The 115343-nt window shown below is 72.2% G+C and carries 101 protein-coding genes and 1 pseudogene (1 of these 102 running past the window's edge); 39 read left to right on the top strand and 63 right to left on the bottom strand.

What is annotated here, in order from left to right; translation table 11 throughout:
• Together Msi02_RS20675 and Msi02_RS20670 are read left to right on the top strand one after the other, a co-directional pair.
• Positions 1-1942, top strand: partial view of an acyltransferase family protein gene (locus Msi02_RS20675; protein ID WP_204049853.1) — the 3' portion only. 539 nt of this gene lie to the left of the window's left edge; 1942 of the gene's 2481 nt are visible here — the last part of the coding sequence; its start codon lies off the left edge, out of view; it ends in the stop codon at positions 1940-1942.
• A gap of 67 nt (positions 1943-2009) precedes the next feature.
• The gene (locus Msi02_RS20670; protein ID WP_204049852.1) at positions 2010-3173 is read left to right on the top strand and encodes a glycosyltransferase family 4 protein; all 1164 of its coding nucleotides are present in this window, start codon (positions 2010-2012) and stop codon (positions 3171-3173) included.
• An 88-nt stretch (positions 3174-3261) separates the two neighbouring features.
• Here Msi02_RS20670 and Msi02_RS20665 read toward each other — a convergent pair whose 3' ends face one another.
• Positions 3262-3921, bottom strand: coding sequence for a hypothetical protein (locus Msi02_RS20665; protein WP_204049851.1), 660 nt, complete (start codon positions 3919-3921; stop codon positions 3262-3264).
• Between the two features lie 25 nt (positions 3922-3946).
• Complete coding sequence (locus tag Msi02_RS20660) at positions 3947-4297, bottom strand: hypothetical protein (protein ID WP_204049850.1); 351 nt, start codon at positions 4295-4297, stop codon at positions 3947-3949.
• Positions 4298-4435: 138 nt separating this feature from the next.
• Here Msi02_RS20660 and Msi02_RS20655 point away from each other — a divergent pair, with 138 nt between their 5' ends.
• Both Msi02_RS20655 and Msi02_RS44560 read left to right on the top strand, forming a co-directional pair.
• Positions 4436-6412 (top strand): sensor histidine kinase, encoded by a 1977-nt coding sequence (locus tag Msi02_RS20655; protein WP_204049849.1) that lies wholly within the window; start codon positions 4436-4438, stop codon positions 6410-6412.
• Positions 6400-6903: pseudogene (locus Msi02_RS44560) on the top strand (response regulator); the annotation flags it as partial. The gene Msi02_RS20655 and the pseudogene Msi02_RS44560, both read left to right, overlap by 13 nt.
• A 118-nt stretch (positions 6904-7021) precedes the next feature.
• Here Msi02_RS44560 and Msi02_RS20645 read toward each other — a convergent pair.
• Positions 7022-8269 carry an RNA polymerase sigma factor gene (locus Msi02_RS20645; RefSeq protein ID WP_204049848.1) on the bottom strand — a complete coding sequence of 416 codons (1248 nt, stop codon included), beginning with the start codon at positions 8267-8269 and terminating at the stop codon, positions 7022-7024.
• Entirely contained in the window at positions 8253-8621 is a 369-nt protein-coding gene (locus Msi02_RS20640) for a YciI family protein (RefSeq protein ID WP_204049847.1), read from the bottom strand. The genes Msi02_RS20645 and Msi02_RS20640 overlap by 17 nt, the downstream gene beginning before the upstream one ends.
• A gap of 160 nt (positions 8622-8781) precedes the next feature.
• On the opposite strand from Msi02_RS20640, the gene Msi02_RS20635 reads away from it, so the two are divergent.
• The 7 genes from Msi02_RS20635 to Msi02_RS20605 all read left to right on the top strand — a co-directional run bounded on the left by Msi02_RS20635 (position 8782) and on the right by Msi02_RS20605 (position 17672).
• A complete protein-coding gene (locus tag Msi02_RS20635) occupies positions 8782-9531 on the top strand; it encodes an acetoacetate decarboxylase family protein (RefSeq protein WP_204049846.1) in 750 nt (249 codons plus the stop codon).
• A 43-nt stretch (positions 9532-9574) separates the two neighbouring features.
• Positions 9575-10228, top strand: a complete 654-nt coding sequence (locus Msi02_RS20630; RefSeq protein ID WP_079316325.1) for a response regulator transcription factor — start codon at positions 9575-9577, stop codon at positions 10226-10228.
• 34 nt (positions 10229-10262) lie between these two features.
• Positions 10263-11480, top strand: a complete 1218-nt coding sequence (locus Msi02_RS20625) for a sensor histidine kinase (RefSeq protein ID WP_204049845.1) — start codon at positions 10263-10265, stop codon at positions 11478-11480.
• Positions 11481-11567: 87 nt separating this feature from the next.
• The gene (locus Msi02_RS20620; protein ID WP_204049844.1) at positions 11568-11960 is read left to right on the top strand and encodes a hypothetical protein; all 393 of its coding nucleotides are present in this window, start codon (positions 11568-11570) and stop codon (positions 11958-11960) included.
• Positions 11961-11969: 9 nt separating this feature from the next.
• A complete protein-coding gene (locus tag Msi02_RS20615; RefSeq protein ID WP_204049843.1) occupies positions 11970-12866 on the top strand; it encodes an ATP-binding cassette domain-containing protein in 897 nt (298 codons plus the stop codon).
• Entirely contained in the window at positions 12863-14449 is a 1587-nt protein-coding gene (locus Msi02_RS20610) for an ABC transporter permease (protein ID WP_204049842.1), read from the top strand. The genes Msi02_RS20615 and Msi02_RS20610 overlap by 4 nt, the downstream gene beginning before the upstream one ends.
• Before the next feature lie 67 nt (positions 14450-14516).
• The gene (locus Msi02_RS20605) at positions 14517-17672 is read left to right on the top strand and encodes an AfsR/SARP family transcriptional regulator (protein ID WP_239108565.1); all 3156 of its coding nucleotides are present in this window, start codon (positions 14517-14519) and stop codon (positions 17670-17672) included.
• On the opposite strand, the gene Msi02_RS20600 is transcribed toward Msi02_RS20605, so the two are convergent.
• Complete coding sequence (locus Msi02_RS20600) at positions 17656-18405, bottom strand: ABC transporter permease (RefSeq protein WP_204049841.1); 750 nt, start codon at positions 18403-18405, stop codon at positions 17656-17658. The two genes, Msi02_RS20605 and Msi02_RS20600, sit on opposite strands and share 17 nt — an antisense overlap.
• Positions 18402-19346, bottom strand: coding sequence for an ATP-binding cassette domain-containing protein (locus Msi02_RS20595; RefSeq protein WP_204049840.1), 945 nt, complete (start codon positions 19344-19346; stop codon positions 18402-18404). Before Msi02_RS20595 ends, Msi02_RS20600 begins: the two co-directional genes overlap by 4 nt.
• Before the next feature lie 148 nt (positions 19347-19494).
• Between Msi02_RS20595 and Msi02_RS20590 the strand changes: the two genes are divergently transcribed.
• Positions 19495-20694 (top strand): cytochrome P450, encoded by a 1200-nt coding sequence (locus Msi02_RS20590; protein ID WP_204049839.1) that lies wholly within the window; start codon positions 19495-19497, stop codon positions 20692-20694.
• 45 nt (positions 20695-20739) lie between these two features.
• On the opposite strand, the gene Msi02_RS20585 is transcribed toward Msi02_RS20590, so the two are convergent.
• Positions 20740-21615, bottom strand: a complete 876-nt coding sequence (locus Msi02_RS20585) for an ion transporter (RefSeq protein ID WP_204049838.1) — start codon at positions 21613-21615, stop codon at positions 20740-20742.
• 185 nt (positions 21616-21800) lie between these two features.
• Between Msi02_RS20585 and Msi02_RS20580 the strand changes: the two genes are divergently transcribed.
• On the top strand, positions 21801-22679 hold the full coding sequence (locus Msi02_RS20580) for a GNAT family N-acetyltransferase (protein WP_204049837.1): 879 nt from the start codon (positions 21801-21803) through the stop codon (positions 22677-22679).
• 67 nt (positions 22680-22746) lie between these two features.
• Here the strand turns inward: Msi02_RS20580 and Msi02_RS20575 are convergent, their stop codons facing one another.
• The 6 genes from Msi02_RS20575 to Msi02_RS20550 form a co-directional block, all read right to left on the bottom strand.
• Positions 22747-23628: a glycosyltransferase family 2 protein gene (locus Msi02_RS20575; protein ID WP_239108564.1), complete on the bottom strand. Its 882-nt coding sequence runs from the start codon at positions 23626-23628 to the stop codon at positions 22747-22749.
• A gap of 180 nt (positions 23629-23808) precedes the next feature.
• Positions 23809-24567, bottom strand: a complete 759-nt coding sequence (locus Msi02_RS20570; protein ID WP_079316334.1) for a CDP-alcohol phosphatidyltransferase family protein — start codon at positions 24565-24567, stop codon at positions 23809-23811.
• On the bottom strand, positions 24545-25585 hold the full coding sequence (locus Msi02_RS20565; RefSeq protein WP_204049904.1) for an iron-containing alcohol dehydrogenase family protein: 1041 nt from the start codon (positions 25583-25585) through the stop codon (positions 24545-24547). Before Msi02_RS20565 ends, Msi02_RS20570 begins: the two co-directional genes overlap by 23 nt.
• Before the next feature lie 44 nt (positions 25586-25629).
• On the bottom strand, positions 25630-26361 hold the full coding sequence (locus tag Msi02_RS20560; protein WP_204049835.1) for a phosphocholine cytidylyltransferase family protein: 732 nt from the start codon (positions 26359-26361) through the stop codon (positions 25630-25632).
• Positions 26362-26454: 93 nt separating this feature from the next.
• Entirely contained in the window at positions 26455-27120 is a 666-nt protein-coding gene (locus tag Msi02_RS20555; protein ID WP_204049834.1) for a DUF5941 domain-containing protein, read from the bottom strand.
• Between the two features lie 150 nt (positions 27121-27270).
• Complete coding sequence (locus tag Msi02_RS20550; RefSeq protein WP_239108563.1) at positions 27271-28779, bottom strand: CDP-alcohol phosphatidyltransferase family protein; 1509 nt, start codon at positions 28777-28779, stop codon at positions 27271-27273.
• A 170-nt stretch (positions 28780-28949) separates the two neighbouring features.
• Here Msi02_RS20550 and Msi02_RS20545 point away from each other — a divergent pair, with 170 nt between their 5' ends.
• On the top strand, positions 28950-30356 hold the full coding sequence (locus tag Msi02_RS20545) for a bifunctional cytidylyltransferase/SDR family oxidoreductase (RefSeq protein WP_204049832.1): 1407 nt from the start codon (positions 28950-28952) through the stop codon (positions 30354-30356).
• A gap of 46 nt (positions 30357-30402) precedes the next feature.
• Positions 30403-32253: a CDP-glycerol glycerophosphotransferase family protein gene (locus tag Msi02_RS20540; protein WP_204049831.1), complete on the top strand. Its 1851-nt coding sequence runs from the start codon at positions 30403-30405 to the stop codon at positions 32251-32253.
• 125 nt (positions 32254-32378) lie between these two features.
• On the opposite strand, the gene Msi02_RS20535 is transcribed toward Msi02_RS20540, so the two are convergent.
• Complete coding sequence (locus Msi02_RS20535) at positions 32379-33437, bottom strand: glycosyltransferase family 2 protein (protein WP_079316341.1); 1059 nt, start codon at positions 33435-33437, stop codon at positions 32379-32381.
• Between the two features lie 54 nt (positions 33438-33491).
• Between Msi02_RS20535 and Msi02_RS20530 the strand changes: the two genes are divergently transcribed.
• Positions 33492-35012, top strand: coding sequence for an LCP family protein (locus tag Msi02_RS20530; protein WP_204049830.1), 1521 nt, complete (start codon positions 33492-33494; stop codon positions 35010-35012).
• A gap of 30 nt (positions 35013-35042) precedes the next feature.
• Here the strand turns inward: Msi02_RS20530 and Msi02_RS20525 are convergent, their stop codons facing one another.
• From Msi02_RS20525 to fxsA, 4 genes are all read right to left on the bottom strand, one after another.
• On the bottom strand, positions 35043-36374 hold the full coding sequence (locus Msi02_RS20525) for an HEXXH motif domain-containing protein (protein ID WP_204049829.1): 1332 nt from the start codon (positions 36372-36374) through the stop codon (positions 35043-35045).
• Between the two features lie 233 nt (positions 36375-36607).
• Positions 36608-38269 carry an nSTAND1 domain-containing NTPase gene (locus Msi02_RS20520; RefSeq protein WP_204049828.1) on the bottom strand — a complete coding sequence of 554 codons (1662 nt, stop codon included), beginning with the start codon at positions 38267-38269 and terminating at the stop codon, positions 36608-36610.
• On the bottom strand, positions 38266-39147 hold the full coding sequence (locus Msi02_RS20515) for an SIR2 family NAD-dependent protein deacylase (protein ID WP_204049827.1): 882 nt from the start codon (positions 39145-39147) through the stop codon (positions 38266-38268). The genes Msi02_RS20520 and Msi02_RS20515 overlap by 4 nt, the downstream gene beginning before the upstream one ends.
• A 113-nt stretch (positions 39148-39260) precedes the next feature.
• Complete coding sequence (gene fxsA, locus Msi02_RS20510; protein WP_204049826.1) at positions 39261-39428, bottom strand: FxSxx-COOH cyclophane-containing RiPP peptide; 168 nt, start codon at positions 39426-39428, stop codon at positions 39261-39263.
• 182 nt (positions 39429-39610) lie between these two features.
• Here fxsA and fxsT point away from each other — a divergent pair, with 182 nt between their 5' ends.
• The gene (gene fxsT, locus Msi02_RS20505) at positions 39611-42109 is read left to right on the top strand and encodes an FxSxx-COOH system tetratricopeptide repeat protein (RefSeq protein WP_204049825.1); all 2499 of its coding nucleotides are present in this window, start codon (positions 39611-39613) and stop codon (positions 42107-42109) included.
• A gap of 111 nt (positions 42110-42220) precedes the next feature.
• Here the strand turns inward: fxsT and Msi02_RS20500 are convergent, their stop codons facing one another.
• The 3 genes from Msi02_RS20500 to Msi02_RS20490 all read right to left on the bottom strand — a co-directional run bounded on the left by Msi02_RS20500 (position 42221) and on the right by Msi02_RS20490 (position 44633).
• Positions 42221-43405 carry a serine hydrolase domain-containing protein gene (locus Msi02_RS20500; RefSeq protein ID WP_204049824.1) on the bottom strand — a complete coding sequence of 395 codons (1185 nt, stop codon included), beginning with the start codon at positions 43403-43405 and terminating at the stop codon, positions 42221-42223.
• A 40-nt stretch (positions 43406-43445) separates the two neighbouring features.
• Entirely contained in the window at positions 43446-43823 is a 378-nt protein-coding gene (locus Msi02_RS20495; protein ID WP_204049823.1) for a hypothetical protein, read from the bottom strand.
• A gap of 183 nt (positions 43824-44006) precedes the next feature.
• Positions 44007-44633, bottom strand: coding sequence for a TetR/AcrR family transcriptional regulator (locus Msi02_RS20490; RefSeq protein WP_204049822.1), 627 nt, complete (start codon positions 44631-44633; stop codon positions 44007-44009).
• Positions 44634-44727: 94 nt separating this feature from the next.
• Here Msi02_RS20490 and Msi02_RS20485 point away from each other — a divergent pair, with 94 nt between their 5' ends.
• The gene (locus Msi02_RS20485; RefSeq protein WP_204049821.1) at positions 44728-45384 is read left to right on the top strand and encodes a maleylpyruvate isomerase family mycothiol-dependent enzyme; all 657 of its coding nucleotides are present in this window, start codon (positions 44728-44730) and stop codon (positions 45382-45384) included.
• Between the two features lie 19 nt (positions 45385-45403).
• Here the strand turns inward: Msi02_RS20485 and Msi02_RS20480 are convergent, their stop codons facing one another.
• Positions 45404-46057, bottom strand: a complete 654-nt coding sequence (locus tag Msi02_RS20480; protein WP_204049820.1) for a TetR/AcrR family transcriptional regulator — start codon at positions 46055-46057, stop codon at positions 45404-45406.
• A 209-nt stretch (positions 46058-46266) separates the two neighbouring features.
• On the opposite strand from Msi02_RS20480, the gene Msi02_RS20475 reads away from it, so the two are divergent.
• A complete protein-coding gene (locus Msi02_RS20475; RefSeq protein WP_204049819.1) occupies positions 46267-48114 on the top strand; it encodes an AfsR/SARP family transcriptional regulator in 1848 nt (615 codons plus the stop codon).
• Between the two features lie 76 nt (positions 48115-48190).
• Here the strand turns inward: Msi02_RS20475 and Msi02_RS20470 are convergent, their stop codons facing one another.
• The 6 genes from Msi02_RS20470 to Msi02_RS20445 all read right to left on the bottom strand — a co-directional run bounded on the left by Msi02_RS20470 (position 48191) and on the right by Msi02_RS20445 (position 52475).
• A complete protein-coding gene (locus Msi02_RS20470; RefSeq protein ID WP_204049818.1) occupies positions 48191-48367 on the bottom strand; it encodes a hypothetical protein in 177 nt (58 codons plus the stop codon).
• 108 nt (positions 48368-48475) lie between these two features.
• Positions 48476-48931, bottom strand: coding sequence for a S26 family signal peptidase (locus tag Msi02_RS20465; RefSeq protein WP_204049817.1), 456 nt, complete (start codon positions 48929-48931; stop codon positions 48476-48478).
• Complete coding sequence (locus Msi02_RS20460; RefSeq protein WP_239108562.1) at positions 48928-50799, bottom strand: ABC transporter ATP-binding protein; 1872 nt, start codon at positions 50797-50799, stop codon at positions 48928-48930. Before Msi02_RS20460 ends, Msi02_RS20465 begins: the two co-directional genes overlap by 4 nt.
• On the bottom strand, positions 50796-51338 hold the full coding sequence (locus tag Msi02_RS20455) for a redoxin domain-containing protein (protein WP_204049816.1): 543 nt from the start codon (positions 51336-51338) through the stop codon (positions 50796-50798). Before Msi02_RS20455 ends, Msi02_RS20460 begins: the two co-directional genes overlap by 4 nt.
• 15 nt (positions 51339-51353) lie before the next feature.
• Entirely contained in the window at positions 51354-51896 is a 543-nt protein-coding gene (locus Msi02_RS20450) for a MauE/DoxX family redox-associated membrane protein (protein ID WP_204049815.1), read from the bottom strand.
• A gap of 174 nt (positions 51897-52070) precedes the next feature.
• Positions 52071-52475 carry a hypothetical protein gene (locus Msi02_RS20445; protein ID WP_204049814.1) on the bottom strand — a complete coding sequence of 135 codons (405 nt, stop codon included), beginning with the start codon at positions 52473-52475 and terminating at the stop codon, positions 52071-52073.
• A 536-nt stretch (positions 52476-53011) separates the two neighbouring features.
• Between Msi02_RS20445 and Msi02_RS20440 the strand changes: the two genes are divergently transcribed.
• On the top strand, positions 53012-54205 hold the full coding sequence (locus tag Msi02_RS20440) for a penicillin-binding protein (protein ID WP_204049813.1): 1194 nt from the start codon (positions 53012-53014) through the stop codon (positions 54203-54205).
• A gap of 153 nt (positions 54206-54358) precedes the next feature.
• Here Msi02_RS20440 and Msi02_RS20435 read toward each other — a convergent pair whose 3' ends face one another.
• Positions 54359-55456, bottom strand: coding sequence for an FUSC family protein (locus tag Msi02_RS20435; protein ID WP_204049812.1), 1098 nt, complete (start codon positions 55454-55456; stop codon positions 54359-54361).
• A 572-nt stretch (positions 55457-56028) separates the two neighbouring features.
• On the opposite strand from Msi02_RS20435, the gene Msi02_RS20430 reads away from it, so the two are divergent.
• A complete protein-coding gene (locus Msi02_RS20430) occupies positions 56029-57636 on the top strand; it encodes an ABC-F family ATP-binding cassette domain-containing protein (RefSeq protein WP_204049811.1) in 1608 nt (535 codons plus the stop codon).
• A gap of 250 nt (positions 57637-57886) precedes the next feature.
• Here the strand turns inward: Msi02_RS20430 and Msi02_RS20425 are convergent, their stop codons facing one another.
• Both Msi02_RS20425 and Msi02_RS20420 read right to left on the bottom strand, forming a co-directional pair.
• Positions 57887-59479 carry a glycoside hydrolase family 44 protein gene (locus tag Msi02_RS20425; RefSeq protein ID WP_204049810.1) on the bottom strand — a complete coding sequence of 531 codons (1593 nt, stop codon included), beginning with the start codon at positions 59477-59479 and terminating at the stop codon, positions 57887-57889.
• Positions 59480-60022: 543 nt separating this feature from the next.
• Positions 60023-61186 (bottom strand): acyl-CoA dehydrogenase family protein, encoded by a 1164-nt coding sequence (locus Msi02_RS20420; RefSeq protein WP_204049809.1) that lies wholly within the window; start codon positions 61184-61186, stop codon positions 60023-60025.
• A gap of 226 nt (positions 61187-61412) precedes the next feature.
• On the opposite strand from Msi02_RS20420, the gene Msi02_RS20415 reads away from it, so the two are divergent.
• Both Msi02_RS20415 and Msi02_RS20410 read left to right on the top strand, forming a co-directional pair.
• Complete coding sequence (locus Msi02_RS20415; RefSeq protein ID WP_204049808.1) at positions 61413-62726, top strand: UDP-glucose dehydrogenase family protein; 1314 nt, start codon at positions 61413-61415, stop codon at positions 62724-62726.
• A 126-nt stretch (positions 62727-62852) separates the two neighbouring features.
• On the top strand, positions 62853-63728 hold the full coding sequence (locus Msi02_RS20410) for an NlpC/P60 family protein (protein WP_204049807.1): 876 nt from the start codon (positions 62853-62855) through the stop codon (positions 63726-63728).
• 100 nt (positions 63729-63828) lie between these two features.
• Here the strand turns inward: Msi02_RS20410 and purE are convergent, their stop codons facing one another.
• Together purE and Msi02_RS20400 are read right to left on the bottom strand one after the other, a co-directional pair.
• Complete coding sequence (gene purE, locus Msi02_RS20405) at positions 63829-64332, bottom strand: 5-(carboxyamino)imidazole ribonucleotide mutase (protein WP_079316359.1); 504 nt, start codon at positions 64330-64332, stop codon at positions 63829-63831.
• Entirely contained in the window at positions 64325-65491 is a 1167-nt protein-coding gene (locus Msi02_RS20400; protein ID WP_275414157.1) for a 5-(carboxyamino)imidazole ribonucleotide synthase, read from the bottom strand. The genes purE and Msi02_RS20400 overlap by 8 nt, the downstream gene beginning before the upstream one ends.
• A 156-nt stretch (positions 65492-65647) precedes the next feature.
• On the opposite strand from Msi02_RS20400, the gene Msi02_RS20395 reads away from it, so the two are divergent.
• The gene (locus tag Msi02_RS20395; protein WP_204049806.1) at positions 65648-66850 is read left to right on the top strand and encodes an RNA-guided endonuclease InsQ/TnpB family protein; all 1203 of its coding nucleotides are present in this window, start codon (positions 65648-65650) and stop codon (positions 66848-66850) included.
• A gap of 53 nt (positions 66851-66903) precedes the next feature.
• Here the strand turns inward: Msi02_RS20395 and Msi02_RS20390 are convergent, their stop codons facing one another.
• Positions 66904-67887 carry a hypothetical protein gene (locus Msi02_RS20390; protein WP_204049805.1) on the bottom strand — a complete coding sequence of 328 codons (984 nt, stop codon included), beginning with the start codon at positions 67885-67887 and terminating at the stop codon, positions 66904-66906.
• A gap of 242 nt (positions 67888-68129) precedes the next feature.
• On the opposite strand from Msi02_RS20390, the gene Msi02_RS20385 reads away from it, so the two are divergent.
• A complete protein-coding gene (locus Msi02_RS20385; protein ID WP_204049804.1) occupies positions 68130-68660 on the top strand; it encodes a GtrA family protein in 531 nt (176 codons plus the stop codon).
• A gap of 20 nt (positions 68661-68680) precedes the next feature.
• On the opposite strand, the gene Msi02_RS20380 is transcribed toward Msi02_RS20385, so the two are convergent.
• From Msi02_RS20380 to Msi02_RS20335, 10 genes are all read right to left on the bottom strand, one after another.
• Positions 68681-69949, bottom strand: coding sequence for a sensor histidine kinase (locus tag Msi02_RS20380; RefSeq protein WP_193202442.1), 1269 nt, complete (start codon positions 69947-69949; stop codon positions 68681-68683).
• A 35-nt stretch (positions 69950-69984) separates the two neighbouring features.
• A complete protein-coding gene (locus Msi02_RS20375; RefSeq protein ID WP_030451323.1) occupies positions 69985-70653 on the bottom strand; it encodes a response regulator transcription factor in 669 nt (222 codons plus the stop codon).
• Positions 70654-70941: 288 nt separating this feature from the next.
• Entirely contained in the window at positions 70942-71424 is a 483-nt protein-coding gene (gene bfr, locus Msi02_RS20370; protein WP_030509436.1) for a bacterioferritin, read from the bottom strand.
• A 13-nt stretch (positions 71425-71437) separates the two neighbouring features.
• Positions 71438-71617, bottom strand: coding sequence for a (2Fe-2S)-binding protein (locus Msi02_RS20365; RefSeq protein ID WP_079316362.1), 180 nt, complete (start codon positions 71615-71617; stop codon positions 71438-71440).
• A 134-nt stretch (positions 71618-71751) separates the two neighbouring features.
• Positions 71752-72837, bottom strand: a complete 1086-nt coding sequence (locus tag Msi02_RS20360) for an S-(hydroxymethyl)mycothiol dehydrogenase (RefSeq protein ID WP_204049803.1) — start codon at positions 72835-72837, stop codon at positions 71752-71754.
• 10 nt (positions 72838-72847) lie between these two features.
• Positions 72848-73849: an adenylate/guanylate cyclase domain-containing protein gene (locus Msi02_RS20355; protein ID WP_239108561.1), complete on the bottom strand. Its 1002-nt coding sequence runs from the start codon at positions 73847-73849 to the stop codon at positions 72848-72850.
• Between the two features lie 38 nt (positions 73850-73887).
• The gene (locus Msi02_RS20350; RefSeq protein WP_079316363.1) at positions 73888-74400 is read right to left on the bottom strand and encodes a PH domain-containing protein; all 513 of its coding nucleotides are present in this window, start codon (positions 74398-74400) and stop codon (positions 73888-73890) included.
• A 44-nt stretch (positions 74401-74444) separates the two neighbouring features.
• Entirely contained in the window at positions 74445-75290 is an 846-nt protein-coding gene (locus Msi02_RS20345) for a biotin--[acetyl-CoA-carboxylase] ligase (RefSeq protein ID WP_204049802.1), read from the bottom strand.
• Complete coding sequence (locus Msi02_RS20340; RefSeq protein ID WP_204049801.1) at positions 75233-76126, bottom strand: sulfotransferase family protein; 894 nt, start codon at positions 76124-76126, stop codon at positions 75233-75235. Before Msi02_RS20340 ends, Msi02_RS20345 begins: the two co-directional genes overlap by 58 nt.
• Positions 76123-77271: a glycosyltransferase family 9 protein gene (locus Msi02_RS20335; protein ID WP_204049800.1), complete on the bottom strand. Its 1149-nt coding sequence runs from the start codon at positions 77269-77271 to the stop codon at positions 76123-76125. The genes Msi02_RS20340 and Msi02_RS20335 overlap by 4 nt, the downstream gene beginning before the upstream one ends.
• Before the next feature lie 106 nt (positions 77272-77377).
• Here Msi02_RS20335 and Msi02_RS20330 point away from each other — a divergent pair, with 106 nt between their 5' ends.
• The 3 genes from Msi02_RS20330 (at position 77378) to fdhD (ending at position 80644) form a co-directional block, all read left to right on the top strand.
• Complete coding sequence (locus Msi02_RS20330) at positions 77378-78589, top strand: glycosyltransferase family 4 protein (RefSeq protein ID WP_204049799.1); 1212 nt, start codon at positions 77378-77380, stop codon at positions 78587-78589.
• Complete coding sequence (locus Msi02_RS20325) at positions 78582-79661, top strand: glycosyltransferase family 9 protein (RefSeq protein ID WP_204049798.1); 1080 nt, start codon at positions 78582-78584, stop codon at positions 79659-79661. Before Msi02_RS20330 ends, Msi02_RS20325 begins: the two co-directional genes overlap by 8 nt.
• A gap of 80 nt (positions 79662-79741) precedes the next feature.
• On the top strand, positions 79742-80644 hold the full coding sequence (gene fdhD, locus Msi02_RS20320) for a formate dehydrogenase accessory sulfurtransferase FdhD (protein WP_204049797.1): 903 nt from the start codon (positions 79742-79744) through the stop codon (positions 80642-80644).
• A 45-nt stretch (positions 80645-80689) separates the two neighbouring features.
• Here fdhD and Msi02_RS20315 read toward each other — a convergent pair whose 3' ends face one another.
• The 4 genes from Msi02_RS20315 to Msi02_RS20300 all read right to left on the bottom strand — a co-directional run bounded on the left by Msi02_RS20315 (position 80690) and on the right by Msi02_RS20300 (position 86294).
• A complete protein-coding gene (locus Msi02_RS20315; protein ID WP_079320845.1) occupies positions 80690-83326 on the bottom strand; it encodes a phosphoenolpyruvate carboxylase in 2637 nt (878 codons plus the stop codon).
• A 78-nt stretch (positions 83327-83404) separates the two neighbouring features.
• The gene (locus Msi02_RS20310; RefSeq protein WP_204049796.1) at positions 83405-83878 is read right to left on the bottom strand and encodes a hypothetical protein; all 474 of its coding nucleotides are present in this window, start codon (positions 83876-83878) and stop codon (positions 83405-83407) included.
• Positions 83879-83970: 92 nt separating this feature from the next.
• Entirely contained in the window at positions 83971-85554 is a 1584-nt protein-coding gene (locus Msi02_RS20305; protein ID WP_239108560.1) for a hypothetical protein, read from the bottom strand.
• Complete coding sequence (locus Msi02_RS20300; protein WP_204049795.1) at positions 85533-86294, bottom strand: ABC transporter ATP-binding protein; 762 nt, start codon at positions 86292-86294, stop codon at positions 85533-85535. The genes Msi02_RS20305 and Msi02_RS20300 overlap by 22 nt, the downstream gene beginning before the upstream one ends.
• A 223-nt stretch (positions 86295-86517) precedes the next feature.
• On the opposite strand from Msi02_RS20300, the gene Msi02_RS20295 reads away from it, so the two are divergent.
• The 5 genes from Msi02_RS20295 (at position 86518) to Msi02_RS20275 (ending at position 91581) form a co-directional block, all read left to right on the top strand.
• Entirely contained in the window at positions 86518-88107 is a 1590-nt protein-coding gene (locus tag Msi02_RS20295; protein ID WP_204049794.1) for an acyl-CoA carboxylase subunit beta, read from the top strand.
• Entirely contained in the window at positions 88104-88328 is a 225-nt protein-coding gene (locus Msi02_RS20290) for an acyl-CoA carboxylase epsilon subunit (protein ID WP_204049793.1), read from the top strand. Before Msi02_RS20295 ends, Msi02_RS20290 begins: the two co-directional genes overlap by 4 nt.
• A gap of 198 nt (positions 88329-88526) precedes the next feature.
• Complete coding sequence (locus tag Msi02_RS20285) at positions 88527-89411, top strand: NYN domain-containing protein (RefSeq protein ID WP_239108559.1); 885 nt, start codon at positions 88527-88529, stop codon at positions 89409-89411.
• A gap of 158 nt (positions 89412-89569) precedes the next feature.
• Positions 89570-91090, top strand: coding sequence for a DNA-3-methyladenine glycosylase 2 family protein (locus Msi02_RS20280; protein ID WP_204049792.1), 1521 nt, complete (start codon positions 89570-89572; stop codon positions 91088-91090).
• On the top strand, positions 91087-91581 hold the full coding sequence (locus Msi02_RS20275; RefSeq protein WP_204049791.1) for a methylated-DNA--[protein]-cysteine S-methyltransferase: 495 nt from the start codon (positions 91087-91089) through the stop codon (positions 91579-91581). The genes Msi02_RS20280 and Msi02_RS20275 overlap by 4 nt, the downstream gene beginning before the upstream one ends.
• 33 nt (positions 91582-91614) lie before the next feature.
• On the opposite strand, the gene Msi02_RS20270 is transcribed toward Msi02_RS20275, so the two are convergent.
• The 4 genes from Msi02_RS20270 to Msi02_RS20255 form a co-directional block, all read right to left on the bottom strand.
• Positions 91615-92586: a hypothetical protein gene (locus Msi02_RS20270; protein WP_373308285.1), complete on the bottom strand. Its 972-nt coding sequence runs from the start codon at positions 92584-92586 to the stop codon at positions 91615-91617.
• Positions 92574-93236 (bottom strand): hypothetical protein, encoded by a 663-nt coding sequence (locus Msi02_RS20265; protein WP_204049789.1) that lies wholly within the window; start codon positions 93234-93236, stop codon positions 92574-92576. The genes Msi02_RS20270 and Msi02_RS20265 overlap by 13 nt, the downstream gene beginning before the upstream one ends.
• Before the next feature lie 128 nt (positions 93237-93364).
• Positions 93365-96493, bottom strand: coding sequence for a hypothetical protein (locus Msi02_RS20260; protein ID WP_204049788.1), 3129 nt, complete (start codon positions 96491-96493; stop codon positions 93365-93367).
• Positions 96490-96891 carry a pilus assembly protein TadG-related protein gene (locus Msi02_RS20255; RefSeq protein ID WP_204049787.1) on the bottom strand — a complete coding sequence of 134 codons (402 nt, stop codon included), beginning with the start codon at positions 96889-96891 and terminating at the stop codon, positions 96490-96492. The genes Msi02_RS20260 and Msi02_RS20255 overlap by 4 nt, the downstream gene beginning before the upstream one ends.
• Positions 96892-97103: 212 nt before the next feature.
• On the opposite strand from Msi02_RS20255, the gene Msi02_RS20250 reads away from it, so the two are divergent.
• Entirely contained in the window at positions 97104-98312 is a 1209-nt protein-coding gene (locus Msi02_RS20250; protein WP_204049786.1) for an RNA-guided endonuclease InsQ/TnpB family protein, read from the top strand.
• Here the strand turns inward: Msi02_RS20250 and Msi02_RS20245 are convergent.
• Genes Msi02_RS20245 through Msi02_RS20205 form a run of 8 tightly spaced genes read right to left on the bottom strand, consistent with a single transcriptional unit; the run spans position 98309 to position 104198 of the window.
• A complete protein-coding gene (locus Msi02_RS20245) occupies positions 98309-98686 on the bottom strand; it encodes a TadE/TadG family type IV pilus assembly protein (protein ID WP_204049785.1) in 378 nt (125 codons plus the stop codon). The genes Msi02_RS20250 and Msi02_RS20245 overlap by 4 nt on opposite strands.
• Positions 98687-98724: 38 nt before the next feature.
• Complete coding sequence (locus Msi02_RS20240) at positions 98725-99174, bottom strand: TadE family protein (RefSeq protein ID WP_239108558.1); 450 nt, start codon at positions 99172-99174, stop codon at positions 98725-98727.
• Positions 99171-99410 carry a hypothetical protein gene (locus Msi02_RS20235; protein WP_204049784.1) on the bottom strand — a complete coding sequence of 80 codons (240 nt, stop codon included), beginning with the start codon at positions 99408-99410 and terminating at the stop codon, positions 99171-99173. Before Msi02_RS20235 ends, Msi02_RS20240 begins: the two co-directional genes overlap by 4 nt.
• The gene (locus tag Msi02_RS43350) at positions 99410-100480 is read right to left on the bottom strand and encodes a type II secretion system protein (RefSeq protein WP_239108557.1); all 1071 of its coding nucleotides are present in this window, start codon (positions 100478-100480) and stop codon (positions 99410-99412) included. The genes Msi02_RS20235 and Msi02_RS43350 overlap by 1 nt, the downstream gene beginning before the upstream one ends.
• Complete coding sequence (locus Msi02_RS20220) at positions 100477-101409, bottom strand: type II secretion system F family protein (RefSeq protein WP_204049783.1); 933 nt, start codon at positions 101407-101409, stop codon at positions 100477-100479. Before Msi02_RS20220 ends, Msi02_RS43350 begins: the two co-directional genes overlap by 4 nt.
• On the bottom strand, positions 101406-102725 hold the full coding sequence (locus tag Msi02_RS20215) for a TadA family conjugal transfer-associated ATPase (RefSeq protein ID WP_193202413.1): 1320 nt from the start codon (positions 102723-102725) through the stop codon (positions 101406-101408). Before Msi02_RS20215 ends, Msi02_RS20220 begins: the two co-directional genes overlap by 4 nt.
• Entirely contained in the window at positions 102722-103513 is a 792-nt protein-coding gene (locus Msi02_RS20210) for a CpaE/TadZ family protein (RefSeq protein WP_239108556.1), read from the bottom strand. The genes Msi02_RS20215 and Msi02_RS20210 overlap by 4 nt, the downstream gene beginning before the upstream one ends.
• 1 nt (position 103514) lies before the next feature.
• Positions 103515-104198, bottom strand: a complete 684-nt coding sequence (locus Msi02_RS20205) for a hypothetical protein (RefSeq protein ID WP_204049782.1) — start codon at positions 104196-104198, stop codon at positions 103515-103517.
• Between the two features lie 483 nt (positions 104199-104681).
• Here Msi02_RS20205 and Msi02_RS20200 point away from each other — a divergent pair, with 483 nt between their 5' ends.
• Together Msi02_RS20200 and Msi02_RS20195 are read left to right on the top strand one after the other, a co-directional pair.
• On the top strand, positions 104682-109445 hold the full coding sequence (locus tag Msi02_RS20200; RefSeq protein WP_204049781.1) for a type VII secretion EssC family protein: 4764 nt from the start codon (positions 104682-104684) through the stop codon (positions 109443-109445).
• Positions 109441-109683 (top strand): GNAT family N-acetyltransferase, encoded by a 243-nt coding sequence (locus Msi02_RS20195; protein ID WP_308441820.1) that lies wholly within the window; start codon positions 109441-109443, stop codon positions 109681-109683. Before Msi02_RS20200 ends, Msi02_RS20195 begins: the two co-directional genes overlap by 5 nt.
• Positions 109684-109780: 97 nt before the next feature.
• Here Msi02_RS20195 and Msi02_RS20190 read toward each other — a convergent pair whose 3' ends face one another.
• The gene (locus Msi02_RS20190) at positions 109781-110053 is read right to left on the bottom strand and encodes a WXG100 family type VII secretion target (protein WP_079320176.1); all 273 of its coding nucleotides are present in this window, start codon (positions 110051-110053) and stop codon (positions 109781-109783) included.
• Between the two features lie 134 nt (positions 110054-110187).
• Positions 110188-111675 (bottom strand): MFS transporter, encoded by a 1488-nt coding sequence (locus tag Msi02_RS20185; RefSeq protein ID WP_204049780.1) that lies wholly within the window; start codon positions 111673-111675, stop codon positions 110188-110190.
• Between the two features lie 114 nt (positions 111676-111789).
• Here Msi02_RS20185 and Msi02_RS20180 point away from each other — a divergent pair, with 114 nt between their 5' ends.
• Positions 111790-112758, top strand: coding sequence for a LysR family transcriptional regulator (locus Msi02_RS20180; RefSeq protein WP_204049779.1), 969 nt, complete (start codon positions 111790-111792; stop codon positions 112756-112758).
• Between the two features lie 14 nt (positions 112759-112772).
• Positions 112773-114185 carry a type VII secretion protein EccB gene (gene eccB, locus Msi02_RS20175; RefSeq protein ID WP_204049778.1) on the top strand — a complete coding sequence of 471 codons (1413 nt, stop codon included), beginning with the start codon at positions 112773-112775 and terminating at the stop codon, positions 114183-114185.
• A gap of 1 nt (position 114186) precedes the next feature.
• On the opposite strand, the gene Msi02_RS20170 is transcribed toward eccB, so the two are convergent.
• Positions 114187-114729, bottom strand: coding sequence for a hypothetical protein (locus Msi02_RS20170; protein ID WP_204049777.1), 543 nt, complete (start codon positions 114727-114729; stop codon positions 114187-114189).
• Between the two features lie 176 nt (positions 114730-114905).
• Between Msi02_RS20170 and Msi02_RS20165 the strand changes: the two genes are divergently transcribed.
• The coding region (locus tag Msi02_RS20165; RefSeq protein WP_239108554.1) for a helix-turn-helix domain-containing protein at positions 114906-115343 on the top strand (438 nt) is incomplete at its 3' end.

Raw genomic sequence — 115343 nt, 5'->3', positions numbered from 1 at the left:
GCCACACAGCGCCGCGCCGACCGGTTCCGCGCCGCACGACAATGCGTACGAGAAGCAGCCCCTGCCCGTACGGAAACCGCGCAAGCCGGGCGCCTCCCGCCTGGGCATGCCGCCCGCGTCCGCCCCGCAGCCGGAGGGCTTCGACTACTTCTCGGCGGGCCGGGCCGCGGATCGTCCGGGCGCCTCGCGCGTGAGCGCCGCCGACGGTCCCGCGTGGCCGCAGACGTTCCCCGAGAACGGTCCCCGGAACCTCTCGGACGCCTTCCCCGGCGCCGCCCGGCGGTCGTCCGCCCCCGGCCCGCAGGACGGCTCCGACGTCCCCACGCCTCCCTTCGGCGACTCCCCGGCCTTCCCCACCCCGGCCTTCGGCACCGGGCCCGAGCCGCTGGGGACGGGGCTCGCCGGCTTCCCCGAACCCCCGGGCTTCCCCGAACCTCCAGGCTTTCCGGAGCCTCCGGCGGCCGCTGCCGGCAGGACGGCGAACCCCTTCCTCGACACTCCCCCGTCCGGCGCCGGCCCGGCCTTCACGCCGGACGACCCCTTCGGCGCCGCGCCGTTCCCCGAGACCACCCGTGGCCCGCGCGGCGGGCGAGGCCTGCCGGACGCCTTCCCCGGGGCCGCTCCGCAGGCGGCCTTCAGCCCCGCGCCCACGCCGGACGCGCCAGGCGCGCCGGCCCCGGCGTGGCCCGGCCAGGAGGCCGACCCCGCCCAGTGGGACCCCTGGCGGCGTTCTCAGGACGGCGCCGGCGGCGCGAACGACCCCCGCCAGACCGGCCCGCTCGGCAGGCCGCTGCGCGACCCGCTGCCCGCCTGGGCCGAGGCGCCCGTCCGGCCGGACGACCCGTTCGCCCGGGGTGCGGGACAGCAGGGCGGCCTGGAGGACGAGCCCGAGCAGGAGCCCGCGCCCAGGGCCAGGAAGCCGCGCGACCCCTACCTGGACAACGTGAAGTTCGTCGGCATCGCCCTGGTGCCGATCGGGCACTCGCTGGTCCCGACGCTGGCGGCCGACTCCGCCCGGGCGGCGTACCTGTTCATCTACGTCTTCCACATGCCGCTGTTCGTCATCGTCAGCGGCTACCTGTCCAGGAACTTCTGGAACTCCAACGCCAAGACCAACAAGCTGGTCGACACGTTCCTCGTGCCGTACGTGATCGTCGAGCTGGGGTACGCCCTGCTGCGCACCGCCTTCGGGCACAAGTTCAGCCTCACGATCATGGATCCTGCCTGGTTGAACTGGTATCTGCTCGCGCTGCTGTTCTGGCGACTGTCCACACCCGTGTGGAAGCGGATGAAGTATCCGTTCGTCATCTCGGTCGCCGTGTACCTGTTCGCCGGGTTCTCCGAGCTGACCGGCGACTTCAGCATGGACCGCTTCTTCGGCCTGATGCCGTTCTTCGTCCTCGGCCTCGTGCTCAAGCCGCAGGTCTTCGACTTCCTCAAGCAGCGCTGGGTGATGGTGCTGTCGGTGTTCGTGCTGCTGGGCGCCGCGGGTGTGGCGATCTTCCTGGTGAAGAACTACTCGATCAAGCTCGGCCCGATCTACTACAAGAACAGCTACAAGGACCTTCACCTGGTCTGGTGGAAGGGCATGCTGCTGCGGACAGGCCTGCTGGTGGCCGCGCTGGCGATGTCGGCGGCCGTGATGTCGCTGATCCCCCGGCGTCAGACGTGGTTCACCGACCTCGGCACCCGCACGCTCTACTGCTACCTGCTGCACGGCGTGCCGGTGATGATCGCCAAGGAGATGGGCTGGCTCAGCTTCTCCTGGCTGTACGGCCCGCTCGGGGTGGCGGCCATCGCGTGCTCCTGCTTCGCGCTGGCCATCGTGCTGTGCCTGCCGATCACCCGTACGGCGTTCAAGTGGCTGCTCGAACCCCGGCTGACCTGGTTGTACCGCAGGCCGAGCGGGCAGGTGCCGCAGCCGGCGAACACCGGAAGTTAAGCGGCATTTCGAGGGGTATTCACCCAGCGCATCCGGTCATTTCGGACGGTGCGGTCAGCCTCCCCATATGAGGGTATGCGTCGGCACGACAGTCCATCACCCCGAGGACGCCCGGATCACCCACCGGCAGATCCGGGCGCTGCTCGACGCGGGGCACGAGGTGACCTTCGTCGCGCCGTTCACGCACTGCAACGTGACGCCGCGGCCGGGCGTCCGGGCCGTCGACGTGCCGAGAGCAGTGGGCCTGCACCGGGGCAAGGCGCTGCGGGCCGCCGCCTCCGCCCTGCGTACGGCGGCGCGAGACGCCGACCTGCTGCTCGTGCACGACATCGAGCTGCTGCTCGCGCTGCCGCGCAGGCGGCCGCCCACGGTCTGGGACGTCCACGAGGACACGATCGGCGCGCTGAACGCCAAGGCGTACCTGCCGGGGCCGTTGCGGAGCGTCCTGCCGCCGCTGATCCGCGCGGTCGAGGGACGGGCGGAGCGGCGGCTCCACCTCATCCTCGCCGAGGAGTCCTATCGTGAGCGCTTCCCCGGCCCGCATCCCGTGGTGCCCAACCACACGTACGTGCCGCAGGCGCCGCCCCCGCCGCCCGGTGACTCCCGGATCGTCTACGTGGGCCACATCTCCCTCGCCCGCGGCGCGGCCGAGATGGTGGAGATCGCCCGGCGACTCCGGCCGCACGGCATCCGCCTGGACCTGATCGGACCGGCCGACGCCTCGGTGCGTCCGATGCTGCGCGACGCACAGCGGGCGGGGCTGCTCGACTGGTTCGGGTACGTCCCCAACAACCACGCGCTGCGGATGGCCGAGGGCGCCCTGGCCGGGCTCTCCCTGCTGCACGACGTGCCGAACTACCGCGAGTCGACGCCCACGAAGGTCGTCGAATACATGGCACGTGGCATCCCCGTCGTCACGACCCCGCTGCCGAGGGCGGCGTCCCTGGTCGGGCGGGTCGACTGCGGGACGATCGTCCCGTTCGGCGAGGTCGGCGCGGTGGCCGACGCGGTCGTGCAGTGCGTGCTCCGCCTGCGTGAGGACGCAGAACGGCGTGCCGCGATGGGCGCCCGGGGCTACGTCGAGGCGCTGAACCACTTCCACTGGCCCTCCGTGGCCGGGGAGTTCGTCGCCCTGCTCGAGCGGTGGGCCCAGGCCCCGAGCTCCGTCGCTGCCCTGCCGGACCGCTCTCCCGCCGGCCGCCTGACCAACCTGTCGGGGCAGAACGTCTAGCGGCCCGCGCCGGGCATCTGGGCGGCGACGAGGCGGGCGTGGCGCCTGACGCCGGCCTCCCGACAGCCCGCCGCCCTCGACACGCGGATCACCGGGACGCGGCCGCCAGGCGCGCGCCGGTGACGGCCAGGCCGACGGCCTGGGTGAGCGCACCCGCGACCTCGAACCACTCGGTGCCGGCCACGAGCCCGATCACGTGCAGCGGCGGCCACGCCATGATCCCGGCGGCGGCCCAGAACGGCACCACACGGGCGCGGAGCAGGGCCAGCCCGAGCAGCAGCGTGCCGGCCAGGTTGCCGAGCACGAAGAGCAGGAACACCCAGACGGCCGACGGGTCGCTCTGGGCGCCGTCGACGACCGCCGCGTAGTCCGCGAGAGGGCCCCCGCGTCGCGCCATGACGTCCACGGTGATCCCGGCGAAGGCGACCGCGAAGTAGCAGATGTAGCCGCTCGCCATGAGGGTCGCGCCGAGGAGGCCGAGCCTGCGGCTCCGGTCCGCGAGGAGCCGCCTTGCGCCGAGGACGGCCGGGACCATGAGCAGGCTGCCCAGCATCGCGGCGACCGTGGCCAGGCGCATCTCCGTGGGATGAGCCGCCGTGAGCGCCAGCGCCTCCGCGCCGGTGGCGTCGCTTCCCCCGTCGCGGGTGGCCCACGCGTACGCCGCGTTGGCCACGACGAAACCCCACGGCGCGGTGAACAGCGCTAGCGCGAGCGGCACATGACGAGTGGGCGGCGGAGCCGTTTCCATCGATTCTCCTCAGCCGAAGGGGAGGTCAGGCGTGGGAGCGCAGCGCCGGGGCGAGGAACGCGACGCAGGCGAGGGTGAGCACGACGCCGACCGCGGCCACCGCGATGGCCGGCGCCGGGACCCCGTCGGCGAAGAACGCCGGCACGGCGGTGAGCGCCGACAGCAGCCTGGTGACGATCACGGCCACCACCCCGGCGCGGCTGCCGCGCCAGGCCAGCACGACGCCGACCACGGTGATCAGGCCGAGTACGCCGTCGGCGAGTGCCACCACGAACGGCGGGTGCTCGCCGTCGCCGAACGGCAGCGAGATCACGTCGATGAGACCGAACAGGCCTGCGATGACCAGGCCGATGACGAGAGGGACGGAGCGTTTCATGCGCTTCTCCTGAGCTGCGGGATGCCGATGTCCGCAGTGTGGGCGCGCAGGCCCCGTCGGCGGATCCGGGCCGCCCCCGGTCCGATCTCCGTGCTGGCACGTATTCACCCCTGCCGCCCCGGGACCTACGGTGTGCTCGTGGCACTCCCCCGTCTGTTCGCGTACGCCGCCGTGCTGATGGTGTGCGCGCTGGCGGGCGCCGGGCTGGTGCTGGCCGGTCACGACGCGGGGGCTGACATGGCGCTCGCGGTCGGCACCGCGCTCGCCCTGCCTTCCGTCGTGCTCGGCGTGCTGGTCGCCACCCGGCGTCCGCGCAGCGTGGTGGGCCTGCTGCTCGTGCTGGCCGGCGCGACGCCCGTCCATCTGGCGGTCGAGGACTCGTACGCGAGCCTGGCCGGACGTCACCCGGGGCTGCTGATCTCCGAGGTCTACGCGGCGCTGGCGCAGGGCGACTGGATGCTCCTGTACGTGCCGGCGGCGCTGCTCACGCTCGTCTTTCCCGACGGGCGCCTGCCGGGGCGGCGCTGGCGCTGGACCGTCGCCGGGCTGCTGGTCGTGCCCGTGCTGTTCATGCTGGTCGCGGCCTGCGTCCCCGGCGCGTACCCGCCGCCGTTCGAGCGCACGCCACACCTGCTGCGGCCTCCGGAGGCGTACCTGCCGGTGCTGGAGATCGCGGGAGTGGCGCTGCTGCCACTCTTCCTCGGGCTGCTGGTCGCGTCGGCGGCGGCGATGGTGATCCGCTACCGGCGGGCGGCCGACGAGATCGGCCGGGCGCGGCTCAAGTGGTTCGCCCTCGGCGGCGGTTTCCTGCCGCTCACGCTGCTGCTGTGCTGGGCCAGTTACCTGTTCCTCGGCAGTTCCGACCTGGTGGTGATCGGCCTGGCGGCGACGGCCGTGTCGATCCCGGTGGCGACCGCGATCGCGGTGCTGCGCCACGACCTCTACGACGTCGACCGGGCGATCAGCGCGGCGGTCACCTACGGCATGGTGACCGCCGTCCTGCTGGGCTTCTACACGGCCGCCTCGTTCCTCGTCGGCCTCGGCGCCGGCCGCGGCTCGCCGGTCGCGGCGGCCGCCGCCACCGCCGTCTGCGCCGCCGCGCTGTCCCCGTTGCGCGTGCGGCTCCAGCGGCGGGTGGACCGCCGGCTCTACCCGGCCCGGCAGGCCGTGCTGACCGCCGTACGGCACCTGCGCGACCGCATGCACGCGGGGCAGGCGCGGCCGGAGGAACTGGAGGCGGCGCTGCGCGAGGCACTGCGCGATCCGGAGTTGCGCGTCGGCTACCGGCTGCCGGGTGCCACCGGGCTGGTCGACGCGACCGGCGCGCCCGTCGATCCCGGCGACTCCCCCGTGACACCCGTACGGCTCGGCGGCCACGAGGTCGGCGCGATCGTACGCGGCCGGGCGGGCAGCCGGGAGCTGCTGCGCGAGGCGGCCGACGCGAGCGCGCTGCTCATCGAGGTGGTGCGACTGCGGATCGAGGTGAGCCGGGCGCTCGACGAGGCCGAGGCCAGCCGCACCCGGCTGCTGCACGCCGGTTACGAGGAGCGGCGGCGGCTCGAACGCGACCTGCACGACGGGGCCCAGCAGCGCCTGGTGTCCCTCGGCATGGCGATCCGGCTCGCCCAGCGCCACCTCGGCGACGGCACGGCCGACGTCGGCGCCCTGCTGGACGCGTGGGTGGCCGAGCTGGCCGTCGCGGTCACCGAGCTGCGGCAGATCGCGCACGGCCTGCGGCCGAGCAGCCTCGACGACGGTCTCGGCAACGCGCTGGTCACCCTGGCGGGCAAGATTCCGGTGCCCGTGGCGCTCGACGTGTCGGCCGACGACCTGCCCGACGACGTGGCGATGACCGCCTACTACGTGGCGAGCGAGGCGATGACGAACGCCGTCAAGCACGCCGGCCCCGGCGCCATCGGCGTCCGTGTCAGCCGGGCCGGCGACCGGGTCACCGTGCGGATCAGCGACGACGGGCGGGGCGGCGCCGAGATGCGGCCGGGCGCCGGGCTGGCGGGCCTGGCCGACCGGGTCCGCGCGTCGGGCGGTGCGCTGCGGCTGTCCAGCCCGGAGGGCGGCGGGACGACTGTGGAGGCGGTGCTGCCGTGCGCGTCGTGATCGGTGAGGACTCCGCCCTGTTCAGGGAGGGGCTGGCCCGGCTGCTCGCCGACGCCGGGCACGAGGTCGTGGCCAAGGCCCAGGACGCCCCCGGGCTGGTCGCCGCCGTGGACGCCGCCGATCCCGACCTGGTCATCGCGGACATCCGGATGCCGCCCGACCACACCGACGACGGCGCGCGGGCGGCCCGGCGGATCCGCGACGCCCACCCCGGCCTCGGCATCGTCCTGCTCTCCCAGCACGTCGAGACCCGGCACTCGGTCGACCTGGTGTCCCGCGGCGGGTTCGGCTACCTGCTCAAGGACCGGGTCTTCGACGTGGACGACTTCCTCGACACGCTGCGCCGGGTGGCGGCGGGCGGCTCCGCGCTCGACCCCGAGGTCGTCTCGCGTCTCATCGGCGTACGCCGGGCCGCCGACCCGCTCGCGTCGCTCAGCGCCCGGGAGCGGGAGGTGCTGGCGCTGATGGCCGAGGGCCGTACGAACGTCGGCATCGCCCGGCGGCTGTACCTGACCGACCGGACGGTGGAGACCCACGTCGCTCGATCCTCGCCAAGCTCGGCCTGCCCGGCTCGGAGGAGGACCACCGCCGCGTGCTGGCCGTCCTGCTCTACCTCAACTCCCGGACCTGACGCAGGCGCCGGTCGAGGAAGGCCCGCTCGGTCGCGTTGCGGGTGCGGGCGATCGCCGCCTCGTACGCCCGTGCGGCCTCCCCGGCCCGGCCGAGCCGCCGCAGCAGGTCGGCCCTGACGGCGTGGAACACGTGGTAGCCGTCCAGGTCGAGACCGTCCACGAGGGCGAGCGCGGCCTCCGGCCCGTCCACCTCGGCCACCGCGACGGCCCGGTTGAGCGCGACGACCGGGCTCGGAGCGAGGGCGAGCAGGTGGTCGTACAGGCTCAGGATCTGCCGCCAGTCCGTGGCGGCGGCGATCGGCGCGTCGGCGTGGACGGCGTTGATCGCCGCCTGGATCTGGTACGGCCCCGGCCGGTCGCGGCGCAGGCACGCCCGCACGATGTCCTGGCCCTCGGCGACGAGCCCGCGGTCCCACCGGCCGCGGTCCTGCTCCGGCAGCGGCACGAGGTCACCGGCCGGGGTGGTGCGGGCGTCGCGCCGCGCGTGGACGAGCAGCATGAGCGCGAGCAGCCCCATGACCTCCGGCTCGTCCGGCATCAGCGCGGCCAGCAGGCGGCCGAGCCTGATGGCCTCCGCGCACAGGTCCTCGCGGGCCAGCCGGTCGCCCGCGCTCGCCGTGTGCCCCTCGTTGAAGATCAGGTAGACGACGGCGAGCACGGCCCTGAGGCGGTCCGGCAGGTCGGCCTCCCGTGGGACGCGGTACGGGATCCCCGCGTCGCGGATCTTGGCCTTGGCCCGCACCAGCCGCTGGGCCATGGTCGGCTCGGGGACCAGGAACGCCCGCGCGATCTCGGCCGTGGTGAGGCCGCCGAGCAGGCGCAGCGTCAGCGCGACCCGGGCGGCCGGGGCGAGCGCGGGATGGCAGCAGGTGAAGATCAGGCGGAGCCGGTCGTCGTGCACGGGCCCCTCCTCGGCCTGTTCGTCTTCGACAGGTTCGTCGTCGGCGCTGTGCATCAGGACCGCCCGCGCGTGCCTGTCCGCACGCAGGGACTCCCGCCGGTGGCGGTCGATCATCCGGTTGCGGGCGGTCGTGATGATCCAGCCGGCCGGGCTGGGCGGCGTCCCGTCGCGCGGCCAGCGCCGCACCGCCTCGGCGAACGCGTCCTGGACCGCCTCCTCGGCGACGTCGATGTCGCCGAAGTGGCGGACCAGGACCGCGACGGCCCGGCCGTACTCCTCGCGGAACACCCGCTCGACGTCGGGGGCCCTACTTCCGGTGGTCATCGCCCTCCACGACGCCCGCGAAGGGGCGTACCTCCACCGGGAGCGTGGTCGCGCGGGCGAGCCTGCGGCCCCACTCCAGCGCCGCGTCGAGGTCCGGCGCCTTGATGATCGTCAGCCCGCCGACGTGCTCCTTGCCCTCCGTGTACGGACCGTCGGTGACGAGTTCCTCGCCGTCGCGCACCCGCACCACCGTCGACGTGCCCGGATCGTGCAGGCCGCCGGAGAAGACCCACGCCCCCGCGGCGCGCAGTTCCTCGTTGAGGACCGCCAGGTCGCGCATGATCGGCTCCAGGACCTCCGGCGGGGGCGTCCCGCCGTCGGGCTGCTGGATGCTGAGCAGATAGTGCCTCATGGTCTCGTACACCTCCTCGGCGGGGCCCGCCCGGCGCGGGCCCGTTCACCCTCTACACGAACGGCCGCCCCGGATATCGACACCCGCCGGAAACAGGACTGGGACAACCTTGCCGCCGTACGGCTGTCGCCCGGCCGCCGGGCTTTGCTGTACTGGAAACATGGCAAGCCATGTCGTCCAGGGTCGCAGGGTCGAGACGCCGGTGGAGGTCCGCGACGCGTCGGTCTGCCTCGCCGCCTACCTGGTGCGGGCGGACGCCGCCCGCGCGGTCCTCGCGTACTCCCGGATGGACGTCACCGAGGTCCTGCCGGGCAAGGCCCTGTGCTCGCTGGTGTTCGTCCGTTATCACGATTCCGACCTGGGCTCCTACAACGAGTTCGGCGTCACCTTCCTCGTACGGCCGGCCGACGCGGGCCCACCGCCGAGGCGCGGGCCGCTGGCCGGGCTGAAGGACCTGCGGGGGGCGGGGTCGGGCGCCTTCGTCCACTGGCTGCCGGTCGACCAGACGTTCACGCTGGAGGCCGGGCGGACCATCTGGGGCTTCCCGAAGGAGCTGGCCGACGTGGATCTGCGGCTCGGCTCGCCGTACAAGCGGTGCCTGCTGCGCAGGGACGGCCGGATGGTCGTCGACCTGCTGATCAGGCCCGGCATCCCGGCGACGCCCGCGCCGCTGCTCGGCGAGGCGCTGCCCGTGCCGGACGCCTATGCGCACCTGGACGGGGTAACCCGCCGCATCCCCTGGACGGTCCGCGCCCGGGGGATCCGCTGGCGGCCGGGCGGCGCGCTCATCCGCCTGGGCAACCACCCGATCGCCAAGGAGCTGAGCGAGCTCGGCCTGCCCCGGCGGGCCCTTATGACGGCCACCGCCGAGCACGTGTCGATGGCGTTCGAGGAGCCGGGACGGGCGTGACGCCGCCGCGGTCCGCTCCCGGCGGGGCTGGAAGAATCGGCGGGTGACCATTCGCGTCCTGATCGCCGACGACCAGGAGATGGTGCGGCGGGGCCTGCGCCGCATCCTGGAGAGCCAGCCGGACATCCAGGTCGTCTGCGAGGCCGCCGACGGAGTGGCCGCGGTGGAGATGGCGCGGCGCTTCCAGCCGGACGTGGCGCTCGTCGACATCCGCATGCCCCGGATGGACGGGCTCGAGGTGACCCGGGCCCTCGCCGGCCCCGGCGCCGCGGTCCCGACGAGAGTCGTGGTCGTGACGACCTTCGACCTGGACGAGTACGTCTACCCGGCGCTGCGGCACGGCGCGTCCGGGTTCCTGGTCAAGCGCTCGGGCCCCGCGCTCCTGGTCGAGGCGGTCCGGGCCGCCGTGGCGGGCGACACCCTGATCAGCCCCTCGGTCACGGTGCGGCTGCTCAGGCACGTAACGGGCGACGGTCCCCGGCACACGCCGCCGTCCGAGCCGCTGACCGAACGCGAGATCGAGATCGCCGGCCAGGTGGCCGAGGGGAAGACCAACGCCGACATCGCCGCCGAGCTGTTCATCTCACCGGGCACGGTCAAGACCCACGTCGCGAGCATCCAGCGCAAGCTCGGCGTGCGCAACCGGGTCGGCATCGCCGTACGCGCCTGGGAGCTGGGGTACGCCGGCGGACGGTGACGGTCCGTCCCGCCTGCTGCGTACCCTCGGTGGCATGACGAGGTCCCGGGTCCGCGCCTTCCTGTGCGTCGTGGTCGTGGCGATGGTGCCGGCGCCGGCGATCCTCGCTCCCCCGCACGCGCTCGTCGTCGCCCTGTCCGCCACCCTGGCCGTCGCCGTCGCGCTGACGCGCCGGCCGCACCGGCGGATCGGCCTCGCCACGGCGGCGAGCGTCGTCGCGCTGGTCTCCTACGCGGTCACGTTCGTCTACCAGGGGCGGCACCAGTTCGCCGGGCTGTGGCTGCCCGTCGAGATGGGCGCACTGCTGCTCCTGTTCGGACGGGTCGTACGGCGGCTGCCGGGACGGCAGGCGGCGGTCATCGGGACGGCGCTCGGGATCGCGACGGCCGTCGCGCTGCCGCTGCGGCTGACGCTGCGCATGCCCCGCCCGACGGCGGAGGCGTCGGTCATCGCCTGCCTTCTGTCGTTCTTCGCGGTGGTCACCGTGGCCGCCGTCGCGCTGTACCTGAGGTCGCTGGACGACCGGCGGGTCCGGGCGGTCGCGGACGCGCGGCGGGCCCAGCGTCTGGACACGGCTCGCGACCTGCACGACTTCGTCGCCCACGAGGTCACCGGGATCGTCCTGGAGGCCCAGGCGGCCCAGCTCGGCGACCTCGATCCGCATCAGGCGCGCGAGCTCGCCGTACGCGTCGAGGAGGCCGGGCTGCGCGCGCTGGCGTCCATGGACCACATGGTGAGCGCGCTGCGCGACCCGGACGAGCGAGTGGCGGAGGAGCCGCCGCCGACCCGGGTCTACGGCCTGGCCGACCTGCCCGACCTGGTCGGCCGCTTCTCGGCCACCGGAGGAATCCCGGCCAGGCTCGACCTGCCCGGCGACCTCGCCCTCCCGGTGCCGCCGGAGATCGGGAGCACCGCGTACGCCGTCGTGCTCGAGGCGTTGACCAACGTGCGGCGGCACGCCTCCGCCGCGACCCGCGTGGTGGTCGCGGTCGCCTCAGTGGACGGCGCGGCCGACGGCCCGGCCCTGCGGGTGTCCGTCACCGACGACGGCGGCGGAACCTCTTCGACCGGCCTCGCGGGAGACGACCGGCACGGCGGGGGCACCGGCCTGATCGGCCTGGCCGAGCGGGTGAGGGCGCTCGGGGGCGTGCTCCACGCCGGCCGCCAGGCGGAGGGGTGGCAGGTCGGCGCCGTCCTCCCCGTTCCGCAGAATGCCAGGAGCCACAGCGCCAGGAGCCGCGCCCGCCGCTGATCGAGTCCCCGATATCTGCCGAACGGCAGATGCCGGCCCGGCCGCCCACCGCGGATCCTGCTCGGGACGGCTTACCCGGAGGATCCGATGACTACGCGCAAGACGGTGGGGTGCGCCTTGACGGCGCTCGCGGCGGCGGTTCTGAGCGGCTCGGTTCTGAGCGGCTGCTCAGACGCGTCGAAGGCCACACCGGTGTCCCAGACCTTCTCGTTCGGCGGCAGGACGCTCGACGTGCGGGCGCACGACACCCCGGCCGACCTCGTCGCGACGGACAGGAAGGACATCAAGGTCACCCTGTGGTTCGACGTGCACGGCACGAACCCCCACTCCAGCCAGACCCTCGAAGGGAACACTCTCGATCTCGATGCCGGATGCTCCGGATGGGCCGACTGCTCGGCCAGGTTCAGGGTCGAGGTGCCCCGCGAGGTCAAAGTGCTGCGCGACGGCCGCACGACCGATCTGCGCGGCTTGGCCCGGTGAGGTCACGAGATGATCGACACTCCGACCCTCGAACTGGTGGACGTCACCAAGACCTACAAGGGCGGCAAGCGCGCGGTCGACGGCGTCACCCTGCGGTGCGGCGCGGGGCTGCTCGGCCTGCTCGGCCCGAACGGCGCGGGGAAGTCGACGCTGATGCGGATCTGCGCGACGGTCACCCGGCCGACGGGCGGCAGGGTCCTGTTCGACGGGACCGACGTGGTGTCCCGGCCCAGCGCGCTGCGCGGGGTTCTCGGCTACCTCCCGCAGGACTTCGGCGTCTACCCGCACCTGACCGCGCGGGAGTTCCTCTCCTACCTCGCCGCCCTGAAGGGGCTGGCCGCGCGTGCGACGCGGGCGCGCGTCGACGAACTGCTCGAACTGGTCAACCTCACGGAGGCGGTCCGGACGCCCCTCGGCAAGTACTCCGGCGGCATGCTGCGCCGGGTCGGCATCGCCCAGGCCCTGCTGGCCGACCCGAGGGTGCTGATCGTGGACGAGCCGACGGCGGGGCTCGACCCCGAAGAGCGGGTGCGGTTCCGCGCCATGCTCGCCGACCTGGCGGAGGACCGGGTGGTCCTGCTGTCCACGCACATCGTGTCCGACATCGAGTCCGTCGCGTCCGACGTCGCCGTCGTGGCCGGGGGACGGCTGCTGCGGCGCGGCGCCCCCGAGGCGCTGCTCGCCGAGGTCGACGGCCACGTCTGGGAGACGCTCGCCGATCCGTCCGAGGCCGCCGTCCTGCGGGAGCGCCACCCGGCCGGCCGCGTGATCCGCACGGTGGACGGGGTCCGTCTGCGGCTCCTGTCGGACACGCCGCCGGCCGCCGGCGCCGTACGGGTGCCTCCCGACCTGGAGGACCTGTACCTCGCCGTCGTGGGCGGCGGCGTCCGGGAGGCGGCCCGATGACGGCACGGGTCACGGCGCGGGCGACGATCGCGCTCGCCGTCGCCGACTTCCGGGAGCGGGTGCGGCGGCCCGCGTACGCGCTGATCCTGCTGGCGGCGGTCGGCCTGGCCCGGCTGGCCGTCCCGCCCGCGGACTCCAGATGGGTGATCCTGGACGTCGGGGGCTACCGCGGCGTCTACACCAGCGCCTGGGTCGGGACGGCGACCGCGCTCGCCGGTGCCCTCTGGCTCACCATGGGCGGGTTCTACCTGGTACGCGACGCGATCGGCCGGGACGAGCGCACCCGCGTGGGCCAGCTCGTCGCCGCCACGCCACTGCGCACGCCGGCGTACCTGCTGGGGAAGTTCCTCAGCGACTTCCTGGTGCTCGCCTCGATGGCCGGCGTGCTCGCGGTGGCCGCGCCGATCATGCAGCTCGCCCGCGGCGAGTCCGGGGCCGTGGACCCGGTGGCGCTCCTCCTGCCCTTCGCGACGATCACGCTGCCCCCGCTGGCGCTGACGGCGGCGGCCGCGGTGCTGTTCGAGACCGTGCCGCTGCTGCGGGGCGGCGTGGGAAACGTCGTCTGGTTCGTCGTCTCCCTGGTCCTCCTGATCGGCGGCCAGTCGCGGAAGGCGCCCCTCGGGGGTCTCGGGGTGCACGCTGCTACTCAGGGGGCCGCCGACTCGATGCGCGCCGCCCTCGCCGCGCAGGGCGTCGATGCGCACGGCCGGGAGTTCAGCCTCGGCCTGACCTCCGTCGCCAGGCCGCTGCGCACCTTCCAGTGGGACGGCTTCTCCGTCACCGGCGCGTTCCTCGGCGGCCGTCTCGTCGTCCTCCTGCTGGCGCTCGTCCTGGCGCTGCTGCCGTGCCTCTGGTTCGCCCGGTTCGACCCGGCCCGTCGTCTCACCGCCCCGGCCGTCGCGCCGTACGAGCGGGGCGCCACCGCCGAGAGCACGGGACCGGCCTTCCGGACTGCAACCGTCCCCGGGGGCGCGCCGCGTCCGGGACGGGCGTCGGGACGGCTTCTCTCCGGTGAGCTGCGCATCCTCCTCCAGGGTGTCTCGCGCTGGTGGTGGCTCGTGGCCGCCGGGGTGACGGCGGCCGCCTTCGCCACGCCGGAACCCGCGACCGTGCTCCCGTTCGCCTGGATATGGCCGGTGCTGATCTGGTCCCGGATGGGCACCCAGCGGGTGGAACACGGCGTGGAGGGACTGCTCGGCGCCTATCCCGCGCCCTGGCGCGGGCTGCTCGCGGAGTGGGCGGCCGGGGTCGTCCTCACGGCCGCGACCGGCGTGGGCCCCCTCGTCCGCATGGCGGTCGCCGCCGACTGGCCCGGAGTGGGGTCATGGGCGGGCGGCACGCTCCTGGTGCCCTCGCTCGCCCTGGCGCTCGGCGTGGCCTGCCGTACGCACCGGGTCTTCCAGGTCGTCTACCTCGGCCTGTGGTATCTCGCCGTCAACGGGACGGCGGCCGTCGACTACATGGGCGCGGTCCGTACGGACGGGCTGCCCGCCGGGCCGTCCCCGCTCGTCGTGGGCGGCCTCGCCGCGGCCCTGCTCTGCGCCGCCCTGGCCGTCCGTACCGCCCGCCACGCGGCCCGCTGACGCGCGTGATCACGCTGAGTCGTCGCCGCGGTTCGGGCAATAGGGGGTGTACGGCACAATCACTGATGTGCGAGTCGGATTGCTCGGGCCGTTCGAGGTCCGGAACGGCGATGGCGTCGTGGTGGAGGTTCCCGGGGTCCGGTTGCGCGCCCTGCTCGCCGCACTCGCCCTCGAACCCGGCCGGATCGTCACGCGTGCGAGGCTGGTGGACTGGATCTGGGGGGAGCGGCCTCCCGCGGACGAAGTGAACGCCTTGCAGGCGTTGGTGTCCAGGCTGCGCAGGGTGCTGCCGGACGGTGTGGTCGAGGCGCATTCGGGCGGCTATCGGCTGGCCGTGGCTCCCGACGCCGTGGACGTGTGCCGGTTCGAGCACCTGGTCGGTCAGGCCCGCACCGCCGAGCCCGCGGCGCGTGCCGATCTGCTGCGCTCGGCCCTGGCACTGTGGCGCGGTACGGCCATGGCGGACATCGCACTGCGGGACAGCGACGCGTTCGACGCCGCGGTCGCGCGTCTGGACGAACTCCACGTCGCCGCGCTCGGAGATCGGGTCGATGCGGACATCCGCCTCGGCCGCGGCTCGGAGCTGGTCTCCGAGCTGACCGAGCTGGTCGCCGCGTATCCGCTGCGGGAAGGGTTCGTGGCGGCCTTGATGCGGGCGCTCGCCGAAGCGGGGCGTACGGCTGAGGCGCTGACCCTGTACCAGCGGACGCGCGAGCGGCTCGCCGAGGAGCTGGGCACCGATCCGTCGGCCGAGCTCTCCGCGCTGCACACCGCGTTGCTGCGAGGCGAGCTGGGCGAGCGGGCGGAGAGCGGCAGGACGAACCTGCGCGCCGAGCTGACGAGTTTCGTCGGCAAGGACGACGACGTCTCCGTGGTCGCCGGTCTGGCCGTCACGCACCGGCTGGTCACCTTGATAGGGGCGGGTGGCTCCGGCAAGACGAGGCTGGCCACGGAGACCGCGCGGACGATGCTCGCCGAGCTGCCGGACGGGGCGTGGCTGGTCGAATTGGCCTCGGTGCGGGCTGGCGGTGAGCTGGCGCAGGCCGCCCTCACCGCGATCGGCCTGCGTGACCAGGCACTGCTCGGCGCCGCGCGGGGTGGGGAGCCGATGGATCAGCTCATCGCCGCGGTCCGGGAGCGCGCGATCCTGCTGATCCTGGACAACTGCGAGCATGTGATCGAGGAGGCCGCGGCTTTCGCGGACCGGCTGCTGGGAGAGTGCCGGAGACTGCGGATCCTGGCCACGAGCAGGGAACCGCTCGGTATCACCGGAGAGGTGCTGTGGCAGGTCGAGCCGCTCGCGCTGCCCGCCAAGGGAGCGGACCCCTCCGAGGCCGGGTCCTCGCCCGCCGTACGGCTGCTGCGGGACCGCGCGGGTCTGGTGCGCAAGGACATCGGCTCCGACCCGCACACCCTGTCGGCCATGGCGCGGATCTGCCGGGCGCTCGACGGGATCCCGCTGGCGATCGAACTGGCCGCGGCGCGGCTGCGCACCATGTCCGTCGAGCAGCTGGCACGCCGGCTCGATGACCGATTCCACCTCCTGACCAGCGGCAGCCGTACGGCGCTCCCCCGGCACAAGACGCTGCGCGCGGTCGTGGACTGGAGCTGGGATCTGCTGAGCGAGGCCGAACGCCGCGTGCTGCGGCGGCTCTCGGTGTTCTCCGGCGGGGCGAGCCTGGAAGCGGCCGAACGGGTGTGCGGGGACGAGGCGTCCGCCGGGGAGCAGGTGCTCGACGTGCTGACCGCGCTGATCGAGAAGTCGCTGCTGCTCGCCGACGGCGAGGACGCACCGCGCTACCGGATGCTCGACACCATCAGGGAGTACGCGGCGCACCGGCTCGCCGAAGCCGGGGAGACCGAGCAGGCGCGCCGGGCACACCTCGCCTACTTCATCGAGCTGGCCGAGACGGCCGATCCGCATCTGCGCCGGGCCGAGCAGCTGGAATGGCTGGCCAGGCTCGAGGCCGAGCACGACAACATCAATACGGCCCTGCGCGGGGCGATCGCCGAGGGATGGGCCCAGGAGGCGATGCGGCTGGTCGGGGCCGCGGGCTGGTACTGGTACCTCGGCGGGCACAGGGCCGAGGGCACCGAGTTGAGCATCGCGGCGGCCTCGATGCGGGGTGAGATGCACGGTGAGGTGCCCGACGAGGTGCGGGCGATGGCGTACCTCATCGTGACGATGTTCCTGACCGCCGGAGTCGGCGGCGACCAGTATCAGGCGCGGGAGTGGATCCAGGAGGCGCACCGGCTCGCCCAGCGCAGCGGGTATCGCCACTCGCTGCTCGGGTTCGTCGGGGTGCTGGAGCGGATGCTGGAGGGCCCGGCGGAGTTCCTCCCCGCGTTCGAACCGCTCATCGCCGACGACGATCCGTGGGTGCGCGCGCAGGCCAGGCTCGCCCGTGGCCGGCTGCGGCTCACTCTCGGTGGCGACGAGACCGACGTGGACGCCGACGCCGAAATCGCCCTCGCCGAGTTCCGCACGCTGGGTGAGCGGATGGGGATCTCGCTGGCGCTGACCTTCCTGGCCGATCGGCTCGCCATGCGCGGCGAGTTGGCACGCGCGTGTGAGCTCTTCGAAGAGGCGATCGTGGCGCTGACCGAGGTGGGCGGGACCGAGGACGTGGTCGGCCTGCGGGCGCGGCAGGCTCAGCTGTACTGGTTGCTCGGCGACGAGCGGTCCAGCGCTTCCGCGATGGCGGAGGCGCAGCGGTGCGCGGGCGCGATCGGCTGGCCGGACTCGCATGCCGAGCTGGCGCTCGTGCAGGCGCATCTGGCGCGCTGGCGCGGCGAGCCGGACAAGGCACACGAGCACCTGGCCAGGATGCGTGCGGTGCTGGACGACGCGGAAAGGAGCGACTCCGTCCGTGCCGCGATCATGGACCTGTACGGCTACCTCACCGAGGATCTCGACAAGGCCCGCGCGTACCGGACCGAGGCGCTCCGCGCGGTCATGAAGTACGAGCATCCTCCGACGATCGCCGAGGTGCTGGTCGGGATCGCGGATCTCGCACTGCGCCAGGGGGACCACGAGCAGGCCGCGCGGCTGCTCGCGGCGAGCGACGACGTGCGCGGCACGCCGAACCGTTCGCACCCGGACGTTTCCAGGATCGCCGCGGAGGCGCGGAATCGCCTCGGCGAAACCGTGTTCGCCGAGGCGATCCGTGACGGGCGGCGGCGGGATTGGCGCGAGCTGGCCGAGATCACGCTCGCTTCTTGAACGACGCGCGCGCCCACAGGTAGCCGACCAACGCCAGCCCCGCGCACCAGGCGACCGCCGTGATGGCCGAGCCCGCCGACGGCGTACCGGTCAGCAACCCGCGCAGGGTTTCGATGATCGGGGTGAACGGCTGGTATTCGGCGAATTGCCGCGCACCGGGACCCATCTTGCCGGCCGGCACGAACGCGCTGCTCAGGAAGGGAAGGAGCATCAGCGGGACAGCGGCGAGGCCCGCGCTTTCCGGCGTCTTCGCCGCGAGGCCGAACGCGACGGTCAGCCAGCCGATCGCGAACACCGTCAGCACGACGATGCCGATCACGCCGAGCCATTCCGCGAAACTCGCCGACGGCCGGAATCCCATCAGGAACGCGACCCCGGTGACGAACGCGATGGCCACCAGGCTCCGCAGCATGGTCACGATCACGTGCGCGTTCAGCACCGCGGCCCTGGACACGTCCATGACCCGAAGCCGGTTGATGAATCCGGTCGTCATATCGGAGTTCACCGCGATCGCGGTGGCGCCGATGCCGTAGCAGATCGTCGTCAGCATCAACCCCGGCGTCGCGTAGTCGGCGTAGTCGACGCCGACGCTGAACGCGTCGCCGAACACGTAGACCATCAGGAACATCAGAAAGACCGGCATGACGATGCCGTTGAACAGCGCCATCGGATTGCGCATCGTGTGCCGGAAGTTGCGCCGCAGCATGGTCCCGGAATCCGCGATGACGTTCATCGTGCACTGACCTCCTTGTTCGCGTTGCCGGTGAGGGCGAGGAAGACGTCGTCCAGGTCCGGTGTGTGCACCGACAGTTCCTCGACGTCGATGGAGTGCTGGTCGAGCCGATCGAGCAGCGCGCGCAACGACCTCACCCCGCCGTCGCCGGGCACCCGCAAGGTCAGCTCTTCGTCGTCCCTCGTGGACCCGGGCAGGATCCGTGCCGCGGCGTCGAGTTCGTGCCGGCCGGTGAACCGCAGCCGGACATGGCTGCCGGGGACCCGGCGCTTGAGCTCGTCGGCCGTGCCCTCCGCGACCAGCCGGCCCTGGTCGAGCACCGCGATGCGGTCGGCCAGCTCGTCGGCCTCCTCCAGATACTGGGTGGTGAGGAAGACGGTCGTACCGCTGGCGACCAGTTCCCGGATGATCTCCCACATGGTGCGGCGGCTGCGCGGATCGAGTCCCGTGGTGGGCTCGTCCAGGAAGATGATCTGCGGCTCGCCGACCAGCGTCATGGCGAGGTCCAGCTTGCGGCGCATGCCGCCGGAGTAGGACGCCGCCGGTTTGCCCGCCGCTTCGGCCAGATCGAACCGGTCGAGCAGCCGGTCGGCGATCCGCCTGCCCTCCGCCTTGGGCAGGTGCAGGAGATCCGCCATCATCAGCAGGTTCTCCTCGCCGGTGAGCAGGTCGTCCACCGCGGCGAACTGCCCGGTGACCCCGATCGCCGCGCGCACCGCCTTGGTTTCCGTGACCACGTCGTGCCCGGCGACGACCACCCGGCCGGCGTCGGGGGTCAGCAGCGTGGTCAGCACGTTCACCGTCGTGGTCTTGCCGGCGCCGTTGGGCCCGAGCAGGGCGAAGATCGTGCCGGCCTCGACGTCCAGGTCGATGCCGTCGAGCACGACCTTGTCCTTGTATGCCTTCCGCAGCCCCGAGGCCGCGATGGCTGAACCGTTCATGGCGTCCACGATCGCGGACCGCGCTGATATCGGGCCGTCGCCGTGCTGACGCGTGTGTCAGCACGGCGACGGCCCGATGTCAGGACGGTCGGCCATGGTGGGAACACGCACTCTCGCGAGTGAAGCCCCGCCGACAAGAGGAACGACCATGGTCCACACCGTCACCACCCTGCCGACCGCCCGTCAGCCCGGCTGCCCCTTCGACCCGCCGGCGGAGCTGATCGACGCCCGCCGGCACGGCCCCATCAGCCGCTACCCCTTCCCGGACGGGCACCAGGGCTGGCTGATCACCGGATACGACCTGGTCAGGTCGGTGCTGGCCGACTCGCGGTTCAGCTCGCGCAAGGAGCTCATGATCCACCACCCGACCATCGACTTCACCGGCGTGGAGGTCCCTCCCGCGCCGCCCGGCGAGTTCCTCCTCATGGACGAGCCGCAGCACGGGCGCTACCGCAAACCGCTGGTGGGCAAGTTCACCGTACGGCGGATGCGGCAGCTCACCGAGCGCGTCGAGCAGATCACCGCCGACCACCTGGACGCCATGGAGAAGGCCGGACCGCCGGCGGACCTGGTGACCGCGTTCGCCAAGCCCATCCCCTCCATCGTGATCTGTGAGCTGCTGGGCGTGCCGTACGAGGACCGGGGCCGCTTCCAGGACCAGATCGACACGTTCCTCGGCGGGGAGTCGAGCGACGAGGACCTGATCGCGGCCTACACCGCGACCCAGCAGTACCTCGCGGAGCTGGTCGCCGCCAAGCGCGCGAACCCCACCGACGACGTGCTCAGCGACCTCACCGACAGCGACCTGACCGACGAGGAGCTGAAGGGGATGGCCCTGATCCTGCTGTCGGCCGGGTTCGACACCACCGCGAACATGCTGGCGCTGGGCACCTTCGCGCTGCTGCGCAACCCGGAGCAGCTGGCCGCGCTGCGCGCCGATCCCGCGCTCGTCGACCGGGCGGTGGAGGAGCTGCTGCGGTATCTGAGCGTCGCCAAGACGTTCATGAGGACCGCTCTGGAGGACGTCGAGCTGGGCGGCCAGACCATCGAGGCCGGCACGACGGTCATCCTGTCGTACAACACCGCCAACCGCGACCCCGAGCGCTTCGCCGATCCCCACGTGCTCGACCTCCGGAGGCAGGACGGCGGGCACCTGGCCTTCGGCCACGGCATCCACCAGTGCCTGGGTCAGCAGCTGGCCCGCGTCGAGATGCGGGTCGCGTTCCCCGCGCTGCTCAACCGCTTCCCCACGCTGCGCCTGGCCGTACCGGCTGAAGAGGTCGCCCTGCGCCCGGAGACCGCGGACATCTACGGGGTGAAGAGCCTCCCGGTCACCTGGGACGCGTGACAAGGAGCCCCGCGCCGGCGCACGCCGGAGGAGTGGCGGCCGGCTTCACGGTTCGTGGCGGCAGGAGCAGTGGTCCGCTCCCGAAGGGGTGTCGGCCCCTGCACGACGGGCGTCCACGGGCACCGGCAGGCCGGCCGCCAGCCGGTCGACCTTCTCGCTGAGCGCCCTGATCTCGTTCATGACCGCGGTGTGCTGCTCCAGTTCCAACGCCTGGTCCTCCTTCCACCGCTGGGCGTTGACCTCGGCCTCCATCGCGGACACGATCACACCGATGAGCAGGTTGAGGACGAAGAACGCCGTGATCACGATGAACGTGGCGAAGAAGATCCACGCCAGTGGCTCCTTGGCCATCACGTCCTCGGCCACCTGCGGCCAGTTCTCGACCGTGAGCACCGTGAACATGGTGAACAGCGACCGGCCGAGATCTCCGAAGTACTGCGGGGCCGCTTCGCGGAAGAGCTGTTCACCGATCACGGACGCCATGTAGAGCGACAGCAGCAGGAGGACCACGGCCGAGGCCAGTCCCGGAATCGCGGCGAACAGCGCCGAGACCACCCGCCGCATGCCCGGCACCACGGAGATCAGCCGCAGGACACGCAGGAACCGGAAGAGTCGCAGGATCGACAACGACTCGGAGGCCGGCACGAGGGCGACACCGACGATGACCAGGTCGAACCAGCTCCAGGGGTCACGGAAGAACGCCTTGCCGTGCGCGACGATCCGCAGGAGGATCTCGACGACGAAGACGGCGAGGATGACCCGGTCGATCACGAGGAAGGCCGTGGCGTGGCGTTCGGCCAGCTCGGGCGAGGTCTCAAGCCCGAGCGCGATCCCGTTCAGCGCGATGACGGCGATGACCGCACGTTGGAAGACCGGAGAGTCGACGAAGACGCGGAGCCGTTCGCGATGGAAAACGGGCAATCCCACACCCCAGGAGATCGGACAGAGCAAACGCCCGAAATCTTACAGTTTGCACCTGACCACGGTTTCGGCGGAGCGTCACCGGACGTGAGCCGGCGTGGGGACCGGGGGAAACAAACGAAGACGGTCGCAGGCCGGGATGCCGGGGGCGCTACCGTCGGAGGGCCGTCGAGGGAAAGGTGACCATGAAGCCCGCAGACCCGTCCTTCCCGCCTGTCCGCCGCCTCGGCCTCGGTGACCTGCCCCACTGCCTCGACCTGGCGCAGGACCGCTCCTGGCCACGGGAGGAGCGCAAGTGGCGGCTCCTGCTGGAGAACGGCGAGGGCTTCGGCATCGACGCCCCGGACGGCGGCGGCCTGGCGGGGACCGTCGTCCTCACCCGGTACGGCAGGACGGCGGCCGCGGTCGGCATGATGCTGGTGGCCTCCCGCTACAGCGGGCGCGGGCTGGGGCGCCGCCTCATGAACCACGTCCTCGCGGAGGCCGGCGACGCGACCCTGTTCCTGTGCGCGACGGAGTACGGCCGGCTCCTCTACGAGAAGCTCGGCTTCGAGACGGCCGGCGTGGTCGAGGCCCGGGTCGGCCGCTTCGACACCGGCGACGACCCGTACGGCGGGCCGGGCACCGGGCGGACCGCCTCACGGCTCGCCGAGCCCGCGCGGGACCTGGCCGCGCTGTGCGCCCTCGACGTCGAGGTCTTCGGGGCCGACCGGTCGCGCCTGCTGACCCGTCTGTTCGCCTTCGCCGAGCAGGTGCGGGTCGTCGAGCGGGGCGGCGGGATCACCGGCTACGGGGCGGCCTGGCGGAGCGGTGACCGACTGTTCGTCGGACCGGTCGTCGCGGAGGACGACGAGACCGCCCGCGCCCTCGTCACGGACCTGACCCGGGACGCGGACGTCCGGATCAGGATCGACATCCACCACCGCCACCAGGAGTTGATCTCGTGGTTCGCCGGGCGCGGCCTGGCGCAGGCCTCCACGACGGCGTTCATGGTCCACGGCGGGCGGGTGCTCCCCGGCGACCGGTCCCGGCTCGTCGCGTCGTTCATGTCGGCGCTCGGCTGAGCACCATGTCGGCGGCCGGCTGAGCACGGGAGGCGTCCTCGCCGCAGCCGCCCGTCCGGAGCGCGCGCTAGACGATGGGCGGGCGGCCGAGCCGGAGCATGCGCCAGGCGGTGCGCCAGGCCATGGGACGGCGCTCGCCCGCCGGCTCGCGCAGCCCCTCGAAGAAGCCGCGGAACCACGCCTTGATCGCGGGCATCGAACGCTCGCGTACGAGCGTGAGCACGACCCAGTTGAGCAGGTAGAGCATCGCGAGCGGCCACGGCAGGTTGCGCCGGGCCAGCCAGACGCGGTTGCGGGCGTTCAGCCGGTAGAAGTCACTGTGCCGGGACGGCAGCACCAGCGGGTGGTACATGACCGTCTCGGCGTCGTACTCGATGCGGTAGCCCTCGCCCAGCAGGCGCCAGGCGAGGTCGGTCTCCTCGTGGGCGTAGAAGAACCGCTCGGGCAGCCCTCCGACCTGCAGGAACGCCGACTTGCGGATCGCGCAGGCACCACCGAGGAAGGTCGTCACAGGGGAGGACCGCTCGGGGTCGCCGGCCCGCAGGCGGGGCACGTGCCGCCGCTGCACCGAGCCGCCCTCGGGGTCCATCACCCGGAAGCTGATCACGGCGAGGTCGGGCTCGTGCGTGAACCGCTCGCGGACGTGCGCGGCGACCTTGGAGTTGGCGTACCAGCCGTCGTCGTCGAGGAACAGCACGATGTCGCCCGAGCACTCCTGCACGCCGCGGTTGCGCCCCTCGGGGATGCCCGCGTTGTGCTCCAGCCGTACGGTCTTGATCGTCGCGGCGGAGCCGGGAAGCGGCTGGACGGTCAGCTGCGGCACGTCCGCGCCGTTGCCGACGATGACCACCTCGATGTCACCGTCGGTCTGGGTGAGCGCGGATTCCACCGCCCTGTCGAGCTCGGCGATCCTGTTGCCCATGGTGAGGATGACACAGGAGATTTTCACCGCGTCATCGCCTCGACGTGGGGCGCACTACACACGACTTCATGATCACCGAGTCTGTATGGCCGGGCAATCCGGAATCTGCCTGGTTTACCGTGGAATAAGGGTATCGGAACTGCCAACAAACCCCTACCCAACCGCCGATGTACGACCGACCGGCATGCCGAGCGGGAGCCGGCGCGCTCATGACAGCCGCCGGGAGGCGAGGATGCTGACCAGGTGCAGCACGAGCTGGACTCCCGCGATCACGACACAGGCGACCACGAGGATCCGGGTGGCGGAGAACCAGTTGTCGAGCACCGCTGCGACCACGACGATCAGCGACAGCTCGACGGCCTGGATCAACCGGTGGAACCGCAGCGCCGCCGCGGCCCTGCGGGCCAGCGCGAGCCGCGGCGAGGTGAACTGCTGCGCGGCCGCCTCGGTGGTCGCCACCAGGCCCGACCGGGCGCGGGCGACGTCGACCAGGTCGGTCTCCGACTTGATCAGGATCGCGCCGAGCGCCGCGGCCACGCCCATCACCGTGTACCAGTCGGGCAGGGTCTCCGAGGCCCGGAAGCCCAGCCCGATCAGCAGCGCCGCCTCGGCGAAGTAGTGCCCGACCCGGTCGAGATAGACCCCGGTGATCGAGGTGCGGCCGGTCCACCGGGCCAGCTCCCCGTCCGAGCAGTCGAGCAGCAGGTAGACCTGGATGAGCAGGGCCGCGCCCAGCGCCGCCCAGAAGCCGGGGAGGGCGAGCACGGCGCCCGCCGCCACCCCGCACACGATCATCAGGCCGGTGACCTGGTTCGGCGAGATGGGTGTCTTGGCCAGCAGCCAGGTGGCGTAGATGGACAGCCGCCGCATGTACAGCAGGCCGGCCCAGTGCTCGCCGCTGCGGCGGTCCATGGTGGTCTGCGGCTGGGCGACCGCCCGAAGCTCAGCGACCGACGGCGCGGACATAGTCCTCAACTCTCCCCCGGACCTCGTGCTCCGACAGCCGGAGGTGCTCAAGGATGGTGTAGCGGCCGGGCCGGGTGCTGGGGGCCAGCATCACCGCGGCCGTGAACTGTTCGGTCGTCAGGCCGACGTCGTCGGGTGTGACGGGCAGGCCGTGCCGCCTGAGGCAGCCGGTCACCTGGCCGAGCCGGTGCGCGTCCTCGCGGAGGAAGTAGCAGAACGCCGCGCCGATGCCGGCCAGCTCACCGTGATTGGAGGTGCCGGGGAAAAGCTGGTCCACAGCATGAAGGATCTCATGATCGCCACCACTCGCCGGACGGCTTGACCCTGCGATGACCATCGACATTCCCGACAGGATCAGCGCCTCGGCGAGCACGGTCAGGAAGGCGTCCGACTCGATCGAGTCCTGCCGGCCGAGCACGGCCTCGGCTGCCGTGCGCGACATGGAGATCGCCAGCCCGTCGATGGGCTCGCCCCGCTCGGCGTTGCCGAGCTGCCAGTCCTCGATGGCCGACAGGTTGCTGAGCACGTCGCCGATCCCGGACCGGACGAGCGAGGGCGGGGCGTCGTGGACGAACTCGAGGTCCACCATGATCGCCAGCGGCATCGGGACGCCGAACGAGCCCTTGCCGCCCTCGTACACCAGCGAGGCCACCGGCGAGCAGATGCCGTCGTGCGAGAGGTTGGTGGCGACGGCGACCATGGGGATGCCGGCGAGCGACGCGGCGTACTTGGTGGCGTCGATCGTCTTGCCGCCGCCGACGCCGATCACCGCCTCGTAGTTGCCCTTGCGCAGGTCCGCGCCGAGTGACACGGCCGCGTCCACGGTGCCGTCCGGCACCCGGAGCACCTTGGCCTCACCCAGTGAAGGCGCGATGACCTCCGCGATGCGGTCGCCCTGCCCGACGCCGACCGCGACCGCCACCCGGCCGGAGGTGGCCACCCTGCTGTCCGCGAGCAGGGTGCCGAGCTGCGCGATCGCGCCCCGCCGCACCTCCATCGTGAGGGGGGCGGGGAGCATCCTTGCCAGAATCGGCATGCGTACTCCTCAGAAGGCCGCGGACATCAGTAACGGCACGCGATCTCACGGGCCTTCGCGAGGTCGTCGTGGTTGTCCACCTCGACCCACTCGACCTTGCCGATCGGCGCGACGGCGATCTTCTCGCCGCGCTCGACCATCTCCTGGTAGCCGTCCTCGTAGTAGAGCTGCGGGTCGCGCTCGAAGGTGGCCTTCAGCGCGTCGGCGAGCCGCTCGGCCGCGCCCGGCCGGATCAGCGTGGCGCCGATGTACTCGCCGTACGCCTCGGCCGGGTCCATCAGCTTGGTGATCCGCTTCAGCCGGCCGTCCTGCAGTGTGACCTTCATCTCCTCGTCCGCCAGCGACTTCACGTCGTCGACGGCGAGCAGGATGTCGGAGGTGTCCTCGGCGGCCAGCAGGGTCCGCTCCACCGACACGGGGTGGACGGTGTCGCCGTTGACCAGCAGCGCGCCCTGGGAGAAGTAGTCGCGGGCACACCACAGCGAGTAGGCGTTGTTCCACTCCTCGGCCTTGTCGTTGTGGACAAGCGTGAGCGTCACCCCGTGGCGCCGCTCCAGGTCGGCCTGCCGTTCCCGTACGGCCTGGGCCTGGTAGCCGACGATCACCACGACCTCGCGGAGGTCCACGGCCGCCAGGTTACGCAGGGCGATGTCGAGGATCGTGGTCTCACCGTCGACCGGCACCAGCGCCTTCGGCAGCGTGTCGGTGTACGGCCGCAGGCGACGTCCGGCTCCGGCGGCCAGCACCATTCCGAGCAATTTCCCGCACTCCTTGAGGTCGAGCGTCAGACAGTAACCCCAAAGGTTAGTTGGCTCGGCACCCCGCTTGGGTAATCCACCGTTGGTCTGACGTTAATCCTGCGGTGCCGGTTCCACGGCCTCGTCGGGAGTACGGGGGGCGGCGAGCCAGCAGGTCAGGCTCTCCCAGCCGAACAGACCCCACAGGTAGAGCGCGAGCAGCACGAACACGGCGGTCATCACGTCGAGCAGGCCGCCCAGGGCGACGACGAGCATCCGGCCGTCCCAGCCCAGCCCGGCCGTCGCCAGCCACGGCGGCGGATACACGTGCTGGCGCAGCCGGTAGACCGTGTCGTAGTGGTGGAAGGCCATCGCGCCGAGCAGCGCGACGACGAGCACCGGCGGGACGGAGCGGGCGAACCCGGCCGAGGCGATGAAGCCGTACTCGGTCAGCCGCAGGATCGGGGGCGCCAGCCAGTCGAGCCGGCCGTCGTGCCGGTGGGCGCTGCCCGCCCCGGCCAGCAGCAGGGCCACCGCCGGGGCGAAGACCGCGAAGTCGTCGGCCCCGGCGATGCCGAGCACCAGCAGCACGGCGGTCACGAAGGCCCCGGCGACCGCGGGCGGCAGCGGCGGGAGCTGCCCGGCCACGAGCAGCCCCATCGCCTTCGACAGCGGGCCGTCGTCGCGGTAGGCCACCACGACGCTGCGCGGCACCGGGGTCATGTGCACGGAGATCGCGCCCCTTGCCTTCCCACCGGCCTCGCGCGGGCGACGACTCATGCCACCTCCTCGCCTTCGGCTCGGAGCGGCATGCGCCAGACGCTGTGTTCACTGATTCGCTCGCTACGCTCGCTCATGCCACCTCCTCGCCTTCGGCTCGGAGCGGCATGCGCCAGACGCTGTGTTCACTGATTCGCTCGCTACGCTCGCTCATGCGAACGACCTCGCCATCCGCCCGGCGGCCGTGTAGACCAGCGCCACCCCGCCCCAGCCCAGCAGCGCGAGGAACGTCACCCGCGCGTCGAACAGCGCGGCCGTCACCGCGATCAGCGCCATCCGCTCCCCAATCGGCAGGACGATCATCTTCTTCGCCCAGTAGGCCACGCCCCGCGCGCCGCTCAGCGCGTCGAGCCGCCGCGACAGCGCCAGCACCGACCCGGTGCCCTTCGCGGCGGCCGCCGCGGGCGCCTCGTCCCAGGGCACGGCCATCGGGCGCGGGGCCGCCGCCCGCAGGCCCGCCGCCCTGGCCCGGTCGGCCACCGCGCCCGCGTAGGAGAAGTCGATCATGTGACGGATCGTCTGGAGGATCATCGCGCCCACCGCCAGGGCCCAGATCTCCCACGGCTCCCGGGGGCCGGCCGCGTATCCGGCCGCCAGGCCGACGTACACCAGGTATTCCTTGAGCCGGTCGCAGATCGCGTCGAGCCAGCTCCCGAGCGGGGAGAACCTGCGCGTGTACCGGGCGAGCTGCCCGTCCAGGCAGTCGAGCACGAACGACAGGTAGAGCGCGACGGCGCCGACCACGAGCCCCGCCCTGCGGCCGTCGGAGAACCAGATCGCGGCGATGGCGGCGAACCCGACCGAGATGCCGGTGACCGTGTTCGGAGTCAGGCCGAGACGGGCGGCCGGCTTGATGAGGTGACGCGACCACGAGCTGACGCAGTGGGTGGCGAAGAAGCCGTCGCCGCTCTTCACCGCGGCGTCGAGCCTCGCCTGCGCCTCGTCGACGTCGGCCAGTTCGCGCACCGCGCGCTCGGCGGCGGGGCGTGTGCCGGCCCGCCCGCAGTGCAGGGTGTTCAACGAGACGGCGTGCACCTGGACGCCCGCCCGCACCAGGCCCGTGAGCAGCAGCTCCGGCACCTCGCCGTCGCCGACCCGCCCGAGGTGGCGGCGCTGGGCCAGGTCGGCCAGGTCCTCGGCGATGTCGGCCAGCCCGGCCAGATGGGCCTCCCCCACCTGGAGGACGCCGCGGAAGGTGCCGTTGGCCCACTCGACCTCGTGGAAGGACGTGCCCGCCGACACGACGCGGCCCCACTCGGTCCGTACGGGCGGCCGCAGCGGGGCCGGGTCGCCGCTGGCGACGATCGCGCCGGTCGGGCGCGCGGGATGTTCGAGCAGCAGCGACAGCGCCCCGGTGTGCGCGACCACGTCGGCCGCGAGCACGGCGACCGGGGAGGTCGAGGCGCGAGCCGTCTTGGCCACGATCCGCAGGTCCTCGGCGAGCCCGTCGCTGACGCAGATCTGGTGCCGCGTGCCGCTCGCCGCCGCCCTCTCCCATCCCCCCGCCTGGGCGTCCTGGCTCCGCACCACGACCAGCACCTCGCGGACCGGCAGCGTGAGGAGCTGGGCGGTGAGCCGCTCCAGGAGGCTGCCGTCGGACCGGGCGCCGTCGGACCAGGGCAGCCCGGCGGCCGGCGAGGTCGCGAGGACGACCGCCACCGTCTCTGTGTCCCGTGACGTACCGGGCTTGCTCGGATCCGCCCCCATATGGAAACCCGCTTCACGTCGACCGCACGTGCTCACCTCGCAAAGTAACCGAGTGATCACTAGGTGGCAATCACCTTCTCCGGCTTCCGGCACGGGTATGGTCTCCTTCCGGGGAGGACATCATGATCGCCGAATCGCGTCTGCGCAGGGTGGGGGTGGTGCTGGCCGGCGGCGTCGGTCAGCGCGTGGGCCTCAACACCCCGAAACAGCTTCTGAAGATCGCCGGGAAGACGATTCTGGAGCACACCCTCGACGTGTTCGACGGCCACCCGGAGATCGACGAGGTCGTCGTCCTGATGGCCCCCGGCTTCGTCGCGGAGGCCGAGGAGCTCGTCAGGAGGAACGGCTACACCAAGGTCGGCCGGGTGCTCGAAGGAGGCGCGAGCCGCACCGAGACGACCTGGCGGGCGCTGTGCGCGCTGGGCGAGCAGGAGTGCGACGTGCTGCTGCACGACGCCGTACGGCCGCTGATCGAGCCCCGCATCATCAGCGAGTGCGTGGCCGCGCTCGAACGCTACGAGGCGGTCGAGGTGGCGATCCCGTCCTCCGACACGATCGTGGTGGCCGCGCCCGGCCCGCGCGGCGACATCATCCGCGACATCCCCGACCGCTCCCGGCTGCGCCGGGGGCAGACCCCGCAGTGCTTCCGGCTGTCGGTGATCCGGGCGGCGTACGAGCGGGCCCTGGCCGACCCCGAGTTCCCCTCGCTGCCGACCACGGACGACTGCGGCGTCGTGCTGCGCTACCTGCCCGACGTGCCGATCTACATCGTGCCCGGCAGCGAGCACAACATGAAGGTCACGCATCCGGTCGACGTCTTCATCGCCGACAAGCTCTTCCAGCTCGCCGAGAACACCGCGCCCGCGCTGGACGAGGAGGCCTACCGGGCCGGGCTCGAGGGCCGCACGCTCGTGGTCTTCGGCGGCAGCTACGGCATCGGCGCGGACATCGTCGCGCTGGCCAGGGGCTACGGCGCGAGCGTCCACTCGTTCTCCCGCAGCCAGAACGGCGTGCGCGTCGAGGACGTCGCCGCCGTGGAGGACGCGCTCGCCCGGGTGTACGCCGAGACCGGCAGGATCGACTACGTCGTCAACACGGCGGGTGTGCTGCACATGGGCAAGCTCGGCGAGGCCGGGCAGCACACGATCGAGGAGACCATCGGGGTCAACTACCTCGGACCGGTCAACATCGCCCGCGCGTCCGTGAAATACCTGATGGAGACCCACGGCCACCTGCTGCTCTACACCTCCTCGTCCTACACCCGCGGCCGGGCCGACTACAGCCTCTACTCCTCCACGAAGGCCGCCGTCGTCAACCTCACCCAGGCGCTCGCCGACGAGTGGGCCTGCCAGGGTGTCCGCGTCAACTGCGTCAACCCCGAGCGCACCGCCACCCCCATGCGGCTGCGCGCGTTCGGCGACGAACCCGCCGGAACGCTTCTCTCCCCCGCCGCCGTCGCCCGCACCAGCATCGACGTGCTGCTGTCCCGCCTCACGGGACAGGTCGTGGACGTACGGCTCAGCCGATGACCGCAACCGCGTACCCGCGAAGACACGGAGGGATGGGCGCTCGCCCATGGGGGGAAACAACAAGGGGCGCAGGGCCCCGAACGCACTGGTCGCGCTGGTCCGGCGGCCGGCGCTGAGAAGCCTGGCCGGTGGGCGCAGGGGCGCGTTCACCGCGCTCACACTCGCGTCGTATCCGGCCCTGCTCGCGGCCGCCGTGTGGCCGCTGCCCGCGACCTTCGCGGTGCTCGTGCCGCTGTCGTACGCCGCGGAGGCCGTGCTGCCCGGCCGGGCGGCGGGGGCGCTGAGCCGGGCCCATCTCGGGGCCACGGTCCGCTTCCTGTCGCGTGAGACGGCCGCCGTCGTGCTGCTGGCGCGGCTGGCGCCGGGGCGGCCGTGGTGGTTCGCGGCGCTCGCGGCCGGGCTGTTCCTGTTCCACGGCCTGCGGGCCGTGCAGACGTGGCTCGCCGAGCACGTCGACCGCCGGCACAACCAGATGCCGGTGGTGACCCGCAACATCGACCTGCCCGCGCTGCGGATCCCGCCCGCGCCGCCCCGCGCGCTGCTCACCTGGCGGGGCGCCAAGCTGCTCCACCTCGACGCGCTCGCGATCGTGCCCGCCGCGGCGACGGCCCCCATGGGCCTGGGCTGGACGGGCGTGGCTGGCGCCGTCGCGGCCCTGATGCTGGAGGTCACCGCCGTGGTCGCCCTGCTGGCCCACGCGAGGCGGGCGAGGCACCTGGGCGACCGGCGGCGGGTCCTCGCCGCCGTGGACGACTGGGTCGCGGCCTACCGGCCCGAGGTCGTCATGTACTTCTCCGGGCCGGCCACGGCGGTCTACCAGGCCACCATGTGGCTCGGCACACTGGAGCGGATCACGCCGAGGACGCTGGTGGTGCTGCGCGAGCGGCCGCTGGCCACGGCCCTCGGCCCGACCACGCTGCCCGTCGTGTGCATCCCCTTGTCGGTCGACCTGATGAACTTCCGCGCGCTCGACGGCGTGCGGGTCGCGCTGTTCCCCGCCAACGTCGGCAACAACATCCACATGCTCCGGGTGCCGGGCGTGCGGAGCGTGTTCATCGGCCACGGCGACAGCGACAAGGAGGCGTCCTTCAATCCGTACACGAAGGTGTACGACGAGGTCTGGGTGGCCGGACCGGCCGGGCGCGACCGCTACCTGCGCGCCCAGGTGGGCGTGCGGGACGAGGCGATCGAGGAGGTCGGCCGCCCTCAGCTCGCCCGGGTGCTGCGCACCAGCCCGTACGCCGAGGGGGCGGCGCCGTACCGGACGGTCCTGTACGCGCCCACGTGGGAGGGGTGGAGCGACGACCTGTTCCACAGCTCGCTCGTCGCCATGGGACCCGCGATCGTGCGCGCCCTGCTCGACCAGCCGGTGCGGGTGATCTACAAGCCCCACCCGCTCACCGGGCACCGCTCACCGGCGGCCAGGGCGGCGCACCGGAAGATCATGGCCCTGCTGCACGAGAGCACCGGCATGCCGCACCTCGTCGTGACCGGCCGCGAGCCGTCGCTCTACGAGTGCTTCAACGAGGCCGACGTGCTGGTCTCCGACATCTCCAGCGTGGTGTCGGACTTCGTGGCCAGCGGCAAGCCGTACATCGTGGCCAACGTGGCGGACCTGCCGCCGGACCGGTTCCGCGAGCGCTACCCGGCCGCCGGGGCGGCGTACCTGCTCGGGCCCGACCTGGCGGAGCTTCCCGGCATCCTGCGCGGTCTCGGCGCCCCTGGGGAGGACGAGATGGCCCCGGCCCGGCGGGCCCTGCGCGCCTACCTGCTCGGCGCCGACCATCCGGACCCGCTGGCCCGCTTCGAGGAGGCCGTACGGCGTGCCGCCGCCCGCGCCGAGGCCCGCGCCCGCTCCCTCGGCCTCGAAGCCCTCGCCCCCTCCGCCCGCGATTGAACGAACCGAGGAGACAGCCCTATGGATGCCGCTGAAGCGCCGCCCAGGCCCGCGAGGTGACCTCGACGGTGCCGTTCGGGCGGGAGATCCACGTCCCCCACCCGATCGGCTTCACGCTGGACACCTCAGTCTTCGAAGAGGTCCTCTAGGCTCGCCCGTTCCGGCTTGGGACGGGGCTTGCTGAGCTTCGGGGGGCTGGTCAGGAAGCCCGTCCCCCACGAGACGTGCATGGTGGCGTACACCAGCGGCAGGCGTACGAGCGCGGCGCCGGACAGTCCGCGGCCTGTGAGGACCGAGCCCGCGAGGATCGCCGCGAGGTAGCCCCCGGGGATGATCAGGCCGGGCCAGAAGAAGGGCGAGACCACCAGGCCCAGCGCCATCGCCGCCACGGCGGCGGGCGGGGCGAGGTAGCGCAGGTTGATGGTGCCCTGGTGGGTGCGGGAGACGACCCGCCGCCAGCGGCCGTAGTGGAAATACTGCTTGGCCAGGGCGCGCACGTTGGGCCGGGGACGGTAGGTGACGCGCATCCTCGGCTGGAACCACACCAGCCCGCCGGTCTCCCGGATGCGGTGGTTCATCTCCCAGTCCTGCGCGCGCAGGAAGTGCTCGTCGTAGCCGCCCACCCGGTCGAGGGCGCTGCGGCGGAAGACGCCCAGGTAGACGGTGTCGGCCGGGCCGGCCTCCCCGCCCGTGTGGAACCGGGCGTTGCCCACGCCGATCTTCGAGGTCATGGCACAGGCCACCGCCTGCTCGAACGGCGTGATCCCCTCGGCGGCCATGATGCCGCCGACGTTGTCCGCGCCGGTCTGCTCCAGCGTCTCCACGGCCGTACGGAGGTAGTCGCGGGGCAGGATCGCGTGCCCGTCGACCCGCGCGACGATGGGGTTGCGGGAGGCCGCGATGGCGGCGTTCAGCGCGTTGGGGGTGCGGCCGGTGGGGTTCGGCACGACGACGACACGGCGGTCCTCGGCCGCGATGGCGTCGGCGACCTCCTGCGTGCGGTCGTGGGAGGGGCCAACGCTGATGACGACCTCGAGAGGGCCCTCGTAGTCCTGTTCGAGGACCTGCCGTACGGCGTCGCGCAGGTGCCGCTCCTCGTTGAGCACCGGCATGATCACCGACACCGGCGGCCAGGGCCGCGCCGGATTCTGGCTCGACTGTCGCGAGTCGGGAAAGGGCTTCATGGCGGCGCTCACGCTACTGTACGGAGGGGTGGAGACGGCAACCGGAGGACGGGAATGCCCGGCGACCATGAGGAGGACTCCGGCGTCCGCGTAGGGGGCGACGGGTACGGCGGGGTAAGGGTGACGGCGCAACGCGCCCGCCGACGGAGGTCGAACCTCCGATCCCTGGTCATTTCGGGCTCGCTGTCCGGAGTCGTGCTGATCGGCTCGGGCATCGCGTGGGTGGCGCCGAACTACGCGCTCAACCGGATCCACTCGGTGGACGCCGGCACGAGCGAGGCCGAATCCACGGGCGCGATGAACATCCTGCTGGTGGGCGTGGACAAGCGCGACAACCTGACCAGGCGCCAGCAGAACCAGCTCCACCTCGGCCGCGACGTCGGGCAGCGCACCGACACGATGATGGTGATCCACCTGTCGGAGGACCACCGCAAGGTGACCGTGGTCAGCCTGCCGCGGGACACCTGGACGACGATCCCCGGCAAGGGCGAGCACAAGATCAACTCCGCGTACCAGTTCGGCGGCGCCAAGCTGGCCGTGAAGACGGTCGAGCAGGCGACGGGCCTGCGCATCAACCACTACGTCGAGGTGAACGTGCTCGGCTTCATCGACGTGGTGGAGTCGCTGGGCGGCGTCACCGTCTGCACGCCGGTGCCCATCGACGACCCGAAGACCAAGCTGAACCTGCAGCCCGGGACGTACACGCTGGACGGCGTCAACGCGCTCGCGTACGCGCGTACGAGGGCCACGGCGCGCTCCGACCTCGATCGGATCGACCGGCAGCAGCAGGTCATCTCCGCGCTGCTCGGCAAGGCCCTCAGCGGCGGCACGCTGGCCAACCCCGCCAAGCTCGCCGGGTTCCTCGACTCGACGTTCAAGACGCTCACGGTGGACGCGGCCCTGCAGAAGGACCTGCTCGGCATGGTGAACCAGTTCAAGGACGTCTCGACCGACGACGTGTCGTTCGCGACCGTCCCGCTGGCCGACGTGAACTACCACGCGCCCACGGGCGAGTCGGCGGTGCTGTGGGACAAGCCGGCCGCCCGCGACCTGTTCCAGCGGATCGACGCCGACCAGCCCCTCGTCAAGCCGTCGGCGAAGGCCTCGGCGTCCGCCTCGGGCAGCCCCGCGGCGCCGGTGAGCGCAGCGCCCTCCTCTGGGCCCTCCCCGGCCACGACGGCGCTCACGATCCCGCCGGGCCGCATCTCGGTCAAGGTGCTCAACGGCACGCTCATCACCGGCCTTGGCGCGACCACGAAGGCCCGCCTCGTCGAGGCCGGGTTCATGGTGCCGTCAGCCCCCGGCGACACGGCCCGCCGCGACTTCGCCACCACGGTCGTCCGCTACCCACCCGGCCGCGAGGACTCGGCTCGTACGGTGGCCGCCGCCATCCCCGGCGCCGAGTTGCGTGAGCAACCGGACGTCACCGGCATCGAGGTCGTCGTGGGCCAGAAGAACCACGACGTGAAGAAGGTGACGGTGGCCGCGCCGGAGGGCTCCGCCACGCCGTCGGCACCCGCACCGCAGGCGACCCCCTCGGCCCGCACCGCCACGCAGAACATCTGCAAGAAGTAACCGCACCGACCGGCACTCGCCGGCGAGGCGTCAGGTCCTGAGGACGTCGCCGACGTGGCCGGCGCCGCCGTTGCGCTCGCGCCACAGTGTCAGGTGCCGGTCGGCGGCCTCCCTGGCGATGGCGGCGGAGGCGGCCGGGACCGGTTCGCGGCGCCAGTCGTCCAGCCGCCGCGCCATCCGGGCGACGAACCGCTCACCCGGGCCGGTGAGGGCGCCGCTCGTGAGGAGCGTGCCTGACACCGTGCGGGCCGCCTCGCGCCATCGGGCGAACTCGGCCCCGGCGCGGACCGCGTCCTCGCCGCTCTCGTGGTGCCGCTGCCGGCGCCAGAAGCCCGCCACCCCGAGGAAGGCGTACGCGCCCTGGAGCAGGCCGCCGACCGGGCGGGGGTCGTCCCGCCAGGGGGCGTAGTAACGGGCGCCGTCGTCGGGCCGGGTGAGCGGGACGATGTCCAGCAGCGCGGACAGCTTGGCGTGCTGGGTCTCGTGGGCGAGCGTGACCGCCAGCGTGTGCGGGTCCGGCGGCGTGGACAGCGCGATGCAGCCGAACGTCTCCCGCGAGGTCGCGCTGGACAGGCCCTGGTCGGGCGCGGTGAGCGGGGTGAAGACGGTGATCGCCGCGGCGACCTCGTCGGCCACGTCCGGGTGGTTGCGCGCCAGCAGGCCCCACGCCTCCTGGAGCACCCCCTGCCAGCGCTCGGTCTCCGACTCGCTCAGGCGGCTGCGCAGGTTGCCCGAGCCGGGCATCCGGTGCGGGTCGAGGTCGTCGACGAGCACCCGGAACGACCGTCCGCCCGCCTCCGCCGACAGTGACCGCAGCCCCGCCCATCCGGGTGCCGCTCCCCCGATCCGTACGGCGACGCCCTCCACGCTCACCTCGGCTCCGTCCGGGGCGGAGTGGACCGTGGCGGTGGCGTCCCCGGCCGCGCTCGCACCGGGCAGCGTGACCTGGCCCAGCGAGGGGATGGTGACCACGCCGCCGGTCATCGGCACGTCGACCTCGCAGGTCACGCCCGCCCGGACGACCGCCGCGGCGGCGACGGACGCCAGCTGCTCGACGCCCTCCCCGGTGCCGACGGCGTGCCGCGCCCACGCCCCCACCGACGGGTGGCGGAGCACCGCGGCGACCGCCTCCGGATGCTGCGCCTGGACGGCGGCCAGCAGATCGTAGGCGCGCCGAGCGGCGGCCCACCGCGCGTGCCCGGCCCGCCGCGCCGCCTCCAGAACCCCTCGGACGAGCAGCAGGTGCTTGCTGTACTGGGCCGCGACCAGGCGGCGGACCACAGGTGCGCCCCCTGTTCCCGCGGCGAGCTCGTCGAACGCGTCGGCCGGGATCCGGTGCTCTGTCAGCTGCGGTGAGGTCATCCGGGTTCCTCGAATCGGAGTTCCTTGGTACGGGCCGGGAAGTCGGCCTGGCCGACGCCATCCGGCGGATGCGCGCCAAAAGATCGGGAGGGTTGTGAAAACCGCTGCCGTGCCGGTAGCGGTGGGCGTCGGCTCATCCGCCGGCAGCGCTCCACGTCGGGAATCGACGGCCAGTCGGGCACCGCGGATCAGCCTCCACGCTGGGGCTCCTCAGGCTGCCCAGCATAGTGAGATCACGCCGTCAGCCGGAGCATTTCCCTTGCTTGCTTGAGGAGGTCGGGCGGCAGCCGGTCGAGCACGCCGTTGACCACCTGGACGGCGGCCTTGGGCGTGCCCGCCCTGATCAGCGCCTCGGCCAGCGCCAGGTGCGCCGCCATGTCGTTGGGCGCCCAGCTCAACGCGGCGGTGATGCGCTCGATCGCCTTCGCGTGGTCCCCCTGCTCCAGCCACAGCAGCCCGTCGATCCTGAGCACCCTGGCCACGCCGTCGAACCGCTGGCGTTCCGCGTAGAGCACGGCCGCCTCCTCGCAGTGCCGTCGCGCGGTCTCGATCTCGCCGTTGGCGACGGCCACGTCGGCGAAGATCTCGGCCGCCTCGGCGCGCACCCACGACTCGCCGAGGTCGGAGGCCCGCACCGCCTCGTCGGCGAGCCGCCTGGCCTGCTCCCACTTCCGTCCGGCCAGGGCCGCGCGGGCGGCCCGGAGGTACGCCTCGGGGGAGTCGGCGCGGGAGATCGGCCGGATGAGCCGGTCGTGGGCGAGCTCGTACCACCGGATGCCCCGCCGGTGCTCGGCCCGCAGGATGTGCCGGTCCTCCAGAGCCCGGGCGACCGCGTTGGGCATGCTCCGGGTCTGCTGCAGGCCCTCGTACACGATGTTGCGCGTGCCGTGCTCGGTGACGAACGTGTTGCGCAGCCAGAACCTGATCTCGCCGGCCGACATGTCGAACATCTCGGCCACCTCGGCGACCGCCCGTTTGCAGAAGTCGTACAGGAACTCCTCCACGTCGGCGTACGCGCGGGCGTGGTGCTCGGTGATCTCGACGACGTCCGGCGGCAGGGACTCCCACAGCGCGGCGCAGACGACCTGGAGCTGGACGGGCTCGACAGTGTCCAGCGTCATCTCCGACACGTTGCCCGCCTCGTCGGCGATGACGGCGGTCCGCAGGTCGTCGACGAGCAGCTCCGCGGCGGCCGGCGTGATCGTCCTGCCCGTGTCGCGCAGCGGCCCGGCCACCGCCTCGCGGGCCGCCTCGGGGGTGAACGGCCGCAGGTGGAAGCGGGCCCTCGAGCCCTGCCCGAACGGCCGCTCGTAGGGCAGGACGAGGAACAGGTACTCCTCACGGAGGGACAGCAGCAGGTGAAGGCCGGTGTGCTCCTGCACCGCGGAGGTGAGCTGCTCCAGGAGCTCCGTCCGGTCGCGCTCCCCCGCCGGGCCGCCCTGGAACATCTCCTCGGCCTGGTCCACCGCCGCGAGGATCGGCACCGGGTCGCCGTACTCGTCGGTGCGCTCGGGCCGTCTGCGCAGGAATTCCGCCACGGTCAGGCCGGCGAGCGTACGCGGGTCCCGCTCTGGCGCCCAGCAGGACAGCAGCGCCGCCACGTACGGGTTCCCCACGGACTCCGGCGGCCGGGTCCGGGGCAGGACCCTGGCGACCGGCAGCAGGTCGACCCGGCCGGGATCGAGCCTGGGCAGCACGCCGGCCTGCAGCAGCGACGTCTTGCCCACGCCGGAGGCTCCGTACAGGACGGTGAGCCCGGCCGCTCCCCACAGGGTGGCGATCTCCCGCGCCTCGCGGTCGCGGCCGTGGAACAGGGCGCTCTCGTCCCGCCGATACGGGCGGAGCCCGACGTACGGGCGGGCGGGGGTCGGGGCGGACGATCCGGTCGCCATCATGTCGTCCTCAATCTGCCGAGCAGTTCCTCGAAGAAGTCCTCTGTGCTGCCTATGTAGATGGAGATGTGCCAGCCGTCGAGGTAGCGCTCCATGTACTCCTCCGCCTTCTCCGCGGCTCCGGCGACCGTCTCGCTCAGCTCCGGCAGGAGCTGGACGCTGACGTGGCGCCGCCTCCGGTTCGGCGGAATCGGCCGGATCAGGCCGTGGAAGAGCACCCGGAAGTTCCAGTCCTGCAGGCTGTAGCCCACGAAAAGCAGCGGGCTGGCGGTCATCGCGGCGAGCACGGGGGTGGGCAGCGGCTGGCGCACCCCGGAAGCCCGCGCGTCGACCATGTTGACCAGATACGTCAGGTAGTCGTCCTCGGTCAGCACGAGGGACGCGGGGTCGTCCCACTGGCCGTGCAGGTGGTAGACCAGCGGCCGGTCGTGCGTCGGCTCGAGTAACGGGACCTCGTCCGCCTCGGTGTCCCACCACGTCGAGGTGCACGCCTCCGGCGACTTGCGTTCCGCCCGGCACCGCTGCAGCGCCTGGACCATGAAATCGTCGTAGTTCGTCGTGACGAATGTGGGGATGGGAAATTCCGCGAGCACCGTGTGCGGGTCGAGCGCGTCCGGAGTCCTGCCGGCCCGATACTGCTTCAGATAGGCGCAGACCTCGTGCTTGAGTTCGACCGGGTCCTGGCCCACCAGCGCGGCGTACTGCATCACCCGGGCCAGGTTGTCCGAGTCGGCGAACGGATATTTGTACTCGTGTGCGAAATGCCGGCTGAGTTCGGCACCGGTGGGCAGGCGGCCGAAACAGGAGCCGGCGCCGAGTAGGGGCGTGCAATCACCTCTGCGGAGCTGCCTGATGAGCCGATCCCAGTCCGCATCGTTCACACGTCATCCCGGGGGTCGCCGCATTGTTAGCCAATGACTGAATTATGACCCACAGCGGCGGCGAGGTAACGGAGATCGATTTGCGGGCGGCCCGGATTTGGCGTGCGGACCGCTCAGATAGCGGACTGGAAGCCGGCGTAGGGGACCGAGCCGTCCTCCTCGACCAGACGGCGCAGGGCGGGCGCGAGTACGTCGTCGCTTACCTGCCCGAGTTCGCTGAGGCTCAGGCCGGTCACATCGATAAGGCCGCCACCGTACTCATTGCCGGTTATGTCGCCCATGGCACTCCTTGTCCATCAAACCGTGGACCTCATCTTCCCACGCCCGGGGCGAGGTGCCATCAGTCTGACGCCTTGACTCTTCAATACACGAGGCGTTGCGGCCTAAGCTTTGTCCAAACCACTGAGGCCCGATCTGGGATGGTAGCGTGTCGGTTTCGCACTTCTCGGCGGACTCTGGTCGCATGCCCGCCATTTGGGGCAGAGTGCCGCAGCAGAACAAGAACTTCACCGGACGCCGGGATCTGCTTGACAGGCTGCGGGACGATCTCATGTCCGAGACCACGGCCGCCGTGCTCCCCCACGCCCTGCACGGGCTGGGCGGCGTGGGCAAGACCCAGCTCGCCATGGAGTACGCCTACCGATACCGGCGCGACTACGACCTCGTGTGGTGGATCCCCGCCGACCAGCCCATGCTGGTGAAGTCGTCGCTCGCGGGGCTCGCCAGGGAGCTGAACCTGCCGAACGCGGCGTCCTCCGGCGTCGAGGACGCGGCCGAGGCCGTGCTGGACGCGCTGCGCCGCGGCGAGCCGTACGACAGATGGCTGCTGATCTTCGACAACGCCGACGACCCCGAGCACATCAACGACATCATCCCCCGCGGCCCCGGGCACGTGCTGATCACCTCGCGCAACCACAGCTGGCAGGGCGTCGTCGACACGGTCACCGTCGACGTCTTCGAGCGTGGGGAGAGCGTCGAGTTCCTTCGGCGCCGGGTGCCGAAGGGCATGACGGACGAGCAGGCGGACCGACTGGCCGAGTCGCTCGGCGACCTTCCGCTGGCGCTGGAGCAGGCGGGCGCGTTCCAGGTCGAGTCCGGCATGTCGGTCGACGAATACCTGCGGCTGCTTCGGGAGCAGACCACTCGGCTGCTCGGTGCCAACAAGCCCTCCGACTACCCCCTGTCCATGACCGCCGCGTGGGCCCTGTCGGTGGCGCAGCTCAAGAAGAAGATGCCCGAGGCGGTGGAGCTGCTGCGCTGCTGCGCGTTCTTCGGGCCCGAGCCCATCCCCCGTGACCTTTTCGAGCCGCTGCCGGAGCGCTTTTCCGCCGGGTCGCGGATGGCGGCGCTGCTCGACGACCCGATCCAGGTGAGCCGGGCGGTCCGGGAGCTCGGGAGGTACGCGCTCGTCCGCATGGACTCGGAGAGCCGCACCATCCAGGTCCACCGGCTGGTCCAGGCGCTGCTGCGCGACGAACTCGACGACGCCGAGCGCGTGGCGTTCCAGCGCGAGGTGCACCTGCTGCTGGCCTCCGCCGCCGCGCCGTACGAGCCCGACGACAACCTGTCCTGGCCGCGCTACGGCGGGCTGCTCGGCCACGTCACCCCCGCCGACATCGCGGGCAGCCGGGACCCCCACATCCGCGGCTTCGCCCTGGACATCGTCCGCTATCTCTACTCGTCGGGCGACTTCCTGTCGGCGCGGGCGCTGGTCGAGCGGTTCATCGAACGCTGGCGGGCCGACAGCGGAGACGACGACCGGTACGTGCTGGCCGCCCACCGCCACCAGGCCATCGTCATCAGGGAACTGGGCGACATCCAGGAGTCGTTCGACCTGAACCGGCGGGTGCTGGCACGGATGCGGCAGGTGCTCGGCGATGACGACGAGGAGACGCTCCTCATCACCAACAGCCACGGAGCCGATCTGCGTTTCCGCGGCGACTTCGAGGCGGCGCTGGAGCACGACATGGAGTCGCTGCGCAGACACGAGGCGGTCTTCGGCCCGTCCCACCGGCGGACGCTGCGCGTCATGAACAACCTGGCGCTCGACCACCTGCTGCTCGGCGACTACACGAAGGCGCGAGAGCTGCAGTCCAAGACGTTCGCCCTGCAGCGGCAGCCGGGGTCGGGCTCCAGCAAGCAGAACGTGCTGTCCTCCTGGAACGGCCTGGCCCGCATCCTGCGGTTGAACGGCGAGTATCGCCAGGCCTGCGACATCGGCGAGGACGCCTACGACTACGGCGTGCAGGAGCTGGGCCGCGAGCACCCCTGGACGCTGCGCACCGCCAAGGACCTGTCGATCGCCAAACGCCGCGCCGGGCTGGTCGAGGAGGCGCTCGACCTGGCCCGGGTCACCTACGAGCTGCAGGAGCGCATCTTCGGCCTCGACCACCCCGACACGCTGGCCGCGGCGTTGTGCCTGGCCAACGCGCAGCGCGCCTCCGGGGCGATCGGCGACGCGCTCGCCCTGCTGCAGGACATGACGGCCCGTTATCCGCGGATGTACGGCGACGACCACCCGTTCAAGTACGGCTGCGACACCAACCTCGCGCTGCTGCTTCGCGTGGACGGGCAGGCGGACCAGGCCAGGGAGATCGACGCACGGGCGCTGAAGGGCTTCGACCGCCGGCTCACCCGAGACCACCACTTCTCGCTCACCTGCGCGATCAACCTGGCCAGCGACCTCGCGGAGCTGGGCGATCCGGAGGGTGCCAGGGAACTCGGCGCGAGCACGCTCGAGCGGCTGCGGGCCCTGCTCGGCGAGGACCACCCGCTGACCCTCGCGGGCGCGGCCAACCTCGTCGTGGACCTGCGGACGCTCGGGGTCACCGCCGAGGCGGAGGCGCTCCTGGCCGACACCCTCGACCGGTACGCGCGGGTGCTCGGCACCGACCACCCCGACGCCGTGGCGACGCAGGAGGGCCGCCGTCTCGACTTCGACTTCGACCCGCCTGTCCTGTGACCGCCGACATGCCCATCTGGTCCTTGGCGATCCTTCCGAGAGCGGGCAGACTCTTGCGGCTCGGCCGCCACCACGTCCGGCCGCGGCCCGCGCCGTCCCCGGAACCCGCGGCTACCGAGTCCCGGCCCTGATCGCGCTGCGGACCGCGTCGAGGAGCGTGGCGGCCCTGCGGTCCGGTACGCCTTCCTGGATGTGGTTCATGACGTAGCCGAAGGCCAGGCCGGTGGCCGGGTCGGCGAAGCCGAGCGATCCGCCGTAGCCGGGGAACCCGAAGGCGGTCGGGCTGTACCAGAAGGCGTCGGGTGTCGGCAGGCCGAAACCGGTGGCGATCCGGACTGGCACCCGCAGGACGCGGTCCACCCCGCTGACCTGTTCGGCGGTCGCCGCCGCCAGAGTGCCGGGTGAGAGGATGCGGTGCCCGTCGACCTCGCCGATGAGCGCGGCGTAGAAGCGGGCCAGCGCGCGAGCGGTGCAGATGCCGTTGGTCGAGGGCATCTCGGCGAACTGCTCTGCGGGGTCGTCGTGGTTCAGCATCGGCGTGACGACGGTCATGGCCCGCATCGTCAGCGACGTGGGATCGGTGTAGGCCCTCATCACCTCGCGCGCGGGCTCGGGAAGGGCGTCCAGGTCGATCGCGGCGAAAGCACCGGGGTCGATCGGGGCGGCGACGATCCGGCTGACCCGGTGCCGCTCGGATTCCGGCAGCCCGATCCACAGGTCAAGGCCGAGCGGTGCGGTGATCTCTTCGGCGAGGAACGTGCCGAGGCTCCGGCCGGTCACCCGGCGGACCACTTCGCCGACCAGCCAGCCGTATGTGTGGGCGTGGTAGCCGTGCGCGGTGCCCGGTTCCCAGAACGGCCGCTGGGCGGCCAGTGCGGTCACCATCGGGTGCCAGGCGATCGCCTCTGCCGGAGTGATCGGGCGATCGAGCGCGGGCAGGCCTGCCTGGTGGGTGAGCAGCCAGCGGACCGGGATCCGGTCTTTTCCGCATGCCGCGAACTCCGGCCAGTAGTCGGCGACGGGGGCGTCCAGGTCCAGTTCGCCCCGCTCGGCCAGCAGGTGCGCGCAGGCGGCGGTGACGCCCTTGGTGGTGGAGAACACGACCTGCAGGGTGTCGCGCTCCCAGCGGCGGCCGGTCTCGGGGTCGGCGATCCCGCCCCACAGGTCGACGACCTTCCGGCCGTGCAGGTAGACGGCGACCGCGGCGCCTACTTCCTGTCCGCCGGCCAGGTTGGCCGCGAAGGCCTCACGTACCGCTTCGAATCCGGGTGCGGTCTCGCCGCCGATTTCGGGCATGCGTCATCGCCTTCGCTCATGGAATTGATCGGGGGAAGTGCTATCTCCGCCAGTGCCCGATGAGCCAGGCACAGATTTCCGGCTCGGTCATCTCGGGAAACTCTTCGGACAACGTGACGAGCGCGCGCAGCGCCTCGTCCCGGTCCATGCCTCGCGCCGCCGCTTCTTTCAGGTACTCCTGTCGTGCGGCGGTAGGACGTCCGCCGCCCGCGCCACGGCCCGGCAGGCCGTTGCGCCACTCGATGATCTCCGCCAGCCGGTCAGGCCGCCAGCCGGGCGTGCCGTCGACCTCGACGTCGGGGTCGGGGAACGGGTGCTCAGAATCGCCGGGATAGCGGGAGCGCCACTTGTGCACCGCGTGCCGGCTCACGCCCAGCGCCTCGCCGATGCCGACTACGCCGAGGTACCGCTCGGTCATGGTGCACCAACTCTGTCTGTACGGCCTCCTCCGCGGATCTCATTACTACCACGCCCACGACGACGGGCTAACTTCGTCCCTTGCAGAGACGAAGTTAGACCAGGAGCCGGAGCATCGTCAACACCTCGAAAGCCGACGGCCCCGCCGGGACGTCCCAGAAGGGGCGTCAGCCACCGCTCAGGATCATGACTTCGCGGTCAGGCCCTGGATGAGGGTGTCCAGCGCGAGGCGGGCCAGCCGGACGGCCTCCTCCCCGGACAACGCCTGGAGCGGCCCGTGGACGCGCAACTCGGCGAGGCCGTGAACAGTGGACCAGCACGACCACTCGGCACCGGTACGGCGAGCCGGTGCCATGACTCCCGCCCGCGTCATCTCGTCGAGGATGCCGAGCAGGATGAGGTGGGGCGGGGGCGGAGCCCCCTCCTCGACTCCGTCCGGCGGCGCCTCCTGTGAGGCGCAGGCGAGCTCGTACCAGCCGGGAGTGGACTGAGCGAACTCCACGTACGCCAGCCCGAAGGCGCGCAGCCGTTCCGTGGATCGCCGCGCGGGGTCGAGGCCGGGCGCGATCGTGTCGAGCCGGTCGATGATGGCGCGCGCGAGACGGTGCCGGGCCTCCAGCGCGACGGTGAGGACGAGCGCCCGCAGGTCGGCGAAGTGCCGGTAGGCGGCGTTGGGACTCACCCCGACCGCGCGGGTCACCTCGCGCAGGCCCAGAGCACCGGCGCCCTTGTCTCTGGCGAGATCGAGAGCGGCCTCGATCAGGGCCGAACGCAGGTTGCCGTGGTGGTAGCCCGGCGAGGTTCTCTTCATGCTTGCCTGACGCCTTCGTGGATGTCTACAGTGTGCACATTGCAGGTTGTTCACAGTGTATACATCAGTCGGGACGGGACGGAAGGAGCGGCGAATGGACGCCGATGCCGTGCGCGACGCGATCGCGAACGAGCGGATGAGCCTGTGCGACCTGCTGGAAGAGCTGGACGACGCCGAGTGGGCAACCCCCTCGCTGTGCGCGGGCTGGACGGTGAAGGACGTGGTGGCCCACCTGACGACCACCACCCGCACCACGGTGCTGGACATGGTGGCCGGTATGGCCCGCGCCCGCGGCGACTTCCACCGCATGACCGACAGGCGTGCCCGGACACGCGCGCGGAGATCCACTCCGGCCGATCTCATCGCGCAGCTGCGCGGCAGCGCGACGTCGCCGCGCCGCATGCCCGGCAGCGGACCGCTGGATCCGCTGGTGGACCTGCTGGTGCACGGGCAGGACATCGCCCGCCCGCTCCACCGTGACCGGCCGCTCCCGGCGGGCCCCGCGGTCGCCGCCCTGACCTACGTCGCCGGCAACCGCTTCTACGACGCGCCCGCGCGTCTCGCGGACCTTCACCTGGTCGCCACCGACGTGGACTGGACCTCCGGCAGCGGGCAGGAGATCAGCGGCGCGGCCGGCGACCTGCTCCTGATCGCGACGGGGCGTCCGGCCGGTCTGGCCGGCCTGTCCGGTCCCGGGACGGACGTCCTGACCGCACGGATGCAGGGCCCTGCGCCCCGGCCCGGCCGGTGAGCGTCGGCGACGGGCCGTCTCACCTGCGGGAGGGACGCTCCAACGGCGGGGGCTCCCCCGGCAGGCGGAGCGTGCGGTGGACCATCTGATGCAGATAGCTGCGGAAGCGCCACAGCGCCCCGGGATGGTCGTGGTCGTAGCGCTGGCCCGACCGGTCGTACACGCCGCTCTGCACGAAGCTGTGGACACACCAGATCACCGAGTTGATGGTGTAGTCCACGTCCACGTCCGGGGCCGTCACCAGGGGAGCGATGGTGTCGATCACGAACTGCGCCGCCGGCGCGGCGTACATCGGCTCGAGCTCGGGGATGTCTGTGGCGTCGGAGAGCCACCTGTGGGTGTAGAGCGCCGGATACTCCGGTTGGCGGCAGCAGAAGTCGACGTATCGGTCGAGGAGCCGGTGCATGGCGACGATCTTCTGTTCCGGCGATGCGCTGAGGATGTCCTTGATCCCCTTTTCGAGAACGGCGTTGTGGGCGCTGTTCATGCGGTCCATGACCTCGAGATAGATCTCCCGCTTGTCGCCGAACTGCCGCCTGACGAAGGCCACGTCCGTGCCCGCGGCGTCGGCGATCTGCCGCATGTCCGTGCCGTCGTAGCCCAGCCCGGCGAACAGGCGGGTCGCCACCTGGATAACTCGGTCGGACAGGCCCCCGTCGCCCGTACCCGTCATGCGGTAGTCGGTTCCCGCCTGGTTCCCCCCTAATCACGCACTTGCCCCGGTAGACGCGATCCGGAACTGTTCCGGACGCTCGCCGGACTTGTGAGGGCGCGCGAGGAGCAGGGATCTTCGTGGCGTCCCGACGCCTACGGAGGTCCCCTCGTGCACCGATCACGCGGTTGGAAGCGTACGCCCGCCCTCTCGGGCTTCCGGAGGGCAGATTGAACCTCAGGTTCGGGTTGCTGGGCCCGGTCGAGGTCAGAAGGGACGGCAGGCCGGTCCCGCTCGGCTCGCCCAAGCAGCGCGCCCTGCTGACCGCGCTGCTGCTCGAGCCCAACCGGGTCGTGTCGATCGACCGGCTGGTCACGGCCGTGTGGGACGAGGAGCCGCCCCGCTCCGCCGTCGCCAACGTCCGCACCTACGTCAACCGCCTGCGAAGCACGCTCGGCGAAGGCGACCGGCTGACGGCTCGGCCGCCCGGTTACGTCCTCACCGTGCACGCCGGCGAGCTCGACGTGATCGAGTTCGCCGACGCCCTGCGGCAGGGCAGGAAGGCGCTGTCCGCCGGGCGGCCGGAGGCGGCGCTGCGGCACCTGTCGGCGGCCCTCACGCGGTGGCGGGGCGCACCGGCCGAGGACGTGCCCAGATCGGCGGCGCTCGGCCCGCGCCTGGACGCGCTCGCCGAGCAGCGCTGCCTGTCCCTGGAGGCGCAGGCCGAGGCCCGCCTCATGCTGGGCGAGCACGCCGACGCGGTGCCGGAGCTCCGTGAGACGGTGGCCGCCCATCCCACCAGGGAGCGGCTGTGGGGCAGCCTCATGCTCGCGTTGTATCGCACCGGCGACTCCGCGGCCGCCCTGTCCGCCTATGGGCAGGCGCGAACGTTCCTGGCGGAGGAGCTGGGCGTCGAGCCCGGGCCGGAGCTGGCCGAGCTGCACCGGGGCATACTCAACCGGGATCCCGCGCTCCGGGCGGAACCCATCCTTCCCGCCCTCGGCCCGTCCCGCGTGGCGCCTGCGCCGGAAGCGGGGCCTGCGCCGGAAGCGGGGCCGAATCGGACACCGGTCGCGGGTCCCGGATGTCTCGTGGGCCGGGATCCGGAGCTGCGGGAGATCGTCGCGGCGATCACCGCCTCACCTCCGCGGCCCGTCGCCGTGCACGGCCAGGCGGGGGTGGGCAAGTCGGCCCTGGCCCTGCATGCCGTCCGGACGGCGGCGCCCGGCTTCCCCGGCGGGGTGTTCCACGTCGACCTGCGGGCCCTTCCCCGGCCCGGTGCGTACGAGACGCTGACCCGGCTGCTGGGCCTGCTGGGGCTGGCGGACGACCAGATCGCTCCGGACCTCGACGACGCGGTGCTCCAGCTCGGGACCGCCACGGCCGGAAGGCGCGTGCTCGTCCTCCTCGACAACGTGACCGACGAGAGGCAAGTGCGCCCGCTGCTCGGCGCCGCTCCCGGCTGCCGGTTCGTCATCACCAGCAGGACGGTGCTCGCGGCGCTCGACGATGTCGATCACCTGCCCCTCGCCCCCCTGAGGGACGACGCGGCGTACGAGCTGCTGGTCCGGCTCTGCGGCCGGGAGCGGGTCGACCCCGAGCAGGTGAGAAGAGTGGCCCGGCTCTGCGACAACCTGCCGCTCGCGCTGGGGATCGCGGGCAAGCGACTGGCGGTCAGGCGGGAGTGGACGCTGGCGGCGTTCGCCGACATGCTGGCCGACGAGGAGCACCGGCTCGACCTGCTGACCTGCGGTGACCTTTCCGTGCGGAGCGCCCTGGACCTCGACTACCAGGCTCTGCGGCGACGCACGGGAACGGCGGACGGCAGCGCGCTCGCCCTGTTCCACCGCCTCGGCGAGCGAGGCATGGCCGAGTGCGGGTCGGCGACCGCGGCGGCGCTCCTCGGATGCGACCGGCGCACGGCGTGGGCGGCGCTCGGCAGGCTGGCCGATCTCCGCCTGACGACGTCGACGGCCCCCGACCGCTATCGGATGAACGACCTCACCCGCCTGTACGCCATGGAGATCGCCCGAGCCGCCGGAAAACGCGAGAGCGGTGATTCGGCAGCCCTCATTTAGGGTGGCGCCGCGAGAGCGGAGCGCCCCTTTGTCCAAGGGGCGCTGTTTGTTCAATGGGGCGCTCCGCCGTGCTCGTCTAGCAGAGGTACTGCCACGACGTGCAGTAGCGGCCGCCGGGGATCTCCGACCCGGTGCAGCAGTAACGCTGGACGCAGGTTGAGCCCTCGTACCAGCAGTTGATCGCCTCCGCGCGGGTGGCCGGAACCAGCCGGGCGACCATCCGGTCCGCCAGCCGCTGAATCGTCCGTGTCATTCAGTTCCTCCTTTTGAAGGGCTCCTTTTCGGTGACCGACATTAGGAGTGGCTTCGTTCGCGGACGTACCACTGCGATACACGACTTCCTGTATCGGCTTCACCTGGTTCACGCGTTCAACCGCCGGAGCACGACACCCGTGATCCTGCTTTCCGGGAGCAGTCCCCACTGCCGGGAGTCGGTGCTGCGCGACGGATTGTCCCCGAGGACGAGCAACCGCCCCGGTGGCACTCGGGCCTCTCCCAGCGCCTCGAATCCCGGAGGGATCGGATCCCCCGCCACGGCCGCGGCCCGCTTGATCACCAGGTTCGTGCCGCCGTCGAGCGTGAGTCCCTCCCCCGGGCCCACCCGGGAGATGACGACGATGTCCCCGCGCCGGACGCGCCGGCCAAACCGACCGGACCGGCCGGGCCGCAGCCTGCGCACGAGGACCCGGTCACCGGGCCGCAGACCGGGCTTCATGCTCTCCCCGTGCACCTCGACGACGCGCAGGGTCCGCCGGGCCGCCGTCACGGCGCCGCCCCCGAGCGCCGATGCGAGCAGGACGAGCAGGACGGGTGTCATCGTGCCCCCGAGAGCCGGTCGCGCGGGGCCCCGGCGTCCCGGTCCTCCCGCTGCCGATATCCCTCGGCCTGAAGGGCGAACAGATGAGCGTAGATTCCGCCGCGCGCGAGCAGCCCGGCGTGCGTGCCCTGCTCGGCGACCTGTCCGCCGTCGAGGACCACGATGTGGTCCGCGTCGCGCACGGCGCCGAGCCGGTGGCTGATCAGCAGGCTCGTGCGACCGCGGCGGTGCTCCCGCAGGCCCTGGTGGATCTCGTGCTCCGCCTCGGCGTCGAGGCCCGAGCTGGGCTCGTCCAGGATCAGCAGGTCCCGCTCGCCCCGCAGGTAGGCGCGGGCGAGGGCGAGTCGCTGCCACTGCCCGCCCGACAGGTGGACGCCCACGTCGCCGCCGTCCTGCGCGGGATCGGCGAAGACACGGGACAACATGGTGTCGTACCCCCGGGGCAGGCCGCTCACGACGCCGTGCACGCCCGCCCGCCGGGCCGCCGCCTCGATCCTCCCCCGGTCGTCCATCGCGGCGAGATCGCCCAGGCCGATGTTGTCGGCCGCGGTCAGGTCGTACTCCATGTAGTCCTGGAACACCGCCCCGATCCGCGCGCGCAGCTCCGCCGGGTCCAACTCCCTGAGATCGATCCCGTCCCACCGGACCGAGCCGCGTTCCGGGTCGTACATCCGGCACAGGAGCTTGACCAGCGTGCTCTTGCCCGCACCGTTCCTGCCGGCGAGCGCCACCGCAGTGCCGTACGGGATGGTCAGGCTGACGCCGCGCAGGGTCCAGGGGTGGCCGGGCGAGTAGCGGAACCACACGTCCTTCAGCTCGATTCCCCGGCGCAGCGGGCCCGCCCGCCGGGGCCGGGCCGGGACCGGCAGGTCCGGTTCGGCGTCCAGGACGGCGAGGTAGTGACCGAAAAGCAGCACCTGCTGGTGCACGGTGACGAGTTCGAGGACGAGACCGCCGGCCGCCGCCTGGACTCCGGCGACGGCGGCCACGAACAGCGCCACGTCACCGACCCCGCCCGTGCCGTTCGCCGCGGAGACGAGAACCCACAGCAGGCCGCCCCCGGCCGCCAGCGCGGCCGTCGTGCCGGTGACGGCCTGGACGCCCAGCTCGCGCCGGTCGGTGCGGCTCCGCTCGGCGTTCGCGGCCCGCCGCTGGGCATTCATGAGCCCGCGCAGGTGCGCCCCGATGCCGAAGAGCCTCAGCTCCTTGGCCGCCTGGACGTTGACGAGAAGCTGGCCGAAGAAGAACTCGCGGCGCTCGACCGGCCCGATGCCCCACAGCATCGCGGCTCGCCGCCGCGACAGCCAGAGCTCCGCGGCCAGAGACGGAGCCGCGGCGCCGACCACGAGGACGGCCATCCAGGGGCTTATCGTCACGAGAGAGACGAGGAATCCGGCACCGGTCATCGCCGTCCTGGCGGTGCCCAGGGCCGCGGAGACCACCATGCCCGGGGTCGCCCCGCCGTACTGCTGGGCCATTCTGATCCGGTCGAGGAACGCGGGGTCCTCGAACCGGGCGAGGCCGACGAACCGCTCGGTGGCCCTGAAGAGGCTGTCCTGGGCGACGAGGCCGATCCTGCGCCCGCTCTCGTCCCTGACGTACTGGACGATCTGCGGCCCGAGCGCCGTCAGCACCCCGCACCCGGCGAGCGCGGCGCCCAGAGCCGCCGTCACGCCGGCCCCGGCCCGGCCGTCGGCGATCTCGTCGAGGACCAGCTTGGTGCACCAGGCGATCGTCACCGGCAGGACGGCCATGAGCGTGCTGAGGACGGCGAAGGCGATGGTCAGCGCCCTGCTCGCCCGCCAGGCCAGGCCGAGAGCGGTGGCCACGGCCCGCGCTCCGGCGGCGCCCCGCACCCGCGCCGTCACGCGTGCGCGGGAATCTTGTCGAGGTCCTCCAGGGTGCTCCCGCTGGCGACGACCCTCCCGTTCTCGTCGACCAGGGCGAGGGACGGGAAGCCGTTCACCTGCAGCGCCTTCGTCAGGCCGGTGCCGTGCTTCTCGATCAGCACGAGGGCGACCGGCTCCAGCGTCCGCCGCTGGTCCGCCACCTCCTCCTCCGTACCGACGAGCACGGCCAGCACGTTGCGGCGTCCTCCGGGGAAGGATCGCGCGCGCTCGGCGAACTGCGGCAGGCGGTCGTGGCAGGCCGGGCAGTCGGGCGAGAAGACGCCGATGAGGACCGGCTCGGTCAGCGTCTCGTCGGAGACCCGGACGCCGTCGGTGCTCTCCGCGGAGAAGCCGCCGATCACCGCCCCGGGTGGGAGCACGATCGACGGGAACGCGGACGGCCTCGCCGTCAGCATCTCCTCGTGCGCCCGCAACCGCCGGATCACCCCGACCGTCAGCACCAGGTCGATCAGGCACAGGACGCCGACGCCCAGGACGAGCGCTGTCAGGAACGGCATGAGGGACTACCTCCGTCAGGGTGAACTGGTGAAGAGACCGGCGATCTCGCCGATCGCGGACAGCAGGACCGCCGCGGCTCCGGCCGCCAGGGCGACCGCGGCGAGCCCGGCCGGGCCGAGGCCCGCGAGGGCGAATCCGGTCCCGGCCTGAATCGCCCCGGTCCCGGCCTGGATCGCTCCGGCCGCCGCTGCCACGATGAGCACGGCGTTGCGTGCCATATGACCGGGGCCCACCGGGACGGCGGAGGCGCCGAAGCAGCGGCAGGGGACCCGCCTGCCGCGCCGCAGGGCGACGCCGATGGCCACGGTGAAGGCCACGAGCAGCCCGAGCGCGACGCAGAAACCGGCCAGCACGGTCGGCCGCCACGCCAGCAGCGGCGCGACGGCGGCCTCGGCGACGACGACGAGCACCGCGACGGGCCGGGCCGGCAGGCGCACGAGGGCGCGCGTGGCCACCGTGAACTCCTCGTACGCCGCCCGCCCGCGCAGCTTGCTCACGGCGGACATGAGGAAGACGATCCCCGTGAGCAGCCGGCAGAAAGCGAAGAGATAGGCCACGGGCGTCCTCATCCCCGGTCGGGCGGGCGGGTCGCCCACCACGCTAGGAACCGGCACGGGACGCCGGATATACGACGGCTACACGCCGCTATGTATCGAGGACGGACGCCCCGCCCGCCTGACCATTCCCGCTACTCGCGCATGTGGTGAGCCTGGCATCGGAACGACCTGGGCTCATTCATCCAGGTACGCCTTGCGGATCTTGGCCGCGCCGTACGCTCCCCGGGGGTTGCAGACCGGGCATCCACAGGGCGGCCTGCCGTGGGCGTTGGGCATGTAGCGCCACCCGGTCACCCGATTCACGCCCCTGATGCGGTGGATCTCAGCGGCCTGGATCGGGCGCGGGAGCAGTAGTTCGTATCCGCGGGCGTCCTGTTGCTCGGCGATCAGTGCGGCGGCCGCGGCGCTGCCGAGTTGGACCGGCGGAGCGTTGTAGTGGCCCACCCATACCGGTTCGTCATCGGGGATGCGGAAGTGGACGGCCACGAGAGTGCGCTGACCATTGCGCCGTAACTCCCGGCCCCACTGATACGTGATCTGGTAGGAGGGCAGCACCGGCAGGCAGTAGACGCCTGTCACATTGTTCCGCCCAGGGCTTGTGGCGCGAATTCCCGCCCGCCGGATCGACCGGACGTTTTTGGCCGGGGTGAGGTGCACGAGCAAGGTCATGGTTCATCCGATGTGCGACAGGGCGGTGTCCGCGAGACGGCGAACGCTTCCGATGGCCATTGAACCGTTCGTCGGAGGGGCTGAAAACTGAATAACGGCATGTCTCTCGGCAATGACGCGCCGCCTGCCGCCGTCATCAGCGAACTCATCCCGTCGAGGAATGGCATCCAAGGTGCCTGCGCGGATTTGGCCGGTGTGGAGCAGGGACTGCATCATGGACGGATGTTCCGGCCCGGCGAGACAATCGGGGCGTGGTGGAAACGAGTGGTGGAAACGCGGCCTTGGGCGGCTGAAGGGCGACGATGAAGGCATTTCTGGTTTTCCTGGGCGTCGCCACGCTGGGTGCGGTGATCGCGGTTCTCCTGCTGTTGCGGAACTCGGCGGGCGGCGGTGTCGATGAGGAGCCTGTGGCCTCGATTTCCACCGCCGCGGCCTCCGCTTCTCCCGTGACCCGGAAAAGCGTGCTGCTGGACGCCGAGGGCGCCGTCATCGAGGAGTTCTCCGGCGACTGCGCGGGTAGCGGATATCCCTACCTCTGCCGTCGGGTCAGAGAGCAACTTCTCGCGGAGGATCCGCAACTGCTCACCCGTGGCGGCCTGACGATCCAGACGACGATCGACCAGCGGCTCCAGCGGGCGGCGCAGCGGGCCGTCGACGCTCACGTCCACCGCGACGACCCGCAGCTCGCCACCCAGGTCATGATCGTCCCCGGCGAAGGCGCCATCAAGGCCATGGCCGCCAACCGTGAGCCTGCCGACGGGCCGGGCTTCCACCAGGGCACGACGGCGATGCCCTACGCCCTGGCCGCCGCGCTCGCCGCCGGCCTCCGCTACGACGACGGCTTCGTCGTCTCGGACGAGTACCGTCCCCGGAGCTACTCGACGTTCAAGAACTGCGCGGACCGGGCCGTCGGCGATCCTGCCCACAGCATCCACAACCGGGAGAAGGGCGGGACCCGCTTCGTCACCCTGCGATCGGGCACCCAGGACGCGGTGAACACCTTCTACATGCGCTTGGAGGAGAAGGTCGGCCTGTGCGAGACCGTCAAGACGGCCCTGCGGCTCGGGCTCAGGCGCGCCGACGGGTCACCGCTGCAGGAGTTTGAGACGTTCGCGCTGGGCATCACCGAGGCCGACCCCGTCTCGGTGGCCAACTCTTACGCGACCTTCGCCGCCCGTGGCCGTTTTTGCGAGCCGAGGCTGATCACGGAGATCCGCGAAGTCTCAGGCGCCGCGCACCCCTACCCGGCGCACTGCGTGCAGGTCCTGGACCCGGCGGTCGCCGACGCGGTCACCGGAGTGCTGACAGACGTTCTGGCCAAGAGCGCGCTCAAAGGCGTCGGCCGCGAGGCGGCGGGCATGCCCGGCGAGGGCGACGGCTTCCGCACCGCCTGGTACGCCGGTTACACCCCCGGCCTGGCCTCGGCCGTCAGCCTCGGCGACTCTCGCGGCGCGAACCGGTACCCATTGATCGACGTCACCATAGGCGGCCGCCGCTATTCCCGCGTGGACGGCACGTCGGTTCCCGGCCTGATCTGGAAGAAGGCGATGACCGAGGCGGTACGAGGGACACCGGAGACCGCCTTCACCCCGCCGGACACCGGGCGCTTCGGCGGCTGCCGCGACGCCTGCCCGAACTGACCACCGCCGTCCCCTGACCCGGTCATCACGAGGTGCCAAGGCGGCGACACCCCCGCCTCGCGAGCACAGAGGCGGAGTTGCGCCATGACCATCCGCTGGATCCGGTCGCTCGGCGCAGGGCCTTGAGTACGACGGTGAGCAGGGCGTTCGGCCTCAGCCGCGCATGCTCTCGTCGCTCAGCTCGTCCAGCGGGGTCAGCGCGGCCGAGGCGGTGTCGTGATCCATCCCGGTCGCCTCGAGCAGGTCGACGGCGATGGAGCGCAGTTGCGCGATGATGACGTTCGCCGAGAAGCCCAGGTTCTTGGGCCGCTCCCGTGCGGCGACCGCGAGCAACGCCTGTCTGGCCAGCATCGGTTCGCGTCCAGCCCCCAGTTCGAGCTGGAGCAGCAGCGCCGCCTCCGAGACCTCGCGCAGCAACTCGGCCAGGGCGACCGGTGGCGGGCTCGCCTCCCCCATCGCCGCGAGCGTCCGGCGGACCAGCACCCGTGCGTTGCGCAGCGCCAGGTCCACCGGCACGGCGGCGGTCGTGTACCTGGCCAGTCTGGCCCGGTGATGCCAGCGCAGCGGCGAGATCCTGATGATCTCCTTGCTGTTCTCCAGCGCCGCCGCGAAATCCTCGACCGCGGTCTGGGTTCTGCGTCCGCACTCCAGGGCCTCGGCGGCCAGGTCCATATCGCCCTTTTCGATCGCCTCCGCCGCCTGTTCCAGCACGGTGGAGAAGGCGTCCAGCACGCCGGCCAGATGTCTGCCCGCGATGGTGAGCGGGCTGGCGGGCAGCAGTGCGACCGCGGCGAGGCCGATGATGCCGCCGGTGAGCGCGTCGGCCATCCGGTCCAGTCCGCCGGCGTCCTCGCCCGGGACCAGCATGGTGACCAGGACCGCGGACGACCCGACCTGCGACACGAACAGCTCACCGCTGTTCAGCAGCGCCGCGATGGTCATCGCCAGCGCGATCACGAGCGCCAACTGCCAGGGACCCGAGCCGATCCAGGACACCAGCACGTCGCCGATGCCCACGCCCAGACTGACGCCGACCACCAGCTCGGCCACCCTGCGCAGCCGCTGCCCGAACCCCAGACCCACACAGATCATCACAGAGATGGGCGCGAAGAGGGGATGGGCGTGGCCGAGCAGATGAACGGCGACGATCCAGGCCAGCGCCGCGCCCACGGCACACTGCGCGATCGAGGGCACGATCAGGCCGAACGTGCCCAGCCGTTTCCTCACCTGATCGCCGAGCCACGTTCGCACTCCTCCACGATGGCGGATCTTTATGACATTGGGATCACATTTGCCCCGGATTCTTGTGATTCGAACCATTCGGCGAAGGTCAGGGCGACCTCAGCCTCCCCCCGTCGAGACAGAAACGAGAGGACCCTCACAACTGATACGATCCGGGCCATGGAGATTGAGGTCGACAGAATCTAGCCACCGAACTGCCGGTGGCTTTCACCTGTGGGGAGCATCGCTCCCTCATCGGTGACGACCATTCCCTCCCCGCAGGGCCGTTGGTCCGCCACTTCATGGCGTTGACCTTCCTGCGTGAACCTCACCGGCACGTTCGCACCGCACCGACCTCGGTTACGAGTCCGTGCTTGCGAACGCACCTGATGTCGATCTCGTCGCCCCTCCGGCTTCTCTTCGTTCCGGCAGCGGATCCGCCCGTTGTCGCATGTCGGGGGCTTCCGTCGCCGGGATCGCCTCCGTTGCCGCATGGGCACTCGGCCACCCGTACCCGTCGTCGCGCGCGGTGGAAGACAAGCGTGCCGATCCCCATCACACCCGTCCCGCGGTGACGGGCAGAGAGAAGAGAACCACCACCAATGTCCACTAAGTCCGCCATCACGCTCCGCGACCTGACGTTCGAATGGCCCGACGGCAGCGTCGCGCTCTCCGGCGTCAACGGCACGTTCACGACCGGCCGCACCGGCTTGATCGGCCGCAACGGCGCCGGGAAGTCGACCCTGCTGCGACTGATCGCCGGAATCCTGACCCCGACAGCCGGCCACATCGACACGATCGGCGAGGTCGGCTACCTGCCGCAGACGCTCACCCTCCACCAGGAGACGACCGTCGCCAGGCTCCTCGGCATCGACGGCATCCTCGCGGCGATGAGAGCGATCGAGTCCGGCGACGTCGACGAGCGGCACTTCGACACCATCGGCGACGACTGGGACATCGAGGCGCGAGCCGACGAGGCGCTGCACCAGATCGGCTTCACCGCCGCGGATCTGGACCGTCGGATCGCCGAAGTCTCCGGCGGAGAAGCGATGCTCATCGCCATCACCGGCCTGCGCATACGCCGCACTCCGATCACGCTGCTCGACGAGCCGACCAACAACCTTGACCGGCCCACCCGGGCCAAGCTCGCCGAGTTCGTGGACGAATGGCCCGGGACCCTCGTCGTCGTCAGCCACGACCTCGAACTACTGGAGCACATGGAGAACACCGCCGAGCTCTACGCCGGAAACCTCGACACCTTCGGTGGCCCCTACAGCGCATGGAAGGAGCACCTGGAACAAGAGCAGGCCGCGGCGGTTCAGGCCGCTCGTTCGGCCCAGCAGGCGCTCAAGGTCGAGAAACGCCAGCGGGTCGAGGCCGAGACCAAGCTCGCCCGCAGGGAGCGCACCGCCAGGAAGACGCAGAAGGACGGAGGCATCCCGAAGATCCTGGCGGGCAACCGGGCCAGCAAGGCGCAGGCATCCGCCGGATCGCTGCGCTCCACCCTCGACGACAAGGTCCAGGCCGCCCAGGCCGCCGTGAACGCCGCCGACGCACGCGTCCGCGAAGACGAGCACATCAACCTCACGCTTCCCGACCCCGATGTACCGCGTGGCCGCCGCCTGGCCGAGCTCCACGACGAAGACCGCACCGTGGTCATCCAGGGACCGGAGCGAGTCGCCCTCGTCGGACCGAACGGGTCCGGGAAGTCGACATTGGTCGAACAGCTCGTCCACGGCGGAACGCCGGCTCCCGGCCGAGCACACGGGAGACTCCTGACCGATCTCATCGGCTACCTGCCCCAGCGCCTCGACGGACTCGACGAGGACGCGAGCGCCATGGCGAACGTGCAGTCGGTCGCTCCCGGCACACCGGCCGGAACGATCCGCAACCAGCTCGCCCGTCTGCTGCTTCGCGGGGACAGCGCCGACCGTCCGGTCAGCACCCTGTCGGGCGGCGAACGCTTCCGGGTCTCGCTCGCGAGGCTCCTTCTGGCCGAGCCGCCCGCCCAGCTGTTGATCCTCGACGAACCCACCAACAACCTCGACATCGCCAGCGTCGAGCAACTCGCAGAAGCGCTCGACGCCTACCGCGGAGCCCTCCTCGTCGTCAGCCACGACTTCACGTTCCTCGAACGGATCGGGATCGACACGGTCCTCGAACTCGGCACGGACGGGCGCATGCGCCAACGTCCCGGCCTGAACGTCTGACGCCTCGCGGCGCGTACGACCACAGGTTGGATGACGTAGAGAGCAGGGACGGGCGGGCACGTGGCCGCAGATCGTTCACACGGCTCGTCCGGATACGGCGAACCCCGCCCGTCCCGAGGTCAGTGCTGCTGTACGGACGCCTACGCGTGCTCGTGGTGGCCGACGTTGTCGTCAGCGTTCGCGGCCCTCGGTGACTCGTCGCTGTTCGTAAGCAGAAGGCCGGTTGGTGACAACGAGCGATCAGCGTCCATCAACGCCGATGCCCTGGCAAGACCAGCAGCGTGATCGAATTCGCCGGGTACGTCGCAGTGACCCGGCCCTGGTGCACCATGAGATCGTCACCGCGCACGATCGAGTTGAGATCGGCCGGGCTGTAGGTGAATCGCTGCGCCTTGGCGTTGCCGTGCAGTCCGGCGATCGACAACGGTGAGGTCAGCTCACCGCCGGTCTTGTTGATGACCATCAGGGTCAGCGCCTTGTCGCGCGAGCGCTGCGCCCCGTACACCGCCAGCTGCCCTTGATCGCTGCTGGCCGCCGACACGCTCACGTCGCCGAACCGGCTCCCCGCGCCGTCATAGTTGCGATACATCCGGAACGCGTAGGCGCCGGGCTGCGTCGGCTGGGGTTCGCCCCAGATGGTCGCGAGGTCGAGACCCTCACGCCCGAAGATACCGAGAACGTCGGCCTGCGCCAGGGCGCCGTTGATGTCGTCCAGCGCGCCCCAGTTGTACTCGGTGATCGCGGTCTTCGTGCCGGGGTAGTACTGCGCGACCCACTCCTTCATCTTGCGGATGAACTGCAGCGGCGGCGCGTTCACGCCCGTGGGGCCGATCCAGGACTCCTCGACGTACGTCGGGTCCCACAGCGAACGCGTGGACCGCAGCCGCCACGCGTTGGACTCCGGGTCCTTCCCGCCGTTGATCTGCGGGTAGTAGTGCTGGTCGAAGTAGTTGAGCATGCGCTTGCCGCCGTGCGCGTCGCTGTAGTCCTTCATGTTCTTCAGGAACCACTGCGACAGATTGAGCCCGCCGTGCGCGGCCGCGTCGGCGCCCGGCGCACATCCGTCCACCCCGGACGCGACCCACTCGCAGTATCCCCAGCCGGACGGGCCGAGCACCGCCGCGCTCGGGTCCGCGGCCTTTATTGCCGCGGCGGTCGCGGTGCTCTTGCTGCCCAGCTCGTCGTACGAGACCGCCTCGGGGTGCACGTCGCGATGCGTGGAGTTCCACAACACCGGCTCGTTGTCGAGCTCGTAGATCGACACGCCGCCGCGCGCCGCCGTACCGAACTGGCTCACGAGATGCGACACCATCTCGCCGTCGAACGAGGCGTCCACCGGGATCGAGGTGTCCTCAGGCACCGCCCCGGTGAGGTTCGCGTTGTTGAGCCTGCCGTTGCCGCAGCCGGCGTCCCACTGGTCGAATCCGTCTTGAGCGGGGAACCGGCTGGCAGGGAATCCGCAGGCGAACGGGTGCTGGGCGGGCGAGTCCTTGGCCACCCACCCGCTCATCGGCACGGTGACGACCTGTTTGCTGCCGCGGTCCCGGTTGGTCTTGACGAACGCCTCGACCGTGTTGTCGGGCCCGGCGACGATGTTCTCGAAGTACCAGTCGCTTCCCGTGTTGTAGGTGTGGTTCTTGAAGTTGTAACGCGTGCTCGCGTTGCCGCCCCAGCGCGCCACAGGCAGGCCGATCTCGGCGGCGAACGCCGGGTCGGCGCCGTTCATGCCGTAGATGTCCGGACTGATCGCGTGCCGGGCGGCGGACAGGTCCACCGACAACGTAGGACCCGCTGCCGCCGCAGCCGGGTCCAGGGCCGCCTGGGCGGTCAATGTCCCCGCCACGAAGGACACCGCTACGCCGAGCGTCGTGGCCGATCGCAGCTTCCGCCGCCGTTGAGCACCCATCATCGACGCTCCCGTCAATCGATCCATCGGTCAACAGTCGAGGAGCCTGACCGGACGCTTCACCCGAGTCAAGGCGCTGAAGTCGCGCGGAGGCGGGCGGCCAGGCGGAACCGAAGAAACGTGGCCCCCCTGACTTGGTGCGTCTCCAGGTCAAGCCCTTCGCCGCCCCGTGACGACCCGGCCGCGGTTCAGGAGGACAGCCTGAAAGTTGCACGCAGCCCACGAATTCGGTCCGGTCCCGGTGACTGCGGCGTCCTGTGGGCTCCGGCAAGGGAGCTCTTCGGCCTCGCACTGGAGGACGTCGACTTCGACGAAACAGTGATGGCATGCCCTCTGACCGCGATGGTGTTGCCCGCGACGGTGGGCGCCGCACCGTCTCTCACGGAACAGGGACGGAACAGTGATCGTGCAGGAGCCCTGTCAGGACACAGCGAACCCCGCCTCCCGTATACGGCAGGCGGGGTTTTCGCTGCTCAAGGACTACTTGAGGAGCTGGCGGGCCATGACCATGCGCTGGATCTGGTTGGTGCCCTCGTAGATCTGGGTGATCTTGGCGTCGCGCATCATGCGCTCGACCGGGAAATCGCGTGTGTAGCCGTACCCGCCCAGCAGCTGGACGGCGTCCGTGGTGATCTCCATGGCGGCGTCGGAGGCGGCGCACTTGGCGGCGCTGGAGAAGAACGTGAGGTCCTTGACCGGGGTGCCGTGCATCGCCAGCTCCGACTTGGCCGCGGCCGCGTAGGTGAGCTGGCGGGCGGCCTCCAGCTTCATCGCCATGTCGGCGAGCATGAACTGCAGGCCCTGGAAGTCGGCGATCGGCTTGCCGAACTGCTTGCGCTCCTTGACGTACCCGAGCGCGTAGTCGAGCGCGCCCTGGGCGATGCCGAGCGCCTGGGCGGCGATCGTGATGCGGGTGTGGTCGAGCGTGGCGAGGGCGGTCTTGAACCCGGTGCCCGGCTCACCGATCATCCGCGAGGCCGGGATGCGGACGTTCTCCAGGATGACCTGGCGGGTGGGCGAGCCCTTGATGCCGAGCTTCTTCTCCTTGGGCCCGAAAGAGACGCCCTCGTCGTCCTTCTCCACCACGAACGCCGAGATGCCGCGGGCGCCGGCCGACGGATCGGTCACGGCCATGACCGTGTAGTACTCCGACACGCCCGCGTTGGTGATCCACATCTTGGTGCCGTTGAGCACGTAGTGGTCGCCGTCGCGCTCGGCCCTGGTCTTCATCGAGGCGGCGTCGGAGCCCGCCTCCGGCTCGCTCAGGGCGTAGGAGAACATGGCCTCCCCGCGCGCGACCGGCGTCAGGTAGCGCTGCTTGAGCTCCTCGGACGCCGACAGCAGCAGCGGCACGGTGCCCAGCTTGTTGACGGCGGGAATCAGCGAGGACGAGGCGCACGCGCGGGCGACCTCCTCGATCACGATCACGGTCGCGAGCGCGTCGGCACCCGCACCGCCGTACGCCTCGGGGATGTGGACGGCGTGCAGGTCGGCCGCGACGAGGTCCTTGTAGACCTCCCAGGGGAACTCCTCGTTCTCGTCCGCCGCCGCGGCACGCGGGGCGATCTTCTCGTCGGCGAGGGCCCGGACCGTCTCGCGGAGCATCTCGTGCTCCTCAGCGGGGGCGTAGAGAGGGAAGCTCATAGCGCCGATACTAGGACGTCCGACTAGAAAGTTACCAGTCAGTACGGTCCCCTCCTTGACAGAACACCCTGACTGGGGCGAGGAAGTGGTGGCCTGACGTCGACCGAGCATGTCCGGAGCCGTACCGTGGGGGCCAAGGCGCCGGTTTGCCCAGGTGGCTCACAGGGCAGTTGACTGGGCCGGTACCATGCCAGATCACAAAGAGTCGGTAAGAGGGGAGCATGCCGTGCCGTACCGCCTCACTGTGCTGGGGACCGGATACCTGGGTGCTACGCACGCGGCGTGCATGGCCGAACTGGGCTTCGAAGTGCTCGGTCTGGACGTGGACCAGAGCAAGATCGAACGGTTGCAGCGCGGCGAACTGCCGATTCACGAGCCCGGCCTGGAGGAGCTCCTCCGCCGCAACCTCGACTCGGGCAGGCTGCGCTTCACCACCTCCTACGAGGAGGTGGCGAAGTTCGGCGACGTCCACTTCATCTGCGTGGGCACGCCCCAGAAGAAGGGCGAGTACGCCGCCGACGTCTCCTACCTCGACGCGGTCGTCGAGTCGCTGGCTCCCCACCTCGACCGCGAGTGCCTGGTCGTGGGCAAGTCCACGGTCCCGGTCGGCACCGCCGAGCGCCTCGCGGACAAGCTCGTACGGCTCTCGCCCGCCGGGATGCAGGTCGAGCTGGCCTGGAACCCCGAGTTCCTGCGTGAGGGCTTCGCCGTGCAGGACACGCTCCGCCCCGACCGGATCGTGCTCGGGGTCGCCTCCGAGCGGGCCGAGAAGGTGCTGCGGGACGTCTACGCGCCCCTGGGCGAGGTCCCCATCGTGGTGACCGACTTCCCCACGGCCGAGCTGGTGAAGTCGGCCGCGAACGCGTTCCTGGCCACGAAGATCTCGTTCATCAACGCCATGGCCGAGGTCTGCGAGGCCGCCGGCGGCGACGTCACCCAGCTGTCGCAGGCGCTGTCGTACGACGAGCGGATCGGCGGCAGGTATCTCAACCCCGGCCTCGGCTTCGGCGGCGGCTGCCTGCCGAAGGACATCAGGGCGTTCACGGCCAGGGCCGACGAGCTCGGCGCCTCCCAGGCGCTCGCCTTCCTCCGCGAGGTCGACGAGATCAACATGCGCCGCCGCACCCGGACGGTCGACCTCAGCCGCGAGATCCTGGGCGGGGCGTTCGACGGCCGCAGGGTGGCGGTGCTGGGCGCGGCGTTCAAACCCAACTCCGACGACATCCGCGACTCGCCGGCGCTCGACGTGGCCGTGAAGATCGCCGAGCAGGGCGGGCAGGTCACGGTCTACGACCCGGTCGCCCTGTCCAACGCGCGGGCGGCCCACCCCCACCTCGGGTACGCCGGGTCGGCCCTGGAGGCCGCCCAGGGCGCCGAGGTCGTGCTGCTGCTCACCGAGTGGCAGGAGTTCGTCGCCCTCGACCCCGAGGAGCTGGGCGCGGCCGTCGCCGCTCGCAGGATCGTCGACGGCCGCAACGCGCTCGACGCGGACACCTGGCGCGACGCCGGCTGGGACTACCGCGCCCTCGGCCGCCCCTGATCCGGCTCCGGCGACCGCGCCCGCGACTCACAGACGTCGGCAGAGGCGGTTACCCGACGGAGCGCGTTCACGTTACTACTCTCGGCATCTGGAGGCGGCCGGCCGCCGCCTCCAGGTCACACGGGGGTGAACACATCGAACGGACCGCGGCGCTTCCGCGGGATGGCCGTGGTCGGCATCGCCGCCGCGGCCCTCTGCGTGGGATTCGGCCCCACCGCGGCTGCCGTGGCCCCGGCCCGATCCGGCCTTCCCGGCCTGCCCCGGACTCACACGGCGGACGACGCCAGGCAGCGGGTCATCGACCGGGCGAAGACCTGGAATCCGGGAACTCCGCAGCGAGTGCCGTACGACCAGGGCAAGTACCACAACGGCTACCACACCGACTGCTCCGGCTACGCCTCGATGGCGCTCGGGCTCAACCCGCCCGGCCTGAACACCGTGGCCCTCGCCTCGTCGGCGGTGAGCAGTCCGATAGCGATGTCCGACCTGCTCCCCGGCGACCTCGTCATCGACGCCACCGGCGACAACAACACTCGGCACGTGGTGATCTTCGAAAGCTGGGCGAACCCCGCGCGCACGTCCTACTGGGCCTACGAGCAGCGCGGCGGTTACGGAACCGACCACCGCGTCCTCACCTACGGACTGAAGCCAGGCAGCGAGTTCCACGCCTACCGGCCGCGGGTGCTCGGGGGCGGCGGCGATCCCGGATCAGGCGGGAAATACTGGGTCGACACGTTCGCCAACGCCATCGGATACCGGGAGCCGAACACCGACGACCCGCAGGGCACCCTCAACAAGGGCACCAACTATGTGTACTGCCGGGTCTGGGGTGCCGAAGTCCGGAACGGGAACCAGTTCAACCACTGGTGGCTGCGAACCGACCTGGACCGGACGAACCCCGGCAAGAACGGCCGGGGCGCCTACGTCTCCGCGTACTACCTCGCGAAATGGGGCAACGACGAGGCCAAGGACAACGCGGGCCGGGACATCCCGAACTGCTGAGCCCACTCGCGAGGACGTCCCACCGACCACGAGATCGGTGGGACGGTTCTTCGTCCGCTCGTCGACGGTCCCGGCACCACCCCTGCCGCGGAGACGAGCGCTACTCGCCCAGTCGCGCGGCCTCGGCACGCAGGCGCTCGCCCTTGGCGTGCGCCTGGTCCCGCAGGGCGGCCTGGAACTCCTCCATCCGCCGCCGCAGCCCCTCGTCCGACGCCGCGAGGATCCGTACGGCGAGCAGCCCCGCGTTGCGGGCCCCGCCGACGGCGACTGTCGCCACGGGCACACCGGCCGGCATCTGGACGATCGACAGCAGCGAGTCCATGCCGTCCAGATACTTGAGCGGCACCGGGACGCCGATCACGGGCAGCGGGGTGACCGAGGCCAGCATGCCCGGCAGGTGGGCGGCGCCGCCCGCACCCGCGATGATCACCTTCAGCCCGCGCCCGGCGGCGCGGGAGCCGTACTCGATCATCTCCGCGGGCATGCGGTGCGCCGACACCACGTCGGCCTCGAAGGACACGCCGAACTCGGCGACCGCCTCGGCGGCCTGCCGCATCACCGGCCAGTCCGAGTCGCTCCCCATGACGATCCCGACGTCAGGCATCCACAGGTCCTCTCAGGCAGGTGACGGCGTGGTGAGCGCGGGCCCGCACCTCGTCCAGGTCGGTCCCGAGGGCGGTGACGTGCCCGATCTTGCGGCCGGGCCGGACGTCCTTGCCGTAGAAGTGAATCTTGATGCCCGGGTCGTTGGCCATCACGTGCTCATACCGGGAGTACACGTCGGGGTCGGGCCCGCCGAGCAGGTTGGCCATGACGACGACCGGCGCGGTCATGGACGGCGACCCGAGCGGCAGGTTGAGCACGGCCCGCAGGTGCTGCTCGAACTGCGAGGTGCGGGCGCCCTCGATCGTCCAGTGGCCGCTGTTGTGAGGGCGCATGGCCAGCTCGTTGACCACGAGCCCGGACTTCGTGACGAACATCTCGACCGCGAGGAGCCCGGTCACGCCGAGGTCGCGGGCGATCGTGAGCGCGACACGCTGGGCGTCCGCCGCCTCCTCCTCGCCCAAGCCGGGCGCGGGCGCGATGACCTCGACACAGATGCCGTCCTTCTGCACGGTCTCGACCACGGGATAGCTGACGCCCTGGCCGTGCGGGGACCGGGCGACCAGCACGGCGACCTCCCGCTCGAACGGGACGAACGCCTCGGCCAGCAGGGCCACACCGGTGCCGAGCACCTCACGCGCCTCGTCGGGGGTCTCGCAGACCCACACGCCCCGGCCGTCGTAGCCGCCGCGCACCGCCTTCAGCACCACGGGCCAGCCGTTCTCCTCGGCGAACGCCTCCACGTCGGCCAGGTCCTCGACGCGGGCCCAGGCCGGGCAGGGCGCGCCGATCGCGGTGAGCCGCTCCCGCATGACCGACTTGTCCTGCGCGTGGACCAGGGCGTCCGCCCCGGGGTGTACGGCGTGGCCGTCGGCGGCCAGGGCCCGGATGTGCTCGGTCGGCACGTGCTCGTGGTCGAAGGTGACGGCGTCGCATCCCTTCGCGAACTCCCGGAGGTCGGCGAGGTCGCGGTAGTCGCCCAGCCGGGTGTCCACGATCACCTTGGCGGCGCTCTCGTCACGGGTGTTCGCGAGCACGCGCAGGTCGATGCCGAGCGCGATCGCGGCCTGCTGCGTCATCCTCGCGAGCTGGCCCGCGCCGACCATGCCCACCACGGGCGCGGTCACGGGTGCGGAAGGGGGAACGTTCGGGCTGTTCACCGCAACCTCCGGAGAAAGCCCGGTCCTTGAGGGCCGGGAGGAATCCGTTCCCCGTCAGGGGCGGCTCGGCGAAGCCGGGACAGCCCAGCGCACGAGGCACTCACGACTTTGCTCCTTTCGCTGACCAAGCGAACAAAGGGACGGTAAAATCCGAACGTGCGTACGGCGTATAAGGTGCGGGTCTACCCCACCGCCGAACAAGCCGCGGTGCTGAACCGCACGTTCGGCTGCGTACGCCTGGTGTGGAACACGGTGCTGGCGTGGCGGCAGGCCCGCTACCGCGCCGAGGGCGTGACGACCTCGTACGCGCAGACCGACCGGTATCTGACCGAGTTGAAACGCGACGGCGGCCATGACTTCCTGTACGAGGTCTCCAGCGTCCCCTTCCAGCAGGCGCTGCGCCACCAGCACACGGCGTTTGTGAACTTCTTCTCCGGACGCGCCAGATACCCGCGGTTCAAGTCCCGCCACGGCCGCCAGTCGGCGACCTACACCCGCAGCGCGTTCCGCTGGCGCAACGGGCGGCTGCACCTGGCGAAGATGGACGACCCGATCGCGTTCGCGTGGTCCTGGCCAAAGGTCGACCCCGCCACGATCAACCCGGCCACGGTGACCGTCTCCCGCGACCCTGATGGCCGCTGGTACGCCTCCATCGCCGTCGAGACCGAAACCGGACCCCAGCCGCTGCCCGGCACCGGCGGCCAGGTCGGGGTCGACCTCGGCGTGACTGACTTCGCCGTCCTGTCCACCGGGGAGAAGATCCCCAACCCGCGCCACCTGGAACGCAAAGCCAAGAACCTGGCCCGCTACCAGCGGCGTATGTCCAGAAAGCAGTGTGGGTCGAACAACCGGGCCAAGGCCAGGACAAAGGTCGCCCGCGCGCATGCCAAGATCGCCGACGCCCGCGCCGACTTCCTGCACCGCACCAGCACCCGGCTGGTCCGCGACCACGACCTGATCGTGATCGAAGACCTCAACGTCAAAGGCATGGTCCGCAACCGCCGCCTGGCGCGGGTGATCTCCGACTGCGGGTGGGGGGAGTTCCGCCGCCAGCTGGAGTACAAGACCGCGCGGTACGGGCGGCGCCTGGTCGTGATCGACCGCTGGTATCCCAGCTCGAAGACGTGCAGTGCATGCGGGCACCTGCTTCCTGCGCTCAGCCTTTCCGCCCGGCACTGGTCGTGCCCGGGTTGCGGTACCCGGCACGACCGGGACGTCAACGCCGCCAAGAACATCCTGGCCGCTGGTCGAGCGGTGTCTGCCTGTGGAGCTGACGTGAGTCCGCAAGGGTCCTCCCTTCGGCGGTCGGCGGTGAAGCAGGAAGCCCAGCCCGCGAGGGCGGGGATCCCCCGCCCTTAGGCAGGGGAGGAAGTCAAGACACGTCAGCCTACCTATTGCGGGAGGAAGACCTGTCAGCCGGAGCCCTCGGTGATCTCGGCGAGGACCCGGCGCAGGCCGACCGTCGTCATCGTGTTGTCCTTCGCCACCCTGGTGGCCAGCACCACGATCTCGCTGCCGGTGACGGTCGTGGGCGCGCCGCCCGTGAAGGCGCGTACGTCGGCCGCCCGGTAGCGGGGGTGGGCGAGGGAGTGACGGCCCGAGCCCGGCTTCTGGCTGAAGACGACGCGCAGCGCGTGGAACACCAGCGACCCGCCGCCGGGCAGCGCGAGCGCGCGGGCCGGTCCCTCGATGCGTACGTCGGTGGACAGGTGATCGGGACGGACCCTGCCGGGCGCGCGGACCAGTTCCGTGAGAAGGCGGCGCATGGGGTCGCCGGAGGCGAAGCGCACCCCGCTGACTCCGTCGCCGCTCACCCCGGCGGGATCGGTGAGGAACGCGACGTGCCGGGTGGGCGCGAGCCGTGCCCCGACCGCCGCGGCCGGGTCGGCCGCGGCGTCGGTCACCTCGCCGTCCATGCCGCCCTCCACCTCGGGCGCCTTCCCGACGAGCGGGATCGGCCCGGCGCCGAGCCGCCATCGGCCGTCCACGCGTACCAAGACGAAGTAGGCCGGCTCGGGCTTGCGGGCCAGCACGGCGAACCAGGCGCCGTCCTCGCCGTCCTCTCCGTCCTCCCGGGCGGGCAGCAGGAACTCCGGATCCCGGTAGACCCGGAAGGCGGGCGCGGCGAGGCCGTCGCGGGCGGCCGCGCAGACGCGGCTGTCGATCGTGCGCTCCACGCCGGTCGTGAGCTGCTCGATCGTGGCGCAGTCCCCGTCCTTCCAGGCGCCGGACAGGTCGCCGAGGCCGTCGAAGGCCGCCTGCGCGTCGGCCGTGGTGATCTCGGCCGCCGCCGGGGACGTGGCGCCCGGATCGGCCGGGGTCTCGCGTACGCCCTCGGTCCCACACCCCGCGAGCAGGACGAGGCCGAGACCGAGGGTCGTGAGTCTGCGCAACACGAGAAAGGCCACCCCTCCAGAACGCGCACGTCCCCGAACGAAGTGATCCTGGTCGGGCGAGAGCGTAGTGCGAAGAGCGCCCGCTCATCCCACATAGCAGGATTTTTCTTGAAATGTTCTTTAGTGACCTGGGACGAAGCGGGTGAAGGTTGCGGCAAGACCCCGATTTGTGCTTGCTACCGGTAGCCTGAGAAGACCTCGCCGCCGACCATGGCCGCCGATCAGGAAGGACCGTGCGGGACGTGCAGTTTCTACAGCGTGCCTACGAGCGGTTCGCCGCGCTCATCCACGAGTTGATCAAGTTCGGCCTGGTGGGCGCGATCGCGTTCGTCATCGACTTCGGCGGCACCAACCTGCTGCGGTTCGGCGTCGGCATGGGCCCGCTGTTTTCGAAGGTCGTGGCCACGATCGTCGCCGCCACGTTCGCGTACTTGGGAAACCGCTTCTGGACCTACCGTCATCGGGAGCAGAGCGGCCTGGCACGCGAGTACGTCCTGTTCTTCCTGCTGAACGGCATCGGGTTGCTGCCCCCGCTGCTCATCATCGGCTTCGTGACCTACTCGCTGGGCCTGCACGACGCGGTGAGCTACAACATCGCCCAGTTCGTCGGCGTGGGGCTCGGCACGCTGTTCCGCCTGTGGTCGTACAAGAAGTGGGTGTTCCTGGCCGTCCCCGAGCTGGCCGAGGAGTCCGCCGAGGGGGCCGTCGAGAGGGCCAGCGTGCGGCCCCACCCCGACGTGAAGGCACAGGCCGACCCCCTCACCACCCGCTGAACCCTCAGCTGAACCGCCCGTCAGGCGGGGCCGCTCACCACGCGGTGACGTCCGCTGTCGCGGGTGTGGCGTAAGAAGATGGCGAAGGTCGCCGGACGGCGCTTGACCAGTTCGAGCCGTCCGCCGTCGGCGGCCACCAGGGCACGGGCGAGGGTGAGCCCCAGGCCCGTGCCGCCTCCCCCGCTCACGCTCCGCTCGAACACCCGGTGGCCGAGGGCCTCCGGGATGCCCGGGCCCTCGTCGGCCACCTCGATCACCACAGACCTGCCCGTACTCGATGTGTTGATCGTCAGCACGCCGTCGCCGTGCTTGAGGGAGTTCTCCAGCAGGGTGGACAGCACCTGGCTGAGCCCGCCGGTCGTGCCGAGGGCGCTGAGGCCCCGGTCGCCCGCGAGCACCAGCGACCGGTGGGCCCGGCGGAACGCCGGCTCCCACTCGGTGATCTGCTGCCCCACCACGTCGTCCACGTCGATCGGCTCCGCCTGGGCGTGACGCTGGCGGCGGGCGGCGGCCAGCAGTTCGTCGATCACGGCGGTCAGCCGCTCGACCTGCACCACCGCGGCCTCGCCCTCCTCGCGGACCACCTCGGGCTGGTCGGCCGCCGCGACGATCTCCTCCAGGCGCATGCTCAACCCGGTCAGCGGCGTGCGCAGTTGGTGGGAGGCGTCGGTCGCGAACTCGCGTTCCCGGGCGAGCAGGTCGGAGATCCGCAGCGCGCTGCGGTCCAGCACCTCGGCCACGAGATCCAGCTCGGGGATCCCGTAGCGGTGCCTGCTCGGCCTCGCGTCGCCCGAGCCCAGCCGCTCCGCGATCCTGGTGAGATCTTGGAGCGGCAGGCTCAGGCGACGCGAGGTGACGGTGGCCAGCCCGATCGCGGCCCCGAGGGCCACGACCGCGAGCGCGATGATGAGCACCAGCCGCGCCTGGGTGTCCTGTTGGATCTGGGCCGCGTCGCGGCTGACGCGTACGTAACCGTTCTCGGAGCGCGCCTCCTCGGTCAGATCACGGCCCGCCGGTGGAGGCGAGCCCACGACGATCGGCGGTTTCCCGCGGACGAACACCTGGAGGTATCGGTCCGGGTAGTTCCGCGCGAGCTGGTCCGGACTGATCCCCTGGCCCTGGCTGAGGGAGTACTCCACTCCGAGCAGCAGCCGGCTCGCGTCCGTTCTGAGCTCCTGGGCGACCTCGTCGCTGATCAAGCGCACGACGACCACACCCAGGGGCACGCCTAACAGCAGTACCGCGATGACCGCGACGAGCAGCATGGAGGAAAGCAGGCGCCGGCGCACGTGCTAGCCCCTCCCCCTGAACCGCCCCACGGCGGCTACTCGCGCTCGAAACGGAAGCCGACCCCTCGGACGGTCGTGATGTAGCGCGGCTTGGCCGCGTCGTCGCCCAGCTTCCGGCGCAGCCACGAGATGTGCATGTCCAGTGTCTTCGTCGACCCCCACCAGTTCGTGTCCCACACCTCGCGCATGATCTGCTCGCGGGTGACGACCTTGCCCGCGTCCCGTACGAGCACGCGCAGCAAGTCGAACTCCTTGGTGGTCAGGTGCAGTTCCTTGTCTCCCATCCAGGCCCGGCGGGAGTCGGCGTCGATGCGGACGCCTTGCACCACCGGGGTCTCCGAGGTTCCGCGCCGGAGCAGTGCCCGCACGCGGGCGAGCAGTTCTGCCAGGCGGAACGGCTTGGTCACATAGTCGTCGGCCCCGGCGTCGAGACCGACGACGGTGTCGACTTCGTCGACGCGTGCGGTGAGGATCAGGACCGGAGTCCCGTGTCCCTCCGCGCGAATGCGGCGCGCGACCTCCAGCCCGTCCATCTCTGGAAGGCCGAGGTCGAGAACAATCAGGTCGACGCCCCCCGACAAGGCCCTCTCCAGGGCCTGCGGGCCATCCGGGCTCACCTCCACCTGATAGCCCTCCCGGCGCAGGGCACGCGCCAGCGGCTCGGATATCGAGGTGTCATCCTCGGCGAGAAGTACGCAGGTCATGGTGCGATCGTAGGACCTTGTGCGATCGTTTCCCGGCTACAGCGCGCCTTTTGACTTGTCGTTGACCCATCAATTGACCTGGGCAAACACTGATAAATCCGGGATAGTCAGCACGCAACCGACGCGATCTTCTGCCCTATTCTCCACCATTCCGAACTTCGTCGCTGGAAAGCGGATAATGGCATGAAAAACGCCCGCCGAAACGATGACGGCGGGCGTTGTCCATCTGATTTCCCGTGCGACCGGGAGCGGCGGCCCCGGAAGAGCGCCGGATCAGGAGAGCGCGGCTCAGGAGGACGACGGCGGCTCCGCGTACCGCTGGAGGTACAGCTGCTCGCCCAGGCTCTCCAGGAGGCCCAGCTCGGTCTCCAGGTAGTCGATGTGGTGCTCCTCGTCGGCCAGGATGCGCTCGAAGAGCGTGGCCGAGGTGATGTCCCCCCGCTCGCGCATGAGGGCGATCCCGGGCCGCAGCCGCTTGACCACGCCCAGCTCCAGTTCCAGGTCCGCCTGAAGCTGCTCCCTGACGGTCTGGCCGATGTGCAGGGTGTTCAGCTTCTGATAGTTCGGCAGACCCTCCAGGAACAGGATCCGGTCGGTGAGTTCCTCCGCGTGCCGCATCTCGTCGATGGACTCGGCCCGCGTGATGGCGGCGAGCTTCGTATATCCCCAGTTCTCCTGCAGCTTGGCGTGCAGGAAGTACTGGTTGATGGCGGTCAGCTCGGAGGTGAGCTGCTCGTTGAGCAGCGCGATGATCTCTTTGTCGCCCTGCATAAGCTTCCTCGATCTATGCGCTGGTGACCAGGTCCTCTGACCGTTTCAGGATCGCACAGATCTTCCGGACACAAGACGCGCAGTCCCCCCCTGCACCGGTGGCGTCCCGCACCTGGCGAGCCGTCCTCGCCCCCTCGGCGATGCAGTCGTGCACCTCGCTCTCGGTGACGGCGCGGCAGATGCAGACGTACATGGGTCGCCTCTCAGGGATCATCAGGAAGGTTAGGCATACCTAAGGTAACTCACTTTGGTAAGGCTTGCCTACGTGATCCAGGGCACAGAAAGGGGCGGCACTCGGCAATGCAAGCGCCGCCCCTCGCGTGAGCGTCAGAGCACCACGACCGACCGCAGCACCTCCCCGCGGTGCATCTTGCCGAACGCCTCCTCGACCTGGTCGAGGCCGATCGTCTCGGAGACGAACCCGTCGAGGTCGAGCCGTCCCTGCAGGTAGAGGTCGATCAGCATCGGGAAGTCGCGGCTGGGCAGGCAGTCGCCGTACCAGGAGGACTTGAGCGCGCCGCCGCGGCCGAAGACGTCGAGCAGCGGCAGTTCGAGCTGCATCTCCGGTGTCGGCACGCCGACCAGCACGACGGTCCCGGCCAGGTCGCGGGCGTAGAACGCCTGCTTGTACGTCTCGGGGCGGCCTACCGCCTCGATCACGACGTCGGCCCCGAACCCGCCGGTCAGCTCGCGGATCGCCTCCACCGCGTCGGTCTCGCGCGAGTTGACGGTGTGCGTGGCGCCGAAGCCGCGCGCCCAGTCGAGCTTGCGGTCGTCCACGTCCACCGCGATGATCGTCCGGGCCCCGGCGAGGTGTGCGCCCGCGATGGCCGCGTTGCCCACGCCGCCGCAGCCGATGACGGCGACCGTGTCGCCCCTGGTCACGCCGCCGGTGTTGATCGCGGCCCCGAGGCCGGCCATCACGCCGCAGCCGAGCAGGCCGGCGACGGCCGGCTTGGCCGCCGGGTTGACCTTCGTGCACTGCCCGGCCGCCACCAGGGTCTTCTCCAGGAAGGCCCCGATGCCGAGCGCCGGGCTGAGCACGGTGCCGTCGGCCAGCGTCATCTTCTGAGTCGCGTTGTGGGTGTTGAAGCAGTACCACGGCCGGCCCCGCAGACACGCGCGGCACTGCCCGCACACCGCCCGCCAGTTGAGGATCACGTAGTCGCCGGGCTCGACCTCGGTCACGCCCTCGCCGACCGCCTCGACGACGCCCGCGGCCTCGTGGCCCAGCAGGAACGGGAAGTCGTCGTTGATGCCGCCCTCGCGGTAGTGGAGGTCGGTGTGGCAGACCCCGCAGGCCTGCACGTTCACGACGGCCTCGCCGGGCCCCGGGTCCGGCACGACGACGGTCTCCAGCGTCACCGCCTCTCCCTTGCCGCGCGCCACCACGCCCTGGACTTCGTACGGCATGTCCTGCACCTCAACTTTCTCGGCTGGCTCTCCTCAGAACATACGGCTCCACCACGCCGAGCCCGCGCGCGGGACGGCGGCGGAGTTTGACCAGGTCGACGCCGGGCGCCCCGGCGAGGCCCGCGGCCAGTTCGCTGTCGGCCAGGATCGTGCCGGGCCTGGCGATCGCCGTCAGCCGGGCCGCCAGGTTGACGGTCGTGCCGAAGACGTCGCCCATCGCCGGGAGCACCGGGCCGTACGCCAGCCCGACCCGCACGTCGGGGCCTTCGGCGTCCCGCTTGAGCTCGTCGAGCAGGTCGAGCGCGATGAGGGCCGCGGTCCTCGGGTCGGCGGCGGTGAAGAGCACCTCGTCGCCGAGCGTCTTGACCAGCCGCCCGTCGTGCGCGGCGATCACGTCGGAGGCCCGCGACTCGAACCCCTCGACCAGGTCGGCCAGCGCCAGCTCGTCCAGCTCCCGGGACACGCGGGTAAAGGCGACGAGGTCGGCGAACCCGACCGCGAGCCTCGGCCGGGTCGGCGAGACGTCCTCGCCAGGCTCGGCGAGGGAGACCAGCCGGCTCGCGGTCGCGGCGAGCTGGGAGCGCCAGACGTGCACCAGCGTCTGCTCGAAGTCCGGCAGCAGGCGGCTGACCGTGTCCATCACCTGCCGCAGCGCGTCCTCCCCCGCCCGCGCGCCGGGCTCGATCAGCGCGTCGACCATGATCTCGGCCTGCCACTGGGCGAGCCGCGCGGTCGTACGGCCGAGGGCCCTGGCCATGCGGATGACGGTCCGCTCGTCGAGCATCTCCGCGTCGAGCAGGTCGCGGATGCGGTGCAGGGCCTCCAGGTCGGCTTCGGTGAACGCCACGGCGTCGTCGGCGAACGTGGCGAAGCCGAGGGCCCGCCAGATCCGCGCGGCCAGGTCCTGCGGGATGCCGGCCGCCTCTGCGACCTGCCTCCGGGTGTAGGCCGGCGCCGGCCCCAGGAACAGCCGCCGCATGTCGTCGGCGCCGGGCCGCCCGCTTGTGTCCACGTCCCCCTCCCCCGCACGGCGCGCAGGCCGCGCCGCGCTCAGTCCCCGTCGATGTTCCCGTCCGCGGCGTCCTCCACCAGCCGGAACAGCTCGTGCCGTACGCGCTGGATCTGGGGGATGTCGCGGTAGTCGATGTCGCCCTTCTCCGACGCCGACTCCACCCGGAGCGTGCCGCATCCCAGGACGCGCTCCATGAGCCGCTGGTCGGAGCTCACGCTGCTCACCTTGGCCAGCGGGATGTCGTCCTCCGACTTGTTCAGCACTCCGGTGCTGATCGCGAAGCGGTGCGAGGTCAGCGTGTAGGACGTCGTCACCCAGCGCAGGTAGGGGACGATCGTCCACAGGACCAGCGCGACGAAGGCGACCACGGCCACCGCGCCGCGGGCGTACCCCGCGTACTCGTAGTCGCCGGGGATGAGGACGAAGGCCGCGACGGCGGCGGCCAGCACGACGATGAGGGCGAGGATCGGCAGGATCAGCCGCTTCCAGTGCGGATGGAACGATAGAACGACCCGCTCGCCGTCGGCCAGGTATTGATCGGGGAGACCCATGGCGCAAATCGTGGCACGATCGCCGGTGGAATGCATGCGTTCGGTCAGCCTGCGGCGCCGTTCTCCCGGGACGTGTCACGGCGGACGTGGACGACGTCGCCCGCGCTGAGCGTGTGCTCTCCGTCCTCGGCGCGTACGAGCAGGTGGCCGGACGCGTCGACGCCGGTCGCCAGGCCCGTCAGCACCCGCTCGCCGGGCAGTTCGACCCTGACCTCCTGGCCGACGGTGGACGACCACGCGAGGTAGGCGGCACGCAGACCCGAGGCGTCCGCGTCGCCGTCGGCGGCCGTCCAGTCGCGGTAGTGCGACTCGACCTCCCGCAGGATCGCGCGCAGCAGCGGGTCGCGGTCGGTGCAGGCGGCGTTCTCGACGGCGAGGGACGTGGCCCGGTCCACGGGCAACTCCTCCGGCCGCAGCGAGACGTTGAGCCCCATGCCGACGACCACCATGCGGTCCACCCGCTCGGCCAGGATCCCGGCGAGCTTGCGCTCCCCCACCATGAGGTCGTTGGGCCACTTGAGCCGCACGTCGATCTCCGCGATCCGCCGTACGGCCGAGGCGGCGGCGAGGCCGACCAGCAGCGCCAGCCAGCCCTGCCGGGCGAGCGGCACCTCCGGCCGCAGCAGCATCGAGAACGTCAGCCCCGAGCGCGGCGGCGCGGTCCACGGGCGCCCGAGCCTGCCCCGGCCGGCGGACTGCGACTCCGCCACCAGCACGGCGCCCTCTGCCGGGCTCTCACGCACGGTCCTGGCCAGGTCGGCGTTGGTGGACCCGGTCCGCTCGACGACGCGTACGGACGACCACAGCGAGCCGGGGCGCACCAGCGCCCTGGTCAGCGCGGTCTCGGACAGCGGGGGCCGGTCGAGATCGGTGTACGGCGAGTCGGGCACGCACCCAGGCTATCGGCCCCGGGGCGCCGCTCTCGTCGGCCAGGGCGGTCCGCGAGCCGGGCCCGGGAGGCGGCCGGGCCGGCGACCAGATCCTCGTAGCGCACCACCAGGCACCGCCGCGGCCCGAGCCGGTGGCGGGCGGCCCGCAGCGACCGCTGGTCGAAGGCCCACTCCTCGGCGAGCTCGCCCGGATCGCGGATCCCCCAGGGAACGGCCCGGTGCGAGGCGGCCACGGCACGCGGATCGCGCACCACCCCGACGATCTTCAGAGCGGGGTCGGCCGACGTCATCGCCCGCCACCACAGCAGGTGTTCCGGCGTCTTCTCGCCGTACCGCTTGTCCCCGCACCGTGCGGTGAGGGAACACGGCGAGCACAGCGCGACGACCAGAGCGGAGAACAGGTCGATCAGACGGTCGCAGCGCGAGCCGAGCAGCTCGAACATCCGGGCGCGGTCGAGGCGCAGGCCCGCCGAGGTGGGCAGCGCCTCGAACCGGCTCAGCTCGTCGCACACCTCGGGCCACGTGAGGGGGAAGCGCCGCCTGGCGAGCAGGCCGGGCGCGAACAGGTGCAGGAAGTGGGTCTCGGGCGGCATCGCCACGTCCGGCAGCTCGCAGCACAGCCGCTGGGTCACGGTGGTGCCCGACCTCGGTGTGCCGACCACGAGGAACGACAGACGCGGCACCGTGTTCCGTGCGACGATCTGCGCCCCGTCCCGCGCCGGGATCCGAGTGCGGTGCGCCGGGCCTCGTGCCGCGTCCCGCCCGCTGCCCGGGGGTGCGTCCCCCGCTGTGCCCGGCGCCGCGATCAGCGCGTCGCTCTCCGGGGCCGTCGTCATCGGGCGTCCCGCGTGCCCGCCGGGGTCCGCCACCAGGGGCCGCCGCGCTCGTCGGCCAGGCGCAGCGCCTCGGCGGCGACCTGCTCGGGCGGGATGTCGAGGCAGTCGAGGGCGAAGGGGCAGGCGAACTGGCGGCAGGGCGAGCACGCGGTGGGCACCGTGAGGATCGACGCCGGGCCGAACCGCGGCCGATACTGCTCCACCTGCTCGGTGCCGGCGAACAGCACGACCACGGGCGTGCCGAGCGCGCCGGCCAGGTGCGCCCCGCCGCTGTTGTTGCACACGACCACGTCGACGGCGTCGATGAGCGCCGCCAGGACCGGTACGTCGACCCGGCCAGGCAGCAGGACCGCGCCGGGCACGCCGGCACCGGTGGCCTCGACGAGCGGCGCCTCCCTGGCCGTGCCCGCCACGAGGACCCGCAGCCCGGCGGCCGTGAGCAGCCCGGCCACCCGGGCGAACCGGTCGGCCGGGTAGCGCCGCGCGGAGCAGGAGGCCCCGGGAAGGATGAGCGCGCACGGCCGCCTTCCGCGACCGTCCCCGTGGCCGTCCCCTCCGGAGCCGGCGCCGAGCAGGCGGCGGGCCGTACGGGCCGCCTCGGCGGGCACCCGCACGCGCAGCCTGCCCTCGACCGGAGGGACGCCCACCCGTTCGAGCAGGTGCAGCGCGCGATCCACCTGGTGGGTCTCGTCGGGCGGCGAGGGCACCCAGTGGGTCAGCCCCACCCCGCCGAACTCCTTGGACATGCCGACCCGTACGGGCACCCCGGCGAGCCGGCAGAGGTACGCGGCCGGCCAGGGGGCCTGGGAGAACGAGGTCAGGATCACCACCGCCTCGTAGCCGCCCCAGCCGATCCGCTCGACGAGATCCAGGTCGTCGGTGACCGGGACGTCCTCCCCGCCCGTCTTCTGCCACGAGACCGAGGCGGTGAGCACGCCGTCCACCTCGGGGAGCAGCCCGGCCACGGCGGCGCCCGCGGGGGCGGCCAGCAGATCGAGCCGGGCGCGGGGAGCGGCCCGCCGCAGCGCCCGCAGCGCCGGGCCGGCCATCACGACGTCGCCGAGGTTGTCGGGGCGGATCGCGAGCACGCGGGCGAGCCTCCGCCACGGGACCGGCGGGCCGGCGAGCGCCGCGGGATGCTCCATTTCCTGCGCGTACCCCTCGAAAAAGGGACATAAAGCCCAATAAACGTATGGTTTGCCCTGAAAGTCCCTCGGGCACCTCCCCGGCAGCGACGCCGAGGAGGGGACGGTGACCGTGACGGGGGACGGCCGGATCCGCGTGGCCATGGTCCACGGTCCCGGGCCCGCCGACCGCGACGGCGTCGGCGACTACGTCGAACGGCTCGTCGGCGCGCTCGGGGACGCCGGAGTCGAGGCGGTGGGGGTGCCCGTGGGATCGCCGGGGGCCCGCTCCCCCTGGCACTGGCTGCCGGCCACGCTCGACGCCGCCCGGCGGGTGCGGCGGCTGCGCCCGGACGTGGTCCACGTGCAGTTCGCCCCTTCGGCCTACCGGTTCTCCGGGCTGCCCGGACTGCTGCCGCCCCTGCTGCCGCCCGGCGCGCCGCTGGTGACCACCCTGCACGAGTACGGCTGGTGGGCGGCCCCCGGATGGGTGCCGGGCCCCGTCTGGCGGCCCCTGGAACGCGCCCGCCTGTGGGACCGGGAGACCGGGCGGCTGGTGCCCGCCAGCGCTCTCGTGGTGGTGACGAACGCCTCCCACGCTCGCCAGGTCAGGCGGCGCGTCGGAACGGCCGCCGTGGAGGTGCCGCTGGCGCCGAACGTCGTGGACCACGGCGGCGGACGGCAGGCGCGCGTGCGGGTGCGGGACCGGCTCGGCATGGGGCGGGACGACCCGCTGCTCGCCTTCTTCGGGTTCGTGCACCCCGTGAAAGGCGTGCGGCAGCTCGTCGAGGCCCTGCCCACGTTGCGCGCGGCGCGCCCCCGCCTGCGCCTGCTGGTCGTGGGCGGCTTCACCTCCCAGGCGCTGCCGGAGGCCGAGGCCCGGGCCTTCCGCACGGAACTGGAGGCGCTGGCCGCGCGGCACGGCGTCGCCGGCGCGGTCACGTTCACCGGGCACCTGCCCGCCGCCCGGGTGTCGGAGCTCCTGCACGCGGCGGACGCGGGGGTCCTGCCCTTCACCGCCGGGGTGACGACCAAGAGCGGCGCGCTGCTCACGATGCTGGCGCACGGGCTGCCGACCGCGGTCACCGTGCCCGACGAGCCCGATCCCACCCTCCCGCTCGGGGAGGCCGTCGCCGTGATCAGGGCCCGCCGCGACGCCGCCGCCATCACGGCGGCCGTCGCGCCGCTGCTCGACGACCCCGGGGCGCGGCGGCGCATGGGCAGGGCGGCCCGGCGGCTCGCCGCCCGCCATTCCTGGTCCCGGGTCGCCGCCGCCCACCGCGCGCTGTACGAGACCCTGGCCGGCCCGCGCCGCCCGCTCGGCCGCCCGGATGCGTGAGCCGTACCGGGAGATCCTGGTCGTCGACCTGCTCGGCGGGATCGGCGACCTGATCATGCTCCTGCCCGTCGTGCACGGCCTGGCCCGCCGCAACCCCGGTGGGTCGCTGCGCGTGCTCACCCACGAGCCCGGCGCCGCCCTCCTGCGCGGCGACCCCGCCGTCACGCGGGTGCTCACCCCCCGCCACGGCGGCGCGGGCGCGGAGCGGGAGGCGGTGGCCGAGGCGCTGGCCGCGCGGCGCCCGGATCTCGCGGTCACCACCACCCGCTACGACGGAATCCCGGACCTCCTCGCCGCCTCGGGCGCCCGCTGCGTCACCGACCTGTGGCGTCGCCCGCCCCCGGACGAGCCGGTCGGCGAACGCTACCTGCGCATCCTGCTCGCCGAGGGCCTGCTGCGGCCCGAGGACGCCCTCGCCCGTCCGGCCGTGCGCCTGACGCCGGCCGAGATCGCGTACGGCGAGAGCGTGCTCGCGCACCGCCTCCCGGCCGTCACAGTGCGGCCTCCGGTCGTGCTGATCACGGACGCGGGCATGGACGTCAAGCGATGGCCGGCCGGGCGCTGGCGGGAACTCGCCGCGTCGCTGGCCCGGCGCGGCCACCCCCTGCTCACCCCCGACGCGCCGCCCAAGCGCGGCGCAGAGGACGCGGTATTCGGCCCGGAGGTGGCCACGCTGCCGCGGTGCGGCCTGCGCGGGCTCGCCGCGTGCTTCGCCGCCGTGGCCCGTCGCGGCGGCGTGGTCGTGGGCGGCGACACCGGGCCGCTGCGGCTGGCCGCCGCGGCCGGGGCGGCCACCGTCGGGCTGTTCGGTCCCACCTGGGCCGGCCGGTACGGCCTCGGCTCCCGGGATGGGGTGGGCTCCGCCGACCTGCAGGGGCTGCCGGGCTGCCCGCACCGCAGGCCCACGGCCATCACCGAGCAGCCGTGCTGGTGGACGGCCGAATGCCCGCTGTCCCCGGCAGGCCCCGCCTGCATGGCCGACATCCCCGTGGCGTCCGTCGTACGCGCCGTGACGCGCCTGTGCGCCGGTCGTCCCGCGCGCCACCCGGCGGACGACGCTGATCCGTGCTGACCCGTGCCGACCCTTGCTGACCGTGGCATGGCAGGCTGCGTACGGGAGAGAACGGCAGCCATGCCGCCAAGGAGGAACACATGGAACGGGACGGCGCGGCGCGGCCCACTGCCCGTCTGGGACCCGTCACGCGGTCACGCGTCCGGAGGGTGTCGGGATCGGCCGTACGCGACCGGCGTGACGACCTCGCCACGGAGGAGCCGCTGGAGATCCGGCTCCTGGCCGGGGGCGAGAGCCGTACGGTGGCGATCACGATGCGGACGCCGGGCGCGGACTTCGAGCTCGCGGCGGGGTTCCTGCACGGTGAGGGGATCGCCGGCCCCGGCGACATCGCCGCCATCGGCTACTGCACGGACGCGGACCTGGACCCCGAGGCGCGCTACAACACCGTGACCGTGCGGCTCACCGCCTCCCGGCTGCCCGACCTCGGCGCCGCGGCGCGCAACTTCCTGACGTCGAGCGCGTGCGGCGTCTGCGGCACGGCGAGCCTCGACGCCCTGCGCGACCGCTGCGCCGTGCCGGCCGTGCGCCCGCCGGTCGCCGTGTCCGCCACCACCCTGTACGGCCTGCCGGACCGGCTGCGGGAGGCCCAGGGGGTGTTCGGCAGGACGGGCGGGCTGCACGCCGCCGGGCTGTTCACGCCAGAAGGCACGCCGGTGGCGGTGCGGGAGGACGTGGGGCGGCACAACGCCGTGGACAAGCTGGTCGGCTGGGCGCTGCTCGGCGGCCGGACCCTCCTCGACCGGCACGTGCTGATGGTCAGCGGCCGGGTCGGCTACGAGATCATGCAGAAGGCCGCGAGCGCCGGGATCCAGATCGTGTGCGCCGTGTCCGCGCCCTCCTCGCTCGCCGTCGACCTGGCGCGCGAGTTCGGCATCACGCTCGTGGGGTTCCTGCGCGAGGAGCGCTTCAACATCTACGCCTGTCCCGAGCGGATCGAGGTCGGGCGGATCGAGGTCGAGCAGGCGGCCGGGACGCCGTGATCCGGCCGGGCGCCCGGATCCCCGGGCGCCCGGCCGGTCGGTACGTCAGCCGGTGTTCTGCAGGCCGGCCGCGACGCCGTTCACGCTGAGCAGCAGCAGCGTGGACAGGCGCTCGCGCTCCTCCTCCGACAGGTCGCCCGGCGCCCGTAGCGCCGACAGCGCCCGCAACTGGAGGTGGCTGAGCGCGTCCACGTAGGGGTCGCGCAGCTGCACGGCCCGCGACAGCACCCGCCGGTTCTCCAGCAGGCGGGCGTGGCCGGTCACCTCCAGCACCAGCCGCCTCGTCAGGTCGTACTCCTCCAGGACCTGCTCGGCGAAGTCGCTCCGGCCGCCCAGGGCCAGGTAGCGGGACGCGATCGAGCGGTCGGTCTTGGCCAGCGACATCTCCGCGTTGTCCAGCATCGCGGCGAACAGCGGCCACTCCTGGTAGGCCGAGCGCAGTTCGGCCATGCCGCCGTCGGTGACCACGGCGGCCAGGCCGCTGCCCAGGCCGTACCAGCCGGGGAGGTTGACCCGCGTCTGGGCCCACGCGAACACCCACGGGATGGCCCGCAGGTCGTCCAGCGAGCGGGGCGCGCCGAGGCCGCGCCGCGCGGGCCGGGAGCCGAGCCGCAGCGAGCCGATCTCCTCAAGCGGGCTGACCAGCGCGAACCACTCCGGGAAGCCCGGGGCCTCGGTCAGCGCCCGGTAGGCGCGCTCGGAGGCCGCGGCCACGGTGTCGGCCAGCCCGCGGAACTTCGCCGCCGCGGCGGCCGTGCTCGACTCCACCGCCGAGGTGGACGCGAGCAGCACGGCGTTGGTGACCTGCTCGATGTGCCGCTTGGCGATCGCCGAGTGGCCGTACCGCGCGAAGATGACCTCGCCCTGCTCGGTGACCTTGAACCGCCCGGCGACCGAGCCGGGGGCCTGGGCGAGCACCGCGCGGTTGGCGGGGCCGCCGCCCCGGCCGAGCGCGCCGCCGCGACCGTGGAAGAGCCTGAGCCTGATGTCGTTGGCCGCGGCCCAGGCGGCCAGCGCCGCCTGCGCGTCGTACAGGCGCAGGGTGGCCGCCGCCGGGCCGAGTTCCTTGGCCGAGTCGGAGTAGCCGAGCATGACCTCCATGCGCCGCCCGTTCTCGGCGAGCCGCCGGCGCACGGGCTCCAGCGCGACCATGCCCTCCAGCACGGCGGTGGAGTTGTCGAGGTCCGCGCCCGACTCGAACAGGGGGACCACGTCGAGCACCGGGGCGCGGTCGCCCAGGGCGTGCCTGGCCAGCTCGTACACCGCCGCGATGTCGTCGGCGGAGCGGGTGAACGAGACGACGTAGCGGGAGCACGCGGTCACGCCGAAGCGCTCCTGGATCCACCCGATCACCCGGATCGTGGCCAGGACCTCCTCGGTGCGCTCCGACGGCGTGCCGGAGGCGATCTCCTTGAGCGCCGCCGCGTGCACCGCCGAATGCTGGCGCACCTCCAGCTCCGCCAGGTGGAAACCGAAGGTCTCGACCTGCCAGATCAGGTGCTGCAGCTCGCCGTACGCCTGCCGTACGGCGCCGGCGCCGCGCAGGGAGTCCTGCGTGAGCCGCAGGTCGGCCAGCAGCTCCGCGGGCGCGCGGTAGGCGAGGTCGAGGTCGCGGCGGCGGGTCGCGGCGATCCTGGCCGCCACGAACATCAGCCACTGACGGTGCGGCTCCCGCGGCGACCGGGTGGCCATCTCCGACACCAGGTCGGGGTGGTCGTCCTCGGCCTGCGCGAGCGCGGCCCGCAGCTCGGCGGACGGCGGCGTGAAGACACTGGCGAGGGTGAGCGACCTGCCGATCCGGGTGGTGGCGTTCTCCAGCGCGATCAGCACGTGCTCGGCCTGGATCTGGATGGCCTCCCTGGTCACCTTGGCGGTGACGTTGGGGTTGCCGTCGCGGTCGCCGCCGATCCAGCTTCCGTAGCGGATGTACGCCTTGGCCAGCGGCTCCCGCGTCCCGGTGCCGGGCCCGAGCGCCGCGTCGAGCGAGCGGTAGATCAGCGGCACCGTCCGGAACAGCGTCTCGTCGAACGCCGCCATCGCCGTACGGACCTCGTCCAGCGGGTCGAGCTTGGTGTGACGGAGCTGGGCGCTCCGCCACAGGATGTCGATCTCCTCGAGCAGCCGCCGGTGGGCCTCCTCCCGCTCGGCGGCGCCCCGTCCGGGGGTGTTGTAGGCGTCGAGCTGGGCGCTGATCCGCTGGATCGCGGTGACGATCGCCCGCCGCCGCGCCTCCGTGGGGTGAGCGGTCAGCACGGGCCGGAACTCCAGCTCGTCGATCAGGTCCTGGAGCCGGTCGTCCCCGCGCAGCCGCTGCACGGCCTCCGCGAGGGACTCGCGCAGCGGCACGTCGTCCTTGTCGCGCTGCCGCAGGGTGCGGATGCGGTAGTGCTCCTCGGCGAGGTTGGCGAGATGGAAGTAGCAGGTGAAGGCCCGGGCGATCTGCACGGCGCGGTCCACGGGCCATTCGGCCACCAGGGCGGCGACCTCGTCGGCCGTCGTCTCCTGACGCCGCGCCGCGATCACCGCCTTCCGGAGCCGTTCCACGTCGGCGAGGAGGTCGGGGCCGCCGTGCTCGGCGATCACCTGACCCAGTAGTCCACCCAATAGGCGCACGTCAGCGCGGAGTTCGTCCGGCATCTCCGCTACGGCGTTGTGTCGTTCGGCAGGAGCGATGGCGGCCATGTTTGGAAGGCTAGCGAATCGCGCTCGGGAGCCCGAGGGCGGTCTCACCAATTGGACTAGACCACTCGAACGCGCAGGTCAGACCGGTCGTGCGTCCGGGGTGCGGAGCGCCTCGGCCGGGGCTTGCGGGAGTGCCCTGAAACGGCGGGTGAGGTGCTGGGCGAGCCGCCCGTGCGCCACCACGATCGCGGCGAACGCGACGACCAGCACGGTGATCGGCATCAACTGGCCGTCGTCCGCCAGGACGATGATCTTCGCGTCGCTGACCCCCGTCCTCGCGGCCGTCAGCCCCGTGAGCGCGGCGGTCACCCATCGACCGGCATGCATGATCGCCGGACGCGCGGTCGCGGTCACCGCGGCCGGCAGGGCCAGCACGACGAACACGACGAGGATCCCGACCGTGCCCACCAGGGACAGGCCGGTCGATGCGTCGAGGGCCAGCGCGACACCCCGCATCAGGAGGCGCGCCAGCCCCCCGATGACCAGTCCGCTGATCACCGCCGCGCCCACCGGTGCCCAGATCGCACGGCCCAGCGGCCTGTTTTCGCGCATTACTTCTCCCCCTAGAACGGTCCAAACGGTTATAGGGGCGGGCCGTATCCCCCGCAATCACCGCAAGAACATCGCGACCGCTCTGTTACCTCTCAGGTGGGGCGGGAGACGGCGGTGAGGAGTTCGGGGAGGCGGGCGAAGCCGATGCCGGCGGCGATCCTGCGGCCCGCCCAGGCGGCCGCCACGCCGTACGGCACGGCGAGCACGGCCCACCAGGTGAGGCCGAACAGGACCGGCAGCGCGACCGGCAGCGCGAGCGCGCCGGTGACGAGCATGGTGGCGAAGGAGGACGCGAACGCCTGTCCGCCCTGCCCCGGAGCGGCGCCGCTGAAGGCGTTCAGGCGGTCGGGGTAGGTGTACGGCGCGGTCACGCTGGTGAGCGCCCCGACGCCCATGGCGACGCCGAGCACGCCCCAGGCGACCGGCGCCGCGGCGAGGGCCCAGGCGGCGTCGCCCGCCACCAGGGCGGCGATCACCGAAACCACGGTCAGCAGCGGCACCCCGATGACCGCCATGGCCAGGTGCCGGCCGGCCAGGTCGGTACGCAGGTCGCGCGGAGTGGAGAACACCACCGCGTTCATCCACAGCGACCTGCCGTCGATCCCGAACGAGTTGGCCGCCTGCAGCCCGATCACGACGGCCGCCAGGCAGGCGGGCCCGACCACGATCCCCGGCCCGGCCGACCCGTCCGGTCCCCGCATGGAGAACATGATGACCACGCTCACGAAGAGCGCGGCGATCCAGTTCACCCGGCCCCGGGGTTCCCTCGCGGCGTACTTCAGCTCCTTGGCGACGACGGCGCCGAGCATGCCGTCGGGCAGGAACCGGCCGAACGGGACCCGCCCGGACCGCCGGACGGAGCCGCCGCCCTGACTGGAGGCGTCGGGCCGCACCAGCGCGTGCCGCAGCGCGGCGATCCACAGCCACCCCAGCACGACGACCGCCATCGCGACGACGATCAGCTCGGCGACGCCGATGAGACCGCCGTCGGCGATCGCGTGCGCGGCCAGCCCCGGCGGCGTCCACCGCAGGACGTCCCCCGCCGACGCCAGGATCCGCGTTGGGTCGCCGGAGAACCCTCTGTTGATCAGCAGGTTGGGCACCTGGAAGAGCAGCACGCCGAAGACGGCGGCGACCGCGAGCAGGTCACGTCCCCTGCGGGTGCGCAGCACGCCGGACAGCGCGGTGGTCACCAGGCGGGAGGCCGTGAGACAGAAGGCGAACTGGAGGACCACCGCGGGCACCCCGAGCAGCACCGCGCCCGGCCCGTGGGCGAGCGCGACCACGCCGCCGGACAACGCGACCAGCGAGGCGATCGGCCACGGCCCGGTCGCCGACGCGGCCAGCATGCCGGTCGCGAGCTGCCGGGTGGTCAGCGGGAACAGGGCCAGCCGGGCCGGGTCGAGCGTCTCGTCCAGGCCGAAGGCCATCAGCGGCACGACGATCCACCCGACGGCGAACATCGCGAACGCCGCCGACACGAGGTCGAGGGCGACGTCGGGCGGCGCGAACCGGATGAGGGACAGCAGCCCGAACCCCGCGACGGCGGCGAGGAGCGCGGCGCCCAGCGAGAAGGCGAAACCGACCTGCTTGCCCACCTCGCCACGCAGGCCCCCGCGCACCAGGCTGAGCTTCAGCCGGACGAACAGCCAGGTCATGCCGGAGACCCGAGCCACGACAGGCCCTCCTCCCCGTTGCCGCGCACGCCGACGAGGTCGAGGAACGCCTCGTTGAGCGTGCGGCCCCGCCGTACGTCGTCGAGCGGGCCCTGGGCGACGACGAGGCCCCGGTTCATCACCGACACCCAGTCGCACAGCCGCTCGACCAGGTCCATCACGTGGCTGGAGAAGACGACGGTGGAGCCCGAGGCGGTGTACCTGCGCAGCACCTCGATCAACGTGTTGGCGGAGACGGGATCGACGCCCTCGAACGGCTCGTCGAGGAACAGCACGCGCGGGTTGTGCAGCAGCGCCGCCGCGAGTCCGATCTTCTTGCGCATGCCGGTGGAGTAGTCGACCACCAGCTTGTCCTGCGCCTCGGCCAGGTCCATGACCTTGAGCAGTTCGTCGGCGCGCCGGCCGACCTCGTCCAGGGGGATGCCGCGCAACTGGCCGCCGTACATGAGCAGTTCGCGGCCGGACAGCCGTTCGAACAGCCGCAGGCCCTCGGGCAGGACGCCGATGTGCGCCTTGACGCTGACCGGGTCGGCCCACACGTCGTGGCCGTCGATCTCGATGCGCCCGCCGTCCGGGCGCAGCAGGCCGGTGACCATGCTCAGCGTCGTCGTCTTGCCCGCGCCGTTGGGGCCGACCAGGCCGGCGAAGCTCCCTCTCGGCACGACCAGGTCGACGCCGCCGACCGCCACCTGCTGCCCGAAGCGCTTGTACAACCCCTGCGTGCGTACGGCGTCCACCATGGAGCCCCCATTTGTATAAAGCCGTCGTAAAGCCGAACGAACGGCGCAGGGACCGCGTTCCTGCCGGGAGTACCCGTCCGGGCAACTGCGATCCCGGTGAGCGCGACCCGGCGCGACCGTACGGCGCCGGCCTGACTAACCTGTCGCCCATGGATTCGACGCGACCCGGAGCGGCGTTCGGGACCCGAGGGCCGCTGAGCATGCGAGGAACGGTGAGCGGGCGATGAGCGCCGAACGCGCCCCCGAGATCGACATCCACACCACCGCCGGCAAGATCGCCGACCTGGAGCGCCGCCGGAGCGAGGCGGCCCACGCCGGCTCCGCGCGAGCGGTGGAGAAACAGCACGCCAAGGGCAAGATGACGGCCCGCGAGCGGCTGGCCGCCTTCCTCGACGAGGGCTCCTTCGTGGAGTTCGACGAGCTGGCCAGGCACCGGGCGACCGCCTTCGGCCTCGACCGCGAGCGCCCGTACGGCGACGGGGTCGTGACCGGTTACGGCACGGTGGACGGCCGGCCGGTCGCGGTGTTCGCGCAGGACTTCACGGTGTTCGGCGGCTCGCTTGGCGAGGTCTTCGGCGAGAAGATCGTCAAGGTGATGGACCACGCGCTGAAGACCGGCTGCCCGGTGATCGGCATCAACGACTCGGGCGGCGCGCGCATCCAGGAGGGCGTCGTCTCCCTCGGCCTGTACGCCGAGATCTTCAAGCGCAACGTGCACGCGTCCGGCGTGGTCCCGCAGATCTCGCTGATCATGGGCCCGTGCGCGGGTGGCGCCGTGTACTCCCCCGCGCTGACCGACTTCGTCCTGATGGTGCAGGAGAAGTCGCACATGTTCATCACCGGGCCGGACGTCATCAAGACCGTGACCGGCGAGGAGGTGACGTTCGAGGAGCTGGGCGGCGCGCACACGCACAACTCGCGCTCGGGCGTCGCCCACTACGAGGCGTCCGACGAGCAGGACTGCCTCGACTTCGCCAGGGCGCTGCTGTCGTACCTGCCGTCCAACAACATGGACGATCCGCCCGCCTTCGAGGTCGAGGCGGACCTGGAGACGACCGACGAGGACCGCGAGCTCGACACGCTGATCCCCGACTCGGCCAACCAGCCGTACGACATGCACACGGTCATCGAGCACGTCCTCGACGACGGCGAGTTCCTGGAGATCCACGCGGGCTTCGCCCCGAACATCGTCGTCGGCTTCGGCCGGGTCGAGGGGCGTTCGGTGGGCGTCGTCGCCAACCAGCCGATGAGCTTCGCCGGAACGCTCGACATCGCCGCCTCCGAGAAGGCCGCCCGGTTCGTGCGCACCTGCGACGCCTTCAACATCCCGGTGCTGACCTTCGTCGACGTGCCGGGCTTCCTCCCGGGCACCGACCAGGAGTGGAACGGCATCATCCGGCGCGGCGCCAAGCTGCTCTACGCCTACGCCGAGGCGACCGTGCCGCTGGTCACCGTCATCACCCGCAAGGCGTACGGCGGGGCGTACGACGTCATGGGGTCCAAGCACCTCGGCGCGGACGTCAACCTGGCCTGGCCCACCGCCCAGATTGCCGTGATGGGCGCGCAGGGCGCGGTCAACATCCTCTACCGGCGCGAACTGGCCACCGCCGACGACCCGGACGCGGCGCGGGCCCGTTTCATCAGCGAGTACGAGGACACGCTGGCCAACCCGTATCTCGCGGCCGAGCGCGGCTACGTGGACGCGGTCATCCGGCCCTCGGACACCCGGGTCCAGATCGTCCGCGCGCTGCGCGCCCTCCGCAACAAGCGGGCCACGCTGCCCCCGAAGAAGCACGGGAACATCCCTCTATGAGCAGCCGCGAGCCGTACCTCAGCATCGTCCGGGGGGACGCCACCCCCGAGGAGACCGCCGCCCTCGTCGCCGCGCTGGCGGCGCGGGCGGCGGCCCGCGCCGCCCGCCCGGCGGCACCGGAAACGAAGCCGGGAAACTGGAGAAACCCGGCACATCGGCTGCGCGTGGGACTCCCGCACGGCCAGGGAGCCTGGCGCGGGGCCTTCTTCCCCGGCCGGTGACGACGTCTTCCGACGCCATTCGCGACGACTACGGACCGATTACATCGCCGGAACAGGGTGTCAACTGGCTCGAGAGTTGGGACTATCTAGAAAGCGGGGGAATATAGTCAGCCGATCAACTAGTGACGAGTCCAGGAGGACACCATGGCCATCCCGGACTTCAGCGCACATGGCATTGCCGCAAAGTATGCCGTTCTCGTGGACGTCGGTTACCTTTACGCGGCCGCCGGTGAAGTTCTCTTAGGCGCCAAGGAGCGTAAGGAGTACCGCGTCGCCGCGGACGAGCTGATCCAGGCGCTCCAGAAGCACGCGCTCGAACGCATCCCGGGTGAGCTGCTGCGCGTCTACTGGTATGACGCCGCCCGCGACCGCGTGCCCACGGTGGACCAGCGTGTGATCGCCCAGCTGCCCTGGGTCAAGGTCAGGCTGGGCAACCTGAACGCGCGTGGCCAGCAGAAGGGGGTGGACGCGCAGATCCGCAGCGACCTCGAGGCTCTCGCCCGCCACCACGCCGTGAGCGACACCGTGCTGATCGCCGGGGACGAGGACATGGTGCCCGCCGTGGAGGCCGCGCAGGCGTACGGCGTGCGCATCCATTTGTGGGGGGTCGAGCCGCCGTTCGGGACCAACCAGGCCGAGCGGCTCGTCTGGGAGTCGGACACCGTCGAGATCCTGAGCGCCGACTTCCTGCGCCCGTTCTTCACCCGGGCTCCGGTGCCCGTGCCCGTGCCGCCCACGCCGTCGCCCGCCCAGGTCTTCGCGGGCCGTACGGTCAAGCCGATGCCGCCGAAGGCGCCCGCCGGCCAGGTCGGCAAGCTGGGCCCGGGCCGGCCGCGCGTGGAGGAGGTCGGCGAGCACGTGGCGCAGAAATGGATACTGACCCGGGGCCGCGACAACATCCGCGACCTGCTGCCGGGCCCGCTGCTGCCCACGGTGATCGACACCGAACTGCTCATCGAGGCCGAGAAGGAACTCGGCCACTCCCTTCGGCCCTACCCTGAGGCGCGCGTGTGGCTGCGCGACGGCTTCTGGGCCCGGGTCTACCGCGAGTTCGACCTCGGGGTCGGCATCTCCAGCAAGTGACTCCGGCGTTCCGATCCGGCGTCCCAGCTCGCGCGGGAGCACTCCAGGCTTCACCGCCTCGGTCTCGCGCGAGACCCCTCCGCCCTGCAGGGGCATCCTGACGGCCGCGTCCGATTTCCGCCAGCCCACATCGATGGCCAGCGCATAACGTCGTGTACGTGACCACACGACAGCTCGACTTCGACGCGTGCTACCTCGCCGTCTCCGCGCGGGATTCCCGCTTCGACGGGCGTTTCTACACGGCTGTCACCAGCACCGGCATCTACTGCCGCCCGATCTGCCCCGCCCGCACCCCCGCCAGGTCCAACGTCCGCTTCTACCGGCACGCCGCCGCGGCCGAGGCCGCCGGGTTCCGGCCCTGCCGGCGCTGCCGCCCGGAGCTCAGCCCCGGCGACCCCGGCTGGGACGTCCGCGCCGACCTGGTCGGACGCGCGCTGCGGCTGATCGACGACGGGGTGGCCGACGAGTCCGGCGTCGCCGGGCTGGCCCGCCGCCTGCACGTGACCGAGCGCCACCTGCACCGCCTGTTCGCCGCCGAACTCGGCACCGGGCCGCTCGCCGTCGCCCGCACCCGGCGGCTGCTGCTCGCCAAGCAACTGCTCACCGAGACCACCCTGCCGATCACCGATGTCGCGTTCGCCGCCGGGTTCGGCAGCGTACGGCAGTTCAACGCGGCCATGAAGGAGTCGTACGGCTTCGCGCCGGGAGAGCTGCGCAAGACCAACGGGCCGATGCACGAGAAGGGGGCTCCGGTCGCCCTCACGACCGGGCTGACCCTTCGGCTCGGCCACCGGGAGCCGTACGACGCGCAGTCGGTGCTGCGTTTCCTCGCCGCCCGGGCGATCCCCTCGGTGGAGGCGGTCTGCCGGTCGGGGGACGACGTGACGGCCTACACGCGGGCCGTGCCGGGCGGCTCGATCACGCTGCGGCCCGCCGCGGGCCACGTCCGGCTGACGGTGCGGACCACCGAGACGCACCTGCTCTCCCGGCTGGTGGCACGCTGCCGCCGCCTGCTCGACCTCGACGCCGACCCCGGGGCGGTGCGGGAGATCCTCGGGGGGACGTCGCTCGCGCCGCTGGTCGCGGCCCGTCCCGGACTGCGCGTGCCGGGAGCGTACGACGGGTTCGAACTGGCGGTCCGGGCGGTCGTCGGGCAGCAGATCTCGGTGGCCGGGGCCCGCACCCTGCTCGGCCGCATCGCCGCCCGGGCCGGCCTGCCCGCCGTCCCCGACCGTTCCGACGGGAACGGGGACCCGGGCGCGGCCCCGGCCGGCCAGGTGTCGTTGCTTTTCCCCACGGCCGACCGGCTCGCCACGGCCGACCTGGACGGCCTCGGGCTCACCACCCGCAGGGTCGCCACGATCAGGGCGCTGGCCGAGGCGGTGGCCTCCGGCGCGATCGACCTCGACGGCGCGGGCGACCCCGCCGACACCACCGCCAGGCTGCTGGAGATCCCCGGCATCGGCCCGTGGACGGCCGGCTACATCGCGCTGCGCGCGCTGCGCGACCCGGACGCGTGGCCCGAGGGCGACCTCGTGCTGCGCAGGACGATGGAACGGCTCGGCATCGCCGCGGGCGAGGCCGAGCGGTGGCGGCCCTGGCGCGCGTACGCCGCGCTCCACCTGTGGAGCCACGCCTCCGACAATTCAGACACCACAGCACAAGGACGCGACAAATGATCATCACGCAGACCGTGCCCACCCCGGTGGGTCCCCTCGCTCTGCTCGCCCGCGACGGCGTGCTCGTCGCGGCCGGTTTCACCGCCGACCCCCACGAGATGTTCGCCCGGCTCTCGCCGTCGCTGCGGGCGCTTCCCCTGCGGGAGGGCGATCTCGGCGACGCGGCCGAGGCCGTGCGGGAGTATCTCGACGGGAAGATCGACGCGCTCGACCGGATCCCCGTCGAGCAGCCCGGCACCCCCACCAGGCAGCGCCTGTACGAGGCGCTGCGCTCCGTGCCCGCCGGGACCACCGTGTCGTACGCGCAGCTCGCGGAGAAGGCGGGGCTGCCCAGGACCGCCGCGCGGGCCGCGGGGTCGGCCTGCGCGCAGAACCTGATCGCGCCGTTCGTGCCGTGCCACCGCGTGCTGCCCTCGACCGGCGGCTACGGCAGCTACTACTACGGCACGCCGGTCAAGGAGTGGCTGGTCGCCCACGAGTCCCGCGCCTGACCTGCCCGCCGGGGTCGAGGTCCGGGGGGCGAGTCATTCCTTGACGATGCTCTGGACCTCTCCGACGGGCACGTCCCTGGTCGCCGCCACCTGGATCGGGTCGTACGCGAAGGGGACGACCTGGCCGCCCTGGTTGCCGTTGCCGACGACGTTCCAGACGCTGGTCACGGTGAGCGTGTAGACCTTGCCCGGCTGGTCGACGGAGGAGTGCCGGTAGGTGACGCCGCAATCCGGTTCGCCCTTCCCGTCCTTGTCGGCGCCCTTCACGTACGGCTTGCCGGTGGTGCCGCATCCCTTGGTGTACACGTCGGCGCGGTCGTCGCTGGTGCCGGACTTGATCTCGAGGTGGTCCGGCGTCGCCGTGACGGTGGCGGACATGACCCCCGGCAGCGTGGCGGTGACGGACCGGGGCGCGGCCTCGGCTCCGTCCAGCCACACCCAGGTCCCCAGGTTGACGTAGCTCTTGGCGTCCGGACTCAGTTTGATCTTCGGCTCCGGCACGGTCAGCGCGGCCCGGGCGATCTGCATGAGCTGCTCCAGCGTGATGCCTCCGGCGGGCGTGGTCCCCTCGGGCACCCACACGAGCGGCTCCAGTCCGGCGGCGCACGACGGTCCGTCCGGGTTGCCGGCATCGTAGGCGACGCCCCACCACTGGCCCTTGTCACCGATCTTGCTGCCGAACTTGCCGAGATCGACGTCGTAGTCCAACCCCGCCTCCACCGCCTGCTTCTTCTGCTGCGCCTGGAGGTTGCGCATGTCGTCGGCCGACGAGTTCGGCTCGTACCAGCAGGGGCGGGGCATCCGGTAGCCGTCGCTCTTGCCGCCGAGCCCGTTGCCGGACAGGCCGATCTTGGAGTTGGTCAGTTTGACGCCGGCCGTGTTGCCGCTCTGGAACGCCTCGCCGTGCGGCCCGACGTCCGGGTCGGCGGCGGCGGGAGGCGCGGACACCGCGAGCATGGCCCCGGCCAGCAGGGACGTCACAGCAATGGCCCTCAACGCAGGCACTCCTTCGCACGCTCGTCCGGATAGTCCGCGTGGCGGTAGAGCCGGATCCGCCAGACGCCGTCGTCGCCGTGCCCCAGGCCCGCGGTCTGCAGGAACACCGCCCGCGGGCGTTTGAGCCAGGCGGGCTGACGGGCCAGCGGGGTGCCCTCCCGGTCGGTCAGCCGCACGCCGGTCAGGTCGACGCAGCCGTCGGCCTCCGCCCCGCGTCCCATGACCGAGGGCACCCGCAGGGCGTAGAGCCTGGCCACGCCCCGGGCCGACTGTTCGTCCTTGAGGAACCCCTGCACCCAGGTGACGGCGTCCATGTAGGCGGACGACTCGGCATCGATCCCCTTCACGTACGACCTGTCTCCGCCTGAGGTGCCGACGGCCCGCCACTGTGCCGTGAAGTCGTCGGCGAACGCCTTGATCACGGCCGACCGCTTCGGATCCGGCTCGTCCGGCCACTCGATCTCGATCGTCAGTCCGGGCGCCGCCGTGACCGTCGCGGTGCCCGCCTGTGGGCCGGGCGTCCCGGAGGCCGCCGCCGCGGCCGGCTCCACGCCCCCGCCCGGGGTGAAGCCGCGGTCCGCGTCCGGCGCGGTGCATGCCGACAGGAGCAGCAGCACGCAGGCCGAGGCGAGCGACGCCGTGGCGATTCCTGGACGCATCACCGGGGTCCTCCGCAGTACGCGATCCCCCGCCGCTATCAAGGTAGGGACGGCCGTCGGCGACGAGCCAGCGCTATGCGCGGATCGGCATGATTCGGAGGGGGACGTCCCTCGCATTGGGGCTCCGATCAGGCGAGACGTGAGGTTCTGAGGTTCGTCGGGTTTCTGAGGTCTCCCGGGGTTCTGAGGTCCGGAGAGACGGTCCGGCGCCAGTCGGGCAGCAACTCGTCGATGAGCGCCTCCGTCTCCGGCGCCATCCCGCCGCCGTACGGGTGGGAGGTGGCGCGGCGCAGCAGGCCGTCGACGACCGCCCGCAGCCGGACGGGCTCCCCGGTGGCGTGCGCCGCCCTGAGCAGGTCGCGCCACAACCCCTCGTCGTCCGCGGCGAGCAGCAGCCCGGCCCGGGCCGCCGCCACCGCGCCGTGCGGGTCGTGGCGGGCCAGCCGTATCTCGCACAGCGCGTGGGCGGCGTCCGCCACCCAGGCCGTCACGTCGTACTCCAGGGGGTCGGCCGCCAGCCAGGCGTACCGGTCGGGCGGCCTGCCGTTCAGCAGCGGGCCGCGCACCAGCTTCAGTGCGCGCTCCAGCAGGCTCGCCTCCATGTCGCCGGACCTGAGGGCACCGGGGTCGGCGGCGTCCGCCCACTCGCCGGCCTGCCGTACGAGGTCCTGGAACAGCCGCCAGTCCGTACGGATCTCCGGGCCGAGCCGCAGGCGCCCGGACCGGTCGAGGAACAGGTGAGGGCGTCCCTCGGAGTCGCGACCGAGCCACTCGGCGACCCGGGCGATCGTGGCGTCGCGCACCGCGAGCTGCACGCCGCGCGGCCACAGCACGCCGGTCAGCACGGCCGGGTGGACTCCGTCCGGGTGCGTCGCCAGGTAGACGACGAGTTCGTGGGCGAGGGCCGCCCTGCCCTCTTCGAGGGGGTTCACCGGGCTGATCTCGATCGGGCCGAGGATGCGCACCTCGATGGCGGGCGGCTCCTCGCTCAGCCGCTCCATCACCGGGGTGAGCGGCTCGCCCTCATGCTGCCGGGCCGTGCGGAACAGGCTGATCACGGCGTCGTAGTGCCGGCGCGGCAGCAGGTGGGCCTCGATGTCCAGGCCCAGGGCGTCCACGCGGGCCCGGCCGTCGTCGGTGACGTCCCACGTCCAGGTGGCGTGCGGCACCTCCCCCGCGATCACGAAGCCGCTCGCCGTACGCCTGCCCTTGCCGAGCAGCGCCAGGCGGCGCGCCTCGTCCTCGTCGGGCCGGATGGCCGACAGGAGGTAGTGCGGGGTGTAGGCCGGGTCGGCCACACGGCTGTGGACCCGTCCGGTCAGCACGTCGCCGTCGTAGCGGGCCCGCTCCTCGAACTCCGGCAGCACCTCGGCCAGGCTGCCCGCCGTCCTGATCCGCTCCGGCGCGAGCAGGGTCAGCTCCTCGCCGAAACCGACGAGAGTGATCCGCATCTCGTCGGACCACCGGTTGGTCGCCAGTTCGACGGCGAGCGCCGACAGCGCGGCGACGGTGTGCGCCCCGGTGATCGCGATCACCCCGTGTGCGGCCTCCAGGTCCACCAGGACCCGGCCGCCCTGCCCGGTGCCGAGCGAGACCAGCCCGGGATAGGGCGCGGGCACCCCGGCCAGCACGTGCTCGTCGATGCGACGCCCCTCGTGGGCCGGAAGACGCCACACCTGCCCGTCGTCGCAGGCCTCCCACGGCTCGGGCGCGTCCTGTTCCGCCGGGTGGATCCACAGGTCGAGGCCCCGGTTGGACAGGTGGACCGCGTAGATCGTCGGCGGGCGCCGGTCGGCGTCGGCCAGCAGGCGTCCGAGCAGGCGCAGGCCGATGTCGAGCATGCGGCTGCCGGGGGCGTCGGCGCCGAGACGGATGGCGACCTCGGCCTCGGCGGCGTCTCCGCGCGGCCGGGCGATGCGCCGGCCGAAGGCCCTGCGCCACAGTTGCTCCCGCCGCCTGCGGCCGAGCAGGGCCAGCAGCCCGGCCGCCGCCAGCGTCGAGGCCGCCAGGTAGTCGGCGAGGACCGGGCCGCCCTGCCGCTCCCCGGTCTCCTCGCCGGCGGTCTGGTGGCCCGCTTCCGTGGGCGCGATCGCGGGCTTGACGGTGGTCGTGATGATCGGACGCGGGGTGGGCGTCGCGCTGGCGGTGGCGGGCGTGTCCTTCGCCTCGCCGGTGCGGCCCCTCGGCTCCGACGGGGTGTCCTGCGGCATCGCGGGGGGCGGCAGCACGATCCCCGGCTTGCCCGGCTCACCCGGCTTGCCCGGCTCGGGCGTCACGCTGCCCCGCTCGTGGCCCGCGTCGCCGCCGGTCGCCCCTCCCCCGGCGTAGTGGGTGTCGCCGTCGAGTTCGGCGGGCGCGTGGCGGTGCTCCTTCAGGATCTCCGGCCTGTCCTCGTCCACCGGCACGACGTGGACGTTCCTGGCGTCGTCCGGCATGTCGAGCACCCAGCCGGGACGGATGAGGTCGGCCATGTGCAGCCGGCTGCCGTCGGGCTGCTCCTTGTGCTGGTTGAGCCGGTAGATCTCCGGATAGCGGCGCCCGTCCCCCAGGCACTTCTCGGCGATCTCCCACAGGCTCTCGTGGTGGCGCCCGTGCGGAGGCTGGACCACGTAGACCTTCTTGACCTCCCTGGCGTGCAGGGCCGGTCGCTCCGCATCGGTCTGCGGCACCGGCGCCGACAGCGCCGCGACCTGCGGCCTGATCGGGGCCGGGGCGCCCGCGCGGGCGATGGGCACCGCCACGGCGGTCGCGGTGAACAGCAGCAGCACGGCGGAGACCAGGCGGTTCGCGAGCGCCTGCGTGCCGCCCGACAGCGGCACCCGGGCCGGCATGCCGACCCGCCGCAGCGCCGCGTAGACCTCGACGACCACGCACAGGAACAGCTGCAGCCAGGCCAGCCACACCAGGAGGATCAGGATCGCGATGATCGTCTCGGGGCCGACCTGGCTGGTGAACAGGTCCGCGTTCAGCAGGTCACCGCTGATGGGCGGACCGGCCAGCCGGAGCAACGCGTACGGCACGCCGCCCACCAGGCCCACCAGCGCGACCAGGGCCGCGAGGCCGGCGAGGACGTCCCCGGCCGTACGCCGGGTCCGCAGCCGTACGGGCCGGTCGTCGTGCCAGTGCTCGGGCGCCCGCTGCGGCCCCAGCACGGACGGCATGCCCTCGGCGCGCGGTCGCGGGCCCCGCCCGGGCTCCCGCTGGGCCTCGCGGTGGAACTCCTCCCGCCGTCCGCCCGGCGGCCGTGTCCCCGTCACGCCTCCCCCGGATCAGGAGCGGCCGTGGCCTCGGCCTCCATGTCGGAGCCGGCGAAGCCCAGCGCGGACAGGAAGAAGGCGTCCCAGTGCACCGACACCGCCACCGTGACGTCCGCCTGGCCGCCGCCCACGCTGCACTCGGTCATGCGTACGCCGTCGGCCCCCTGGTCCGCCGTGATCTTCTCGGCCTCGCCGCACACCGCGCCCTCGTCGGCGAGCAGCCGCACCTGGCCGGTGGCCCGCAGGGTCTCGACGTCGATCTGGTCGGCGGCGGCGCGGGCGGCCTGCTCGGCGATGTCGGCGGCCTTCAGGCGGGCGTTCATGGCGGCCCCACCGTCAACCAGCAGCCCGGCCAGCAGGAACACCACCCCCGAGAAGAGGACCACGAACACCGACATGGAGCCCCGCTCCCCGGACCGCCCTCGTGCGGCCGATCGCGCCGCATGCGGGCTCACCGGATCCTCCGGAGGAAGCCCGGTTTATCAGGGCCGGGAGGAATCCGGACCCGGCAGGGGGTGGCCCGGCGAAGCCGGGACAGCCCAGAGCGCCAAGCGCTCACGACTTTGCTCCTTCCGCTGACGGCCAGGCAAAGCGCTCGTAAAATCCGAACATGCGTACGGCGTACAAGGTGCGGATCTACCCCACCCCGGAACAAGCTGCGGTGTTGAACCGCACGTTCGGCTGTGTACGCCTGGTGTGGAACAGGGTCCTGGCGTGGCGGCAGGCCCGCTACCGTGCCGAGGGCGTGACAACCTCGTATGCGCAGACCGACCGGTATCTGACCGAGTTGAAACGCGACGGCGGCCATGACTTCCTGTACGAGGTGTCCAGCGTCCCGTTGCAGCAGGCGTTGCGGCACCAGCACACCGCGTTCGTGAACTTCTTCGCCGGACGCGCCAAATACCCACGGTTCAAGTCCCGCCATGGCCGCCAGTCGGCGACCTACACCCGCTCGGCGTTCCGCTGGCGCGACGGGCGACTGCACCTGGCGAAGATGGACGACCCGATCGCATTGGTGTGGTCCTGGCCCCAGGTCGACCCTGCCACGATCAACCCGACCATGGTGACCGTCTCCCGCGACAGCGACGGCCGCTGGTACGCCTCCATCGCCGTGGAGACCGAAACCGGGCCCGAGCCGGTGCCCGCCACCGGCGGCCAGGTCGGCATCGACCTCGGCGTGACCTACTTCGCCGTCCTGTCCACCGGCGAGAAGATCCCCAACCCGCGCCATCTGGAGCGCAAGGCGCGCAATCTGGCCCGCTACCAGCGGCGCATGGCCCGCAAACAGCGCGGCAGCAACAACCGGGCCAAGGCCAAGGCGAAGGTCGCCCGAGCCCACACCAAGGTCCGCGACGCCCGCGCTGACTTCCTGCACAGAACCAGCACGCGGCTGGTTCGCGACCACGAGCTGATCGTGATCGAGGACCTCAACGTCAAAGGCATGGTGCGCAACCGGTCCCTGGCGCGTGCCATCTCCGACTGCGGTTGGGGGGAGTTCCGCCGCCAACTGGAGTACAAAACCGCGCGTACCGGGCGGCGGTTGGTTGTGACCGACCGCTGGTACCCCAGTTCGAAGACCTGCTCGGCGTGCGGGCACCTGCTCGCCACGCTCAGCCTTTCCACCCGGCACTGGACGTGCCCGGGATGCGGCACCCGGCACGACCGGGACGTCAACGCCGCCAAGAACATCCTGGCCGCTGGTCGAGCGGTGTCTGCCTGTGGAGCTGACGTGAGTCCGCAAGGGTCCTCCCTTCGGCGGTCGGCGGTGAAGCAGGAAGCCCAGCCCGTGAGGGCGGGAATCCCGGTCCTTCAGCTTTAGGGCCGGGAGGAAGTCAACCTCCGATACCGTTCGAGCGGCACCACCGAGGTGCCCGACATCTGCTTGGCGGCGCCGAACCCGAGGAAGTCGAGGTTCAGCTCGCAGGTCACGGTCATCCGGACGAAGCCGTCCATTTTCCACTCGCTGCCGGACATGTCCACCTGCGGCGAGCAGTCGCCGGAGAGCGAGGCCTCGGCGGCCTCCTTCGCGGCCGACTCGGCCTCCGCCTCGGTGCGCTGCACGGAGGCGGCCCTGGCGGCGTCCCGCGCGGCCCCGTTGACCTCTCCCTGGGCCTCCACGATCCGGCCCGCGCCCACGAGGAACAGCAGGAAGAGCAGGAACAGCGGGGCCAGCATGACCGTCTCGGCCGTCATCGACCCGCGCTCCCTGTCCGCTTTCCGGCCCCGGCCGGTCATTCGCAGCCGTCCGAGCCGTCGTCGGGGCGGAAGCACTCGATGGGCCCGCCGAAGCGTGACGTGATCGTGAAGGTCATCTCGGGCAGCAGTGGCACCACCTGGACGGCGCTGCCGGTGACCTCCACGCCGCGCTGGTCGCCCTGCTCCCACGCCTGCGCCTGGGCGTTCTTCAGCAACTGCGGCCCGATCGCCTGCACGATCTGCCGCGCCTTGCCCTCGGCCGCCTCCTGCCAGCCGTCGGAGCCTCCCGCACGGGCGATCCGGGCGCCCTCCCGCGCCGCGGCGTCGGCGACCTGGCGGCCGTGGAACCAGAGCGTGACCTGGACGATCAGCAGCACGACGGCGAGCACGATCGGCATGAGCATGGCGAGCTCGATCACCGTGGCGCCCCGCTCGCCACGCCGGCCCCGCCCGCGCCGCTCGACCCGCCCGCCCCGCACGCTCACTGCCCGGCGTTCCCGCCGGCGCCGCCGCCGGAGCCGCCGCCGCTGAAGCTGTTCTGGATGTCGGACTGCTTCTGCTCGACCAACTGCTTGATCAGCGTGGCCAGACCGAGCGCGACTCCGGCGATGATGGCGGTGATGATCACCCATTCGACCGCGGAGGCTCCCCTGGACGGGGCGTTCCTGGCGCGGTCGAGCCGTACGTGGAGCACGGCGATCAAATAGTGGAACCAGAGCATCAGGCCCCCAACATCTTCATGGCTGCGGGAAAACTGAGGAAGATCACGAAGCCCGCGCACAGCAGGAGCTGGGCGACGAGCATCGACTGGGACCGCTCGCCCGCCTTGCCCTCGACCTCCGCGAGTTCGCGGCGGCGGAGGGTGGCGGCGCGGGCCGTGAGGGAGGCGCGGACCTTGGCGCCGTCGTCGGCCACGAGCCCGAGCGCGGCCGACAGGTCGCGCAGCTCGTCCACGTTGATCTCGTCGCCGAGCTGGCCGAGGGCCTGCCAGGGGGTGATGCCGACGATCCGGGCGTTGGCCAGCGCCTCGCGGATACGCTCCATCGCCCAGTTGGCGCCGGGGGCGGGACCAGCGCCGTTCGCGGCCCCGGTGGTGCCGGCGGAGGCGGCACCGTGGACGGCGCCGTGCACAGTGCCGTTCGCCATGCCATGCACCGTGCCGTTCACGGTGCTGTTCACGGTGCCGTTCAGCGCGCCTGGCGTGGTGACGGGACTGCCCACGGCGACCGCCATCATCAGCGCCTCGGGCACGCCCCTGCCGCCCGCGAGGTTCATCGACACGAGGTCGAGGAAGGCGCCCACGGCGTGCCGGAAGTCCCGGCGCCGTACGGCGGCGTCCCGGCGGATCTGCGCGTCGGGCAGCAGGAAGAAGATCACGCAGACGACGAGGGCCGACCAGAGCGGCACCTGCACCGAGACGCCCCACCCCATCAGCGCGAGCCAGCCGACGAGGAGCGGGAACGCCAGCAGGCCCGAGACCCCGAGCAGCAGCTTGGTCGCGAGGAACCCCTCGAACGACTTGCCGAGCAGCGCGAGGTCGGCCTTGACCGACCGCGCCTCCCACCCCCGCGCCGCGTAGAACCGGGCCAGCCGCAGACCGAGCATGCGGCGGAACTCGCTGACGTCCTCCTCGGGCGCGATCAGCGGCGCCCGCGGCACGCCCTTGCCGTCGCGGGCCTCGTCGAGCGCGGCGAGCCGGGCGGTCAGGCCGGGCCGGGGCGGGAACAGCGCCCGCATCAGCAGGAAGAGCCCGAGTCCGAGCACGGCTCCGCAGAGCACCGTCGTGATCACCGGATCACCTCCGCCGGGGGCTGCGCCTGCGCGACCGCCCCGGGCCGCGGGCGGTGGTAGGGGGCGAGAATCCTGGCCGGCTTGTCGAAGCGGGCGAGCCGCCGCATCCAGGCGAACCCCGCGCCGAACAGGCCCGCCACCACGACGAGCACGGCCTGGCCGAGCACGGAGTTGTACTCCTCCACGTACGAGCGGTTGAAGACGACCAGAGCGGCGGCGAAGGCGAGGGCGGTGCCGACCACGATCTGCACGCTCTTGCGGGTGGACCTGCGCTCGGCCTCCACGCGCCGGCGCATGTCCAGCTCCTCGCGCGCCGAGACCGCCAAGGCCGACAGCACGTCGCGAAGGCCCGGCCCGCGCAGCCGCGAGTTGAGGATCAGCGCCGCCACGACGAGGTCGGCCGAGGTGTCGTCCAGCTCGTCGGCGAACATCCGCAGCGCGTCGGCGAGCGGCATCCGCGTGTGCAGCCGGTCGACCAGGGCCCGCAGGTGGGGTTGCAGCATGGGGGCCGCGGCCCGGATCGAGGAGGGGATGGCCTGTTCGAGACCGGCCGCGCCGGCGATCGTGTCGCGCAGCGACTCCGTCCACGCCGCCAGGCCCTCGAGGCGCCGCATCGCGGCCCGCTCCTCCGCCGCGCCGCCGGTGAAGCCCCGCCAGGCCAGGACCAGCAGTACGGCTCCCGCCGCGATGACCGGCCAGCCGGTCACCACCAGCACCACGACACCCGTCACCGCCGCGATCGCCGACCTCGTGGACAGGGTGCGCAGCAGGCGCATCCGCTCGGCCCGGCCGTCCGGCGTGGCCGGGCGGGGGCGCAGGCCGTACAGGGCCAGGGCGAGCAGGAAGAGCCCGCCGCCCGCCGCGGCCCCGGCCAGGAGCACCAAGGGGTCGAGGACGCCGGGAGGCAGCGCCGGCAGCAGGCCGCTCATCGCCACGCTCCCCGCGCCGGGTCGTATCCGTGGGCGGCCAGTTCGTCGGCGCAGGAGATCGGGGCGTGCGGCACCAGGTAGTCGCCCGCCATGGCGAACACCTCTGAGGACAGCACCCGCCCGTCGCAGCCCGTGACCTCCCGCACGCTGGACACATAGCGCCGCAGGGTGCCTCCCCGGTGGTAGTCGTTGCGCTTCTCGATGAACACGACGAAGTCGATGGCCCCGGCGATGAGCATGTGGGTGGCCTCGATCGGCAGTCGTTCCTCGGCCTGCAGCGCGTACGTCGCGATGCGGTTGAACACCTCCATGCTGGAGTTGGCGTGGATCGTCGACAGCGACCCGTCGTTGCCCTGGGTCATCGCGTTGAGCATCGTGACGATCTCGTCGCCCAGCACCTCGCCGACGATCACGCGCGAGGGGTTCATGCGCAGCGACCGCCGCACCAGCTCGGCCATCGTGATCTCGCCCTGCCCCTCGGCGTTGGGCAGGCGGTGCTCGAAGGCCACCGCGTTCGGGTGCAGCTCGGGGAACTGGTCCAGCCCGAGCTCCAGCGCCCGCTCCACCGTGATCAACCGCTCGTGCGGCGGGATCTCGTTGGCCAGTGCCCGCAGCAGCGTGGTCTTTCCCGCGTTCGTCGACCCCGCGATCATGATGTTCTTCCTGGCGGCCACGGCGGCGGTGAGGAAGCGGCCCAGCTCGGGGGTGAGCGTGCCGTTCCCGACGAGGTCGCTGAGGAACACCTTGCCGAGGCGGGCGCGGCGGATCGACAGCGCCGGCCGCACGGTGACGTCCATGACGGCCGACAGCCGGGAGCCGTCCGGCAGGCGCAGGTCGAGCTGCGGGTTGGCGGTGTCGAACGGCCGCGACGACAGGCCCGAGTACGCCGCGAGGATCTGGATCAGCTCGATGAGCTCCTCGTCGGTCTCCGCGACGGGGTCGTGCATGAGCTCCTGGCCGTCGGCGTAGCCGACGAAGACCCGGTCGCAGCCGTTGATGTCGATGTTCTCGACCTCGGGGTCGTCCAGCAGCGGCTGAAGGCGGCCGACGCCGAACAGCGCGGCGTGGATGCCCGCCGCCAGCGCCTCCTCCTCCTCGGCCGTGGGCGGGGTGCGGCCCACGCCGATCTCGCTCCGCGCGTGCTCCTCCAGCACCTGCGCGATCAGCGCCCGGGCGAACTGCCGCTCGTCCTCCCCCGACATCGGCGGCACGCCGCTCGCCTGGTCGAGCCGCCGCTGGTGCGCCAGCCGGTCGCCGACCTCCTGCCTGAACCGCTTCACCAGACCGTGGTCGACCGGCCGCCGCTGGGAGTTCACGACCGCACCTCCGGCTCCCTCTTCGCCGTCCTGCCGATGGTCGGCGGCGCCGTCTCGCCGCCCGCGGCCAGCTGGGTGGCCAGACGCGTGGCCAGCTCCCTGGCCGTACGGATCAGGAGGCTGCGGTCGAGCCGCCCGCCCCACTGGCCGCGCAGCAGTTCCGCGCCCTTCGGGTCGTAGGCGAGACCGCCGACGAAGGCGACGTCCCAGCCGGAGACGATGCGCCGGATCTCCTCCAGTGACGACCGGTACGACCGGGGGTCGGCGATCACCACGATCCCGACCTTCCGTCCGATCAGCGACAGCCGTTCGCGCAGGTGGGCGACGTGGTCGAGGCTGGCCCTGGTGAACAGCACCACCTGGTCGGCCTCGGCCACCAGGTCGCCGATCTGGGGGTGCAGCCCGAGCCGGCCGCAGTCGGCGAGCACGTCGGCCTGCGGCAGGGCGGCGAACGCCCGGCCGAGCGGGCCCCACAGCCAGGTGAGGCCGGCCGCCTGCTCGCCGTTGGTCAGGCCGGCCAGCACGTCGAGGCCGCCGACGAGCCTCTGCGTGTGCTCGTAGATCAGCTCGGTGTGGAGCCCGCGCCGAGCGACCGCGCCGAGGCTGAGCAGGCCGCGCCCGGGGTTGAGCACGCTGCCGTCGTCGCCCGGCAGCCGGTAGGCGAGGTCGCCGCCGGAGGGGTCGCACTCGGCCAGCAGCACCGGGCGGGGCCACACGGCCCCGAGGGCGGTCGCCGCGGTGGTCACGCCGGGCGCCCCCTTGTCGGCGGCGAGCACGATCAGCGCCACGTCACTTGACCCCCGGAAGCGTGACGAGGGCGATCTCCCCGCTGGACGCGTATTGCGCGATGGTCGGCGCTATCGAGGTGTCGACGACGATCGTGACCAGCCCGCCGCCGGACCGTCCGGAGGACGCGCTCTCCACCCGGGCGGCGGTCGCCAGCACCTTCTGCTGGGCGGTGCCGGACCCCCGGCCGGCCGACGGCACGTAGATCACCTGGACGACGTCGCTCCACTTGAGGTCGGTGGGCATCTGGCCGGCCTTGAGCGACAGGCCGACCTTGGCCTTGCCCGGCCCGACCTGGTCGGTCGTCGTGGCGGTCATGCGCTGGGTGAGCAGCGTGCCCGGCAGCAGCGTCACCGCGGCGTACGTCGTGGCCACCTGGTCCTTGAACCGCCAGGGGACGTAGTCGACGCCAGTGTCGGCGATCTGCACCTCCCGCATCGCGGATTGCGGGATGAGCTGCCCGGCCCCCACCTGCTGGGTGATCTGCACGGCCGAGACGCGGTCGCCGCTGCGCATGACCAGCAGCGTGGTGGCCAGCGCGCCGCCCAGGATGAGGAGGACGGCGAGCGCGGCGAGCGCGGGCTTGCGCTCCCTCGGCGGGACGGGCAGCTTCCGCGCGGCCGGCCCGGACAGGCCCGGCCGTGCGGGTGCCCGGCCGTCCTGCGACGTCTTCTCGCTGATCCTCATGGGTGGGGGACTCCCAGGGATGAGGGCGCCCTTCTGTTTTCGGGCCGCTCGAATGTGTTTACGGTCTTGCCGTTTGTTGCGAATTCACTCCATTATGGCCAGCTTGCGCCGCCATAAGTGGCGCGAACTGGCGACCCATGCTTATCCGTTAGGAATACGCCTGTCAACGGGAGTGGATCTATCGCCATATCGACACAAGGCTTTACTGACACGAAATTTCGTGATAGTACGTTTGCACTTCTTTCCCCGTTGTCACATCATTCACACTGTTCGCGTCACGGCGGGCGGCAGGCATGTCGTACGAAGGGCGCGATGACAGGCACCTTTACTTATTCCGGGAAACGCCCAGATGAGCGCGGGCGGCACGGCTACGGTGTCCTCGCGGGCCGCGCCGCCCGCGCACCCGGAGATCTTCACGGGGACGCCCCGGGATGAAACGCTTTCCGCGAGGCCGCCGCACAACCGCCTTCTGGGAGTTCGCGCATGCGGATAACGCTCACCGTGGTCAGCGAGGACGGCCGCCGCGACGTGCTGGTCGAGGGCGACGAGAACACCACGGTCGCCGCCCTCGCCACGGCGCTCGACGGCACCGCACGCCCGGCCAACGTCGTACGGCTCCCGCACGCCCGCGCGCCGTACGACCTGGACCGGGGCGACCGGCAGGCCCGGCCGTCCGGTGAGGTGAAGCTGTGGGTCGACGGCCGGCCCGTCGACCCGGACGCGCCCGTTTTCGGCCTGCTCAGAGATGGCGACCTGGTGGCCGTGGACGGCCACGCCGCCGCGGCCACGGTGACCGAGGAGCCCGGCGGGCCGGCCGAACTGCGTGTGGTCGGCGGCCCGGGCGCGGGGGCCGTCCACCGGATCGGGCTCGGGGCGCACACGATCGGCGCCGACCCCGCGTGCGCGATCTCCGTACCCGACCCGAGGATGCCGCCGGTCGCGCTGGTGGTGCGGCTGTCCCCCGGCGCGGTCACCGTGGAACCCGCGACACCCGCGGCCTCCGCAGGCGATCCGGTGGCCCGGCTGGAGGGCGAGCCGCTCACCGAGGCGGTGGCGTGGCCGGCCGGGGGCATGCTCGCCTGCGGCGGCTCCGTGTTCGCCCTGGGGCCGGTCCTGCCGCCGGACGCCCACCTCGACGCACTGCCGGACGGCGGGCTCGCCTACAACCGGCCACCGCGCCTCCAGCGGCCCGAGCGGCAGCGGCGCTTCACCGTGCCCGCCGAGCCCAAGCGGGGCGAGGGGATGCGGCTGCAACTGCTGGCCGCGCTGCTGCCCGCCGTGCTCGGTGTGGTCATGGCCGCCGTCACCCACACGTGGTACTACCTGCTGATCGCGTTCATGACGCCGCTGATCATGATCGGGCAGTGGGTGAGCGACCGCAGGCACGGCAGGAAGAAGCACCGCCGGGCGGTCAAAGCGTACCGCGAGCGGATGGCCGCCTTCGAGGAGGAGGTGGCCCGCGCGGTGCGGCAGGACGAGGAGGCCAGGCGTGGCGGCGCGCCCGACCCGGCCGAGGTGCTGCTCACCGCGACCGGGCCGCGCCGCCGGCTGTGGGAGCGGCGCGTGCACGACCACGACGCGCTGCGGCTGCGCGTGGGGCTGGCCGACCTGCCCGCCGACCTGGAGTTCGAGCCCGAGAGCGGCACGCCCCAGGACGCGCCCCGCCGGGAGCCGCCCACCTGCCACGACGTCCCGGTCGCGCTGGTCATGCGGCGTCTCGGCGTGGCCGGGCTCACCGGGCCCAGAGACGTGGCGCTCGGCTGCGCCCGCTGGCTCGTCGGCCAGGCCGCCGCCCTGCACAGCCCGCGCGACCTGGCCATCGTCGTGTTGTCCGCCAACGCCGACGGCGCCGGGCAGTGGGGCTGGGTGCGCTGGCTGCCGCACTGCGCGCCCGACGCCGCCGCCCGCGGCGGCGCCCTGTCGTCCGACTGCGCCGCGCTCGTCGGCGCCGACCCCGAGGCCGCCGCGCGCCGGGTCGCCGAACTCGCCGCCCTGGTGACGGAACGGCTCGACGCCGAGAACGGCTCGGGGCCCTACCCGGGGGTGCCGCGCGGCACCCGCCTGTCCGGCGGCCCGGCCGGCTGGGACGACCTGGGGCGCGCGAGCGGCAACCGGCCGGCCGAGCCGGCCTTCGCGGCCTACGACGAACGGCCGTTCGACGTGCTCGTCGTGCTCGACGGCGCGCAGGTGCTGCGCGGCCTGCCCGGCATGCCGCAGGTGCTGCGGCAGGGCCCGCGCGCCGGGGTCTACACGATCGCCATCGACGACGACGAACGGCTGCTGCCCGAGGAGTGCGCGACGGTCGTGTCCTGCGACCGCGAGGGCGGGGTGCGCCTCCACGGCGGCGGGCTCGACCCGATCACCGGCATCCGCGCCGACCGGGTCTCGCCGTCCTGGGCAGAACGCCTGGCCCGCGCGCTGGCCCCGCTGCGCGACGTGAGCCGCGACGACCCCTCGGCCGCCCTGCCCGACGCGGTCCGCCTGCTCGACCTGCTCGAGGTGTCCCTCGACCCCGCCGCGCTCGCCGAACGGCAGGGCCGTACGACCCGGGCCCTGATCGGCGTGGGGCCGGAAGGCCCGTTCGAGGTGGACCTGAGCAGGGACGGACCGCACGCCCTGGTCGCGGGCACGACCGGCGCGGGCAAGTCGGAGCTGCTCCAGACGCTGATCTGCTCGCTCGCGGTGGCCAACCGGCCCGACGAGATGACGTTCGTGCTGATCGACTACAAGGGCGGCGCGGCCTTCAAGGAGTGCGTACGGCTCCCGCACACGGTCGGCATGGTGAGCGACCTCGACGGCCACCTGACCCAGCGGGCCCTGTCGTCGCTGGCCGCCGAGATCCGGCGCAGGGAGCGCCTGCTGCTGGACGCGGGGGCCAAGGACATCGAGGACTACCAGCGGGCGCGCGGCGCCACCTGGGTGCTCGGCGCGGGCGGCGTCCGGCGGGCGCGCGGCGGCGGAATCTTCGCCGCCCCGGTGCCGGAGAGCGCCGGGAGCAAGGACCTGCCCCCGCTGCCCCGGCTCGTGCTGATCATCGACGAGTTCGCCGCCCTGGTCGCGGAGCTGCCCGACTTCGTGGAGGGGCTGGTCGACATCGCGCGCAGGGGCCGCTCGCTCGGCATCCACCTGATCCTCGCCACCCAGCGGCCCGGCGGCGTGGTGACCGCCGACATCCAGGCCAACACCTCGCTCAGGATCGCGCTGCGGGTCACCGACGCCAACGAGTCGGCCGACGTCATCGACGTGCCGGACGCCGCCCACATCTCGCGGACGACGCCCGGCCGCTGCTACGTGCGGGCCGGCTCCGCAGCGCCCGTGGCGGTGCAGACCGCCAGGATCGGCGGCCGCACCCCACATCCGCGCAGTCCGGGGGCGGCCGACGCGGGAGAGGACGTCCGGGTGCTCGACCTGCCCTGGCAGGCACTCGGCCATCCGCTGCCCGCTCCGCCCGCCCAGACGGCGAGCGGCTCCGACCTGGCCCTGCTCGTGGACGCGCTACGGGAGGCCGGGAGCGACATGCCCCGGCAGCCGAGCCCGTGGCTGCCGCCGCTGCCCGACCAGGTCGTCCTCGATGTCGGGACCGCGCACTCTCCCTGCGGCCTGCTCGCGGGCGCCGGGCCGTACCGACCGGGGGCCGAGGAGGTGCCGCCGCTGCCGTTCGGCGTGACGGACCTGCCGTGGGAGCAGGGCCGGCGCCCGCTCACGCTCGACCCGCGGCACGGCGGCCACCTGCTGATCGCGGGCGGCGCGCGCAGCGGCAGGTCCAGCGCGCTGCGGACGATCGCGGGCTCGATCGCGGCCGGCGCCTCCCCCGAGGACGTGCACGTCCACGCCGTCGACTGCGGGTCGGGCGCGCTGCTGCCGCTGGTCGCGCTGCCGCACTGCGGGGCGGTCGTCACCCGCGACCAGCTCGACCGGGTGGAGCGCCTGCTGACCCGCCTGCGCGCGGAGGTCGGGCGCCGCCAGCACCTGCTGGCCGAGGCCGGGTACGCCTCGCTGGCCGAGGCCCGCGCCGCCGCCCGGTCGCGGGCCGCGCGTGACCGGGCGGGCGTGGGCGCGCTGCCCTGGCTGGTGCTGCTCGTGGACCGCTGGGAGGGGTACGTCGCCGCGTTCGAGAACTACGACTACGGGCGGCTGGTCGACGCCATGCTGCAACTGCTGCGGGAGGGACCGGCCGTGGGGCTGCGGGCCGTGGTCACCTCCGACCGGTCCGGCCTGCTCGGGCAGATCTCGACCGTCTTCGAGGACCGGCTCGTGCTGCGGCTCGCCGACCCCGCCGACTACGGGCTCGCCGGACTGCCGATGCGCGACCTGCCGAGCGTCATGCCTCCGGGCAGGGCCCTGGCCGTGGGCGAGCACGGCCTCGTGGAGAGCCAGATCGCGCTGCTGTGCGACGACCCCTCCGGCCCCGCGCAGGTGGCCGTCCTGCAGGAGCTCGCCCGTACGGCGGCGGCGCGGTTCGGCGGCTCCGACCTGCCCGGGAAGTGGGCCTGGCCGTCGGAGCCGCCGCTGCGGGTGGACGCGCTGCCGATGCGGATCACGGCGAGCCAGGCGCTCGACCTGGCGCCGTCGCACGAGCCGCCGTCGGCCCTGTGGGCGCTGCTCGGCGCGGGCGGCGACGCCCTCACCCCGATGGGCGTGGACCTGCAGGGCCAGGGGCCGGCCGCCGTGATCGCCGGACCGCCGCGCTCGGGACGGTCGTCCGCGCTGGTCACGGCGGTGCGCTCGCTGCTCGACCGGGGCACGCCCGTGCTCGTCGTGACCCCGCGTCGCAGTCCGCTGCGCGACCTCGCCGGGGCTCCGGGGGTGCTCGCCGTGCTGGACGGCAACGCCAGAAGCGTGACCGGGGGCGGCGCGGACGACTTCGGCGGCCTGCCGGGCGCGCTCGACCCGCTCGCGCTGGTCGCCGGGCACGAGCGCTACGTGGTGGCCGTGGACGACGCCGAGCTCATCTCGCCCGACTCCGCGCTCGGCCTGGCCCTGGACGAGATCCTGCGCACCGGGCGGGACGGCGAGCACGGCCTGCTCGTCGCCGGGGCCACGGGCGACCTGGCGACGGCCTACCGGGGGTTCGCGGCCGAGGCGCGCAAGGGCAGGACCGGCCTGCTGCTCAACGTGCAGAGCCCCGCCGACGGGGACCTGTTCGCCGTACGGCTGCCGCGCGGCGCCGTCGGCGGGCCTCCCGGGCGGGGCCTGCTGGTCGTCTCGGGCACCGCGACCCCGATCCAGGCCGCGGTGCCGGATTGAGCCGCTGCACATCGACCTGCTCCACGGCCACCAGCGCGCCGGGCACGGCCGCGCGCTGATGACGGCCTTCCTCCACGCCCTCGCGGCGAAGGGCGTGCCAGCCGTGCAGCTGAGCATGCTCACCGTCAACACCCGCGCCCGCGCCTGCTACGACCGGCTGGGCTTCCACGAGATCCCGGTGCCCGACCCCCGCCCCGTCACCTATCTCGGCCGCTCGACCGAGCCGCCGGTGACATGAGGCCGCCGGTCACATGATCAGGCCGGTCGCATGAGAAGGCCGCCGGACCGCCATGGCACTCATGGCGGTACGGCGGCCGGCGGTCTGCGAGTGCCGGTCAGCGGGTGGCGGACTCGATGTTGCCGCGGTAGGTCGTGATGACCCGGGAGGCCTCGTTGAGCTCTTCCGCCATACGCTGGAACGCCGCCCGGTAGCTCTGCCAGGCGTCGTGGAAGCGCTGCGCGCCGGGGCCGGTCCAGGCGGTGCCGACCTTGGCCGCCTCACGGTCGAGGTTGGCCATCGTGGCGCGAACCTGGTCCGCCTGCTGGCTGAACTGCGCGGCCATGCTCTGCATCTCCGCGGGGTCGCCGCCGAGCAAGCTGTTACCCATTCAGTCACTCCTTCATCGACAAAGGGGCCGCCCTCACCGTAAATCGTTTGTCAATCTTGTGAACCCCTTATGCCGAGCGGCTATATCGAAGGCCGGGAGAATCTGGCTTTTCCACCGCTCTATTCCCCTTTTTCCTAACGCCCGGAAAGGCGTCCTCCGGAGGATGGGTACAGCGAGACCACGACGACGGCGAGTACGGCCACGACGACCGCGACGACCCGGAAGCCGTCGGACGCTGCGTGGGTGAAGGCGGCCACGAGACGGGCGTCCGTCCCCTGCTCCGCCAGAGACCGCAGGGACCGGCCGGGCGCGTAGGCGGCCATGCGGCCGGCCAGGAGCGTGCCGAACACCGCCACCCCGAACGCGCTGCCGACCTCGCGGGCGGCGCCGTTCAGTCCTGAGCCGGCCCCGGCGCTGGCCGCCGGGAGCCCGTTGAGTATGGACGTGGACAGCGCGGGCAGGGACAGGCCCATCCCGGCCGCCATGGCCACGAGGACGACCGCGTAGACCGCGTACGGCATGGCCGCGTCCGCGTACGAGAGCAGCCACAGACCGAGGACGAGCAGAGCGGCACCGGCCGCGACGACAGGGCGGGAGCCGTGACGGCGCACGAGTGCGGGGCTGATCCGCGAGACCACCAGCATGCCGACGGCCAGCGGGCCCACCGCCACGCCCGTGACCAGCGGGGAGAACCCCTTGGCGTACTGGAGGTACTGCGCGTTGACGAAGAACAGGGCGAACAGCCCGAAGAACGTCACCGTGACACCGAGGACCCCCGCCGCGACCGCCCTTGAGGCGAACACGCGCGGGTCGATCACCGGGTGGGCCGCCCGCAGCGCGTACCAGGCGAAGCAGGCGAACGCGACGACCGCCAGGACGAATGCGCCGAGCACGAGGGCGTCGCGCCAGCCGCGCTCCTGCCCCTCGATGATGCCGGTGAGCAGCGCGGCGAAGGCGAGGACGAGCAGCGCGGAGCCCGCCGGATCCAGGCGCCCGGCGGCGCCCCCCGCCGCGCTCGGCGCTCCGTGACGGGGAGCGACGCGCGCGGCCAGCGCCAGCAGGGCGAGCGCGACCGGCGCCATCACCCAGAACAACCCCTGCCAGGGCAGATACTGCAGCACCAGGCCGCCGGCGAGGTTGCCCACGATGCCCGCCGCTCCCGTGGCCGCCGTCCACACGGCGATCGTGTGCGCACGCCGTTCCGGCGGGGCGGCCTGCAGGCTCATGGACAGGGTGGCCGGCATGACGAGCGCCGCGCCCACGCCGGTGACGACTCGGCCCGCGACGAGAACGGGCACGGCGGGGGCGAGCGCGGCGACGACGCACCCGGCCGTGTAGACGGCGAGGCCCGCGAGCAGCACCCGCCTGCGGCCGAAACGGTCCCCGGCCGCGCCCGCGGAGATGAGCAGGCAGGCGAAGACGAGCACGTAGGAGTCGACGATCCACAGCAACTGGCTCGGCGACGGGTGCAGCGAGCCTGCCGTCAGTTTGGGCACGGCCAGGTTGACGGCGGCGACCAGCGACACCGCCATGATCACGCAACTGGACATCGCGGCGAGCACTGACCCGGGCCGGGCCGTGTCCGCCCGCGGCGATCGCGCGCCGGTGGAAATGATGGTCATCGAAGACCCTTCGGTCGGTCGGAAGTGTGATCGCGGCGGCCACCGGCGAGACCAACGTAAGCTGGCCCCACTCTTGCCTTCAAATGCAACTTCGACACGGGACAAGTGCACGCCATGCATTCACGCCTCGATCTCAACTTGCTGGTCGCGCTCGACGTCCTGCTGGACGAGGAGAGCGTGAGCGGCGCGGCGTACCGACTCCACCTGTCGGGCCCGGCGATGAGCCGGACGCTGGCCCGCATCCGCCGGGCGCTCGGCGATCCGGTCCTCGTGCGCTCGGGTCGCACGATGGCCCCGACCCCCTACGCGCTGGCGATCAGGCCGGAGGTGCGGGAGATCGTGGAGCGGGCCGGGGCGCTCTTCCGCACCCGCCCCGACTTCGAGCCCGGCCGGCTGGAGCGCTCCTTCTCCCTGCTGACCGACGACACGCTGGTCGCCGTGCTGGGACCGCTTCTCCTCGACCGGGTGCGGCGGGCCGCGCCCGGCGTCTCGCTGCGGTTCCTGCCGGAGGGCCGCGATGACCACCGCGCGCTGCGCGACGGCCTGGCCGACCTCGCGATCGGGGTGGTCGGCGAGCAGACCTCGGACACCCGCGCCGAACCGCTGCTCACCGACGACAACGTGGGCGTCGTACGGCGCGGCCATCCGCTGCTCGACGGCGAGATCACGCCGGAGCGGTACGCGGCGGCCGACCACGTGACGGCCTCCAGGCGAGGGCTGCCGCACGGCCCCATCGACGAGGCGCTCGCGTCTCTGGGGCTGACCCGGCGCGTGGTGGCGTCGGTGCCCACCTTCTCGGTGGCGCTGCTCATGGCCGCGCACACCGACCTCGTGGCACGCTGCGGGCGGTCGCTGCACGCGCCCCTGGCCCAGCGGCTCGACCTCGCGGTGTTCGACATCCCGCTGGACCTGCCCCGGCTGCCGGTGACACAGACGTGGCACGCGCGGCACGACGCCGATCCGGCCCACCGATGGCTGCGGCGGGAGATCGGGCACGTCGCGCGGGCCCTGACGGCGAACGGCGATCAGAAGGGAGATCACAAGGGCGCCGGGGATGAATATGCTGGCTCCCATGCCGTCTGACACGGAGAGGTGACGTGCAGACCCGGAAGGACCTCTACCAGGCATACCGGCTGATGCAGCAGCGCCTGGGCCAGGCGCTGCTGCAGGGAGAGCCGGACGTCGCGGAGTCGCCGATGCGGCGGCACACCCTGGCCACCTTCTGCGGGGTCCTGCTGTCGGTGCTCCTGCTCGCCGTCTTCGGGATCTGGGGTGTGATCAAGCCGGGCGGCGCCACCAAGCTCACCCAGCCCGGCCAGCTCCTCGTCGAGCAGGACACCGGCGCGACCTACGTCTACAGCCAGCAGGAGCGCGTGCTGCTCCCCGTGGCGAACTACGTCTCCGCCCGGCTGCTGCTCGACACCGCCGACGTGACGGTGCGCGACGTCTCCGCCGCCTCGCTGGCCGAGCTGCCGCGCGGGCCGCTCGTCGGCATCCCCGGCGCGCCCGACTCGCTGCCGGCCAAGGACAAGCTGGTGCACGGGCCGTGGTCGGTGTGCGTGGTGGACGGCCCCGACGCCACCGGGGCGCCCCGGCCGTACGTCACGCTCGTGGGCGGCGTGGACGTCGGCGGCAGGCCGCTCGGCGGCGGCGCCATGGTCGTGGACGACGGCCGGCAGAAGTGGGTGATCTGGGGCGACCGGCGGATGCGGGCGAGCTCCAGCGCGGTGAGCGCCCTGAACGCCCAGCCTCGGAAGGTGCCCGCGACCTGGCTCAACGCCATCCCCGAAGGCCCCGACTTCAGCGGCCCGAAGGTGCCGCACCTGGGCAGGAAGGTCCGGGGGCCCGACGGGAAGGTCACGGCCGCGGTCGGGCAGGTCTTCACCGTGCCCGGCATCGGGGGCGCCCCCGCCCGCTGGTACGTCCTGCTGTCCGACGGCCTCGCGCCGATCACCCTCACCCAGGCCACGCTCATGCTGGCCGACCCGGCCATCAAGGCGGCGTACGGCAAGCGCGCCCCGCGGGCCGTCCCGATCGACGCGGCCACGGCCAACGCGTCGCTCTCCAAGCAGAGCGTGGTGGGCGGCGGGATGCCCGAGACGATGCCCACGATGACCTCTCCCGCCTCCAGCACGCCGCTGTGCGCGGTCTACGCCGGCACCCGCGGCGGCTCGACCCGGGCGACGGTGACCGTCGGCTCCTCGATCGCGATCCCCACGCCCAGGACCCCGGGCGGCCAGGAGACCTTCGACCAGGTGCTGCTCCCGCCGGGGACGGCCGCGGTCGCCGGCCTGCTGCCGGGAGAGGGACAGCTGGGGTCGATCACGAACTACTTCCTGCTGACGGACCAGGGCCGCAGGTTCGCGATCGCCTCGGCCGACCTGCTGCCGAAGCTCGGCTACGACGCCACCGACGCCACGCCGGTGCCCGCGCACCTGCTGCATCTCATCCCGGAGGGCCCGGCGCTCGACCCGGCCGCCGCCCGCGTGCCCGTGCCGCTCGGCAAGTAGGTCAGCCGTTGAGGCGGCGGAAGTCGTCCAAGTTCTGCTGGTAGAACGCGATGTCCTCGGCCAGCCGGTCGCGCAGGAAGCATTCGGGCTCCGCCTCGCGGGCGGCCAGCCCCGCCTCGGTCCAGAACGCCTCCGCGGGCACCTCGTCCTCGCCGGGCGGGATGAACTTGAGCGCCTCCCCCAGTGCGTCCCTGGCCGCCTCCCAGCCGCTCACCACCCGCTGGAAGAGCCTCTCGTCTCCCGGCTCCTCGGTGTACTCCAGGTCGTCGGCGAGCGCGCGGCGCGCGTACCCGGCGCCGGCGAGCCGCCACTGGCCGGGGTCGATCAGCTCGGACAGGCCGACGCCGAACCGCTCCCCCTCGTCTCTGGCCTCCGCCTCGCTCGCGTACGGCACGAGCACCTCGACCCCGCCGGACCGGACCGTCCACGCCTCGGGTCCCTCGACCGGCGGCTCCTCCTGACCGGCCTCGTCCACGGTGAGCGCGAGATACAGCCGGGCCTCCGCGAGCGTCCGCGCGTACGGGATCGGCACTGCCTGCTCCATCAAAGTCTCCCGAGGGTACCGTCGCCTTGGGGCGACGGGGGAATCGGGAGCGGGAGGGCCGCCAGGGCCTGAGCGTGCTCTGACCTGCGTGGTCCGCGCATCACAGATTTCCTTCCGGGTTTTGTCGGTGCCTTCCAATAGCGTGATGATCTGATTACCGAACGTTGGAGGTGGGCGTGCGCAGGTCGTTCAAGTTCCTGCTGCGCCCCACCCGTAAGCAGGCCGCCGCGCTCACGCAGTGCCTGCACGACCACCGGGAGCTTTACAACGCCGCCTTGGAGCACCGCCGTACGGCCTACCGTAGAGCCGGGGTGACGGTCCGGTACAGCGACCAGTCGGGCGAGTTGAAACACATCCGCGCCCACGACCCCACCGGTCAGGGCCGATGGTCGTTCTCCTCCCAGCAGGCCACGCTCCGCCGGTTGGACAAGGCGTTCGCGGCGTTCTTCACCCGCATGAGAGCCGGGCACACGCCGGGGTTTCCCCGGTTCAAAGGGCGGGGCCGGTTCGACACCGTGACCTGGCCCAAGGACGGCGACGGCTGCCGGTGGGACTCCCAGCCCGAAAACCCGGGCGCGACCTACGTGCGGCTGCAGGGCATCGGGCATGTCCGT

Source organism: Microbispora siamensis (assembly GCF_016863095.1).
Lineage (GTDB): Bacteria > Actinomycetota > Actinomycetes > Streptosporangiales > Streptosporangiaceae > Microbispora > Microbispora siamensis.
This window is presented reverse-complemented; position numbering and strand designations above follow the sequence as displayed.

Bases quoted from the DNA above. Each gene is read 5' to 3' on its own strand.
- Msi02_RS20315 (WP_079320845.1), bottom strand. From the start codon at position 83,326: ATGGCCGCCATCGCTCCTGCCGAACGACACAACGCCGTAGCGGAGATG.
- Msi02_RS20430 (WP_204049811.1), top strand. From the start codon at position 56,029: ATGTCCACTAAGTCCGCCATCACGCTCCGCGACCTGACGTTCGAATGG.
- Msi02_RS20480 (WP_204049820.1), bottom strand. From the start codon at position 46,057: ATGACGGGTACGGGCGACGGGGGCCTGTCCGACCGAGTTATCCAGGTG.
- Msi02_RS20555 (WP_204049834.1), bottom strand. From the start codon at position 27,120: ATGAGTCGTCGCCCGCGCGAGGCCGGTGGGAAGGCAAGGGGCGCGATC.
- Msi02_RS20670 (WP_204049852.1), top strand. From the start codon at position 2,010: ATGAGGGTATGCGTCGGCACGACAGTCCATCACCCCGAGGACGCCCGG.
- Msi02_RS20465 (WP_204049817.1), bottom strand. From the start codon at position 48,931: ATGACACCCGTCCTGCTCGTCCTGCTCGCATCGGCGCTCGGGGGCGGC.
- Msi02_RS20310 (WP_204049796.1), bottom strand. From the start codon at position 83,878: ATGCGCGAAAACAGGCCGCTGGGCCGTGCGATCTGGGCACCGGTGGGC.
- Msi02_RS20540 (WP_204049831.1), top strand. From the start codon at position 30,403: ATGGGGGGAAACAACAAGGGGCGCAGGGCCCCGAACGCACTGGTCGCG.
- fxsT (WP_204049825.1), top strand. From the start codon at position 39,611: ATGCCCGCCATTTGGGGCAGAGTGCCGCAGCAGAACAAGAACTTCACC.
- Msi02_RS20530 (WP_204049830.1), top strand. From the start codon at position 33,492: ATGCCCGGCGACCATGAGGAGGACTCCGGCGTCCGCGTAGGGGGCGAC.
- purE (WP_079316359.1), bottom strand. From the start codon at position 64,332: ATGCCTGACGTCGGGATCGTCATGGGGAGCGACTCGGACTGGCCGGTG.
- Msi02_RS20495 (WP_204049823.1), bottom strand. From the start codon at position 43,823: ATGACCGAGCGGTACCTCGGCGTAGTCGGCATCGGCGAGGCGCTGGGC.
- Msi02_RS20220 (WP_204049783.1), bottom strand. From the start codon at position 101,409: ATGAGCGGCCTGCTGCCGGCGCTGCCTCCCGGCGTCCTCGACCCCTTG.
- Msi02_RS20365 (WP_079316362.1), bottom strand. From the start codon at position 71,617: ATGTACGTCTGCATCTGCCGCGCCGTCACCGAGAGCGAGGTGCACGAC.
- fxsA (WP_204049826.1), bottom strand. From the start codon at position 39,428: ATGGGCGACATAACCGGCAATGAGTACGGTGGCGGCCTTATCGATGTG.
- Msi02_RS20325 (WP_204049798.1), top strand. From the start codon at position 78,582: ATGCGTGAGCCGTACCGGGAGATCCTGGTCGTCGACCTGCTCGGCGGG.
- Msi02_RS20350 (WP_079316363.1), bottom strand. From the start codon at position 74,400: ATGGGTCTCCCCGATCAATACCTGGCCGACGGCGAGCGGGTCGTTCTA.
- Msi02_RS20250 (WP_204049786.1), top strand. From the start codon at position 97,104: ATGCGTACGGCGTACAAGGTGCGGATCTACCCCACCCCGGAACAAGCT.
- Msi02_RS20290 (WP_204049793.1), top strand. From the start codon at position 88,104: ATGAGCAGCCGCGAGCCGTACCTCAGCATCGTCCGGGGGGACGCCACC.
- Msi02_RS20635 (WP_204049846.1), top strand. From the start codon at position 8,782: ATGGCAAGCCATGTCGTCCAGGGTCGCAGGGTCGAGACGCCGGTGGAG.
- Msi02_RS20520 (WP_204049828.1), bottom strand. From the start codon at position 38,269: ATGATGGCGACCGGATCGTCCGCCCCGACCCCCGCCCGCCCGTACGTC.
- Msi02_RS20180 (WP_204049779.1), top strand. From the start codon at position 111,790: ATGCATTCACGCCTCGATCTCAACTTGCTGGTCGCGCTCGACGTCCTG.
- Msi02_RS20660 (WP_204049850.1), bottom strand. From the start codon at position 4,297: ATGAAACGCTCCGTCCCTCTCGTCATCGGCCTGGTCATCGCAGGCCTG.
- Msi02_RS20490 (WP_204049822.1), bottom strand. From the start codon at position 44,633: ATGAAGAGAACCTCGCCGGGCTACCACCACGGCAACCTGCGTTCGGCC.
- Msi02_RS20580 (WP_204049837.1), top strand. From the start codon at position 21,801: ATGAAGCCCGCAGACCCGTCCTTCCCGCCTGTCCGCCGCCTCGGCCTC.
- fdhD (WP_204049797.1), top strand. From the start codon at position 79,742: ATGGAACGGGACGGCGCGGCGCGGCCCACTGCCCGTCTGGGACCCGTC.
- Msi02_RS20170 (WP_204049777.1), bottom strand. From the start codon at position 114,729: ATGGAGCAGGCAGTGCCGATCCCGTACGCGCGGACGCTCGCGGAGGCC.
- Msi02_RS20615 (WP_204049843.1), top strand. From the start codon at position 11,970: ATGATCGACACTCCGACCCTCGAACTGGTGGACGTCACCAAGACCTAC.
- Msi02_RS20420 (WP_204049809.1), bottom strand. From the start codon at position 61,186: ATGAGCTTCCCTCTCTACGCCCCCGCTGAGGAGCACGAGATGCTCCGC.
- Msi02_RS20620 (WP_204049844.1), top strand. From the start codon at position 11,568: ATGACTACGCGCAAGACGGTGGGGTGCGCCTTGACGGCGCTCGCGGCG.
- Msi02_RS20625 (WP_204049845.1), top strand. From the start codon at position 10,263: ATGACGAGGTCCCGGGTCCGCGCCTTCCTGTGCGTCGTGGTCGTGGCG.
- Msi02_RS20265 (WP_204049789.1), bottom strand. From the start codon at position 93,236: ATGCGTCCAGGAATCGCCACGGCGTCGCTCGCCTCGGCCTGCGTGCTG.
- Msi02_RS20500 (WP_204049824.1), bottom strand. From the start codon at position 43,405: ATGCCCGAAATCGGCGGCGAGACCGCACCCGGATTCGAAGCGGTACGT.
- Msi02_RS20640 (WP_204049847.1), bottom strand. From the start codon at position 8,621: ATGAGGCACTATCTGCTCAGCATCCAGCAGCCCGACGGCGGGACGCCC.
- Msi02_RS20665 (WP_204049851.1), bottom strand. From the start codon at position 3,921: ATGGAAACGGCTCCGCCGCCCACTCGTCATGTGCCGCTCGCGCTAGCG.
- Msi02_RS20565 (WP_204049904.1), bottom strand. From the start codon at position 25,585: ATGCTCCCCGCCCCCCTCACGATGGAGGTGCGGCGGGGCGCGATCGCG.
- Msi02_RS20485 (WP_204049821.1), top strand. From the start codon at position 44,728: ATGGACGCCGATGCCGTGCGCGACGCGATCGCGAACGAGCGGATGAGC.
- Msi02_RS20535 (WP_079316341.1), bottom strand. From the start codon at position 33,437: ATGAAGCCCTTTCCCGACTCGCGACAGTCGAGCCAGAATCCGGCGCGG.
- Msi02_RS20335 (WP_204049800.1), bottom strand. From the start codon at position 77,271: ATGGAGCATCCCGCGGCGCTCGCCGGCCCGCCGGTCCCGTGGCGGAGG.
- Msi02_RS20375 (WP_030451323.1), bottom strand. From the start codon at position 70,653: ATGACCTGCGTACTTCTCGCCGAGGATGACACCTCGATATCCGAGCCG.
- Msi02_RS20470 (WP_204049818.1), bottom strand. From the start codon at position 48,367: ATGACACGGACGATTCAGCGGCTGGCGGACCGGATGGTCGCCCGGCTG.
- Msi02_RS20235 (WP_204049784.1), bottom strand. From the start codon at position 99,410: ATGCTCTGGTTCCACTATTTGATCGCCGTGCTCCACGTACGGCTCGAC.
- Msi02_RS20595 (WP_204049840.1), bottom strand. From the start codon at position 19,346: ATGAACGGTTCAGCCATCGCGGCCTCGGGGCTGCGGAAGGCATACAAG.
- Msi02_RS20360 (WP_204049803.1), bottom strand. From the start codon at position 72,837: ATGCCGTACGAAGTCCAGGGCGTGGTGGCGCGCGGCAAGGGAGAGGCG.
- bfr (WP_030509436.1), bottom strand. From the start codon at position 71,424: ATGCAGGGCGACAAAGAGATCATCGCGCTGCTCAACGAGCAGCTCACC.
- Msi02_RS20645 (WP_204049848.1), bottom strand. From the start codon at position 8,269: ATGACCACCGGAAGTAGGGCCCCCGACGTCGAGCGGGTGTTCCGCGAG.
- Msi02_RS20340 (WP_204049801.1), bottom strand. From the start codon at position 76,126: ATGACGACGGCCCCGGAGAGCGACGCGCTGATCGCGGCGCCGGGCACA.
- Msi02_RS20295 (WP_204049794.1), top strand. From the start codon at position 86,518: ATGAGCGCCGAACGCGCCCCCGAGATCGACATCCACACCACCGCCGGC.
- Msi02_RS20590 (WP_204049839.1), top strand. From the start codon at position 19,495: ATGGTCCACACCGTCACCACCCTGCCGACCGCCCGTCAGCCCGGCTGC.
- Msi02_RS20610 (WP_204049842.1), top strand. From the start codon at position 12,863: ATGACGGCACGGGTCACGGCGCGGGCGACGATCGCGCTCGCCGTCGCC.
- Msi02_RS20455 (WP_204049816.1), bottom strand. From the start codon at position 51,338: ATGCCGTTCCTGACAGCGCTCGTCCTGGGCGTCGGCGTCCTGTGCCTG.
- Msi02_RS20570 (WP_079316334.1), bottom strand. From the start codon at position 24,567: ATGTCCGCGCCGTCGGTCGCTGAGCTTCGGGCGGTCGCCCAGCCGCAG.
- Msi02_RS20205 (WP_204049782.1), bottom strand. From the start codon at position 104,198: ATGAGGATCAGCGAGAAGACGTCGCAGGACGGCCGGGCACCCGCACGG.
- Msi02_RS20275 (WP_204049791.1), top strand. From the start codon at position 91,087: ATGATCATCACGCAGACCGTGCCCACCCCGGTGGGTCCCCTCGCTCTG.
- Msi02_RS20185 (WP_204049780.1), bottom strand. From the start codon at position 111,675: ATGACCATCATTTCCACCGGCGCGCGATCGCCGCGGGCGGACACGGCC.
- Msi02_RS20255 (WP_204049787.1), bottom strand. From the start codon at position 96,891: ATGTCGGTGTTCGTGGTCCTCTTCTCGGGGGTGGTGTTCCTGCTGGCC.
- Msi02_RS20600 (WP_204049841.1), bottom strand. From the start codon at position 18,405: ATGAACGTCATCGCGGATTCCGGGACCATGCTGCGGCGCAACTTCCGG.
- Msi02_RS20190 (WP_079320176.1), bottom strand. From the start codon at position 110,053: ATGGGTAACAGCTTGCTCGGCGGCGACCCCGCGGAGATGCAGAGCATG.
- Msi02_RS20200 (WP_204049781.1), top strand. From the start codon at position 104,682: ATGCGGATAACGCTCACCGTGGTCAGCGAGGACGGCCGCCGCGACGTG.
- Msi02_RS20245 (WP_204049785.1), bottom strand. From the start codon at position 98,686: ATGACGGCCGAGACGGTCATGCTGGCCCCGCTGTTCCTGCTCTTCCTG.
- Msi02_RS20300 (WP_204049795.1), bottom strand. From the start codon at position 86,294: ATGGTGGACGCCGTACGCACGCAGGGGTTGTACAAGCGCTTCGGGCAG.
- Msi02_RS20525 (WP_204049829.1), bottom strand. From the start codon at position 36,374: ATGACCTCACCGCAGCTGACAGAGCACCGGATCCCGGCCGACGCGTTC.
- Msi02_RS20545 (WP_204049832.1), top strand. From the start codon at position 28,950: ATGATCGCCGAATCGCGTCTGCGCAGGGTGGGGGTGGTGCTGGCCGGC.